This is a genomic window from Streptomyces sp. NRRL F-6676, from assembly GCF_000725625.1.
Taxonomy (GTDB): Bacteria; Actinomycetota; Actinomycetes; order Streptomycetales; family Streptomycetaceae; genus Streptomyces.
This window is the reverse complement of the sequence record NZ_JOHS01000010.1, coordinates 114,918-230,260: the sequence shown is the minus strand read 5'-3', so window position 1 is coordinate 230,260 and position 115,343 is coordinate 114,918. Positions and strand designations below refer to the sequence as shown.

Below are 115,343 nucleotides of genomic sequence, written 5' to 3'. Positions count from 1 at the left end.
GGCTGCGCGACGCGGCCGACGCGGGCCCGCGCGCGCTGCGCAAGGCACCCGCCCTGAACGGCACGACCGCCGTGAGCACCTCGCTGCCGGACGTCCTCGACCGGGTGGAGCGCGCGCTGCTCGTGGCCCGTTCGACGCTACTGATCGTCGCCCTGCAACTGGTGCTCCTGGCCGGGTACGCGCTGCTGCTCGTCGCCGGGCTGCTGAGCGCCGAGCGCGCCGACGAGACGCGGCTGCTGCGTGCGCGCGGTGCCTCGCGCGGCCGGGTGGCGGGGCTCGCGGCCCTGGAGGCGCTGCTGCTCGCGCTGCCCGCCGCCGTCTGCGCCCCGCTGCTCGCGGGACCGCTGACCGGGCTGCTGTCGGGTCAGGGGCCCCTGTCCCGGATCGGGCTGCGTCCGGAGGCCTCGGTGGGCGATCCCGGGGTGTGGCTGGTGGCGGGCGCGGTCGCGCTGGGGTGTGCGCTCGCGGTGACCGGGCCGGCGCTCACCACCGCGTCCGGCACGTCCGCGGGGCGCGCGCGTGCGCTGCCCGCCCCCGTGCGCGCCGGTGCGGACCTCGGGCTGCTGGCGGTCGCCGGGGTGGCGTACTGGCAGCTGGACCGCCGCGCCGGCGGTGCCGTGAGCGACGACGGCACGGGGACCCTCGGCATCGATCCGCTGCTGGTCGCGGCGCCCGCGCTGGCGCTGCTCGCCGGGACCGTGCTGACGCTGCGGCTGCTGCCGCCGGTGGCCCGGCTCGCGGAGCGCCGCGCGGCCGGCGGGCGGGGGCTGCCCACGGCGCTGGCGGGCTGGCAGTTCAGCCGTCGCCCGGGGCGCGGCGCGGGGCCCGTCCTGCTGCTGGTGCTCGCCGTGGCGCTCGGCCTGCTCGGCATCGGCCAGGCCGCCTCCTGGAGCCGTTCGCAGGACGACCAGGCCGACTTCCGCGCGGGCGCCCCGGTGCGCGTGGCCCTCACCGGGGAGGGCTCGCTGGGGGAGTCCGGGGACTTCGCCGCACTCCCCGGCGTGCGCGACGCCGCCCCCGCCGTACGCACCACCGTGCCTCTGTCGGGCGACCGCACCGCGACCGTGCTGGCCCTGGACACCGCGCACGCCGCCGACACGGTCCTGCTCCGCCCCGACCTGTCCCCCCGCCCGTCCGGCACCCCCCTGACCGGCCTCGCCCCGAAGACGTCCGCCGTCGCCGGCACCCGGCTGCCGAAGGGCACCGCCGGACTGCGCCTGGTGCTGCGGCTGCGCGGCGCCCCGCCCGCCGACGCCGGCACCACCGCCGACGTCCGCGCCACCGTGACCGACGGCTACGGCACCCCGTACCCGCTGCCGGCCGGCGTGCTCCCCGCCGACGGACGCCCGCACGAGGTCTTCCTCGACGTGTCCGGGGCGGCCGGTCCGCTCACCCTGGACGAGCTGGAGCTGACCGTGCCGCAGCCGGTCGACACCGCCCAGGAGCAGACGTTCACCGTCGAGCGGCTGACCGCCGTCGCCGCCGACGGCACCACGAGCCGCCCGCCGCTCGCCGCCTCCTGGACGGCCGGCTCCCGCACGGACGGCACCACCGAAACCGCCGACGCCCGCGACCGCCCCGCTCCCCCGCACGTGCGCCGCCCGTCGGACGGCTCGGTGGCGGTGCGGTACGGCACCGGGTTCGTGCCGCACCGGCTCACCTGGGCGGCCGGCTCGCTGACCGTCCGGCTGCGGGCGGCGCGGCCTGAGGTGCCGGAGGTGACCGGCGTCGCCACGGACCGCTTCCTGGAGGCGGCGGGCGCCCGACGCGGCGAACGCGTCGACGTGCAGTTCGCCGGCGCGACCGTCCCGGTGCGGATCGTGGGCACGACGAAGGCCCTCCCGACGACCGGGGTGGCCGCCCCCGGCACGTCCGCCGCCCCCGGGCGGGGCGACAAGGCCGACGGCGGCGCCCTCCTCGTCGACCTGCGCGCCGTGAACGACATCCTCCAGGATCGCTACGGGCAGAGCGCGCAGCCCACCGAGTGGTGGCTGCGGCCCGCTCCGGGCGCCGCCGCCCGGGTGGCCGCCGCGCTGCGGGAGCGCCCCGAGCTGACGCCCTCGCAGGTCGTCGTCCGCGACGAGATCGCGGCGCGGCTGCGCGACGACCCCTTCGGCGTGGGCCCGCAGGCGGCGTTCGCCGCGGCCGCCGTGGTGGCGGCGGCGCTGGCCGCGGTGGGCTTCGCGGTGAGCACGGCGGGGGCGCTGCGGGAGCGCGGCACGGAGTTCGCCGTCCTGCGCGCGCTGGGCGCCCCGCGCCGGCAGCTGGCCCGGCTCGTCGCCGCCGAACAGGGACTGCTGGTCGCGCTGGGACTGGCGGTGGGCACCGCCCTGGGCACGGTCCTCACCCGCGCCGTGGTCCCGCTGATCGTCCTGACCTCGGGCGCCGCCCGCCCCCTGCCGGACGTCCTGGTGCGGCTCCCCGTCTCCCGGGCGGTCCTCCTGCTCGCCGTGGTGGCCGCCGCGCCGGTCGCCCTCACGGTCCAGCTGTCCCTGCGCCGCCGCCCGCACCCGGCGGCCTCCCTGCGTCGCCAAGGGGGCGAGTGACATGCGCCCGTACCGTCGCGGGAACCCGGTCGTCGCCCCCTGGGTGCGGACCCGGCTGCGGGTGGCGCCCGGGGCCGCGGCCGGGCTCGCCGTCCTGGTGGCCGTCACCGCGTTCCTCGCCGCCGTGTGCCCGCGCGTCGTGGACCGGGCCGAGGACGCCGGGCTGCGCCGGGCCGTCGCCGAGGCCGGGGCCCGGCGCACCACCGTGCAACTGGGGGCGCCGCAGCCCGGCGTCGGCGTCGCGCGCGAGCACCGCGAGGCGGCATTGCGGCCCGATGCCCTGCGCCGGCAGTACGCCACCGTCCTCGGCGAGGTCCGCCGGCCCCTCGCGGCCGACCGCGCGCAGTCCTCGTACGGAGTGCGCACCGCGACGCCCCTGGCGGTGCCCGACGCCTGGCTGCCCCGGCCCGACCGGCTCCCCCCGCGCGTGGTGCTCGCCGCGCAGAACGACCTCGCCGGCCACGCCCGGCTGCGTTCGGGACGGCTGCCCCGCACCACCGGCACGGTGACCGCGACGACCTCCGCCGTCGAGGCCGCCGTCACCACCGAGACCGCCGCCCACCTGCGGATCGAAGCGGGCTCGGTGCTCCATGTCCCCGGCGCGGACCGCGCCCCGCTGACCGTCCGCGTCACCGGCATCGTCGCGCCCCGCCGGTCCGACGGCGCCTACTGGGCGATCCAGCCCCTGCTGCACTCCCCCTCCCTGGCACGGGACGGCGTTTCGCCCGACGCCCCCACCTACTGGCTCGGCGCGCTGCTGCTGCCGCCCGAGGCCGCGCCCGTGATGCTCGGCACGGCCGGCAACCCCGTGCGCTACTGGCAGGTGGCGCCCGACCTCACCTCCGCGCCCGCGCACGAGCTGCCCGCCCTGCGCTCCGCCGTCGCCACCCTGGAGAGCGGACCGGGCCTCGGCCGGATCCGGGACGCCGTCGCCCCCACCATCGAGTCCGAGACGGAGCTCGACGACGTCCTCGACGACTACGACGGCCTCCGCTCCCGCATCGCCCCGCTCGTCTCCGTCGCCGCCCTGGGCACCGGCACGGTCGCCGTCGTCGTCCTGCTGATGGCCGGCGGTCTCGCCGCGGACCGCCGCCGCGCCGAACTGTCCCTGCTGCGCGCCCGCGGCGCCTCCCTGCCCGGCCTCACCGGACGGCTGCTGGCCGAGACGGCGGTGGTGGCGCTGCCCGCCGGCGCGCTGGGCCTGGCGGCGGCGCTGTGGGCCGTTCCGCACGGCCGGCCGGCGTACACGGTGGCGGCGGCCGGTGCCGTCACACTGCTCGCCTGCGCCGCGCTCCCGCTGCGCGCGGCCGCCCGGCACCGCACGGCCCACCTGCGCACGGCCCGCGAGGACGTGGTCTCCGTACGCCCCTCCCGGCGCCGCACGGTCGCCGAACTCACCCTGCTGGTCCTGGCCGCCGGGGCGGTGGAGGCGCTGCGCCGGCGGGGCACCTCCGGCGCCCCCGGCACCCGGGGGGACGAGCTGGTCTCCCTGGCGCCCGTCCTCGTCGGGGTGATCGCCGCCCTGGTGCTGGTACGGCTGCACCCGCTGCCCCTGCGCCTGCTGACCCGGGCGGCGGGCCGGCTGCGGGGCGCGGTCGGCCCGCTCGCGCTGGCCCGGGCGAGCCGCACCTCCGTCTCCGCCGTCCTGCCGCTGCTCGCCCTGCTGACCGCGCTGACCACGGCCGCCTTCGGCGGTTCGGTGACCGCCGGGATCGACGCCGCCCGGGACCACGCCGCCCTCCTGGCCACCGGCGCGGACGCCCGCGTGGAGTCGGCGGACACGCTGCGGGCCGGTGCGGCGCGGCGGGTGCGGGGGGTGCCGGGCGTCGAGGAGGTCACCACGGCGGCCGTCGCCCAGGAGGCGAAGCCGCACGACGGCCCGGAGACCGTGCCCCTGGCCGCGGTGTCCCCGCCGGCCTACGCCCGGCTGGCCGGCCGCGTGCGGCTGGGCGCCTTCCCGGCCGACGCGCTGACGGCATCCCGTGAAGCCCGGCGCTCGGGGCCGCTCCCCGCGCTGGCCTCGCCCGCCGTAGCCCACCGCTACGGCAGGACCCCGTTCCCGGTCCGCCTGGAGGACAGCAGCCACGTCACCGTGCGCATCACGCTGGTGCGCGCGGCGACCCCGGCCGTGACCGGCACGGAGTTCCTCGTCGTCGACCGCTCCGGACTCCCCCCGGCCGCCGTCCGCCCGACCACCCTCCTCGTCACCGGCTCCCACCTCGACCCGGCCGCGCTGCGCCGGGCGGCGGGCGGCTCCCCGGGCGTCCAGGTCCGCGCGCGGGTACGCGCCGCCTACGCCCACTCGCCCCTGCAAACGGGCGCCGAGCACCTCTACACGGCGGCGGTCGCGGCCGGCGCCGGCTACGCCGTCCTCGCCCTGCTGCTCGCCCTGGTCCGCGCCGCCCCCGAGCGCACCGCGCTGCTGGCCCGGCTGCGCACCATGGGCCTCACCCGCGCCCAGGGCCGCCGCCTGCTGATCCTGGAGTCGCTGCCCCAGGCCGTCCTCGCCGCGGCGGGCGGCACGCTGACGGGCTGGGCGGCCGTCCGGCTCCTCTCCCCCGGCATCGATCTGACGACCCTCGCCCTGGCCGCCCGGGGCACGACCGACACCGCGCACCTGCGCACCGACCCGGCGTCCCTGCTGCTGCCGGCCCTCGCCGTACTGCTCCTGACGGTCGCCGTCGCGGCCCTCCAGGCCTGGGCGACGGGGCGGCGCGGCTCGGTGCGGGAACTGCGGGCGGGAGAGCGCACATGAACACCACCGGCGGGAGGCCACGATGACCACCGACCCCGAGACCACCGACAGCAGACTCCCGGCACCCGGTTCACAGGCCGGCGACCCCACGCTCGCCGACCTTGCGGACCGCGTCCGCGCGGACCGCGCCCGGCCCGCCTACGGCCACGACGCGCTGATCACCTGCGACCGTCTGGTGCGCGTCTTCTCCGCCGACGGCGTCGAGGTGCAGGCCCTGCAAGGGCTCGACCTCCTCGTGCGCGAGGGCGAGCTGATGGCGCTGGTCGGCGCCTCCGGCAGCGGCAAGTCCACCCTGATGAACATCCTGGCCGGGCTCGACACCCCGACCGCCGGCGCGGCCCGCGTCGCCGGGCAGGACCTGCTGACCATGACCGCCGGGGACCGGCTGCGCTACCGCCGGGACACCGTCGGCTTCGTGTGGCAGCAGACCTCCCGCAATCTGCTCCCCTATCTGACGGCCGCGCAGAACGTGGCGCTCCCGCTGCGGCTGACCGGCCGCCCGGCCGGTGTGCGCGGCCCCCGGGCCCGCCGCCGCGCCCGCACGGAACGGGCCCTGGAACTGCTGGACCTGCTCGGCGTCGCCGACTGCCGGGACCGCCGCCCGCATCAGATGTCCGGCGGTCAGCAGCAGCGGGTCGCCATCGCGGTCGCCCTGGTCAACGCCCCCGCCGTGCTCCTCGCCGACGAGCCCACCGGCGAACTCGACTCGGGCACCGCCGAGCAGATCTTCGCCGCGTTCCGTACCGCCAACGAGTCCCTGGGCACCACCGTCGTGATCGTCACCCACGACCAGGCGGTGGCGAGCGAGGTCCGCCGCACGGTCGCCATCCGCGACGGCCGTACGTCCACGGAGGTGCTGCGCCGCACCGAGGTGGACGCGGCCACCGGGCGGGAGGCGGTGGTGGCCCGCGAGTACGCGATGCTGGACCGCGCCGGCCGGCTCCAGCTGCCCGCCGACTACACCCAGGCCCTCGGCATGCGGGACCGGGTCGCCCTGGAACTGGAACCCGACCACATCACCGTCCGCCCGGACGACACGGCCCGGGACTCGGGCCCGGACCAGGGCTGACCGGCCGCGTCTCTGCCCGGCCCGCCGGCCGGTCGGTCGGCGCACGCCGATGTCCGGTCGGTCGGCGCACGCCGATGTCCGGTCCGTCCCGTCAGCGCACGCTGACGTCCAGTCCCCCCACGCCGAGCCCCGTGCGGCGCACCGCGACCGAGCCGTAGGGGGTGCGCAGCCGGAGCCAGGAACCCGAGGAGAACAGTCCCGGCCGGTCGGCCCCGGCCGGCGCGGCCCCGGCCGCCCGCAGGAAACCGAGCGTCTGCGCCGCGTGCACCGCCCGCACGGGCAGCGCCGTGCCGGCGACGGTGCGGGACCATATCTCCCGCCCGATCCGGTCCAGTTCGGCCCGGGTCCGCCGCTCCTCGGGCAGTGCGTCCGTGCGGGAGCGGAACTCGGCGACCGCCCCGGCCACCGTCGCCCGCAGCGCGTCCGGCGCGGGCAGCCCCGGCTCGGGCCGCCAGCCGCCGCGCGGCGGCAGCACGCCGGCCCACGGCGGGCCGGTGACCGCGGCCGGAACGGTGGCCGTGCCCGCCGCCTCGTCCACGGACTCCAGCAGCTCACCGGCGGACACGGTCACGTCGAGGGTGACGTCCAGGCCGTGCTCGTACGGTTTGCCGAGCCGCACCGCGCGCACGGCCAGCACCTCGAAGGAGGGCGGCCGGCCGAACACGGCGAGCGCCGTCCCGGCCGCCTGGAGCCGCACCGCCGCCGCGCGGTCGTAGTGCAGCAGCCGGGAGAGGAAGCCGGCCAGGTCGGCCGCCTCCCCGTCGTCGGCGAGGTGCAGCACGCTCATGCGGCCACGGCCTCGCCCGCGTCGTCCGCCGCGCCCGTGTCGCCGTCCGCCGCGTCGTCGTCGCGGTAGCCGTCGAGGAACTCGCGTTCCTCGGCGGTGATCCGGCGCGGCCGCTGCGCCTCGAAGTCGAACGGCACGATCACCGTCGACGCTCTGACGTAGACCTGGCCGGGGTCCTTCACCTCGTAGGCGAGAGTGAAGGACGCCGCCCTGATCTCGGTGACCCACAGCTCGATGTCCACGGGTGCGTGCCGGTGGACGAGCTGCCGCTTGTAGTCGATCTCATGGCGTGCCACCACCGACCCCTGCCGGAAGTCCTTGTCCGGGCGGAACAGGAAGTCGATACGGGCTTCCTCCAGGTAGCGGAGGAAGACCACGTTGTTGACGTGGCCGTACGCGTCCATGTCCGCCCAGCGCAGCGGGCAGCGGTAGAGATGCCGCAAGATCGATCAGCCCCGGGTCAGCTTCTTGTAGGTGGCCCGGTGCGGGCGCGCGGCGTCGGCACCCAGGCGCTCGATCTTGTTCTTCTCGTAGGACTCGAAGTTGCCCTCGAACCAGAACCACTTGGACTCGCCCTCGTAGGCGAGGATGTGCGTGGCCACGCGGTCGAGGAACCACCGGTCGTGGGAGACGACCACGGCGCACCCGGGGAACTCCAGCAGCGCGTTCTCCAGGCTGGAGAGCGTCTCGACGTCGAGGTCGTTGGTCGGCTCGTCGAGGAGCAGCAGGTTGCCGCCCTGCTTGAGGGTGAGCGCGAGGTTGAGGCGGTTGCGCTCACCGCCGGAGAGCACGCCGGCCGGCTTCTGCTGGTCCGGTCCCTTGAACCCGAAGGCGGAGACGTACGCCCGGGAGGGCATCTCCACCTGTCCGACGTTGATGTAGTCCAGCTCGTCGGAGACGACGGCCCACAGCGTCTTCTTCGGGTCGATGTTCTCGCGGCTCTGGTCGACGTAGGAGATCTTGACGGTCTCGCCGACCTTGATGGAACCGGAGTCCGGCTCCTCCAGGCCCTGGATCATCTTGAACAGCGTGGTCTTGCCGGCGCCGTTCGGGCCGATGACGCCGACGATGCCGTTGCGCGGGAGGGTGAAGCTGAGGTCCTCGATGAGGACCTTCTCGCCGAAGGCCTTGTTGAGCTTGTCGACCTCGACGACCACGCTGCCCAGCCGCGGCCCCGGCGGGATCTGGATCTCCTCGAAGTCCAGCTTCCGCATCTTGTCGGCCTCGGCGGCCATCTCCTCGTAGCGGGCGAGGCGGGCCTTGGACTTGGCCTGGCGTCCCTTGGCGTTGGAGCGGACCCACTCCAGCTCGTCCTTGAGGCGCTTCTGCCGCTTGGCGTCCTTCTGGCCCTCGACCTTGAGGCGGGCGGCCTTGGTCTCCAGGTACTTGGAGTAGTTGCCCTCGTAGCCGTGCAGCCGGCCGCGGTCGACCTCGCAGATCCACCCGGCGACGTTGTCGAGGAAGTACCGGTCGTGGGTGACGGCCACGACGGTGCCCTCGTACTTGGCGAGGTGCTGCTCCAGCCAGTTCACCGACTCGGCGTCGAGGTGGTTGGTGGGCTCGTCGAGGAGCAGCAGGTCGGGGGCCTCCAGGAGCAGCTTGCACAGCGCCACGCGGCGCTTCTCGCCACCGGAGAGGTTGACCACCGGCCAGTCGCCGGGCGGGCAGCCCAGCGCGTCCATGGCCTGCTCGAGCTGGGCGTCGAGGTCCCAGGCGTTGGCATGGTCGAGCTGCTCCTGGAGCTTGCCCATCTCGTCCATGAGCTCGTCGGTGTACTCGGTCGCCATCTGCTCGGCGATCTCGTTGAACCGGTCGAGCTTGCCCTTGATCTCGGCGACGCCCTCCTGGACGTTCTCCAGGACCGTCTTCTCCTCGTTCAGCGGGGGCTCCTGGAGCAGGATGCCCACGGTGTACCCGGGCGAGAGATAGGCGTCACCGTTCGACGGCTGCTCGAGGCCCGCCATGATCTTGAGGACGGTGGACTTACCGGCACCGTTCGGACCGACGACGCCGATCTTCGCCCCCGGCAGGAAGTTCAGGGTGACGTCGTCGAGGATCACCTTGTCGCCGTGCGCTTTGCGCGCCTTGCGCATGGTGTAAATGAACTCAGCCAAGAGAAACCGTCCGGCAGCTTGAAATCTGGCAGTGGGCAGACACACCCATCTTGCCGCACCGCCGCCCCTGGAAGAAAACGAGTACGGTCCGCGGGCGCTGACCTGGCCCTTCGGTGCCGGCCGGCCCAGGGGGGCGCCGGGGCCCCGGGTGGCGGTCCGGGGCGGGCCTCTGGATCACTGTGGAGTTGCCAAGGTGCTGCCGGTCAGTGCCGGGTGGTGGGGTTCTTCCTGCGGCCGAGGAGCACCAGGACCGCGCCGCCGACCACAACGAGGGCGATCGCCACGCCCGCGATCAGCGGGGTCGTGTCCGAGCCGCCGGTCTCGGCGAGGTTGGTGACGTCCGTGGTGCCGCCGACCGTCGCCGGGCTCGGTTCGCTCAGCGTCTGCACCGGCTCACCGCCTGCGGCGCTGCTCTCGGCGGTCTCGGTCGCGCAGTCGAGGACGCCCTCGAAGCGGCTGTCGACCCCGTGCGGCCCCTTGATGGTGAAGTCGTACGCCTGGTCCTCCTGCAACGGGACCGTCACCGTCTCGCTGCCGCCGGCCTCGATGCCGTGCTCGGTGCCCATCAGGGTGAACATGAAGGGTTTGTCACCCTGGTTGGCGGCGGTGATGTCGAGCCCGCCCTCGGCGCAGTTCTTGCGGGCCGACAGCGCGGGTATCGCGCCCTGTTCCGCCCAGTTGGCCGTCGCCGTCGCGGACACCGTCGACTCGCTGGAGCCGGCCAGGATCTGGGTCTGGCTGCGGCTGTCGGAGACGAAGGCCCGGCCGACCGGCACGCTGGTGGAGGCCTGGACGGTCAGCGAGGCGGAGCCGGCCGCCGTGTCCTCGGGCACGTCGAAGTAGATCCGGCTGCCGTCGGCGGCCGAGGTGACCGGCTTCCCCGCCTTGTCGACCACCGTCACCCCGTTCGCGGTGGCGGCGGCCGGCGGTGTCACGGTGACGCTGTCGGCGGTGGTGTGCACGGTGACCGGTCCGAGCCGCTCGCCCGGGTGCCCGGAGACGGCGGGCGGGTCCAGGCGCAGCGAGGCCTCCGGCTCGGCCACGTCGCGGGCGTTGCTCTCCAGGTAGTCCGCGAGCCGCTCCGCCTGCGGGTCGAGGGCCTCCACGTCGGCGCCGTCGGAGTACCGCCAGATGGCCACCTGGGTGCCGGCCGCCGCGTCCTGTTCGGTGAGGCCCTTGACGCCGGCCTTGGCGGCGAGTGCGGCGAGGTCGTTGACCTGGGGGTAGGAGTTCCGCAGTATCCAGCGGATCCGGCCGGCGGCCTTGTTGGCGCCCAGTGAGGTGCCGCTCCAGGGTGTCTCCTGGTATCTGGCGTCCTTCTGCGTGGGGTTGTCGATGTCGACGCAGTACGTCTGCAACATGCCGCCGCCCTCGACGGACATCTCGAAGAGCCCCGCAGAGACCTGCCGGTCGCCGTCCGCGCCGTGGATGACCGCGTCCCCGTAGGTCTTGAGGCCGCCGATCGTCGCCGTGGCGCCGCCCTCGCCGCGGGTGCCCTCCTCGGCGACGGCGGAGCCCGCACCGGCCAGCGCTCCGGCGGTCACCAGCCCGGACACCAGGGTGACGGCGGCCAGGCGCGCGGACAGCCGCGGCAGTACCGCCCGCACGGCCCGCCGGCCGCGCGCGGACAGCGTTCCCGTCCATGCGGACAGCCCCGCCAACCCCGGCACCACGGACAACGCTGACTTCACAACCAATCCCCCTTAGTACGAGGCTTCCTTGACGTGGGCAGGGAGCGGTCCCGCCGGCGTTCTCACGAGCCCCGTGAGCCATGCCCGGCATCCTAGGGACGCGGGGACGCCACTCTTCCCGGTCACCTCCTCGCGCGGCTGATCCGACTCGGAATCGTTATCCCGCCCACAGGTTGTGCGTGAGCTGCGCTTATCGAGGACTTATCGAGGTCTTGCCGGGCGGACGCCGCCGCCCCGGCCGGCCCGTGCCGACCTCACGTCACCCCTGCGGCCACCGGCCGCTGTTGGGCCCTGAGCCCCGGATCCGCCGCCGGGTCACCGGCCGGTTCCGTCTCCCAGACGGGCTCCGCCCGGGCCTCCGCCGCCTGCGTTCCGGTCCCCTGGTCCCCCGTCGCCTGTGCCGCCGTTCCCTGGGATGTCTCGGGCCTCGACGCCCGCCGGAAGGCCGAGGTACCCCGTGCCAGGTCGTGGCCGATCGCGCTCGCGTCCAGGTCCGCGGAGGCCCAGTTCTGTCCGTCGCGTTGCTCCGTGCGCACCCTCAGCCGGCCCTGGACGAGCACCGGATCGCCCACCGACAGGGACGCGCCGACGTTGGCGGCCAGTGCCCGGCGGGCCCACACCGTGAAGAAGTTGGTGTGACCGTCCGCCCACGCGCTCTTCTCGCGGTCCCAGTACCGCGCCGTCACCGCCAGCCGGAAGCGCGCCGACGCGCCGGAAGCGGATTCGCGGAACACCGGTTGCGTGGCGACGTTGCCGACCACGCACACAGTCGTCTCGTTCATGCCGTACCCCTCCCTCACCGCCCCGCCCGGCGAGGGCCGGCGGGACGGCGGATCCACGCACGGGTCCCTCCCGCACGGTGGTGTCTGCCGCGGCTGCCCGCCTCCGTCGCGAGCGCCGCGGAATTCAGACTGCCTCCGCCGGCCGCATCCCGCTGAGGGCTGTGGACGACCGCCCGGCTGTGGATATCTCCGTCACCCGGACGAGTGAGCCCGCCTCCCCGCGGTTGCCTTCGCCCCCCCCTTTCGCGGGGCGTCCGTTCACCTCGCGCGGCACCCGGTCACCTCGCGCGGCACCCGTTCACCTCGCCCGGTCCCCCGTCCCGGCTCCCGTCGCACTCACCGTGCCCACCCCGCCCGCGACCCCGGCCGGTCCCGTGACCCTGGCGTACTGCTCGCGCACCTCCCGGTAACGCAGCAGTTCGGAGGCCACCGGGTCCAGCACCCGGGCCCGTCCGCACCCGGCGGCCGCCTCCCGCAGCCTGCGTTCCGCCTCCAGTCCGTACCGCCGTGCCGGCCCCCGTGCCGCCATCCGGCAGCTCCACTCCACCACCGGACCGCCGACGATCCCCAGCGCCATCAGCAGCACCGGCACACCGAGGTTGGGCGACATGAATCCGATGATCTGACCGAGCAGCCACAGCCCACCGACCACTTGCAGCAGGGTCATCGCGGCCTGCGCCAGCACCGCCGCCGGCCACCAGCCCGGCCGCGGCGGACGCCCGGGCGGCGCACCGGCGCGCAGGGCCAGCGCGTCCAGCGCCTCCGGAAGCCCGTGCGCCCCGCGCACCGCGGCCTCGCGCACCGCCTGCGCCCAGGCCGAGGGCAGCCCGGCCGCGGCCCGGTCCGCCACCGTCCGTACCGCCTGCTCGACGCGCTGCCGCGCGGTCGCCTCCTCGTCCGCTGGGGCACGCAGCGGGAGCCGTCCGGTCGGGGGTTCGCGCCGGTCCTGGTACCAGCGCCACAGCCGCAGCCAGGGCGTTCCGCACGCCCGGTTGGCATTGCGCAGCCAGGCCCGCTCGGCCGCCTCACCCGCCGCGGTGGCGCCCACGGCGTCCGCGAGCCGCGCGGCGAACTCGTCGCGCGCGTTCTCGCTGAGCCCGGCGCGCAGCCCCGTGGTGTACACCGGCCGCAGCCGCGCGGCGGCCGCGTCCACGTCGGCCGAGACCCGGCGGCCCGGGGCCCCGCGTTCGGCCACGAACTGCCCGAGCGCCTCGCGCAGTTCACCGATGCCGTCACCGGTGAGCGCGGAGACCGGGAGCACGGTCGCGCCCGGCTCGCCGTACTCCCCGAGGGCGACGCCGTCCTCGTCGAGCAGCCGCCGCAGATCGTCGAGCACCTGTTCGGCGGCCTCCCCGGGGAGCCGGTCCACCTGGTTGAGGACGAGGAACATGACCTCCGCGTGGCCCGCCATGGGCCGCAGATAGCGCTCGTGCAGGACGGCGTCGGCGTACTTCTCCGGATCGACCACCCAGATGACGGCGTCGACGAGCGCCAGGACGCGGTCGACCTGCTCGCGGTGTTCCACGGCCGCCGAGTCGTGGTCGGGGAGGTCCACCAGGACGAGGCCGCGCAGTTGCGGATCGCCGTCGGGGCCCTGGACGGGGCGTCTGCGCAGCCGCCCGGGGATGCCGAGCCGGTCGATGAGCGCCGCGGCGCCGTCGCTCCAACTGCACGCGATGGGCGCGGCGGTGGTGGGCCTGCGCACCCCGGTCTCCGAGATCGCGACCCCGGCGAGCGCGTTGAACAGCGCCGACTTGCCGCTGCCGGTCGCGCCGGCCAGGGCGACGACGGTGTGCTGCCCGGAGAGCCTGCGGCGTGCCGCCGCCTCCTCCAGGACACGGCTCGCCTCGGAGAGCGTCCGGCTGTCCAGCCGGGTGCGCGACAGCCCGACGAGTTCCCGCAGCGCGTCGAGACGCGACCGCAGGCGGCCGTCGTAGGCGAGCGGGGCGGGCCGCCGTACGGCGCTGCTCCTGGTCTCCACGACGGACGGCGTCTCCTGGGGGGCGGTCTTCTCGGTCACCCGCCGCGCGATCAGCCCGTCGTCCCAGGCGTCACCGCCGTCGCCGTCCTCGGGGGCCGGCACGGGAGGACGTCCCTCGGGCGCGGAATGACGTCCCTCGGGCGCGGAATGACGGCCCTCGGGGGCGGAAGGACGTCCCTCGGGCACGGAAGGACGTCCCTCGGGGGCGGCATGACGATCCTCGGGCGCGGAATGGCGGTCCTCAAGCGCGGGACGACGTCCCCCATGTGTCGTCCGACCGCCCGGCCGGGAGCTTTCCGGCGGCCTGCGGAGGTCGGGCTGGGCACGCTGGAGAGCCATGTGCGCGCGGGGGTCTCCGGAGGCTTCCGTGCCGCTGTCGTTCACGCCTTTGCCGTCGTGCGCGCCCTTGTCGGCGCCGTTGCCTCCCTCCCCGGCGCCACCGTTGTCCCCGTGTCCGTCCCCGCCCCTGTCCCTGTCGCCGCTCCGGTCCTTCAGCACGCCGTGCTCCCGCTCCTCCTGCCCCCGCGCCTCCCTCTCCGGTTCCTCCGGTTTCTCCGGTTCCTCCGGTTCCTCCGGTTTCGTCCGTACGGCGTCCGGCGCGGTCTCCCGCCCCGCCCGGTTCTCCGAGGGTTCGCCGTCCGGGCCCCCCGGGTCGCCGGGTCCTCCGGGCCGTTCTGGGGCGTGGTCCGTGCGGTCAGTGACGGCGGTCACCCCGGTCACCTCTCCTTCTGCAATAGGGACAACGCGGCGATGAGCTCCGCCTGGGGCTCGGCATGGACCTCCAGGGCGTCGAGCGGGGCGAGCCGGCGCTCCCGCTCGGTGTGCAGCACCCTGTCGACGTAGTCGGAGAGCAGCCGTGCGGCCCGGTCGCGCAGCCGCAGGGCCCCGTGGGCGCCGATCCGCTCGGCCAGCCGCTCGCCCGCGGAGCGCGCCCGGCGGCCGCCGAGCAGCGCGGTGGCGACCAGGGCGGCCACCACCTCGGCGTCCGGCGCCACGCTCCGGTCGAGGTCGCGCGCCTCCTCCTCGGCGTACTCCTCCAGGACGCGCCGCCAGCGCCGTACCGCCAGGCCGATCCGGTGCTCGGTGTGGTCGGCGGCGGGGTCGTGCCCGCAGAGCTCGGGGGCGTCGGCGGCCGGTTCGAGGCGCCAGGCCTCGTCGATGCGTTCGTCGGCGGCGGTGACGGCGCACAGGAGGAGCGCGCCGAGGCTCTCCACCAGGGCGTCGAGCAGTTCCCGGGCGGTGCAGTCCAGGGGGAAGCTGCGCCACCGCTTCAACGCGTCACCGGCGAGCACGGCACCGGCCTGCAAACGGCCCCGCACGCGCGCGTACTCGCTGTCGTACGCCCCGTCGACGGCGGCGGTGAGCCGGAGCGCGGCGGCGTACTGCGCGGCGGCGGCGCCGGCCAGCTCGGGCAGCCGGGAGTCGAGGGAGCCCAGCGCTCCGTGGGCGGTACGGGCCATGGCGGCGGTCCGGGTGGCCGGATCCTGCACGAGATGGGTGAGCCAGGAGCGCAGCGGCGCGACGGCGGTGGCGGGCAGCAGGCCGCCGCCCCAGGCGGACTCGGGCAGTTCGGGCACGGTGAAGCGGGGCACGTCGCCGAGTCCGGCCTTTGTGAGCAGGGCGGCGTACTGCCGCGACACCTCGGAGACGACCTGGTGCGGGACGCGGTCCAGGACGGTGACGAGCGTGGCCTGCTGCTCCTTGGCGGTGCGCAGCAGATGCCAGGGGACGGCGTCGGCGTACCGCGCGGCGGTGGTGACCATGATCCAGATGTCGGCGGCACAGATCAGTTCGGCGGCGAGCGTGCGGTTGCCGGCGATGAGCGAGTCGATGTCGGGGGCGTCGAGGAGGGCGAGCCCGGGCGGCAGTGTCTCGGCGGTCTCGATGCGCAGCACGCGCTGGTCCTGGTCGGCGAGGGAGGGCAGGTCGTCGTCGCCGGTCTCCGTGCGGGGCAGCCATTCGCGGCCGAGTTCGGGCAGGACGCGCATGCCGCTGAACCAGTGGTGGTCCTCGGGGTGACACACCAGCACGGGGGTCCGAGTGGTGGGCCGCAGGACGCCGGCCTCACTGACCTTGCGGCCCACCAGGGAGTTGACGAGCGTCGACTTTCCGGCGCCGGTGGAACCGCCCACCACGGCAAGCAACGGCGCCTCTGGTTGACGCAATCGGGGCACCAGATAGTCGTCGAGTTGCGCGAGGAGTTCGTCCCGGTTCGCACGCGCGCGTGGCGCTCCCGCGAGGGGGAGCGGAAAGCGTGCGGCGGCCACACGGTCGCGCAGGGCGGAGAGTGCGTCGAGCAGCTGGGGCCGTACGTCCAAGGTCACCACATGTGAAGAATGCCCAATTTTGCAGTCTTTCTGAAGCATATAACTGGTTCTGCGCGCCGATTGGACACACGGGACGGAAAGGACGACCGGGACACAGGCACAGTCCAGGCATAACGAGTGCACAACACCCGATGCGCGAGCGGCCAAAAGCGATGCAGGATTCGTACCTGCCTGCGATTATCGGACCCGCTTCACCGAACCTCCACATCGAGCCACGGAGGCGAAGCAACAGGGACAAGGGCTCGGGAGCCCTATCCTTGTCCCCGGCGAGGTCACGGATCGCCCCACACCCGGGCGCCACGACACAGGCCACCACATCGGCCCCCGTAGCTCAGTGGATAGAGCAGGCGCCTTCTAAGCGCTTGGCCGCAGGTTCGAGTCCTGCCGGGGGCGCCCAGCAGAGCCCTCCCTCTGGGAGGGCGTTCAGCCAGGGTTCACCGCCCTCGCGGGAACCCTTTCCTCCGCACCGGTTCAGGCTGGTTCGGCGGCCGGCAGCAGGACCGGCTTGACGACCTCCCCGCTCTCGGCCGCCTTGCTCCAGGCGGCGACGTCGTTCAACGGGAAGGTGGTCACGAACCGCTCGACCGGCAGATCCCCGCGTTCCGCCCTCGCCACCAGGCGGGGGATGAGTTCTTGGGGGCGTGAGGCTCCCTCCACGACGCCGACGAGTCGTTTGCTGCCATTGACCAGGTCCATGACGTCCAGTGGAATCGTGGCGCCCACCTGGGCGGTGCCCACGACGGCGATGGTGCCGCCGGTGGCGAGGGCCCGGACTCCGTCCCGCAGCGCCGCCGGAGATCCGCTGCTCTCCAGCATGTAGGGGGCCCCGCCGCCGAGTATGGACCGGACCGCTTCGTCGGCGGCGTCGCGGGACGCGTTGACCACATGCGTGGCGCCGACCTTCAAGGCCAGGTCCAGGCGGCTGTCGCGGGTGTCCACGGCGATCACCGTGCGGTCCTCCAGTGCGGCCGTCATCACCGCCGAGAGGCCCACGGCACCGGCGCCGATCACCACCACCGGAGCCGTGGCCGCGGGGGCGAGGACGTTCAGTACGCTGCCCGCCCCGGTCTGTACCGCGCAGCCGAAGGGGGCGAGCAGATGCGGAGGCAGGTCGCTGTCGACGACGACCGCGTTGCGCTCGTTCACCAGAGCGTAGGAGGCGAACGCCGACTGGCCGAAGAAGTTTCCGTTCACCGGGTCGCTGCCGCGCCGCAGGCGTGCGGTGCCGTCCTCGCGGGTGCCGGCGGTGAAGTTGCGGGACACGAAGTGGTCGCACTGGCTGGGGACGCCGGCCCGGCACCGGCCGCAGCGCCCGCACGAGTCGAAGGTCAGCACGACCCGGTCGCCGGGCCGCATCGCGGTCACCGAACCGCCCACTTCCTCGACCGTTCCCGTGCCCTCGTGACCGGCCACCAGCGGCGCCGGGACCGGCAGCGCTCCGGTCCGCGCCTGGATGTCGGCGTGGCACACGCCGACGGCATCGATGCGTACCAAGGCCTCGTCGGCCCTCGGCGCGTCGATCTCCAGCTCGGCAAGGGTGAAGGGTTCGCCGATGGCGTCGACCACGGCGGCGGCGACGCGACGCCGCGCGCCCACCGTGGCACTCCGCCTGCCTGGACCGGATGGGAGATTCGGTGCAGCGGACATGGTGTTCACCTGTCTCTCAGAAGGAGGGGAGCCTCAGAAGGAGGGGAGCCGTGTCTCTCAGAAGGAGGGGAGCCGGCGCTCACCGCTCTGCACGGTGATGGCGATCTGGTCGGTGAAGTCGTGCAGGGAGTGGGGCCCGCTGCGGCCCCACCCGCTGTCGCGCACACCACCGATCGGCGCCTGTATCTCGTCGTCGATGGTGGGCAGGTTGATACGTACCGAGCCGGCCCGAATACGCTCCGACAGCCGGACGGCGCGATGGGTGTCCCCGGAGATGATGGCCGAAGTGAGCCCGTAGTCGAGGCGGTTGGCGAGGTCGACGGCCTCGTCGGCGCTCTGCACCGACCGTACGACGACCACCGGTCCGAAGGTCTCCTCCGTGGAGACGGTCGCGTCGTCCGGTACGTCCGCCAGGATGGTGGGGGCATAGACCGGGCCGTCGTGGGTGCCGCCCGTCAGCAGCCGGGCCCCCTTCGCCACGGCGTCCCGCACACGTTCGTCGACACGGCGCAGGGCGTCGCGCGTGATCAGCGGCCCGATGAAGGTCTCCTCCTCCAGCGGTGAGCCGGCCCGCAGGGTACTGGTCCTGGCCACCAGCCGTTCGACGAACACGTCGTACAGGTCGTGGTGGACGAGGATCGTGCGGGCGTTGAGGCAGATCTGCCCCTGGTGGAAGAAGGCGCTGAACGCGGCCACGCGCACCGCGTAGTCGAGATCGGCGTCGTGCAGGACGATCAGCGGGTTGTACCCGCCGAGCTCCATGACCGACCGCTTCAGCGCCGCGCCGGCGCGCTCGGCGAGCATGCGCCCGGTAGGAACGCTGCCGATGAAATTGACGCAGCGCACCGAGGGATTCTCGAAGATCTCGTCGGCGATCGGGCCCGCTTCACCGGGACCGTGCGTCACCACGTTGACCACCCCGGCCGGCAGACCTGCCTCGTGCAGGATCTCGGCGACCTGGATGCCCGCCGAGACGGGCGCCAGTTCGGTGGGTTTGACCACCACCGTGTTTCCGGCGACGAGCGGCGAGAGGATCGCCCGCCAGGCCAGTATCTGCGCCCCGTTCCACGGGGTGAAACTCGCGACCACCCCGAGCGGGCGGCGCACCACGGTCTGTGTGGTGTCCGGGAAGTCGGAGCGCAGCAGTTCACCGGCGGGCAGGTAGGCCCAGCCCGCCGCCTGTTCGATGAGCTGGACGACCAGGTCGAGCTGGAAGCGGCCGTTGAGCAGTGTGGTTCCGGTCTCCCTGGCCATGGTGGTGGCCAGTTCGTCACGACGCCGCTCCACGATGGACGCCGCCTTGCGCAGGATGCGGGCCTTCTCGGCCGGCGAGGTCCGGGCCCAGGCCGGGAAGGCGCGGTCCGCGGCGGCGATCGCCGCCGCCGTCTCCGCCCGCCCGCAACGGGCCGCCGTGGCGAAAACCTGGCCGGTCCACGGGTCGAGGTCCTCGAACGTACCGGCCTCGGCCGTGAGCCACTGGCCGTCGCTGAAATACCCGTATTCGGCGGGGTGGTTTCCGGGCAGTCCCGCCCGAGTTTCTGCCGGCGAGGGAATCTTCCGGTGATTCATCGCTGTCCTCCAGGGACGCTCAAGAATGCCCGCGGCGGGCCTCCACATCGACCTTCCACCGCAACCCGACATGCCGTCAAATGCATGTCGAGCACTGTTAATATGCACGCCATGCATATCGAGAGTGTCGATCTGAATCTGCTCAAGGCACTTGACGTGCTGCTGGACGAGCGGCATGTCTCGCGGGCGGCGGCCCGCTTCCACCTCAGCCAGTCGGCGATGAGCCGCACCCTGAGCAGGCTGCGGGAGGCATTCGCCGACGAGTTGCTCGTACGGACCTCCACCGGTTACGCCCTTACGCCGCGCGCCCGTCACATCCAGGCCGAACTGTCGGACATCCTGCCCAGGCTGCGGAATCTGGTGACCGAGGAGAATTTCGATCCCTCGACGGCGAACGGACTGATACGCATAGCGGCGTCCGACTACTTCCTGGCTGTTGTCGGAAACAAAGTTTTCTCGGCCTTCTTCGAGCAGGCAAAGGGAATCTCATTGGTCGTGGAACCGGTGAGTCCCACCACGTTCGACGATCTCGAACGAGGCCGTGTCGACATGGCGTTCGTCCCGGCGTCGGCACCGCCCCAGCTGTCCAGACACGTACTGTTCACCGAGGACCACGTGTGCGTGCTCGCCGAGGACCACCCGCTGACCCGGGACCGGTTGACGTCGGCCGACCTGGGGGCGTATCCGCATGCCGGTGTGGCGGCTCTGGAGAGCGGCCACATGCTGGTGGAGGCGCACCTGGATCGGCTCGGCGTCCGCCCGCCCGCCGGGTTGACCGTTCCCTATTTCGCCGCGGCTGCCGCCGCCGTGCGCGGTACCCGGTTGATCGCGATCGTTCCCCGGCGCCTCGTCGGCCTCCTGCGCGAACCCGGGCTGCGCGTGGCCGAGGCGCCGGAACAGTTCCCCTCCTTCGACTACCCGATGCTGTGGCATCCGCGGCTGACGGGCGATCCGGCGCACCGGTGGATGCGGTCGCTCCTGATCCGCGCCGGGGCGGATCTCACGCCCGGGCCGGGCATCGGTGCTGTGCGGGAAGAACCGTCGGCCTGACGTTCGCCGGAGCTCCCTCCGACAGGCTCTGTGGCTGTCACGGGGCCTTGCCCCCCGGCCCCTGGACGCCGGTCGGGTGAGCGGGACCAGGTCGCGGTCAGGATCGAGAGGCGCACGCGTCAGCCACGTCACGCGGGCGCTTGACGGCAGGTCAGGGCAGTGGGGAATGAACCCGGCGGGGGCGTGGTTGCCGTAACCGAATCTGATTCGGATAACGGAAGGACAGCCATGACCGACTCCTCGCGGCGGCACGCACTCCTGGAAGCCCGCTACGGGCAGCAGGCGAAGCCGGTGAACATCATCTGGAACGAGCAGATCGAAACGCTGCTCGCGCACCGCTCGGTGCGCGCCTTCACCGACGAACCGCTGCCCGAAGGCGCTCTGGAGACGGTGGTGGCGGCCGCCCAGTCGGCGTCCACGTCGTCGAACCTCCACCAGTGGAGCCTCGTGGCCGTCTCGGACCCGGAGACGAAGGCCGAACTCGCGAGGCTGACACACGGCGCGGAGTTCACCGGGTTCGATTTCGTCGCCCAGGCCCCCAGCGTTCTGCTGTGGGTGGCGGACATGTCACGCAGCCACGCGATCAGCGTCGAGCAGGGCGGCAAGCCCGTGGTCACCGACTACGTCGACGCCTTCCTGATGGCGTCGGTCGACGCGGCCCTGGCCGCCCAGAACGGTCTCGTCGCGGCGGAGGCGATCGGACTGGGAGGCGTGTACCTGGGCTCGCTGCGCAACCACGCCAAGGAACTCGCCGACCTGATCGGACTTCCCGCGTACGCCTACGTCGTCTTCGGCATGGCCATCGGCACCCCGGACCCGCACCGCCCCAGCGCGATGCATCCCCGTCCGGCGCAGGACGTCGTGCTGCACCGCGAGCGCTACCGCACACGGCCGGCCGAGGAATGGCTCGAGGACTACGAGCTGGCGTTCAAGGACTTCCGCGCCGAGTACGGACTGCGGGACAAGACGTGGAGCCACTCCGTCGTGGTGGGCACAAGCCTGGACTACATGGACGGGCGTGAGGACCTGCGCCGTACGCTGGAGGAGCGCGGCTACCTGCTGCGCTGAGAGGCATCCGACGGGAAGCGGGGGCGCTGGACGTGGCCAGACCGAAGACGCCGCTGTTGTCCCCGGCACGGATCGCGGACGCCGCGATCGAACTCGCCGACCGCACCGGTGACATCCAGATGATTCAGCTGGCCCGGCACCTCGGCGTCGCCCCGTCCTCCCTGTACTCCCACGTCACCGGCCGGGCGAAGGTCATCGACCTCGCCCGGCTGCGGATGCTGGAACGGATGGAACCCCTCAGCCCCGCACACGACTGGCGCGAAGCCGTGGCCGGCCTCCTGCGCCGGCTCACCACCCTGTACGCCAGGCACCGGCGCATCCTGCCGCTCCTGTCCACCACCCCCATGACCTGCGACCGTTCCCTCGCGGTTTACGAACCGATGTTCGCCGCACTGCTCGAAGGCGGCTTCCGACGGGACCAGCTGCGCCTGGTCGTCGCCATGGTCGAGTTCCAGGCGTTCGGTCTCGCCCAGGGACTACCGGCTCCGGCCATGTCCGACCACATCCGCGAAACCCTTCCGGCCTACACCGCGTCAGTGGACCACTCCCGCTACGACCTGGCCACCGCGACCGAGTTCTCCGTGGTCATGGTCATCGGCGGGCTGGAAGCGATCCTGGCCCACCCCGACGGGCCGTGACGCACTCACCCACCCACGGGCAAGCCCCTCGGAGGCCCTGACCACTTGCGCTGACGAAGGCCTTCGGGGGTGCGGCGTTCGCGGACGGTCCCACGCCGTGGACCGTCCCACGTCAGCGGCGACCGCGACGGGTGCGCCGTCTGCCGGTGTCCGCTCCGGTCCGATCGGTCCCGTCCGGTCCCGTCCGGTCCGACAACCGTTCATCCGGCTCCGGCTTCACTTAAAAGCGAAAGGAACAAGCCAAGAATCGGCCTTCAAGGGGCATCGTTTCGACGCGACGTGCACCGGTCGGCCGCATAGGCGTGGGCGCGCATAAGTCGCCTCCCAGCAGTTCACCGACGACTGCGCACGGCCGCAATGTTTGAGCGGGAAATCGCCGTTGACAGCGCGACGATCACACTTCTAGCATGATCACTGCAAGTTGACAGCAAGCAAGAGAACTCCTCGCTCACATTGCACCCGCCAAGTGCTCACGCTGAACGACCTGCCCCCTCACAAAAACAGGAGCGAAAAAAATGCTCTCCAAGAAACTTCGGATCGCCCTTCCGATTGCTGCGGCGGCCGTCATGACCGCCGTGATACCAGCCGGAACGGCACACGCCATCGACCAAGTGAGCTGCGGCCCGTCCGACTACCTGAAGGTCGACTTCCACTACGAGGGTCCGAGCGGCCAAGTCCACACTGCCTACTGCTTCGCGAACAGGGGCGTCCACGACTTCACACATTCGTGGCCGATGCAAACGTCCGTGTGGGTCGACAAGATCTCCACCGGAAACAACAAGGTCAAATATTACGACAACAATGGCGACGTCGTCACCTACTCCAAGAACTTCATCATCACGTTCCCCAACAAGCCGCCGCTCGTCGACCGGATCGAAATCCTGTAAGAGGATTTCCCCCGGCCCACTCACCGCACGACGGACGATCTGCCGGTCGTCGCGCGTGGTGGAATTGTCTGACCTCGATCTTGCATGACGGTCCACCGACAGAATCGGTGGACCGTTTCGCTACACCTGTCTGACGACGCCGGGATACGGGCCCTTATGGTGTGGTGCAAGGGATCGGGAAGGGGGCCTGGTGGGGCTCAGGTGTGCGGTGGTGGACGACTACCAGCAAGTGGCGACCTCCGTCGTCGACTGGTCGGGGCTCGCCGGTGACGTCGACGTCGTGTCCTTCGGGGAGCACTTCGCCGACGAGGACGCGCTCGTGGCGGCGCTGGCCGGCTTCGACATCGTCGTCACGCTGCGGGAGCGCGTCGCGTTTCCCGGGTCGGTGATCGGCCGGCTGCCACGGCTGAGACTGCTCGTCGCCTCGGGGATGCGCAACAGCGTCATCGACTACGCCGCCGCCGAGGCGCACGGGGTGACCGTGTGCGGGACGGCCAGTTCGCCCACCCCGCCCGTCGAACTGACCTGGGCGCTGCTCCTGGGGCTGGCCCGCGGCCTCGTCACCGAGAACGCCGCCCTGCGCGCGGGCGGCCCCTGGCAGAGCACCCTCGGGGCCGATCTGCACGGGCAGCGGCTCGGACTGCTCGGGCTCGGGAAGATCGGCGAACGGGTCGCCCGGGTCGGGCTCGCGTTCGGGATGCGGGTGAGCGCCTGGAGCCAACACCTCACCCAGGAACGTGCCGACGAGGTCGGTGTCGAACGCGCGGCGTCGAAGGAGGAGTTGCTCCGCACCAGCGACTTCGTCTCGCTGCACCTCGTGCTGAGCGAGCGCACCCGGGGGCTGCTCGGCGCCGCCGAACTCGCCCTCCTCAAGCCGACGGCGTACCTGGTCAACACCTCGCGCGCCGGCCTCGTCGACCAGGAGGCGCTGCTCGCCGCCCTGCGCGACGGCCGTATCGCGGGGGCCGGCGTCGACGTGTTCGACAACGAGCCGCTGCCCGCCGACGATCCCCTGCGCTCCGCCCCGCGCCTGCTGGCCACCCCACACCTCGGCTACGTCAGCCGGGCCAACTACGAGCGCTACTACGGGCAGGCCGTGGAGGACATCCGGGCCTACCTGGCCGGGGAGCCGATACGCGTCCTGGGACCCGCGTAGCCGCGCAGCACCGGCAAGGGCACGGCGCCCGGCGGGCCCCTATACCTCCGTACGGGCGTGCGCGCATCCGCAGTGGCCCCTCCGGACCAAGGCTCCGTTCGGAAAGGGTGATCCCCCGATGAACGCCGTGACCGGGGGTGTGCGGGCGCGTTGAAGGGTGAGCACGGTGGCGATCACCGTGCTCACCCTTTCACCGAAGGAGTATGTGATGTCTCGCATCGCGAAGGCGGCCGCGGTCGCCCTCGGCACGGGTGCCGTGGTACTCAGCGGCGCCGGTCTGTCCATGGCGGACGCGGGTGCCCAGGGCGCGGCCGTCGGGTCGCCCGGTGTCCTCTCCGGCAACGTCATCCAGGTTCCCGTCAACATCCCCGTCAACGTGTGCGGGAACACCATCGACGTGATCGGCGTCCTCAACCCGGCCTTCGGCAACGCCTGCGTCAACGGCGGCGACGAGGACGGCAAGAAGTCCGACGACTCCAAGGACGACGGCAAGTCGGGCCACGAGCACCACGACGACGGTGGCTACGGCGGCTGATCCCGCCCCCGGCCACGCGCCGGTCGGACACCTGAGCGAGCCCCCAGCGGTCCCACCGCCGGGGGCTTCGCCTTGCGCCGGGCCGAGTCCGAAGACGCCCGCCGCACCGGTTCGGGAAAGGCCCACCGCACCGGTTCCGGAAAGGCCCACCGCACCGGTTCCAGAAGGGACCGCCGCATCGCTTCCGGGCGGGCCCGCTACACGTAGCGGTAGAGGCGGCTCACGTCCTCCATGTCCGCCGGGGTCACGTCCCACGGTGGCATCCGCTCGTTCCGGGCCACGATCCGCCCGTGCTGCGCGTCCCCGCGTCCCGGCTGCCGCGCGGGCAGATAACGCGCCCCCCGGTGCCGCTGCTGCCAGCGCGTCCACTGAAGGTCGACGAAGGCGTGGTGCATCCAGAAGACGGGATCGTTGACCGAGGCGCCGCCGAGCATGTGACCGCCGACCCAGCGGTGGACGCGGTTGTGGGTGTGCCAGGCCGCACTGCCGCTCCCCCGGCCCCAGCCCTCCAGCTTGTTGCGGAAACCCTTCCCCGACGTCGAGTCCCAGGGGGCGACGTCGTACAGGGGTTCGGCCAGGGCCCGGTCCAGCTCCGTACGCGTGGGCAGGCCGATCGGGTCGCGGTGGCGGCCGAGGTCCCGCATCAGATACTCGGCGTCCGTCACGCTCTCCCGGATCGTCCACTCGCCCCCGGCATAGGCGAACGGGCCGGTGGTCACCCGGCCGTCGGAGCGGCGCCCGTCCCCGCCGAGCAGATCGTCGGTCCAGGGCACGGCGGACGCGTCGCGCGTGCGGGTCCAGTCCCAGTACGGCACCGTCACCGACGCGTCGACGCGTTGCAGCGCCCGCTCCAGCTCCAGTACGAACTGGCGGTGCCAGGGCAGGAAGGACGGCGTCATATGGGCCGTGCGCAGCCCGTCCTCGCCGTCGGAGACGTAGTGGTCGATGTGCGTGCGGACGAACTCGTCGTACTCGCCGCGCCGTTTGAGCGCGAGCAGCGCGTCGACGAGGCGGCGCCGCTCCGTGCGGGACAGCGCGGTGACGTTCTTCCGTGTGTGGACCGCCATCCGGTCCTCCCCCTCCCCCGGCACGCCACGGCGCCCTCCGGCGCCGGGCGGCGGTGCTGTGACGTGCTGTGTCGTGTTGCGTGGTGCGGTGCGCGGGTCCGTCACATGACGTGTGCCGTACCGGACTCGCGCAGGTGGTCGCCGGGGCCGAGCACGTCGACGGCACCGCGGGCCGCGGCGAGCGGGGTGGGGTACGACGCGTAGTGGTCGACCATGCTGATCCAGGTGCCGTCCGCCCGGCGCATCAGGTGCAGCGGACGGCCGTCGACGGTGATGTGCCACCGCCCGGCACCGTCCCCGCCGCTCGAACTGCTGGTGCCGTGGCCCGCGCCGTCCCGGGCGGCCCGGCTCGGCGCTGCCCAGGTGCCCTCGATACGGCGGCCCCGGTATGTCTGCGTGAACCTGCGCCGTTGCCCGGCCGCTTCCCCCGGGCCGCCGGGCCGACCGGTGGAGGACCGGGGAGCGGTGGGATCGTCGGCCGAGGCGCCCTGGCCGGCCCCCTCACTCCCGTCGCCTCCGGTGGTGCCCGGGCCGGCGGCGAGGTCCTCCGTGCGCCGGCAGCGGGACGCGGTGACGGCGGGGACCAGGGCCAGGGCACCGGCCGTCACGGCCAGGGCGCGCAGGGCCTCCCTGCGGGTTCTCTCGGCCAACGCTCTCTCCTCGGCCTCGTTCTTGTGCGGCGGTACGGCGGTACGGTCGTACGGACGATTCGGTGGTACGGCGATTCCGGGGGCGCGGGAGCGCACGGGATGTGCGAGGGGCGCGGGATGTGCAGAGGGGCGCGCGCCCGGGGGGCGGTTACGCGCCCGGGCCCGTGACGATCTCCGCGCCCGGCACCGTCCGCAGCAGCGGCGTGCCGAGTCCCGCGTGCGGCTCGTGCAGCGAGGGCAGGCCCCCGTTGGCGGCGTCCGGCCGGCCAAGGGGGGTGTCGACGGACAGCCCGGGGGTCGCCGTACGCAGGTCGGCGGCGGGGGCGCTGACGCCCAGGTGGTCGAAGCCGTCGCCCAGGACGTGCGGCAGCGGGGCGCGCAGGTCGCCGCCGGGCAGTCCGCCGCTGAGGGGCAGCCGGGGCAGGGCGCGCTCCGGCAGCAGGCGCCCTTCGGCGAACCGGGTGCCCTCGGGCGCGCCCGCGACGGGCACCGGCAGCTCGCCGGTGACCTGGGGCATCTCCATGTGGAGCGACTTCTCGACGCCGTCCAGCGGCAGCGGCACGGGGACCGTGGTCGCCGCGGCAGCGGGCGTGGCGGCGCCCGCGGCGGCGGCCATACAGGTGAGGGCGGCGGCGAGCGTTCCTCGGGTGATCGGCTTCATGTCGGGTGCGGTCCCTTTCGGATGGGCGTGGGGCTGCCTTCGTATCGGGTAACGACCGGGGGGACGGCGCCAGTACGGGATTCCCCCGGGTGACGCAGTAGTACGACAGGCGGTCAGCCACCCAGCGGGAGGCCGCCCAGGAGCCGGGCGGCGCCGCCGTTGCGGTTGAGGGTGTCGGCCACGCCGTTCACCGTGTTGAGCACGGAGTCCTCGTTCTCGGTGTCGAGGGTGTCCGACTGGTGCTGCAACGGGCGCAGATCCAGGGTTCGCGTGCTGAGGGCTTTCTCCACACCGCCGTTGAGGCTGGTGGGCGTCTCGAAGTCGGCGGGCTGTGTGGCGGCGAGGGCGGGGGTGGCCGCTCCCGCCACGGCGAGGGACCCGGCAACGACGGCGACGGCCTTGAGGGACTTCGACGACTTCATCGTGTTCCTTCCTGCTGCGGCGACGCGCGTACGTCGCCGGACGGCGTGTGCGCACGGCCTAACGAGCCCCGCGGATCACGGAAACGGGGCCGCGCCCCTTCGGGGGGCGCGGCCCTTCGGGGGGTGCGGCCCTTCGGAAGGTGGCGCCCCTTCGGAGGTGCGCCTTTCAAGGGCGGGCCTCCGGGGTGCGGCCCTTGTCGGCCTTTCGCGGTGCGGCCCTTCGGGGGCGCGGGCGACGAACGCCCCGCGCACAAACGCGTCGCGCCGACCCTGCGGCAGGGTCGGCGCGACGACGAGGCGGCGGCGTGCGGGGCGGTCCCGCCCGCCCGTCGCTCAACTCGTCGGGAGGATGAGGTCGCTCGGCAGCGGCGGCAGCGCCGGGGCCGACGGAAGCGTGACGGCCGAGACGTCGCTCGCCGACGGGATGAGACCGGCCAGGTCGGGATCGGTCAGGTCCGGGTCGCTCAGACTGCTGTCGGTGAGCGTGGCGATCAGTACGTCGACGAGGTTGTTCACCACCTCGGAGACGGCCGGCACCACCTGGCCGACGTCACCGGAGGTGGACGCCTTGACCAGCGCGTCGACCGCCTTCTGGAGGGCCGTCAGCGCGTCCTGGGTGGTGTCCTTCCGCGTCGCCCTGTCGCCGTGCGCCCGGGTCTGCCCGAGGGCGGCGGTCTTCGACAGCGGCGGGGCCGCGGGCGTCACCGGCTTCGCGGATTCGGCCGGTCGCGCGGGCTCGGCGGGCTTCGCCGATTCCGCTAGCTTCGCGGGCTCGGCCGGCTTCGCCGGGCTCGCGGAACCGGCGGGCGAACCGGCCGGTGACGTGGGCGTCGCGGCGGGCTTCGCGGGCAGCGCGACCGTCGACGGAGCCGCCGCGGCCTTCTTGATGGCGTCCTTGGCCGCCCGGCCGAGCTCGGCCGCCCGCTTGGCGGAGAGCTGGCCGTTGTCCGCCTTGAGGGTGGTGTCGAGCAGGTCGGTGACGGGGGTCAGCACACCGCCGGCGGTGGAGAGCGACCGGACCTGGCCGAGCAGCGCGTCCGCGCCGGGGACGGGCACCTGCGACTGGCCGGAGGCGGACGAGCCGGACTCGGACCGGCCGGCGGCCGCCTGATCCGCGACCGACTGGCCCGTGGCCGCCTGATCCGTGGCCGACTGGCCGTCGGCCGCGACGGCGGCGGGTCCGGCGATCCCGAGCAGGAGCGCGGCGCAGAGTGCCGGGGACGCGAGGTGCCGTGCGGGCAGAGCACGCATGGATGTTCCTTTCAGCGGGGCATCGAATCCTCTGCTCACCGTGAAAGGGGCGGTGACCTGCTGCAACCGGTCGACCGCGGCAAGTGACGTCCCGGGTGCCCGGAACGCGGCGTCTTCCCTGGTGGGAGCGCCTGCGGCGGCTCCCGGCGGCACACCGCCATTCGGGGCCGGACAGCACGGAACGGCCGCCCCCGCCAGGGGGACGGCCGGTCCGTCGGTCCGTCGAGACGTCAGTCGTTGACGCAGGTGTTGCCGAACGCCGGGTTCAGCAGACCGATGACGTTGATGGTGTTGCCGCAGACGTTGACCGGAACGTGGATCGGAACCTGAATGGCGTTGCCCGACACGACACCCGGCGAGTGGGCGGCGACGGCCCCGGCGTCGGCGTCGGCAGCGGCGATGCCGGCGGTGCCCGCCACGGCCGCGGCGGCAACGGTGGTGAGGGCCAGGCCCTTCGCGATACGCGACATGGAGAAGTGCTCCTTGGGTTGTCACAACAGCCGGGCGGGATGCCCGACGCTGAATCAACGCGTGGCCGCGGCCCGGGTTGTGCCGCCGATGGGGTGAACTCCGACGGTACGGAGATTGACCCGGCCGACACAGTTGCCGCTTTTATCCGGTACATCCCCCTTGTGGCTACAGTGGCGAGCCGTCCGAGACCGCCCACGAGCCGCGAAGGGTGCGACGCCGGTCATGCGTTTTTCCTCCGGTCATCCCCTGGGCCGCGCGATCGCGTGTGTCTGCGCCCTCACCGCCCTCTGGGCCCCCGCAGCCACCGCGGCCCCCGGCCCACCCCCTGCCCCGGCGGCCTCGGCCGCTCCGGCCGCTTCAGCCGCTTCGCCCGTTGCGGCCCGGGCCCCCGCGCCCGAACGGCAGCGCGTCCCGTTCGCCGAGCGGTACCGCGCCCTGCGCCACGGCGGCCTCGTCCGGGCGGCCGGCACCGCCGTGACCTGCCGCACCCGGCCCGCCCGCACCCCGGGCGGCGACCGTGCCTGCCGGGCCGCGCGCGCGGGCGGCGCGGGCACCAACGGCGACTTCGACATGGGGTACGTCGATGTCGACGACGACCCGAACACCTACAACTCCAGCCGCGCCGAACTCCGTCTGCCGCCGGGCGCGTACGTCACGTACGCACGCCTGTACTGGGGCGGCAACCTCCGTGTCGGTGAGCAGAAGCCGCCCGCGGACAACGGGCGGGTGCTGGTCGCCGAGCCGGGCGGCAGCTACAAGGCGCTGCTCGCGGACACCGTCGTCGGCCACCGGACGGCCCACGGCGCGGACGCCTACCAGGCCTCGGCGGACGTCACCGGGCTGGTCCGGTCGAGCGGCTCGGGCGCATACACGGTGGCGCAGATCAATGTGGCCAAGGGCCGTTCGGCAGCCGGTTCCTGGGGCGGCTGGACGCTGGTGGTGGCGTACGAGAAGGCGTCGGAGCCGTTGCGGCACCTGGTGCTGTGGGACGGCTTCGAGGCGCTCGCGCCGGGCGCGCGGACCCTGGTGCGAATGCGCCGGCTGTCCTTCCCGCCGGGTGCGCACGGCGTCGTGGGACTGGTCGCCTACAACGGCGACCGGGGGCGCACGGGTGACTCACTGAGCGCATCCGCACGCCGGGGGGCGCGCACGGTGCTGAGTGATTCCGCCAACCCGCGTACCGACGTACTGAACTCGACCATCGCGGGTCCAGACGGATCGACGGAAAAAATGACCGGATCGCCCGGACTTGTCGGGCCGCATCGGTCGGCCGGAGCCCCGAGAAGCCCGGACCGGCGCCGGTCGGGGCCCGTGAACACCCTCGGCTACGACTCGGACCTGCTCGATCTCGCCGGCACGACCCGAAACGGGGGTGACCGGTTGGACTTTCAGATCGTTTCACAGCGCGACGCGGCCTGGACCGGGGCACTCTTCGTCGCCGTCGATGCCCAGCAGTGACGCGCGCCCCCTGACGCCGTCCGTGACCGAGGAATCGCGCATGCACCTGCCAGCAACCGGCCATGGGCCACTGGTCCTGCACCTCACCCAGCCGGTCGACGGCGGGGTGGCCCGGGTGGTGCGCGACCTGGTGCGCGCCCAGCGGGCCGCCGGGCTCCGTGTCGCCGTGGCCTGTCCGGGCGGCTCCGGGCTCGCCGACGCGCTCCGGGCGCTCGGCGCGGAGGTGCACGACTGGCCGGCGACTCGCGCGCCGGGGCGTGCGCTGCCCGGAGAGGTGCGGCGGCTCCGGCGCGTGCTCGCCGGGACGCGGCCGGACCTGGTGCACGCGCACAGCGCCAAGGCGGGGCTCGCGGCCCGGCTCGCGGTGCGGGGGCGGGTGCCGACCGTGTTCCAGCCGCACGCCTGGTCGTTCGAGGCGGTGGACGGGGCGCTGGCGGCGCTGTCGGTGCGCTGGGAACGCTGGGGCGCCCGCTGGGCCGCGCGCGTGGTGTGCGTCAGCGAGGCGGAGCGCGCGACGGGCGTACGCGCCGGGGTGCGCGCCTCGTGGAGTGTCGTACCGAACGGGGTGGACACCGAACACCACCGCCCCGCGCCCCACGCGGACGCGCGCGCCGGGCTCGGCCTCCTCGCGGACACCGAGCCGGACGGCCCGCTCGTCGTCTGTGTCGGGCGGTTGTGCCGGCAGAAGGGGCAGGACGTGCTGTTGCGCGCCTGGCCCGCGGTGGTCCGGCGGGTGCCGCGGGCCCGGCTCGTGCTGGTCGGGGACGGTCCGGATGAGGCCCGGCTGCGGGCTTCGGCGCCCGCGTCGGTGCTGTTCGCCGGTGCGGTGGACGACGTCGTGCCCTGGTACCGCGCGGCCGACGTGGTCGTCCTGCCGTCCCGTTGGGAGGGCATGGCGCTGGCGCCGCTGGAGGCGATGGCGTGCGGACGGCCGGTCGTGCTGACGGAGGTCGCGGGCGCCCGGGAGTGTCTGCCGCCGGGTCAGGAACCGGTGCCCGTCGAACAGCCGGGCCCGCTGGCCGACCGGATCGCCGCCCTGCTGCTCGACCCCCCGCTGCGCGCCCGGCTCGGCGACGAGGCCCGCGAGCACGTCGTGGCCACGCACGACGTGCGGCGGACGACGGAGGCGGTCATGGGGGTCTACCGCGAACTCCTCGCCGCGGGCCCGCCGGCCGGGGCCGCGCCCCGGGACGCGGGACCGGCCGGGGCGCGGCGGCGCGCGGGGGATGTACGGGACACCCGGGGCGCGGAGAACGTACGGGGCGCGCGGGGCGCGCGCAGCGTGCGAGACGCGCGAGGCCCGGCGGGCCTGCCGACTGCGCGCAGGACGACAGGCACATGGGCCGCGCGGGCCGTGACGAGCGCACGGACCCTGTGGGGCGCCCCAGGCCCGGCCGGGCTGCCGAACGCACACAAGACGACAGGCACATGGGCCATGTGGGCCACGACAGGCGCACGAGCCCTATGGGGTGTTCCGGGCCCGGCGGGTCTGCCGGCCGCGCGGAAGGCAGCGGGTGCCTGGGGCGCACGGGCCGCCAGGGGCGTACGGGCCATGTGGGATGTGGCCGGACTACGCGCCCTGCGGGGCGCGGCAGGCGTACGCGGCGCGGCAGGCGTACGCGGCGCGTCCGTTGCCGGGGCGTGCGCCGCTGTTTGCGCCGCGCACCTCCCGGAGGCCGCGCGCCGTCCCAGACGCACCGATCACGCCCCGGGCGGCGGGTCCGCCCCGTGCGCCTCTTGCGCCGTGCGCGCCGCGCACACCACCGGCGCGGAAGCCACCGAGTGCAGGGAGTCCAGCCACACGTGACTGCGGAAAGCACCGTTCCCTCCCCCGGCGGACAGCCGCGGGAGTACGGACACTCGCCCGTCTCGGTCATCCCTCCCCGCGAGGCCGCCGACGGTTACCGGCTGCCCGCCGGCCGCCCACCTGCGGTACGGCGGCTGCCGGCGCCGCTGCTGCTCGCCGTGGACGCCGGTGCCGCACTGCTCGCCGCCCTCGTGGTGGACGGGACCCGCGGTCACCCGCTGTTCCCGGGCGCGCTGCTGCTCGGCGTCCTGACGCTGAACGTGCGCGCCGGACTGCACCGGCCGCCCGCCGTGCCGGTCCTGCTCGACGAACTGCCCGCGGTGTGCGGGCGGATCGCGGTGAGCTGGTGCGCGCTGGCGGCGCTCACCGCGGCGTTCGCTCCGGCGCACGCGTTCTCCGCGCACGCCCTCGTCCTGGGCTGCGCCCTTCAGTCCGGGGCGAGCGGCGCGGGCCGCGGCACCGTGCACTGGCTGCGCCGCCGGACACTGGTCCGCCGCCCGGGCGCCGCGCTGGTGGCGGGCGACGCCGCCACCGCCCAGCGCGTGGCCGCGGCCTTCCTGCGCCACCCGGGCTGCGGGCTGCGCCCCGTCGGCGTGGTCTCCCCGGCGCAGTCCGCGGGCGGCGACGACGGGCTCCCCGTGCTGACCACGGGCGAGGAGGTGCGGCGGGCGTTCATCCAGAACGGCGTGCGCGCGGTTCTCTTCGTCAGGGGCGCGGGTGAGCGCACGGGCGCGGGCGCGCACGCCGGCGCCGACACCGGTCCCGCCGACACCCCGCTCGGCACCGAGCACCTGGCGCCGGTCCGTGAGCTGGCCGCGGCCGGCTGCGCCCTGTGGGAGGTCGACGCGGCGCCTCCGGCGTACGACGTCCACCCGGCGCACCCCGCCCCGTACGCCGCACGCGCCCCCTACGCCCGCAGTGCGCGCGACCGCACCGAGCGGCTCGCCGGCTTCGTCTGCCGGCGGCTCGACGGTGCCGGCCGCGGCGACCGCGGCCTCGGCACCGCGGGGAAGCGGGTGCTGGACGTGCTGGTCTCCGGCGTCCTGCTGCTGTTGCTCTCCCCGCTGCTGTTGGGCTGCGCCCTCGCGCTGCGGCTGTCCGACGGGCCCGGCGTGGTGTTCCGGCAGGAGCGGATCGGCAAGGACGGCCGGCCGTTCACCCTGCTCAAGCTGCGCACGCACCGGCCGGCCGACGCGCACGAGGCCGCGACGCGCTGGAGCGTGGCGGGCGAGGCGGAGATGAGCCGGTTCTGCCGGTTCCTGCGCCGCTCCTCGCTGGACGAGCTGCTCCAGCTGTGGAACGTCTTCCGGGGCGACATGAGCCTGGTCGGCCCGCGCCCCGAACGTCCGTACTTCGTGCGTACGTTCAGCCAGGCGTACCCCGGTTACGCGGCCCGGCACCGGATGCCGGTCGGCATCACCGGGCTCGCGCAGATCAGCGGATTGCGCGGGGACACCTCCATCGAGGACCGGGCCCGCTTCGACAACGCCTACATCGACGACTGGTCGCTGTGGCAGGACGTCTGCATCCTGCTGCGCACGGCGGTCGCGCTGGTCCGTCCGACGGGGAGCTGACCGGTGAGCCACGTCGTCCCGCCGTTCCCCCAGCCCGCGGGCTCCCCGGGCTCCCGTCCCTCCGCCGCACAGCCGCCGTTCACGGGCACGCCGTTCGGCCGCCGGGTCGCGGCCGTGGCGCCGGTACTGCCCGCGGTCGCGGTCGTCGCGCTGCTCGCGCTGCCCGTCGACCCGGGCGGCGGAGGTGGCGCGACGGCGGCGGACGTCGCCTCGGGGGCGCTGGTGGTGTACTGCGCGCTCCGGCTCGTGCGCCGGCGGCAGCGTCCGCTGTCGGTCACCGCGGCGGCGGTGCTGGGGCTGCCCGTCGTCGGGTTCGCCGCGGCAGCCCTCGGGGCGCCTTCGCCGGGCGAAGGGCTCGCCGGGTTCGGCCGTTATTTGCAGGTCTTCGTGCTCGTTCCGGCCGCCGTCGTCCTGCTGCTGCGGCACCGTGCCGATCTGCGACTGCTCGCCTGGTCGCTGGTGGGGCTCGCGTTGTGGCAGGGGGCGCTCGGCGTGCACCAGTACGCCACCGGGACCGGCGCCTCGTACCGGGGCGAGGACATCCGGGCGGTGGGGACCTTCGGGGCGACGGACGTCATGGGGATGGCGGCGGTGGTGTCGTTCGGAGTGGTGTGCGCGGTCGGGCTCGCGCTGGGCGCCGGGGGCGTGCGGCAGCGCGTGGGCGCCCTGGTGTGCGCGCTGGCGCTGTTGGCGCCGCTCGCGCTGTCGTTCAGCCGGGGCGCGTGGATCGCGACCGCCGTGGCCTGCGGCGCCCAGCTGCTGCTCGCCGGGGTACGGCGGGCGCTGCGGGTGCTCGCGGTCGTGGTGGCGGCGGGCCTGGTGCTGGTGGGCGGGTTCGGCGTCGGCTCGTCGATGCTCCAGGAACGGCTGAGCAGCATCGGCCAGGTCACGGACGCCCCGGACCAGTCCGTCACCGACCGGTACACGATGTGGGCGGCGGCGGTCGACATGTGGAGCGACCACCCGCTGACCGGCGTCGGCCTCAAGGGCTTCCCCGAACACCGGGACGGTTACGCCTCGTTGGCGCTCTCCTCGGGCAGCGACACGGAGGGGGCGGGCGCCGCGTTCCGCAAGCAGCCGCTGCTGTCGCCGCACAACATGTACCTGCTCGTGCTCAGTGAGCAGGGACTGCTCGGCGTGACGACCCTCGTCGGCGGCTGGCTCGCGCTGCTGGTGTGCGGGGTGCGCGGGCTGGTGCGGGTGCGGCGGGGGACGCCGGGCGCATACGGCGCACCGGGCGCGTGCGGCACGGGCGGCCCGTGCGGCACGGGCGGCCCGTGCGGCACGCCGGGCTCGTACGCCCCGTCCCGCACGCCCGGCGCGCACGGCGGCGCGCGCCCCCGGATCGGGGCGCGCGCGGGCGCCTCCCGCGGAGCCGGCGCGGGCGTCCCGCGTGGGCTCGACTGCGCGCTCGTCGCCTGCGGGCTGCTGATCTGGCAGCTCATCGACTTCGCGTACGGCGACATCGGTGGGCCCTCGACCGCGCTGACCGCCGTCTGCCTCGGTCTGGTGGCCCGCTGGGCGCTGGCCGACCCGGCCTGCGCCGCCGCCCCGCCCGTCCGGCCCCGTACGCACGCCCCGTCGTCCCCGAAGGAGGCCGCGGCACGATGACGGTGACCCCGCCCCACACAGCCACCGGCGCCGACAGCGGCGAAGACGCCACCGGTGCCGCCACCGGAGTCGCGCCCGTCCCCACCGCCCGTGCGGCGACCGACGCGAAGCCCTCCGGGCTCGGCCCCGCCACCGGACGGTTCCTCGCCAAGGCCGCCCTCGTCACCATCGGCCTGTCGATCGCGGGGGCGGTGTTCGGGCTCGGTCGCGACCAGGCGCTCGCCCGGTTGTTCGGCGCCGGACCGGAGACGGACGCGTTCCTGGTGGCCTGGACGGTGCCGGAGTTCGCGGCGACGCTGCTGATCGAGGACGGGCTCGCGTTCGTCCTCGTACCGGCGTTCAGCCGCGCGCTGGCGCGCAGGGCGCAAGGGGGCGTGGACGATCCGGTGCGCGCTCTGGTCCGCACGACCCTGCCGCGCCTGGTACCGGCGTTCCTCGCCGTGTCCGCGCTGCTGATCGTGGGGGCGCCGTACCTCGTCGCGGCGCTCGCGCCCGGACTGCCCGACCCCGCGCTCGCGGTGGACTGCACGCGGCTGACGGCGACCTGTGTCCTGAGCTTCGGGCTGGCCGGGTATTGCAGCGCGGCGCTCCGCGCCCACCGGCGGTTCGTGGCACCGGCCGCGATCTACGTCGCCTACAACGCCGCCATCATCGCGGCGATGTTCCTGCTCGGGGCCGACTGGGGTGTGCGGTCGGCGGCGGCCGGGGTCGCGGTCGGCGGTCTGCTCATGGCGGCCGTACAGGTGCCGTCGCTGTGGCACCGGCTGCGGGCGGGAGACGCGGGAACGGCGGCCGCCCCGCCCGCCCCGCCCGCCGCGACCCATGCGACCAATGCGACCAATGCGACCAATGCAGTTAAGGCGACCGACGGGTCCGACGCGGACAGGACGGCCGACGCGCCCGACGCGGCCGACCGGGCCCGCACCGAACCGGCCAGCCCCCTCCGCTCCTCCGTCGACCTCGCCGCCATCTCCACCGTGCTGATGTTCGCCCTGGCCCGGCAGTCACAGGTGCTCGTCGAGCGGTTCCTGGGGTCCTCGCTGCCCGCCGGGGCCATCTCGCACCTCAACTACGCGCAGAAGGTCGCCCAGATGCCCATGGTGATCGCGCTGATGCTGTGCACCGTCACCTTCCCGGTGGTGGCGCAGGCGCTGGCCGAGGGCGACACCGAGCGCGCGCGGGGGCGCGTGGAGCGGGACCTCGCGCTGGTGTCGTGCACGGTCCTGGTGGGCGCCGCCGCCGTGGTCGCGTGCGCCCCGCAGATCACCGAACTCCTCTTCCAGCGCGGCGCGTTCACCGCGCGGGACACCGAGGCGACCGCCGCCGTGATGCGGGTCTACGCGCTCGGGCTGCTCGGGCACACCCTGGTGGGCGCACTGGCCCGCTCGTACTTCTCGGGCGGCCGGCCCACCTGGTACCCGATGTTCGCGATGGCCGCGGGCGTCGCCGTCACCTCCTGGCTCGGCGTGCTGACGGTCGGCTCCTGGGGGGTGTGCGGGATCGCCGCCGCCAACGCGGCCGGGGTCACGCTCAGCGCCGGTGTCCTGCTGTACGGGATGGGCGCGCGGAGCGTGCCGATCCGGATCCGCGCGGTGCTCACCGAGATCGGCCGGCCGGTGCGGGCCGCGCTGGTGGCCGCCGCGCTGGGCACGTTCTGCGCGAGCCGCGTGGACTCGCCCCTGCTGGGCCTGGCCGTCGGCTCGGCGGTCGTGGCCGTCGTGTTCGTCCTGGTCGCCTGGGCGCTCGGCGCCCAGGCGGTCGCCCCCGCCGTCCGCTCCGTCACCCGCTCCGTCACCCGGAGGCTCGCCCATGTCCGTGCCCGCTGACGCCACGCGCACCGCCGCGCCCGCTCCCTCGACCACCCGCGCCGTTCCCGCCTCCCGTCCGGTCCCCGCCTTCCGCGCGGGCGCCCCCGCCGTGCCGTGGATCGCCATGTACCACTCGGTGGGCGACTGCTCCGACGACCCGTACCGCGTCACCGTCTCCCCCGGGCGGCTCGACCAGCAGCTCGGCGCGCTGCGCCGCCGGGGTCTGCGCGGGGTGGGCGTGGCCGAGCTGCTGACCGCCCGCGCGCGCGGCGCGGGCGCGGGGCTCGTGGGGCTCACTTTCGACGACGGGTACGCCGACTTCGTCTCCGCCGCGCTGCCGCTGCTGCGCCGGCACGGCTTCGGCGCCACCCTCTACGTCCTGCCCGGGCGGCTCGGCGGCGACAACGCCTGGGATCCGCTGGGCCCGCGCAAGCCGCTGCTGGACGCGGCCGGCATCCGGGAGGCCGCCGCGGCCGACGGCATCGAGATCGGCTCGCACGGGCTCACCCACCTCGACCTCACCCGCGTCGACGACGACACCCTGCGCGCCGAGATCGCGGACAGCCGGGCGGCGCTCTCGGAACTGGTCGGGGCGCACGTGCCGGGCTTCTGCTACCCGTACGGGACGGTCGACCGCCGGGTCGCCGACGCCGTACGGGACGCGGGGTACGTGTACGGGTGCGCCATCGACCCCGGCCCGCTGACCGGGCCGTTCGCGCTGCCGAGGCTGCACGTCGGCGAGCGCGACACGCCGCTGCGGCTGGCGCTCAAGCGCCGGCTGCACCGGTGGCGCCGCCGCCCCGCCGAGGGGGTGTGACCGCGATGCGGGTCCTGCACGTCATCACCGGGCTCGGCGTCGGCGGCGCCGAACAGCAGCTGCGGCTGCTGCTCCGCCATCTGCCCGTGACCTGCGAGGTCGTCACGCTCACCAACCCGGGCCCGGTCGCCGCCGGGCTCGCCGCCGACGGGGTGCGCGTGCATCACCTCGGGATGGCCGGCAACCGCGACCTGTCCGCGCTGCCGCGCCTGGTCCGGCTCGTCCGGCGCGGCGGCTACGACCTCGTCCACACGCACCTCTACCGGGCCTGCCTCTACGGGCGGATCGCCGCGCGGCTGGCCGGCGTCCGGGCCGTCGTCGCCACCGAACACTCGCTCGGCGACTCGCAGTTGGAGGGCCGTGCGCTGGGCGCCGGGGTGCGCGCGCTGTACCTGGCGGGCGAGCGGCTGGGCCGGACCACGGTCGCCGTCTCCCCCACCGTCGCCGACCGGCTCGAGCGGTGGGGCGTGCCGGCGCCGCGCATCGAGGTCGTGCCGAACGGCATCGACGCCGCTCTCTTCCGCTTCGACGCGGAGCGCCGGGCGCACACCCGGCGGGAGCTGGGGCTGCCGCCGGACGCGTACGTCGTCGGCGGCGTCGGGCGGCTCGCGCCGGGCAAGCGGTTCGACGTCCTCGTCGACGCGCTCGCGCTGCTGCCCGGTGACGTACGGCTGCTGCTGGTCGGCGCCGGACCCGAGGAGGGCGCGCTGCGGGATGCGGCGCGGCGGGCCGGGGTCGGGGAGCGGGTGCTGTTCGCCGGGGAGCGGCCCGTCGTGCCCGACGGTACGCCCGGCCCCGACCTGCCGTCGTTGCTCGCCGCGATGGACCTGTTCGCCTCGCCGTCGCCCGAGGAGGCGTTCGGGCTCGCGCCCGTCGAGGCGCTCGCGGCGGGACTGCCCGTGCGGTACGTGTCCTGCCCGGCGATCGAGGATCTGCCGCCGGGCGCGGCGGGAGGCGCGGAGCGCGTCGAATGCGCCCCCGAGTCCTTCGCACGCGCTGTCAACGACGTCCGCGCCCGGGGTGCGCTCCCGCGCGAACCGGCGGACGCCGCCCACCACTACTGCGTCACGCGCAGCGCCGCCCGCCTGATGGGCGTGTACGCGGCCGCCGTCGCCCGTCCCACACCAGCAGGAGCGAGTTCCCGATGACCGAGAATCCCACCCGAAAGCGCCGCTTCGCAGGCGCGCTGCCGACGCGCGTCAAGGCGCTGCCGCCGTGGACGCTGGTCGCGGCCGGCGTCCTGTGCGGCGGGCTCGCCGGCGGGGCGTACGGGGAGCTGCGGGCCCCGGAGTACAGCGCCTCCAGCTATGTCGTCGCCGTGCCGACCGAGAAGTCCGACCCGGCCTCGGCGACCGGGTTCGCGCAGGCGTACGGGCGGGTCGCCACGCAGCTCGCGGTGCTGGGGGACGCGCAGGTGTGGGCGGGGGTGCCGGTGTCGACGCTGCGGAGCAGCGTGCGGGCGGCGACCTCGCCGGACGCGCCGATGATCTCGGTCACGGCCACGTCCGCGCGGCCCGACCTGGCCGCCGACATCGCCAACGCGGTGGCGCGCTCGCTGACCCGGCACGCGAACGACACGCAGTCCAGTACGCACGTGAAGCTGGTGAACTTCTCCCGCGCGGTCGAGCCGACGGCGCCGTCCTCGCCGTCCGCGCCGCTCACCGGGCTGGTCGGGGTGGGCGCGGGCGGCCTCCTCGGCGGCCTGGCCCTCCTGGTCCGCCCCCGCCGCACCCCCGAGGACCCACCCCGCCCCGCCTCGGTCCCCAGCCCGGCCCCGGCCGCCGACGTCCACGGCCAGCTGTGAGCTCCACGGTGCGCACGGGGCTAGCCCGGCATTCGGAGCGCCCGCCGGTGACGGTGCGCGGGGGCGGGCCGGAGCCCGGAACCGGGTCCACGCCCGAGGCCGGGTCAGGGCGGAAGCCCGGGGCGGGGGCCGAGGCCGACGCCGGGGCCGGACCGGAGCCCGGTTCCGAGGCCGAGGCGGACTCCGGAGCCAGGCCCGCGTCCGAAGCCGCAACCAACCCGTCGGACACCGAAACCGCCACTGAGACCGGCCCGCAGGCCACCACGTCGGCCATGGCGGCGGACTCGTCGGCCCTGGCGGCGGGCTCGTCGGCCGCCGAGGCCACCGCGGAAGTCGGGCCGTGGACCGCCACGGCCGCCGTCGGAGCCGGTCCGTCGGCCGGGCCCCCGGCCCCTCGGCCGCCCGCGCGAACCGGCGGGCGCCGGCTCGTCGTCGACGTCGTGCGGGACACCCAGGCGTTCGCCTCGCTCGCGCCCGCGTGGGGGCGGTTGCACCGGCGGTGCGAGAGTGCGACGCCGTTCCAGAGTCACGCCTGGGCGTACTCCTGGTGGCTGTCGTACGGGCGCCGCGGCCGGCTGCGGCTCGTCGTCGTGCGGGACGGGGGCGAGTTGCGTGCCGTCGCCCCGTTGACGCGGGTGCGCGGGCCCGTGCCCGCCCTCGTGCCGCTCGGCGGCGCCCTCTCGGACTACGCCGACGTCCTGCTCGACGACGAGTACGCCGACCCCGCCGCCGCCGCGCTCGCCGAGGGCCTGGCCGCCGCCGCCCGCACCGCGGTGATCGACTTCCGCGAGGTGCGGCCCGGCGGTGCCGTCGAACAGGTCTACGACCTCTGGCGCGGCCCCCGCCGGCGCCTGGAGGACTCGCTCTGCCTGGAGCTGCCCGCCGCCCCCATGGCAGGGCTGGTCGCCCGCCTCCCCTCCGGCAAGGCGCAGCGCGTGCGCGCCAAGCTCCGCAAGCTGGACGCGCTCGGCGTGGAGCGTACGGTCGTGCCGCCGGACGGGGTCGACGCGGCGCTGCACCGGCTGCTGGAGCTGCACCGGTTGCAGTGGCGCGGCCGGAAGGTGACGGCGGAGCACCTCACGGACCGGTTCGCCGCGCACCTGGTGCGGGCGGTCGTGCCGATGGTGCGTGACGGGGACGCGGTGGTGACCGAGTTCCGCCTCGACGGCGACGTGGCCGCCGTCGACCTCACGCTGCTGTCCCGGCGCCTGGCCGGCGGCTACCTCTACGGCGCCCACCCCCGGCTGCGCGAGCGCAAGGCGGACGTCGCGGTGATGCTCCTCGACGCGTGCAGCCGTCATACGGGACCGGAGGACGGCCGTACGACGCTGAGCCTGCTGCGCGGCGACGAGCCGTACAAGCACCACTGGCGCCCCGTCCCGGTCGCCAACCAGCGGCTGCTGCTGGCCCGCCGGCGCACCGCGCCGCTGATCGGCGCGGTCCTCTGCGACGTCGCCGCACGCCGGCGTGGCAAGGAGCTGCTGCGGCGCCGGCGCGAGCGCGGGGGCAAGGACGGGGGCGACGGTGGCTGACCACACCACGGCCCGCCCGCCCGCGCACGCCTCCGCCCACACGCCCGCGTACGCCTCCGCCCGCGCGCCCGCGCACTCCGGTCGCTCAGCGGCTGCGCGACCACCAGTCGAACTTCACGCAGAGCTTGCCGCCGAGCCAGTACTCCACCCAGTCCCCGAGGTTGACCGGCGAACAGCCCGCCGGATGACCCGGGGCCGGGGTCGGCGTCGGGGCCGGGGTCGGCACGGGAGAGGGGGTTGCCGGCGTCGGGGTGACGTGCGGCAGGTGCGAGAGCAGCGAGCGGTAGACCTCGGACGCCTTCGGGTTGTCGTCGCATTGCCACACGCCGTGCGGGCAGTAGTCGGTGAGCGTGTTGTACGCCGGATTGTGCTGGGCCATCCAGTCCAGCATGCCCCGCATGTATTCCGGATTGTCGCCGTTGCGGAACAGCCCCCATTCCGGATACGACACCGGTTTGTGGTGCGCCTTCGCGAAATCGACCTGCGCCTGTAGTCCGTACGGCTCCTTCACCTGTTCCTCGAACGACAGGCCGCGCGGCTGGTCGTACGCGTCCATGCCGAGGATGTCGACCGTGTCGTCCCCGGGATAGCACTCCGTCCAGGGGACGGCGTCGCGGCCCCTGCTCGGCGCGAAGTCGAACCGGAATTTCTGTCCCGGCACCGCGCGCATGGCCGTCACGATTCTGTTCCAGTACTTCTTCCAGTTCTCCGGGTCGGGCCCGCAGCGATGGGTGTACGTAGTGCCGTTCATTTCCCAGCCGAGCACGATCACGGTGTCCGGCACCTTCAACTCGACCAGGCGTTCGGCGAGCGCCGTGAAGTGCCGGTCGAACTCGCCGGCCGCGCCCCGGCGCAGCAGCGCGCGCACCTCGTCGTCGGAGACGTGGTCCTCGTTGCGCTCCATCATCGGCACGTTGAGGACGAGCATCCGGTCGGCCTGCTGCCGCCGCCAGTGCGCCCACACGTCGAGGAAGCCGGGCGGGCCCTCGATGTTGCTCCAGCGGTCGCCGGGCAGGTACGTGTGACCGACGCGGAGTTCGGTGCCGCCGAGCCATTTGCTGAGCTCGGCCATGCGGGCCACGCCGCGGGGGCCGTAGTCGAGGTAGGCGCCGAAGGCGGGCCACCGGGCGGCCTCTTCGGCGGCGGAGCCGTCGGTGGCGCCGGGGGTCGGGGCGCCCGGCGAGGGGGTGGCCGCGGGCGGTCGCGGTGCCGGGGCGGCGGCGGGTGCGGGCACGGCGGCGGGTGGCGTGGCGGACGCGGGCGGCGGGGTCGCCGCCGGGGGTGGCGGGTCGGCGGCGTGGCACGGCACCGCGGCGAGGGTGACCGACGCGACCACCGCCGCGGCGAGCACCACCACCGGCCGTCGGGACCCGGGCCGGAACCGGGACCGTTTCCGCTGCACCCCCGTGCACGCCCGTCCTTGCCGCTGTGCACCCATGCACGCTCCTGTTTCCGCGTCGTCGTTTCTGATTCTGGTTCTGACTCTGGTTGTGGCTCTGGTTCTGGTTCTGGTTGCGCTTACGGCTCTGGTTCCGGTCCTGCTTCCGGTGCCGGATCGGGTCCTGCTTCCGGTGCCGGTTCTGGTGCCGATTCTGGTTCCGTCCGGGTGTTTCCCGGGCTCCGCCGTTGCCCGTTCGGCGGATTTCGCCTACTGACACTCAGTCATATGAATACCCGTCGCACCAACATCGGTTCCGGCCTTCGGGTGGCGTTGTCGCTCGCACGGGTGAAACCGGCTCGAAAGAAGCCCGCACAACGCGTTGAGAGAACCACCGAGGAATTCCGCCGCCGCCCTCTCCCCCTCCCGAACCCGAAGGAAAGTCACCGTGCCGCTGCTCGACACCCGGGTCCCCGCCGTTCTGCTGCGGATCGACCGGAACCCCTTCCACCACGGGACGCTGGGCGCGGTGCGCTCGCTGGGCCGGGCGGGGGTGGAGGTGCACCTGGTCGCCGACTGCGCCGCCAGCCCCGTACGCGGCTCACGGTTCGTCCGGCGGCTGCATCCGCCGCCGGCGCCGGGCGCCCGTCCCGATGACATCGCCGCCGTACTGCGGCGGGTCGCGGCGCGGGTCGGCCGGCCCGCCGTACTGGTCGCGATGGACGACGCGGGCGCGGTGGCGGTGAGCCGGCTGCGGGAGCGGCTCGCGCCCGGCTTCCTGCTGCCCGCCGGGTCCGGCGCGCTCGCCGAACAGGTCGCGGACAAGGCGGAGTTGGCCGCCGTGTGCGCCCGGGTGGGCGTGCCGCACCCGGTGACGCTCGTCCCGGGGAGCGCGGCGGAGGCGGTCGCCGGGGTACGGCGGCTGGGGCTGCCGGTGGTGGCGAAGTGGAGCCGGCCCTGGCTGCTGCCGAGCGGCCGCGGGCTGCGCAGCACGGTGGTGCTGCGCTCTGCGCGGGAGGCGCGGGAGCTGTACGCGCGCTCGGCCGAGGCGGGCAGCCGGCTGCTGCTCCAGGCGTTCTTGCCGCCGGGGCCCGACCGCGACTGGTTCTTCCACGGCTACGCCGACCGCAACGGGGCGCTGCGCGCGGGCGGGTCCGGCCGCAAGCACCGTTCCTGGCCGCGCGGTGCGGGGCTGACCGCGGCCGGGGAGTGGGCGGTCAACCCGCGGGTGACGGAGCTGGCGGAGCGGCTGGTCGCGGAGCTGGGTTACCGCGGCATCCTGGACCTGGACTTCCGCCGCGACGCCGGCACGGGCGGCTACCACCTGCTCGACTTCAACCCCCGCCCCGGGGCCCAGTTCCGGCTGTTCACGGACGCCACGGGGCTGGACGTCGTCCGCGCGCAGCACCTGGACCTGACGGGCCGTACGCTCCCGGCGCCGGCGCCCCGCCCCGGGCGGTCTTTCGTGGTGGAGAACTACGCTCCGCTGACCGCCCTGCGGCGCCCGCCCCAGGGCCGCGAACTGGCCTGGTACGCACCGGACGATCCCGGTCCGGGTCTCGCGATGTGGGCACTGTGGTCCCGCCATGTGGCGGGCCGGGTCGCACAGCGCCTCACGCCCCGCGCACTGGATGCCGCCCGCGCCGCCGCGCGGCCCTGGCGGACGGCTCGCCGCGGCTCCCGCGGCCCCGCTGCCCCCACCGCCGTACGCCACCCCGGCGACCCGACGGATCCCACGGACCCGGCGCCCACCGGCCCCAGTGCCACGCACGTCACCCCGGCGGATCCCGGCGCGGTGGCTCCCGGGGCCGGGTCCGCCGGTCTCCTGCGGGCGCCGGCCGCGTCCTCGACCACGGACGGCGCGCGCACTCGCCCCCTCGGTGCCGCGCGGCCGCGGCCCTGTCTGCCCTCCCCCGCCTCCCCGACCGACGACGAGAAAGCGAGCAGTTGCTGATGTACGACCTGCTGGTGGTGGGCTCCGGCCCCTACGGCCTGTCCATCGCGGCCCATGCCGCGGCCGCCGGACTCTCCCTGCGTGTGCAGGGCCGCCCGATGGCCTCATGGCGGGACCACATGCCGACCGGGATGTTCCTGAAGTCGGAACCGTGGGCCTCCAACCTCTCCGACCCGGAGGGGCGCTGGCGGCTGGACCGGTACTGCGCGGGGCAGGGCGTCGAGGCGCGGCACGGGGAGCCGATCCCGGTCGGGACGTTCGCCTCGTACGGGCTGTGGTTCGCCCGCAACGCGCTGCCCTGCGAGGTCGACGAGCGTGCGGTGACCCGGCTGCGCGCCCGCCCCGGCGGCTTCGAGGCGGCGCTGGCGGACGGAGAGGTGGTGTACGCGCGTACGGTCGCCCTGGCCGTGGGCGTACTGCCGTTCGTACGGTTCCCGGAGGCGCTGCACGGTTTCGACCCCGCGTACGTCACGCACAGCAGCCACCACGCCGAGCTGAGCCGGTTCCTGGACCGGGACGTCACGGTGGTGGGCGGCGGGCAGGCGGCGCTGGAGACGGCGGCGCTGCTGGCCGAGCAGGGCACCCGGGTGCGGGTGCTGGCCCGCGCGGACCGGCTGTGCTGGAACGACGTGCCGCCGCCGCTGGAGCGGTCGTGGTGGCGGTCGGCGCGCTCGCCGCACAGCGGCCTCGGCCCCGGCTGGCGCAACTGGTTCTACGCGGAGCGGCCGGGGCTGTACCGGCGGCTGCCCGGGGGCGTGCGCGCCCGGGTGGCGGCGACCGCGCTGGGTCCGGCCGGGGCGTGGTGGGTGCGGGAACGGGTGGAGCGGGCGGTGGAGCTGCGGCTCGGCCAGGAGATCGTCAAGGCGAAGGAGGTGGCCGGGGCCGTCCATCTGGACACGGTGACCCGGTCCGGCGTGCCGGGCGTGCTGCGTACCGAGCACGTCATCGCCGCCACGGGGTTCACCGCGGCGGCGGGGCGTCTGGAGCTGTTGGAGGAGGAAGTACGGTCCCGGCTGGCGCCCGCTGCGCAGGAGGCGCCGGCCGTCGGACCACTGTTCGAGTCGGCGGTGCCGGGGCTGTTCCTGGCGGGTCTGATGACGGCGCCCGCGTTCGGCCCCGCGATGCGGTTCGTCCAGGGCGCGGACTACACCGCGCGCACGCTGGTGCGCGGCGTACTGCGCCGTCTGCGCGGCCCGGCCGTCCGGACAGCGGTCCCGCACGGCCGGCGTACGGCGACGGTGCCGGCCCCGGCCGCCCCCGCACGCCCGGTCCCCGAAGCCACGGGCACGGGCGAGTAGCCCGCCCGGGCTCCACCGCAGGGCCACCGGGCCTGCGCCCCTGTCCGGGGCGGAGGGACGGCGGCGCGTCGGCCGGGCCACGCGTCCGGCGGACGCGGCAGCCGGTGCCTGCGGCTCGGCGGCGGTGGACGCGGAGGCGCCACGGCGCCCGCGCCCGGCGGGCACGGCAAGCGCCACGACCGCCCGCGTCCGGTGGATGCGAGCGGCCGTGCGCCGACGACCGTGCACCGGCGGCCGTATGTCGGGGACCGTGCGCCGGCGGTCGTATGTCGGCGACCGGGCGTCGGCGGCCGCAGGGCGGACTGCGTCCGGCCCTCAGTCGCAGCGTTCCGCGAGCACCGCTCGCCCCGCAGGCGCCGTATCCGCAGCCGACGTGCCCGCACGCAGGCGAAACGCGCCGCCCGTGCCGTCAGTGGTCCGGTGTCGTCCGGCCCCGGCGGTAGAGGAGCATGCCGCCGGTGAGCATGCCCGCGCTCACCAGGGAGGCGACCAGCAGGCCGCCGCCACCCGTTTCGGCCAGCATGGGCGGCTGGACGTGCGGGCGCTCGGTGTGGGACGCCACGGGAGGCGTGGCCGGGGTGCTGTGCTCCGGGGCCGGCTCCGGAGATGTCTCGCCGTAGCCGGGGGGTTCCTCCTCGTGGGCCGGTGGCGTGGCCGGGACGTGCTTCTCCGGCGGCGCGGACGGCTCGTCCGCCTCCGCGTGCCCGTCGTTGGCGCACTGGTTGCCGAACGCCGGGTTCAGCGCGGCCACCACGTCGACGGAGTTGCCGCACACGTTGACCGGGATGTCCACCGGCGCCTGCACGGCGTTGCCCGAGGCGACGCCGGGCGAGTTCGCGGACACGCCGTCAGCGGTCGAGTCGGCGAGGGCGGGAGCGGCGCACAGGGACAGAATGCCCGTCGCGGCCGCCGCCGCGACCATTCCCCTGCTCAGGGTCTGTCGCAATTTCAGCTTGTCTTCCTGCTGGTAGAGATGGGAAAAGCCGGCCCTGGAGCTGTACGAGACAGTCCAGGACCGGCCGCAATCAGCCGTACGGCTGCTGCGCCGTCGACTCAGTCGTTGACGCAGGCGTTGCCGGCCGCGGGGTTCGCCAGGCCGATGACATCGATGCTGTTGCCGCACACGTTGATCGGAACGTGCACCGGAACCTGGATGACATTGCCGGAGAGAACACCCGGGGAGTTCGCCGCGACACCCGAGGCGCCGGCGTCGGCGACCGCCGGGGCGGCCATGCCGAGGGCCATGAGGATGCCCGCAACGGCAGCAGCGCTCTTCTTGTGCTTCACGTACTTTCCCTTCTTCGCGGTCATGCCCTCTGTGCCGGTCGGAACCGAGCGAGCACGACATGAACGACTCGCAGCACGACCTGCAAGCTGTAAACGAGGAATAGACCCCGGAGGAAACCGCGGAACGTGAGTCGGCCGGTATTACGCCCGAATGCCCCACACCTGGTCGGCACGGTACCCCGGAAGGAGCAGCGACGCCTTCGCCGACGCCGGAAAGCAATTCATCGGAAAAGCCTTCCGTACGACGTCGGCAGTGGCGGCGTCGCGGCTCCTTCCCGTCCGGACGCGCGGGCCACGAGAGGGCCCGGCGCGGACGGTTCAGCGGTCCTCGTGGCCGCCGTTCTTCCCGTCGCCGGCGGCGTCGTGCGCCACACCCTCGGTCTCGCCGTTCGCGGACAGGACCGACAGGTCCTCCAGGACGTGCGACAGCGCGCCGTCGCGCTTGGCCTGGGTGGAGTTGTCGGTGCACTGCTGGTCGAGCTCGTCGCCCAGCACGTTGATGTCCTGGACCGGAACCAGGTTGACGACCGGGACGTTCAGGTCGTCCAGGCCCACACACGGCTTGTTCAGCGTGCCCTCGATGAGGGACAGCTGCGGGCTCATGTCGCCCTTGGTCGCCGAGTTGCCGAACGACGACACGGCACCGTTGCCGTTGGCCGAGTTCGGCCCGGAGTCGTCACCGATGGCAAGCGCCTGGGGAGCGGCTGCCGCCGACATACCGATGACGGAAACGGCGGCCGCCGCGGCGACCATTGCCTTCTTGAGCACTTCGCGTTCCTTTCTTCGTAGCGACGCATGTCCTACGGCCTCATCAACCCGGTGCCGGATGATTGGTTGCGGGGGTTCACCCGGTTGGAGGTGCGCGCTCGGAAGAAATGCCTGGAGAACGAGGTTCCGGCGGGCGGCGGTCATTTCTTCGGTATAGGCCGACGGGGTGAACGGGAGAAACCACCCTGCTGCCGCGCAGTTGACCAGGACGCCCCGGTGAACGGGGTTTTCCGCTGAAAGGACTGACCAATGATCAAGAAGGCTCTTGCCGCTGCGGCGATCGCCGCCTCCGTCGTGGGCGTCGGCGCCGCCACGGCCCCGCAGGCGATGGCCATCGGTGACGACGGCGGTCCGGCCTCTGTCAACGGCAACAACGCCATGCAGATGTACGGCAACTCGGCCACGTACGGGAACATGAGCCCGCAGATGGCGCTGATCCAGGGCTCGTTCAACAAGCCGTGCATCGGCTTGCAGGACATCAACGTGCCCGTCGTCAACGCCGTCCCGGTCACCGACCTCAACCTGCTGGGCGACGACCTGAGCCAGCAGTGCACCGAGAACTCCACGCAGATCAAGCGGGACGGCGCGCTCGCGCACCTGCTGGAGGACGTGTCGATCCTGTCGACCGCCTCGGAGGAGCACGGCCACTGAGGACGGCCTCGACACGGCCACTCAGCACGGCCACCGAGCGCGGTCACGGCCGCGGAGGCGGGGCGCCGGACGATCCGGCGCCCCGCCTCCGTATGCGCACCCCGTCTTCGTCTACGCCCCCGGCCCGCGCGCTACGACACGATGTCCTTCCGCGTGAAGCCCCGGAACGCCGCCGCGAACAGGACGAGCGCGTAGGCGACCGACACGGCGGTGCCCTGTGCCATCCCGGACCACTCCGGCTCCGGCTGGACGGCGTCGATCCAGGCGAACTGCCAGTGCGCGGGCAGGAAGTCGCGCCAGTGGCCGAGCGCCGTGACCGCGTCCAGCACATTGCCCACGATCGTCAGGCCCACGGCGCCGCCGACCGCGCCCAGGGGTGCGTCCGTCTTCGTGGACAGCCAGAACGCGAGCCCGGCGGTGACCAGTTGGGACGCGAAGATGTACGCCACCACGACCACCAGCCGCTCGGCCGCCGTACCGGTGGGCAGCGTGCCCCCGGTGGGGATGTGCAGCGGCCCCCAGCCGTAGGCGACGGAGCCGACCGCCAGGGCGACCAGCGGCAGCAGCACCATCGCGGCCAGGCTCAGCGCCAGCGCGACGGCGAGCTTGGACCACAGCAGCCGGGCCCGCGGCACGGGCGCCGCCAGCAGATACCGCAGCGAGGACCAGCTCGCCTCGGAGGCCACCGTGTCCCCGCAGAACAGGGCGACCGGCACCACCAGCAGGAACCCGGCCGAGACGAACAGGTTGACGGCGGCGAAGTTGGCGCCGGAGGCCGTCGCCGTGTCCATCAGGGTGATCCGGTCGCCTTGGCCGGGGTCGCCCACGGCGAAGGCGATCACCAGGACGAACGGCAGCAGCGCGAGGACCGCGCCCATGACGAGCGTGCGGCGCCGCTTGAGCTGGCGCACCAGCTCGACCCGCAGCGGCAGGGTGCGCCCGGCCCGGTACCCGTCGGCGACCTCGGGGGGCGGCGCCGGCGGGCGGCCGGTGGACGTGGGGCCGGCGAGGCTGCTCATGCCGAGCCTCCGATCAGGGTGAGGAAGGCGTCCTCCAGGCGGCGGTGGGGGCCCACCGACGCGACGGGGATCTCCAGGCGGACGAGTTCGGCGACCAGCCGCGGGGCGCTGCCGTCCGTGTCGAGCCGGATCAGCAGCCCGCCCTCGACGGTTTCGGCCGAGGCGATCCCGGACAGCGCGGCGACCTTCTCGGCCAGCGGCTCGCCGACGGGTGTCTCCGTGCCGACGAGCAGGGTGTCCCCGGCGCCGGTGATCTCGCCGACCGGGCCCGCCTGGACCAGCCGGCCGCGGTCCATGACGACCAGATGCGTGCAGGACTGCTCGACCTCGGCCAGCAGATGGCTGGAGACGATCACCGTGCGGCCGGCGGCCGCGTAGCGGATCATCACCTCGCGCATCTCGCGGATCTGCGGCGGGTCCAGGCCGTTGGTGGGTTCGTCGAGGATCAGCAGATCCGGCAGGCCGAGCATGGCCTGGGCGATGGCGAGCCGCTGCCGCATGCCCTGCGAGTACGTGCGCACGGCGCGGGCCAGCGCCTCGTCGGTCAGCCCCGCGATCTCCAGCGCCTCCTCCAGGTGCGCGTCCTCGGGCGGGCGGCCGGTGGCCTGCCAGTACAGCCGGAGGTTGTCCCGGCCGGACAAGTGCGGCAGGAAGCCGGCGCCCTCGACGAAGGCGCCCACCCGGGACAGCACGGAGGCGCCGGGGCGGACGGCGTGGCCGAAGACGCGGATCTCACCGTCGTCCGGGGTGATCAGGCCCATCAGCATGCGCAGGGTGGTGGTCTTCCCCGCGCCGTTGGGCCCGAGCAGGCCGAGGACCTGCCCCTTCTCCACCCGGAAGGAGACGTCCTTGACGGCATACCGGTCGGCGGACTTGGCGTACCGCTTGCTCAGGCCGGCGATCACCAGGGGCACGTCGGCCAGTTCGGGGTCGGGGGCCGGGGCGGTGGTGCGGCGGCGGGCGGTGAGCAGCAGCGCCGCCGCGAGTACGGCACCGGCGAGCGGCAGCCACCACGCCCAGGACGGCAGCGGGCTGTCGGCGGTCGCCACGCCGGGGGCGGTCGGGACCGTCAGTCCGCCCTTCAGCTCCGCGGTGTACGTGGCGGGCCGGACCGGGGAGGCGTAGGCGAGGTCGGTGGAGGCCAGCACCAGCCGGAGCCGGTGGCCCTTGCGCACCTCGTGGTCGATCGCGGGCAGGGTGAGCGTGACGTCCTTGCCCTGCCGGGCGTTCTCGACCCGCACCGGGGTGACCAGCTGTGCGGGCAGTCCCGGCCGGGCGTCGCCCGGGGCGACGTCGTACACCTTGGCGAACAGGACGGCGTCCTCGCTGGTGGACTTCACGTGCACGGTCGCGGTGGGCGAGCCGGTGATGCCGAGGTCCCGGGTGAGCGGCGCGGACTCGAACGCCGCGTACTGGCCGGGGAAGTCGAGGGAGATGCCGACGCCGAGGGAGGACAGCTGGGACAGTCCGCCGGAGTCGCCGAGGCCGGGCAGGGCGGAGATCGCGGGCGGGCTGGCACCCGCCGGGTTGACGAAGCGCTGTTCGCTTCCCGCGAGGCGGATGGTGCGCGGGCCGCTCGCCAGGCCGGGGTAGTGGTCGTCGGTCGCCCCGCGCAACCGCGTCTCGCCGTCGGTGGAGTCGACGCCGCCGGTGCGGGTGACGCGGAACGCCGGGCCCGTGTCGGCGCTCTTGTCGCCCTTGAGATAGCGGTCGAACCAGGACTTCACGCGGCCCTCGACGCGGTCGGTCTCCATGTTGCCGCCGTCATGGCCGCCGCTGATCCAGTCGACGTCGACGGAGGCGCCGTTGGCCTTGATCGCCTTCGCGGCGGCGTCGGCCTGGCCGAGCGGGAAGAGGGAGTCGGTCTGGCCCTGCGTCAGCAGGGTGGGCACCTTGATGCGGTCGCCGACGGCCTCCGGGGAGCGGGCGTCCAACAGGGCGCGCGCCTCGGCGTCGGGCTTCCCGGACTCGGCGACCCGCTGGTACATCCGGCACAGCGCGGGCTCGAACCGGTCGCAGCCGCCGCCGGAGTTGAGGAACAGGCTCGTCCACAGCTTCTTGAAGACGCCGTTCGGGAAGAGGGCGTCCGACAGGTTCCAGTACGTGATCGCCGGGGCGATGGCGTCGACCCGGTCGTCGTACCCGGCGGTGAGCAGCGAGATCGCGCCGCCGTAGGAGCCGCCGGCCATGCCGACGCGGGGGTCGCCCGCCTTGTCCAGCCGTACCTCGGGCCGCTTGGCGAGCCAGTCGATGAGGCGGGAGGCGTCGGCGACCTCGCCCTCGGGGTCGTTCAGACCGATCTTCCCGGTGGAGTGGCCGAAGCCGCGGGCGGACCAGGTGAGCACGGCGTAGCCCTCGCGGGCGAGGTCCTCGGCCTGGCCGCGTACGTCCTCCTTGCTGCCGCCGAAGCCGTGCGCCAGCAGGACGGCGGGGCGGCGGCCGGCGGGGCCCGCGGTGAAGTAGGAGGTGTCGAGGCGGACTCCGCCGCCCATGGGCAGCGTCCTGTCGCTCACGTGCACGGCCGGTGCGTCGTCGGACGCGACGGCCGTCCACGTCCCCGCACCGGCGAGCACGACGACGGCGGCCACAGCGGTCAGCAGCCGCCGCGGCCCCCGTAGCAGCCCTCGGACGCGGGGCAGTCGAAGATCCATGGCTCAACGGTACGGGCCGTCACCGACAACCGGAGCAGTCCCGAGGGTGGACCCGCCGACCTCCCGTGGAGGTACACGGCCCCGGCCGCCTACCACGGACGCGGTATGCGAGGGGGCCCGAAGGGCGCACGCCGCCGGTGGCGGTGACGTCGGGCCAGGTCGGCGCGGGGCTCACCGGGGCGCTGTCAGTGGGGCCCGGTAGGCTGCCGCGCACAGATGAATCACAGAAACACAGCTACGGGTGGGGACTCATGAAGCTGAGGTACACGGCGGCCTGGGTGGGGACGACGGCGGCTGCCATGGTCGTCACGTCCGCGTGCGGCTCGACGGGCGCGAAGTCGGCGTCCGACGCCGTCGACAAGGCCGCGCACAAAACGGACATGATCATGGCGGCGCTGTCCCGCGCCACCGACCGCACCGAGCAGTCGGGCTCCGCCGAGGTGCGGATGACCACCACCCTGGGCTCGGGCAAGCCGATCGCCGCGGACGGCACGTACTCCTGGGGCGACGGATACGCGTTCGACGTCGAGATGGACACCAAGGCGGTCCACATGGAGCCGCTCACGGACTCTCCGACGGTACGCACGCTGTTCGTGGATGGTGCCTACTACTACGACGTCGACCCGCAGCCCTCCGGCCCCCTGGCGGGGAAGGAGTGGATGAAGGTCGACAGCTCGGCCGTGTTCGGCGAGTCGGGCGCCGACGCGCTCAACTCGGCCGGCAGCGGAGCCAGCCCGTCGGCGTCCATGAAGAGCCTGAAGTACGCCGACGACGTCAAGAACCTGGGCGATGAGAAGGTCAACGGCACGTCCACGACCCACTACCGGGCCGTGATCGACCAGAAGGGCATGGGCAGGCTCAAGGACGCCTACGCCAACGAGGACAACCTCTTCGGCTCGATGACCGGTGGCGCCTCCAGCATCACCATGGACGTCTGGGTGGGCGCCAAGGACCTCCCGGTGCGCATGTCGCAGCGGTTCGGCGCCATGAAGGTCACCATGAACTTCGACAAGTTCGGCGCCACCAAGGACATAGCGGCCCCGCCCGCGGCTCAGGTCGGCGACCTCACGGACGCGGTGAAGAACGCGAACTGACGGGCCGGCGGGCCGGCGGACGGGCGGGCGGGTCGCCGGAAGGCGGGAGCGACGTCGACCCGCGCCCCGGCGAAATGCGCCGTCCGGGGCGCCGGCGGGACGCGCCGACGACGCCTTCGGGGTCATCGGTATCCGTTCACGTGGTCCGGGTGGAACCGGATGCGCCACTCGCGTTCGCCCGGGCCCGCCATGACGTTGAGGTAGTACATGTCGTGGCCGGGCTGGGCGATGGACGGGCCGTGCCAGCCGTCGGGCACCAGGACCGTGTCGCCCGTGCGGACCTCGGCCAGCACGTCGGCGCCGCCCTCCCGTGACGGCGACACCCGCTGGTAGCCGAAGCCGCCGGCGCCCTCGATCTCGAAGTAGTAGATCTCCTCGAGCTCCGTCTCCTCGCCCGGACGGTTCTCGTCGTGCTTGTGCGGCGGGTACGAGGACCAGTTGCCGCCGGGGGTGATGACCTCCACGGCGATGAGCCGGTCGCAGTCGAAGGTGTCCGCGGCGGCGAAGTTGCGTACGCGGCGGGCGCAGTCGCCGCTGCCCCGGTCCTCGACGGGTACCTCCGGCGCGGGGCCGTAGCGGGCGGGGAGTCGGCGCTCGCACTTCGCTCCTGCCAGGGCGAAGCGGCCTCCCGCGCCGGAGGCGATCTGGGTGTGGGTGTCGCGGGGTACGTACGCGAAGTCGGTGACGGAGGCGAACACGTCGGGCCGTCCGGCGAGTGGGAGGACGTCGTCCTCGGCGGTGACCGTACAGGCGCCGTTCAGCGGCACCACGAGCCACTCGCTGTCGCCGGAGTCGAACGTGTGTGTGCCTCCCGGTTCCAGGGCGACGACGCGCAGGCTGCTGTGGGTCCAGCCGGCCCGTCCGGGGTCGATGTCGAGGGCGTACGGGCCGCGGGCGGTGCTGCCGTGCGGGAGGTGCAGCCCGTCGGCGCTGCCGGTTCCGGTCGTCGTGCGGCTCATGAAGGTCCTCACAGCGGTTCGCCCCGGCGGCCCCCTCGCCCCCGGCTGGACACAGGTCTAGCCGGGGCGCGCGAGTCATGTCAATCCTTTGTCCGGACATTCGGACGACGTGTCGACGTCATCGTGTCCGTACGGCCACGAACGCATCGGTTCCGTTACGGGCGTCACGAGAGCGCGAGCCGTTCGTCCCAGCACCGCGACAGCGCCTTGCCCGTCGTCACCCTGCGTCGTTCACCCCGCACAGGCTTTGTGATCGCCAAGCGCAGCGCGCGGCTCCCCCGCCGGCCCGTCCCGGGCCGCCGCCGCGCACTCGCGGGGAGGTGAACCGATGACCGAAAGCCGGCTCTGGTCGTACAAGGAGATCGCCGCGCACATCAAGGTGCAGCCGGACACCGTGCGCTCCTACCGCAAGCACGGACTGCTGCCCCCGCCCGACCACGTGGAGGGCGGGAAACCCTACTGGTATGCGGACACCGTCCGCGCCTGGGTCGCCGCCCGCCCCGGCAACCGCGGCCGGCGGACCGGGTAGCGGCCGGCGGACCGGCGGAACCGGCAGGGGGCGCGGGCCGACCAGTACTCCGGGTGGCAACCGGCGCTTCGGGTGCCGAAGCATTTCGGTGACGTCGAAGCACTTCGCGTGCCGCCCGGGGTACCCGTCGGCCCGCGCCGGTGCGGCGGGACCTTTGCCTGATACCCCCTAGGGGTATAGTCTGCGTACCGTAGGCCCCATAAGTACCGACGCACAGCACCGAGGAGTACCCGCATGACTTCCACCAGCGACACCCAGAACGGCGTCACCACCGTCTACAAGGTGAGCGGCATGAGCTGCGGGCACTGCGAGGGCGCCGTCGGCAGTGAGCTCTCGGAGCTGGCCGGGGTCAGCTCGGTCAAGGCCGTCGCCTCCTCCGGCGAGGTCACCGTCGTCTCCGCCGCCCCGCTCGACGAGGCCGCCGTCCGCGCCGCCGTGGACGAGGCCGGCTTCGAGCTCGTCGGCACCCTCTGAGCAACGGAACCGGGTACGCCATGACCAGCAGCACCACGACCTCCGGGCCCGCCCTCGGCACCCCGGCACCGGACGACGACCCGTCCCGTGCCGAGGTCGAGCTGCTCATCGGCGGGATGACCTGCGCCTCCTGCGCGGCCCGCGTCGAGAAGAAGCTCAACCGCATGGAGGGCGTCACCGCCACGGTCAACTACGCGACCGAGAAGGCGAAGGTGGCCTACCCCCCGGGGGTCGCCGTCGGCGACCTGATCGCGACGGTGGTGAAGACCGGGTACACGGCGGAGGAGAAGGTTCCGCCGCCACCCGAGCCGTCGGCGCCGGCGACGGAACCCGGCGGCGCGGAGGGACCCGGATCCGCGGGCCCCGACACCGAGCTCGCCGCCCTGCGGCAGCGGCTCCTCACCTCCGTGCTGCTGGCCGTCCCCGTCGTGCTGCTCGCCATGGTTCCCGCCCTGCAATTCGACAATTGGCAGTGGCTCTCGCTGACGCTCGCCGCGCCCGTCGTCGTCTGGGGCGGGCTGCCGTTCCACCGGGCCGCGTACACAGGCGCCCGGCACGGCGCGGCCACCATGGACACCCTCGTCTCCCTCGGCACGCTCGCCGCCTTCGGCTGGTCGCTGTGGGCCCTGTTCTGGGGCGACGCCGGCATGCCCGGCATGCGGCACGGCTTCGAGCTGACGGTGTCCCGGACGGACGGGGCGTCGACGATCTATCTGGAAGTGGCCGCCGGGGTGATCGCCCTGATCCTCCTCGGCCGCTATCTCGAGGCCCGCTCCAAGCGCCGGGCCGGCGCCGCGCTGCGGGCACTGCTGGAGCTGGGCGCGAAGGACGTCGCCGTGCTGCGGGACGGCCGCGAGGTGCGGGTCCCGGTGAGCGGACTGGCCGTCGGCGACAGGTTCGTCGTCCGGCCCGGCGAGAAGATCGCCACCGACGGAACCGTGGTGGAGGGCGCCTCCGCCGTCGACGCCGCCATGCTGACCGGCGAGTCCGTGCCGGTGGACGTGGCCGTGGGCGACACGGTCACCGGCGCCACCGTCAACGCCGGGGGCCGACTCGTCGTCGAGGCCACCCGGGTCGGCGCGGACACCCAGCTCGCACGGATGGCGCGGCTGGTGGAGGACGCGCAGAACGGCAAGGCGGAGGTGCAGCGGCTGGCCGACCGGATCTCCGGGATCTTCGTACCCGTGGTGCTGCTGCTCGCGGCGGGCACGTTCGGGGTCTGGCTCGGCGTCACCGGCGACACCGTGGCCGCGTTCACCGCGGCCGTCGCCGTGCTGATCATCGCCTGCCCGTGCGCGCTGGGGCTGGCCACGCCGACCGCGCTGATGGTCGGCACCGGCCGGGGCGCCCAGCTCGGCATCCTGATCAAGGGCCCCGAGGTGCTGGAGTCGACCCGCCGGGTGGACACGGTCGTGCTGGACAAGACCGGCACGGTGACCACCGGCCACATGACGCTCCAGGACGTGTACGCGGCGGGCGGGACGGACGAACGGGAACTGCTGCGGCTCGCGGGCGCGCTGGAGGACGCATCGGAGCATCCGGTGGCGCGCGCGATCGCGGCGGGCGCCCGGGAACGCCTCCGCACGGCGCACGCCACCGGCGCGCGGGAGGAAGCGGGCGCCCTGCCTGTCGTCGAGCAGTTCGCCCTCCCCTCCGTCGAGCACTTCGAGAACGTGCCCGGGCGCGGCGTGCGCGGGCGCGTGGCGGGGCGCGAGGTGGCGGTGGGCCGGCTCGCCGAGGCCACGGCCGCGCTCCCGGAGGAGCTGATACGGGCGCGTACGGCGGCGGAGGCCGAGGGGCGCACGGCCGTCGTGGTCGCCCTCGACGGCACGGCGGCCGGTGTGCTGACGGTGGCCGACGCGGTCAAGGAGACCAGCGCCGAGGCCGTACGGCGGCTGCGCGCGCTGGGACTGACGCCGGTACTGCTGACCGGGGACAACCGGGCGGTCGCCGAAGCGGTGGCGCGGAGCGTCGGCATCGACGAGGTGATCGCGGAGGTGCTGCCCGAGGACAAGGTCGCCGAGGTACGGCGGCTCCAGGGCGAGGGCCGTACGGTCGCCATGGTCGGCGACGGCGTCAACGACGCGGCGGCGCTGGCCACCGCCGATCTCGGCCTTGCCATGGGCACCGGCACGGACGCCGCGATCGAGGCCGGCGACCTCACGCTCGTACGGGGTGATCTGCGGGTGGCGGCGGACGCGATCCGGCTCTCCCGGCGGACGCTCGCCACCATCAAGGGGAACCTGGTCTGGGCGTTCGGCTACAACGTGGCCGCGCTGCCGCTCGCCGCGGCGGGGCTGCTGAACCCGATGATCGCGGGGGCGGCGATGGCGTTCTCGTCGGTGTTCGTGGTCACCAACAGCCTGCGGTTGCGGTCGTTCTCCTGAGCCGAAGCCGTACGGCCTCAGATTATTACGATGAGCATTCTTCTGATGACGAGGTAAGAGACCCCCTAGAGTCCGGAGCGTGCCTCACATAAGCTCTTCACAAGGCTCGCGCATCTTCCTTACGCTGGGGTCTCGATCGCCATATCGAGGCACTTGCGCACCTTCGGGACATATGCAAGAGACGCAGATCACAGTGATGTGAATGTAACCATCGAAGGGGTTCGTGGGTCTAAGTTGGCGATGTCAGAAGCGTCTTGGGGGGCGCGACTGACATCTGGGGATGTCTTGGGGGACGTTCCCGGAGAGAGGTGCCTTCTGCTCGAGGCAGGCCCGTGGCCGGTCGAGAGCCGGAGGAAGCGTTGCCGGGGCACGTACACCGGGGAGCTTTGAGCGGCCCTCCCGCGCGTGCGCGTCCCGGCAGGCAGCAGTACCGTCGCGGCGTCAGCCGCGGCACCTTGGCACGGCGGGGTTCGCCCGGCCGTGCGTACAGCGATTCAGGCGCTGTCCTTAGGCGCCCGGCCGGATCCCGTGGGGGGAATCCGAACCGGGACACGGGAAGGCGCCCTGGTCGCCGGCCCGTGGGGGGACCGGTGTACCAGGGCGCCTTCTGCCGTTTGTGTGCGGGTGCGCGTGCCTGCGCGGGTGCGCGTACCTGCCGTGTGCGGGGGGGTAGGTGGCGGCTGGGGTGTTTTTTCGCCCCCTCCGCCCCTACCCTCCCTCAAGCTCTCAACTTCGTTCGAGCAAGGGGGACCCCCATCGTCCCCGGGGGTTGCGCCCCCGGACCCGGCCCCCCCCCTACGGAGCTTCGCTCCGTTGTGCGCAGTTCCCCGCGCCCCTTACGGAGTCAGCGCTCCTCCACCGGGATGAAGTCCCGCTCCACCACGCCCGTGTAGATCTGGCGCGGGCGGCCGATGCGGGAGCCCGGCTCCTTGATCATCTCGGTCCACTGGGCGATCCAGCCGGGGAGGCGGCCGAGGGCGAAGAGGACCGTGAACATCTCGGTCGGGAAGCCCATGGCGCGGTAGATCAGGCCGGTGTAGAAGTCGACGTTCGGGTAGAGCTTGCGCTCGGTGAAGTAGTCGTCGGAGAGCGCGTGCTCCTCCAGCTTGAGCGCGATGTCGAGCAGCTCGTCGGACTTGCCGAGGGCGGAGAGCACGTCGTGCGCGGCGGCCTTGATGATCTTGGCGCGCGGGTCGAAGTTCTTGTAGACCCGGTGGCCGAAGCCCATCAGGCGGACGCCGTCCTCCTTGTTCTTCACCTTGCGGATGAAGGTGTCGACGTCGCCGCCGGAGGCCTGGATGCCCGTGAGCATCTCCAGGACGGACTGGTTGGCGCCGCCGTGCAGGGGGCCCCACAGCGCGGAGATGCCGGCGGAGATCGAGGCGAACATGTTCGCCTGCGAGGAGCCGACCAGGCGCACGGTGGACGTCGAGCAGTTCTGCTCGTGGTCCGCGTGCAGGATGAGCAGCTTGTCCAGCGCGGAGACGACGACCGGGTCGAGGTCGTACTCCTGGGCCGGCACGGAGAAGGTCATGCGCAGGAAGTTCTCGACGTAGCCGAGGTCGTTGCGCGGGTAGACGAACGGGTGACCGATCGACTTCTTGTACGCGTACGCCGCGATCGTCGGCAGCTTGGCGAGCAGCCGGATCGTGGAGAGGTCGCGCTGCTGCTCGTCGAACGGGTTGTGGCTGTCCTGGTAGAACGTGGACAGCGCGGAGACCACCGAGGACAGCATGGCCATCGGGTGGGCGTCGCGCGGGAAGCCCTTGTAGAAGTTCTTGACGTCCTCGTGCAGCAGCGTGTGCTGGGTGATCTCGGTCTTGAACGAGGAGAGCTGGTCGACGGTCGGCAGCTCACCGTTGATGAGCAGGTAGGCGACCTCCAGGAAGGTCGACCGCTCGGCCAGCTGCTCGATCGGGTAGCCGCGGTAGCGGAGGATGCCCTGCTCGCCGTCGAGATAGGTGACGGCGGATTTGTAGGCGGCGGTGTTGCCGTAGCCGCTGTCCAGGGTCACCAGACCCGTCTGGGCGCGGAGCTTGCCGATGTCGAAGCCCTTGTCGCCGACGGTGCTGTCGACCACCGGGTAAGTGTATTCGCCGTCGCCGAACCGCAGTACTACAGAGTTGTCGCTCACGTCTTCCCTCACCCGACGTAGTGCCTCATCTTCGAGGTGCCCTGACTGTCTCTACCATCCCCCATTCGGCGCAGAAGCGTGCACTCGGGGTCGGCCGTTGGGCTCATTGGCGGCACTGAGTGCCGCCAACCTGCTCATCCTGCCGCCTTCACCCCGGTTCCGGAAGTGCTCTGTGACCTTCGCGACTCATTTGATCGATCATTTCTGTCCGGAAGGCGGGATCCCGCGAGCCGGAAGTCCAGCGCCGTGCAGCGGCGGCCCGCCGAGACCGTGCGCACCGCCTGGCCGATCGCCTTGCGGGAGCCGACGAGGACGACCAGCCGCTTGGCCCGGGTGACCGCCGTGTAGAGCAGGTTGCGCTGGAGCATCATCCAGGCCCCGGTGGTCACCGGGATCACGACCGCCGGGTACTCGCTGCCCTGGGAGCGGTGGATGGTGACGGCGTAGGCGTGCGCCAGTTCGTCCAGTTCGTCGAAGTCGTACGACACCTCCTCGTCCTCGTCGGTCAGTACCGTCAGCCGCTGTTCGACCGGGTCGAGGGAGGTGACGACGCCGACGGTGCCGTTGAAGACGCCGTTCTCGCCCTTGTCGTAGTTGTTGCGGATCTGGGTGACCTTGTCGCCGACGCGGAAGACCCGCCCGCCGAACCGCTTCTCGGGCACGTCGGGGCGGCCGGGGGTGACGGCCTGCTGGAGCAGTGCGTTGAGCGCGCCCGCGCCGGCCGGGCCCCGGTGCATGGGCGCGAGCACCTGCACGTCCCGCCGGGAGTCGAGCCCGAACTTCGCCGGGATGCGGCGGGCGGCGACGTCGACCGTGAGCCGCCCGGCCTCCTCGGTGTCGTCCTCGACGAAGAGGAAGAAGTCCTTCATGCCCTCGGTGACGGGGTGCTGCCCGGCGTTGATCCGGTGCGCGTTGGTCACCACGCCGGACTGCTGGGCCTGCCGGAAGACCCGGGTGAGCCGCACGGCGGGCACGGGACTCCCGGGCGCCAGCAGGTCCCGGAGCACCTCCCCGGCGCCCACGCTCGGCAACTGGTCGACGTCCCCGACGAAGAGCAGGTGCGCGCCCGGCGGCACGGCCTTGACCAGTTTGTTGGCGAGCAGCAGGTCCAGCATGGAGGCCTCGTCGACGACGACCAGGTCGGCGTCGAGCGGCCGCTCCCGGTCGTAGGCCGCGTCGCCGCCGGGCTTGAGTTCGAGCAGCCGGTGCACGGTGGACGCCTCGGCGCCGGTCAGTTCCGCGAGCCGCTTGGCGGCCCGCCCGGTGGGCGCGGCGAGCACCACCTTCGCCTTCTTGGCCCGCGCCAGCTCCACGATCGAGCGGACGGTGAACGACTTGCCGCAGCCGGGCCCGCCGGTCAGCACGGCGACCTTCTGCGTCAATGCCAGCTTGACGGCGGCCTCTTGTTCGGGCGCGAGTTCGACCCCCGTGCGCTCCTTCAGCCAGCCGAGCGCCTTGTCCCAGGCGACGTCCGCGAAGGCGGGCATCCGGTCCTCGTCGGCGCGCAGCAGCCGCAGCGTCTGGCCCGCCAGGGAGAGTTCGGCGCGGTGGAACGGCACCAGGTAGACGGCGGTGACGGGGTCGCCGCCCTCCGGGTCGGGGACCTTCTCCCGGACGACGCCGGGGTCGTCCTCCGGGTTCTCCGGTTCGGCGGCGAGCGCGGCCAGGCACTCGATGACGAGCCCGGTGTCCACCTGGAGCAGCTTGACCGCGTCGGCGATCAGCTTCTCCTCGGGGAGGTAGCAGTGCCCCTGGTCGGTGGCCTGGGAGAGCGCGTATTGCAGGCCGGCCTTCACCCGTTCCGGGCTGTCGTGCGGGATGCCGACGGACTGGGCGATCTTGTCGGCGGTGAGGAAGCCGATGCCCCAGACGTCGGCGGCGAGCCGGTAGGGCTGGTTCTTCACCACGGAGATCGAGGCGTCGCCGTACTTCTTGTAGATGCGGACCGCGATCGACGTCGAGACCTCGACGGTCTGGAGGAAGAGCATGACCTCCTTGATCGCCTTCTGCTCCTCCCAGGCGTCGGCGATCTTCTTCGTCCGCTTGGGGCCGAGCCCGGGAACCTCGATGAGCCGCTTGGGCTCCTCCTCGATGATGGTGAGGGTGTCCACGCCGAAGTGCTGGGTGATGCGGTCGGCGAAGACGGGTCCGATGCCCTTGACCAGCCCTGAGCCGAGGTAGCGCCGGATGCCCTGGACGGTGGCGGGCAGGACCGTCGTGTAGTTCTCGACGAGGAACTGCTTGCCGTACTGCGGGTGCGAGCCCCAGCGGCCCTCCATCCGCAGCGACTCCCCCACCTGCGCGCCGAGCAGCGCGCCGACCACCGTGAGCAGGTCACCGGCGCCTCTGCCGGTGTCGACCCGGGCGACCGTGTAGCCGTTCTCCTCGTTGGCGTACGTGACGCGCTCCAGCACGCCTTCGAGCACGGCGAGCCGCCGTTCGCCGGGAGCGCCTGCGGACTGGTTGGGCATGATCCGACGGTACCGGCGGGGTGTGACAGCGCACCGGCGTCCGGTCACGATTGCGTCTCGGCCACCCCGCACCCCCTTGCCAACCGCCCGTGTAATCGATTCCAATCCTCCATGTAATCGATTCCACGAGGAGGTGGAACGGCGATGGCGAGCATCAAGGACGTTGCCGCCGAGGCGGGCGTGTCCGTCGCGACGGTCTCGCGCGCGCTCAACGGCCACCCGTCGGTCAGCCCCGCCGCCCGCGCCCGCGTGCTGGCCGCCGTCGACACGCTCGGCTACCGGCCCAACGCCGTGGCCCGGTCGCTGCGCACCGACCAGACGCGCACCCTGGGCCTGGTCATCAGCGACGTGATGAACCCGTACTTCACCGAGCTGGCCCGCTCCGTCGAGGAGGAGGCCCGGGCGCTCGGCTACAGCGTGATCATCGGCAACGCCGACGAGCGGCCCGACCTCCAGGACCACCACGTCACCACGCTGCTCGACCGGCGGATCGACGGGCTGCTCGTCTCCCCGACCGACGGCGGCTCCCCGCGCATGCTGGAGGCCGCGCGGGCCGGGACGCCGATGGTCTTCGTCGACCGGTGGATCCCCGGCGTGGACGTGCCCGTCGTCCGGTCGGACGGGCGGGGCGCGGTGCGGGACCTCGTCGCCCATCTGCACGGGCTCGGGCACCGCAGGCTCGCGATCATCGCCGGGCCCGCCGCCACGACCACCGGACGCGAGCGCGTCGACGCCTTCCGCGAGGCGCTGGCCGCGTACGGGCTCCCCCTGCCCGACGCCTACATCGGCCAGGGCGACTTCCAGGCCGGCAGCGGACGCCGGGTCACCGAGGGCTTCCTCGACCTGCCCGAGCCGCCCGAGGTCGTCTTCGCCGCCGACAACCTGATGGCGCTCGGCGCGCTGGACGCCGTACGCGCCCGCGGGCTGCGGGTCCCGGAGGACATCGGGCTCGCCGCGTTCGACGACATCCCCTGGTTCGTGCACACCGATCCGCCGGTCACCGCGCTCGCCCAGCCCACCCGGGCCCTCGGACGGGCCGCCGTACGCGCCCTGGTCGAGCGGATCGCGGGGCAGGCCGGTAAGTCCGTCACGCTTCCGGCCCGGCTCGTCGTACGCCGCTCGTGCGGTGAGCCCGCGCCTTCCCCCGCCTCGCACCCGTCCCCGTCCCCCGTACGAAGGAGTACGCCGTGAGCAGCCGCAGTCCGGACGAGTTGCTGCGCATCGAGGGCATCCGCAAGACCTTCCCCGGCGTGGTCGCGCTCGACAGCGTCGACTTCGACCTGCGCCGGGGCGAGGTGCACGTGCTCCTCGGCGAGAACGGCGCCGGCAAGAGCACGCTGATCAAGATGCTCTCCGGTGCCTACACGCCCGACGCCGGGCGGATCGTGGTCGGCGGCGAGGAGGTGCGCATCCAGGGTGCGCAGGACTCCGAGCGGCTCGGGATCGCCACCATCTACCAGGAGTTCAACCTCGTCCCCGATCTGACGGTCGCCGAGAACATCTTCCTGGGGCGGCAGCCGCGCCGGTTCGGGATGATCGACCGCAAACGGATGGACGCGGACGCCGAGGTGCTGCTGAAGCGGGTCGGGGTGGACGTCCCGCCCGGCGCCCGGGTGCGCGAACTCGGCATCGCCCGGCTCCAGATGGTGGAGATCGCCAAGGCGCTCAGCCTGGACGCGCGCGTCCTCGTCATGGACGAGCCGACCGCCGTGCTGACCTCCGGGGAGGTCGAGAGGCTGTTCGCCATCGTGCGGCGGCTGCGCGAGGACGGCGTCGGGATCGTGTTCATCACGCACCACCTGGAGGAGATCGCCGCCCTCGGCGACCGGGTCACCGTCATCCGGGACGGCCGGAGCGTCGGCCAGGTGCCCGCGAGCACGCCCGAGGACGAGCTGGTCCGGCTGATGGTCGGACGGTCGATCGAACAGCAGTACCCGCGTGAACGCACTGACACCGGCGAGGCGTTGCTCACGGTGGAAGGGCTGACCCGCGACGGTGTCTTCCACGACGTGGGCTTCGAGGTGCGGGCCGGTGAGGTCGTCGGCATCGCGGGGCTCGTCGGGGCCGGGCGGACCGAGGTGGTCCGGGCGGTGTTCGGGGCCGATCCGTACGACGCCGGTGCCGTGCGCGTCGCGGGCGCGCCGCTGCGCCGCCACGACGTGAACGCCGCCATGGCGGCCGGGATCGGGCTCGTGCCCGAGGACCGCAAGGGCCAGGGCCTCGTGCTGGACGCCTCGGTGGAGGAGAACCTCGGCCTGGTCACCATGCGGGCGGCGACCCACGCCGGGCTGGTCGACCGCAAGGGGCAGCGGGCCGCCGCCGAGAAGGTCGCCGGTCAGCTCGGCGTGCGGATGGCCGGGCTCGGCCAGCAGGTGCGCACGCTGTCCGGCGGCAACCAGCAGAAGGTCGTCATCGGCAAGTGGCTGCTGGCGGACACCAAGGTACTGATCCTCGACGAGCCGACGCGCGGTATCGACGTCGGCGCCAAGGTCGAGATCTACCAGCTCATCAACGAACTGACGGCCGCCGGTGCCGCCGTGCTGATGATCTCCAGCGATCTGCCGGAGGTGCTCGGCATGAGCGACCGGGTGGTGGTGATGGCGCAGGGGCGCGTCGCCGGTGAACTCACCGCCGAACAGGCAACCCAGGACGCCGTGATGGCCCTCGCCGTCAGCACGCACACCAATGGAACGGACGGAACGGAGGCCTCCCGTGGCCACTGACACGCATCTGAGCGAGCCGGGCGCGCGCAGCGGCGGCACCACGGCCGGCCTGCGCCGGCTGCTCCTCGACAACGGCGCCCTGACGGCGCTGATCGTCCTGGTCATCGCCATGTCGGCGCTGTCCGGCGACTTCCTGACCACGGACAACCTGCTCAACGTCGGCGTCCAGGCCGCCGTGACCGCGATCCTCGCCTTCGGCGTCACCTTCGTCATCGTCTCGGCGGGCATCGACCTGTCGGTCGGCTCGGTGGCCGCGCTTTCGGCGACCGTGCTCGCCTGGTCCGCGACCTCCCACGGGGTGCCGGTGGTGCTCGCCGTCGTCCTGGCGGTGGCGACCGGTGTGGCGGCCGGGCTGGTGAACGGTTTCCTCATCGCCTACGGGAAGCTGCCGCCGTTCATCGCGACGCTCGCGATGCTGTCGGTGGGCCGCGGTCTGTCGCTGGTCGTCTCCGGCGGCTCCCCGATCGCCTTCCCCGCCTCCGTCTCGCACCTCGGCGACACCCTGGGCGGCTGGCTGCCGGTGCCGGTGCTGGTCATGGTGGTGCTCGGCCTCGTCGCCGCGCTGATCCTGGGCCGTACGTACATCGGCCGCTCCATGTACGCGATCGGCGGCAACGAGGAGGCGGCCCGGCTGTCCGGGCTGCGGGTGAAGAAGCAGAAGCTCGCGATCTACGCGCTCTCCGGGCTGTTCGCCGCCGCCGCGGGCATCGTGCTGGCCGCCCGGCTCTCCTCGGCGCAGCCGCAGGCCGCCGACGGGTACGAGCTGGACGCGATCGCCGCGGTCGTCATCGGCGGCGCCTCGCTGGCGGGCGGCACCGGCAAGGCGTCGGGCACGCTGATCGGCGCGCTGATCCTGGCGGTGCTGCGCAACGGCCTCAATCTGCTGTCGGTGTCCGCGTTCTGGCAGCAGGTCGTCATCGGTGTCGTCATCGCCCTTGCCGTGCTGCTGGACACCGCCCGGCGCAAGGCGGGGGCGAGCACGCCGGCCGCGGGCGCCGGGGCGCCGGGCGGGAAGGGGAAGCAGGCGGCGACGTACGTCCTCGCAGCCGTGGTCACGGTGGCGGTCGTGGGCGCGACCTCCTTCCTGCACGGCGGTTCCTCCTCCGCCAACCCGAAGATGGGACTGTCGCTGTCCACCCTGAACAACCCGTTCTTCGTGCAGATCCGGTCGGGCGCGCAGGCGGAGGCGAAGAAGCGGGGCGTGGACCTGACCGTCACGGACGCCCAGAACGACGCCTCCCAGCAGGCCAACCAGCTCCAGAACTTCACCAGTTCGAGTTACGGGGCGATCATCGTCAATCCGGTCGACTCGGATGCGGCGGGACCGTCCGTGCGCGCCGCCGACAAGGCCGACATCCCCGTCGTCGCCGTCGACCGCGGCGTCAACAAGGCGAAGACGAAGACGCTCGTCGCCTCGGACAACGTCGCCGGTGGCAGGCTCGCCGCGAAGACGGTCGCCGAGAAGCTCGGCGGAACCGGCAAGATCGTGATCCTCCAGGGCCAGGCGGGCACCTCCGCCGCCCGGGAGCGCGCCGAGGGCTTCGCCCAGGGCCTCAAGGCCTACCCCGGCATCAAGGTCCTCGCCGAGCAGCCCGCGGACTTCGACCGCACCAAGGGGCTCGACGTGATGTCCAACCTGCTCCAGGCCCACCCGGACGTGCAGGGCGTGATCGCGGCCAACGACGAGATGGCGCTCGGCGCGATCAAGGCGCTGGGCTCGAAGGCGGGCAAGTCGGTGGCCGTGGTGGGCTTCGACGGCACGCCGGACGGGCTGAAGGCGGTGAAGGACGGCACGCTGTACGCGTCCGTGGCGCAGCAGCCGTCCCAGCTCGGGAAGATCGCGGTGGACAACGCGCTGCGGGCGATCGACGGCAAGAAGGTCGACGCGACGGTGAAGGTGCCGGTGAAGGTGGTCACCAAGGAGAACGTCGCCGGTTTCACCGGCTGACGCGAGCCGAGCCCGCCAGGCCGGCCGGCCGACGCCGAAGTGGCAGGCCTCCGGCAGAGCCCCCTACAGGGAGACGATTCATGTACGACTACGACCTGCTGGTCGTGGGGTCGGCCAACGCCGATCTGGTGATCGGGGTCGAGCGGCGGCCCGCCGCCGGGGAGACCGTCCTCGGCTCGGACCTCGCCGTCCACCCGGGCGGCAAGGGCGCCAACCAGGCCGTCGCCGCCGCCCGGCTCGGCGCCCGTACGGCCCTGCTGGCGCGGGTCGGCGACGACGGGCACGGGCGGCTGCTGCTGGACTCGCAGCGGGCGTCCGGGGTGGACACGGTGGGCGTACTGGTCGGCGGGGCGCCCACCGGGGTCGCGCTGATCACGGTGGACCCCTCCGGGGACAACAGCATCGTGGTCTCCCCCGGCGCCAACGCCCGGCTGACCCCGGCCGACGTCCGCGCCGCCGGCAGTCTGCTGCACGCCTCGCGGGCCGTCTCGACGCAGCTGGAGATCCCGCTGGAGACGGTCGTGGAGGTCGTACGGAACCTGCCGGACGGCACCCGCTTCGTGCTGAACCCCTCGCCGCCGCAGGCGCTGCCCCGGGAGGTGCTCGCGGCGTGCGACCCGCTGATCGTCAACGAGCACGAGGCGCGGGTCGTCGCGGGCGACGCGCTGGGCGGCACGCCCGAGGAGTGGGCGGCGGCACTGCTGGCGCGGGGGCCGCGCTCGGTCGTGGTGACGCTCGGCGCGGCGGGCGCGGTGGTCGCCGACGGCACGGGCGCCCCGGTGCGGGTGCCGTCGGTGCGGGTCGACGCGGTCGACACGACGGGCGCGGGCGACGCGTTCACCGCCGCGCTGGCCTGGCGGCTGGGGGCGGGCGCCTCCCTGGCGGAAGCGGCGGCGTACGCGGCCCGGGTGGGCGCGGCGGCGGTGACGCGGGCGGGCGCACAGGCGTCGTTCCCGACGGCGGAGGAGGTCGCGGCGCTGTGAAGCGGACCGGGATACTCAACCGCCATCTCGCCGGAGCCCTGGCCGAACTGGGCCACGGGGACGGCGTACTGGTGTGCGACGTCGGCATGCCGATCCCGCCCGGCCCCCGCGTGGTGGACCTGGCCTTCCGGGCGGGCGTCCCGGCGTTCACCGAGGTGCTCGACGGGCTGCTGGAGGAACTGGTGGTCGAGGGCGCGGTCGCGGCGGTGGAGGTCCGCGCGGCCAACCCGGCGGCGGCGGACGTACTGCGGGACCGTTTCGGCGGGCTCGAACTGGTCCCGCACGAACGCCTGAAGGAGCTGTCGGCGGACGCCCGCCTCGTGGTGCGCACCGGCGAGGCCCGCCCGTACGCGAACGTGCTGCTGCGGTGCGGGGTGTTCTTCTAGGCCCTGTCGTACCCGCTTCGGGACACGCTCAGAGGGGCCCGGTCACCGACCGGGCCCCTCGCGCCTCCCCATGTCAGAACCCCCGCGGATCCCCCCAGATCCTCCCCCCAGTGGTCCTGATGCCAAGTACGACCGTCCATGGGGGCCGACGGTTGCACGGGCGCACAAGATTTTTCCGGCGGGGCGGGGCCGGGGGCCGGAGGGGGTGCCGAGCGGGGTGCCGGGACGGGGCCGAGCGGGGTGCCGGACGGGGTGCCGGGACGGGTGCCGGACGGGGTGCCGGGACGGGGGCCGAGCGGGGTGTCGGACGGGGTCCCGGGACGGGTGCCGGATCAGCTCTTCGGCGCCGCCGTCGACCCCCGCACCATCAGTTCCCCGCGCACCACCGCGATGTCCCCCGGCGGCGGTTCCTCCCTGCCCATCGCGACGCGGCCCGCGCGGGCGCCCGCCTCGGCCAGCGGCAGCCGTACCGTCGTCAGGGCCGGGACCGCGTCGATGGAGAACGGCAGGTCGTCGAAGCCGGCGACGGACACGTCGTCCGGGATGCGCAGCCCCGAGTCGCGCAGCGCGGCGCACGCGCCGAGGGCGACCGTGTCGTTGGCGGCGACGACCGCGGTCAGCCCCGGCTCCCTGCGCAGCAGTTCGAGCGTGGCCTCGTAGCCGGACCGCCGGTCGTAGCGGCCGTGCACGGTCAGCCGGGGGTCGTCCGCGAGCCCGGCGGCGGCGAGCGCCTCGCGGTGGCCCTCCAGACGGTGCCGGGTGGTGGTGCGCTCCTCGGGGCCCGCGATGTACCCGATGCGCCGGTGGCCGAGGCCGATCAGGTGTTCGGTGAGCCGGCGTCCGCCGCCCCGGTTGTCGAAGGTGAGCGCGATCGCCTCCGGTACCGGGGGTCTGCCGCACAGCACCACTCTGGTGCCGGCCGCCGCCAGCTTCCGCAGCTTCGCGGAAACCGCTTCCCAGTGGCGGGCCGTCTCCACCGCCCCGCCGGTGAGCACCACCGCCGCCGCCCGCTGCCGCTGGAGCAGCGTGAGGTACGTCAGCTCGCGCTCCGGGGAGCCGCCGGTGTTGCAGACCACCGCGAGCCGTTCGCCGCCGGCCCGGCCGCCGGGGCCGCCGATCTCCGACTGGACGGCGCCGGCCATGATGCCGAAGAAGGGGTCGGCGATGTCGTTGACCAGGATGCCGACCAGGTCGGAGGTGGCCGCCGCGAGGGAACTGGCGGGGCCGTTGAGGACGTAGTCGAGCTCGTCCACCGCCCGCAGCACGCGCTCCCGGGTGGAGGCGGCCACCGGGTAGTTGCCGTTCAGCACACGCGACACGGTCGCGGGCGAGACCTGCGCGCGCGCCGCCACGTCCGCCAGGGTTACCGTCATCGTCGTCGTCCTCCGGTCGCGCGTCTGTTCTTCGCCGTCGTCGTCATTGCGGTCGTGCCGTCGTGCCGAGGTGCCGTCGTCGCCGCCGTCGTCGTCGCCGGATCGTCTCCCGTGGTCCGGTCCGGTCCGGTCCGATCTGGGCCGTTCCAATCCGATCCGTCCGGTCCGATCCGGTCCGCTTCCGCCGTGATGGGGTCCGCCTGCCCGGTTCCGCCCGAGCGCCCTCGCGGTCTTGTCCGATCCGCCGCTCCGAGGCTAGCGTCTCCCGTGATAGAAAGCGCTTGCTGTCACGCTCACCTGTGGGCGTACGCGGCGCCGGACGCGTACGGAGGGAATGACGTGACACGCAAGACGGTGCGGATCGCCATGAACGGCGTCACCGGACGCATGGGCCACCGACAGCACCTCGTCCGCTCCCTGCTGGCGCTGCGCGAGCAGGGCGGCCTCGATCTCGGCGACGGCACCGTGCTGTGGCCGGAGCCCGTGCTCGTCGGGCGCCGGGAGCACGCGCTGCGCGCGCTGGCCGAGCGGCACGGCCTGGAGCACTACTCGACCGACCTCGACGCGGTCCTCGCCGACGACTCGGTCGACATCTACTTCGACGCCCAGGTCACCTCCGCCCGCGAGGAGGCGCTGAAGAAGGCGATCGCCGCCGGTAAACACCTCTACACCGAGAAGCCCACCGCCACCGGCCTGGCCGGCGCCCTGGAGCTGGCCCGCCTCGCGCACGCGGCCGGCATCAGGCACGGCGTCGTGCAGGACAAGCTGTTCCTGCCCGGGCTGCGGAAGCTGAAGCGGCTGATCGACGGCGGCTTCTTCGGCCGGATCCTGTCCGTGCGCGGCGAGTTCGGCTACTGGGTGTTCGAGGGCGACTGGCAGGAGGCCCAGCGCCCCTCGTGGAACTACCGCGCGCAGGACGGCGGCGGCATCGTCGTCGACATGTTCCCGCACTGGGAGTACGTGCTGCACGAACTGTTCGGCCGCGTGACCTCCGTCCAGGCGCTGACCGCCACGCACGTCCCGCGGCGCTGGGACGAGGACGGCAAGCCCTACGACGCCACCGCCGACGACGCCGCGTACGGGATCTTCGAGCTGGACGGCGGCGCGATCGCGCAGATCAACTCCTCCTGGGCGGTCCGCGTCCACCGCGACGAGCTGGTGGAGTTCCAGGTCGACGGTACGGAGGGCTCGGCCGTCGCGGGCCTGCGCGACTGCCGTGCGCAGCACCGCTCCGCGACCCCCAAGCCGGTGTGGAACCCGGACCTCCCGGCCACCGAGGTCTTCCGCGACCAGTGGCAGGAGGTCCCGGACAACGGCGAGTTCGACAACGGCTTCAAGGCCCAGTGGGAGCTGTTCCTCAAGCACGTCTATGCCGACGCGCCCTACCACTGGGACCTGCTGGCCGGCGCACGTGGCGTCCAGCTCGCCGAACTGGGGCTCAAGTCCTCCGCCGAGGGCCGCCGCATCGAGGTCCCGGAGATCGCCCTGTGAGCATCCGACTCCCCGCCGCCGACGGCACGTCGCGCACCTACGAGCCCCGCCGCGAGCCGCTCGCCGTCACCGCCGGCCCGCCCTTCACCTCCCGTACGGTCTTCTCGGCGGCGCACGTCGTCGCCGACCCGTACGCCGACGTGACCCCCGACTCCCCCGCCGCCGTCGACTGGGACGCCACCCTCGCCTTCCGCCGCCATCTGTGGGCGCACGGCCTCGGGGTCGCCGAGGCGATGGACACCGCGCAGCGCGGCATGGGCCTGGACTGGGCCGGCGCCGCCGAGCTGATCCGCCGCAGCGCCGCCGAGGCACGGGCGGTGGGCGGCCGCATCGCCTGCGGGGTCGGCACCGACCAGCTCACCGCCGCCGGTTCCCTGCCCGCGATCCGGGCGGCGTACGAGGAGCAGCTCGCGCTCGTCGAGGAGTCGGGCGCGCAGGCGATCCTGATGGCCTCGCGCGCGCTCGCCGCCACCGCGAAGGGACCCGAGGACTACCTGGAGGTCTACGGCCATCTGCTGCGCCAGGCCGCCGAACCCGTGATCCTGCACTGGCTCGGCCCCATGTTCGACCCGGCCCTGGAGGGCTACTGGGGCTCCGCCGGCCTGGACGCGGCCACCGGCACCTTCCTGGAGGTCGTCGCCGCCCACCCGGACAAGGTCGACGGCGTCAAGGTCTCGCTCCTCGACGCCCGGCGCGAGGTCGACCTGCGCCGGCGCCTCCCGGACGGGGTGCGCTGCTACACCGGCGACGACTTCCACTACCCGGAGCTGATCGCGGGCGACGCGCAGGGCTTCAGCCACGCCCTGCTCGGCGTCTTCGACCCGCTGGGCCCGCTGGCGGCGGAGGCGGTACGGGTGCTGGACACGGGGGACGCGGCGGGTTTCCGCGCCCTGCTGGACCCGACCGTCGCCCTCTCCCGCCACCTGTTCCGGGCGCCCACCCGCTTCTACAAGACGGGCGTGGTGTTCCTGGCCTGGCTGGCCGGGCACCAGAGCCACTTCGCGATGGTCGGCGGCCTCCAGTCGGCCCGTTCCCTGCCGCATCTCGCCCGCGCCTACGAACTGGCCGACGGCCTGGGCCTGTTCCCGGACCCGACGCTCGCGGAGGAGCGGATGCGGACCCTGCTCGCGCTGTACGGAGTGAACCAGTGACGGATTCCGATCCCACGACCGTTCCCACGCCCGACTCCACGCCCACCGACCCCACGCCCACCGATCCCACGCGCCTGACGCGTCTCAGCATCAACCAGATGACCGTCAAGCAGCTCTCGCTGCCGGAACTCGTCGACGCCTGTGTCGAGTTGGGCGTGCCGGGGGTCGGCCTGTGGCGGGAGCCGGTGCAGGCCTACGGCGTCGAAGCAGCGGCCGAGCTGGTGCGGGGGGCCGGGCTGTCGGTGACGACGCTGTGCCGGGGCGGCTTCCTCACCGCGGTCGAACCGGCCGCGCGGACGGCCGCGCTGGAGGACAACCGGCGCGCGGTCGACGAGGCCACCGCGCTGGGCACCGACACGCTGGTGCTGGTGTCCGGCGGCCTCCCCGCCGGTTCGAAGGATCTGCGCGGGGCGCGGGAGCGGATCGCCGACGCGCTCGGCGAGCTGGCCCCGTACGCCGCCGAGCGGGGCGTACGGCTCGCGATCGAGCCGCTGCACCCGATGTTCGCCTCCGACCGGTGCGTGGTGTCCACGCTGGCGCAGGCCCTGGACCTGGCGGAACGCTTCCCGGCGGACCGGGTGGGCGTCACCGTGGACACGTACCACCTGTGGTGGGACGACACGGCCCCGGCGGGGATCGCCCGTGCGGGCGCGGCGGGCCGCATCCACACCTTCCAGCTCGCCGACTGGACCGTGCCGCTGCCCGAGGGCGTCCTCAACGGGCGCGGGCAGCTCGGCGACGGGGTGGTCGACATGCGGGAATGGAAGGGGTACGTGGAGGCGACCGGGTACACCGGGCCGATCGAGGTCGAGCTGTTCAACGAGGACCTGTGGGCGCGGGACGGCCGCGAGGTCCTCGCCGAGACGGCGGCGCGGTTCGTGGCACACGTGCTGTGAACCGGGACCGCCCGGCGGCGCGGTTCGTGGCGCACGCGTTCCGAGCCACGGCCGCCCGCCGCGGCACCGGGGCCGTACGACCGGAATCGTACGGCCCCGGTGTCGCTCACACGTGCGGGCGGCGGCCCGGCTCCTGGGGCGGGTAGGACTGGTCGGCGCCCGGAAGCGTCGGCTCCGGCAGGGTCGCCACCTCCTCCTTCGCCTTCTCCAGTTGCTCGGCGGTGTCGTCGGGCAGCCGGGGCACGTGCCGGTGGGCGGAGTGGAAGCGGAACGCGGAGGTGAGGTCGCCGAAGGTGTCCCGGCGCCAGTCGCTGATGTTCGGCTCCTCCACCCCGGTGAACCGCTCCAGGAACTGGAGCGCGGAGGTGTGGTCGAACGCCTCGGAGGAGACCCAGCCGCCCACCGTCCACGGCGAGACGACGATCGCGGGCACCCGGAAGCCGCCGCCGATGGGCAGCCCCTGCACGAACTCGTCCTGCGTGCCCTCGGGCGGGACGGGCGGCGGCACATGGTCGAACAGGCCGTCGTTCTCGTCGTAGTTGAGGATGAACGCGGTCTTGCGCCACACCTTCGGGTTGGACGCGATCGCCTCGATCTTGGAGGCGACGAAGTCGGCACCGGCGGCGGGCAGATAGTCCGGGTGCTCGGACTGGTAGCTGGTCGGGATGATCCAGGAGACGGCCGGCAGGCGGTCGCCCCGGGCGTCGTCCTCGAAGGTGCCCGCGGGCTGCGGCCGCATGCCGCGCTCGTAGAGGTCGGAGCCGGGTGCGGCGTTCCGGAACGTGGCGAACTGCTCCAGCATGTTGCAGCCGTAGTCGTCGTCCTCCTGGTACACCTTCCAACTCACCCCGGCCGCCTGGAGCCGCTCGGCGTATGTCGTCCAGCGGTACGGCGTCGGCGCCTTGTTGGTGAGGATCGGGCCGCCCCGCGTGCCGCCGGGGTCGATGGTGCCGGTCATCCAGTACAGGCGGTTGGGCCAGGTCGGGCCGAAGACCGAGCAGAAGTAGTTGTCGCAGACGGTGAACGCCTCGGCGAGGGCGAACTGGAAGGGGATGTCCTCGCGGGTGTAGTAGCCCATGACGTACGGGCCGTTGACGCCGTCGGCCTTGCGGTGGGCCGGGAGCCACCGGTCCATCTCGCCGCCGTTCCAGGCGTCGTGCTGCACGGACCAGGCGTGGCTGGTGGAGGGGATGGCCTGGGCGCTGGAGGAGTGGGTGTCGAGGTGGAACGGGAGCAGATAGCCGCGCGGGTTCTGGGCGTCGGGCTGGAAGAAGACGGAGCGGCCGGTGTCCAGTTCGAGGGCGTGCGGGTCGTGGAAGCCGCGGACGCCGTTGAGGGTGCCGAAGTAGTGGTCGAAGGACCGGTTCTCCTGCATGAGCATGACGACGTGCTCGATGTCGCGGAGGGAGCCGTGCTTCGGGGGGCCGGCGGCGACGGCCTTCTGGACGCTCGGGGGGAGGAGGGTGAGGGCGGCGGCACCGCCCAGGGTGGCGGCGGCGGAGCCGAGGAGTCTGCGGCGGGTGAGCGGCGGGGTCGTCATGCGGTGCCCTTTCTTGTCGTCGGGGCGGTGCGGGGCGGGCCGGGGCCTGCCCCGCCGTTCACTGTGCTCGTGGGGTGGGATGGTTGTCAGGGGCATGCGGTGAACTTGGCGTCAACGTTCGGTTGTGCGGGCGGGGTTTCTTCGCCCCCGCCGCCCCTGCCCGTCCCGTCCCTTCAAGGGGCTGGGCCCCTTTGACCCCCTCGGCGCCTTCCAGCTCGGGGGGTTCTGTTTGTTTGCGGGTGCGGGCTTGATTGGGTTGCTCGCGCAGTTCCCCGCGCCCCTGACGGGGCGCGCCCTCCGTCGCTGTGCGTTCTCTTGACTGGAAGTTAGTTTCCGGTTATTCGTGGCTGCACGGAAGTTTCCTTCAGCGGGTCGTCGGAAGGGGCGCGTGTGCGTGACATCGAGAGTGAGGGCGGTGAGCCCGGCGAGGCTCCCGCGCGGCGGACCGTGCTCGCCGCCACCGCGGGGCTGACCGCCACGCTCGGGCTCGGGGCGCTCGGCAGTGGGCGGGCCCACGCCGACGTTCCGCACGACGACCGGCTGCGGGCCCTGATCGCCCGGATGAGCCTGGAGGAGAAGGTCGGCCAGCTCTTCGTCTCGCGGGTCTACGGCCACTCGGCCACCGCACCCGACCAGGCCGACATCGACGCCAACCTCGAGGAACTGGGCGTCCGCACCGCCGCCGAGCTGGTGGAGAAGTACCACGTCGGCGGCGTCATCTACTTCACCTGGGCGCACAACACCCGCGACCCGCACCAGATCGCCGCCCTCTCCAACGGCATCCAGAAGGCGTCCCTCGCCCGGCCGAACGGCCTGCCGGTGCTCATCGCCACCGACCAGGAGCACGGCATCGTCGCCCGCGTGGGCAAGCCCGCCACCCTCTTCCCCGGTGCCATGGCCCTCGGCGCCGGCGGCTCCCGCGCGGACGCCCGTACGCTCGGCCGGATCTCCGGCACCGAACTGCACGCGCTCGGCATCCGCCAGGACTACTCCCCCGTCGCCGACGTGAACGTCAACCCGGCCAACCCGGTGATCGGCGTACGGTCCTTCGGCGCCGACCCGGACGCGGTGGCCGGTATGGTCGCCGCCGAGGTGAAGGGGTACCAGCAGGCCGGGGTCGCGGCCACCGCCAAGCACTTCCCGGGGCACGGCGACACCGCCGTCGACAGCCACACCGGCTTCCCCGTCATCACCCACAGCCGCGAGGAGTGGGAGGCGCTGGACGCCGTGCCGTTCCGCGCGGCGATCCGGGCCGGGATCGACGCGATCATGACCGCCCATCTGATGGTTCCGGCCCTCGACGACTCCGGCGACCCTGCCACCCTCTCCCGTCCCATCCTCACCGGCATCCTGCGCGGAGAGCTCGGCTACGACGGCGTGGTGGTGACCGACTCCCTCGGCATGGAGGGCGTACGGACCAAGTACGGCGACGACCGCGTCCCCGTCCTCGCGCTCAGGGCCGGGGTCGATCAGCTCCTCAACCCGCCCTCCCTCGACGTCGCCTTCCACGCCGTCCTCGACGCCGTGCACAAGGGCGAGCTGACCGAGGAACGGCTTGAGGAATCGATCCTGCGCATCCTCCGGCTCAAGGCGAAGCTGGGCCTGCTCGCCGAGCCGTACGTCACCCGGCGGGGCGTGGACCGGGCGGTGGGGACGGAGTCCCATCTGCGCACCGCCGACCGCGTCGCGGAGCGGACGACCACGCTGCTGGTCAACGAGCGCGGGCTGCTCCCGCTGTCCCGCCGCACCCACCGCCGGATCCTCGTGGTGGGCGCGGACCCGGCCTCGCCGTCCGGCACCGACGGTCCGCCCACCGCCGTCCTCGCCGGCGCCCTGGCCGAACTCGGCTTCTCCGCCGCCGCGCTGTCCACGGGCACGGCGCCCTCCGCCACGACGATCGCCAAGGCCGTCGCGGCGGCCGACGGCATGGACGCGGTCGTCGTCACGACGTACAACGTGACGGCGGACAGCGCCCAGGCGGCCCTGGTACGGCAGCTCGCCGCCACCGGGGTCCCGGTGATCGCCGTCGCCGTCCGCAACCCGTACGACGTCGCCCACCTCCCGGACGCCGACGCCGTCCTGGCCGCGTACGCCTGGACGGACGTCGAGATCCGCGCGGCGGCCCGCGTCCTGGCGGGCCACGTCCGCCCGCGGGGCCACCTGCCGGTGGCGGTCCAGCGGGCGGACGACCCGGAGAAGGTCCTGTACCCGATCGGGTACGGCTTGGGCTACTGAGGGGCGGGGCCCCTCCAGGGGCGCGGGGAACCGCGCGACCAGCCGCGACGCGGCCGCGCACGCACGGTTCCCCGCGCCCCCGAGCCCTCCCGCGTCACACCCGGGGGTGCCGGCCTACGGCCGCAGCCCCCGCTCCACCCCCCGTCGATCCAACTTCGCGTCGAACGACGCCAACGGCTTCGCCGGCACGTCCCCGCTCCGCACCCCCGCCGGAGCGACCCCCGCCCAGTCCAGGATGCGGGCCGTCGCCAGTTCCTTCTGCGCGGCCGGCAGCCCGGCGACGTTCGCGCCGTGGTTCATCCCCGGCGCCGTGAACACGTACGCGTCCTTCGCCCCCGCGCCGACCCGGAACCGCTCCGCGCCCCACGGGTCGTTCTGCCCGTAGACGAAGAGCATGTGCCGCGCGTGGTGGCGGACCCATCCGTCCACGTCCCGCATCGCGCCCCGCTCGAACCGCATCGGGATCGAGCGCGGGACGAAGTTCCGCGGCGGCTGGTAGCCGTACCGGATCAGGCCCTTCTCGATGTACGGGAAGTGGATCGTCGGCGCCCCGAGCTGCGTGCCCGCCTGGTAGTAGTACGGCGTGTACTGCTCCAGGCCCTGGTCGGTGTAGGCGGAGAAGCCGGAGATCGTGTCGACGGAGGTCCAGATCTCGTCGTCGGTCGCGGACTTCGCGTCGGCCGGGATCGTGGCGCAGTCCGACACCAGGCTGTACTGCCAGAAGCCCCAGACGTAGTCGAGGACGACCGCCTCGTACGCGCGGTCGAGGCTGCCGATCGTGGTGAAGGTGTAGCCGTTGCCGGCGGCGTAGTCCGCGTACTTCTTCTCCAGGGCGGTGCGGCGCACCAGTGCCTCGCGCTGCACGCCCTCCAGCCGGGCGCGGCAGTCGGCGGTGCCGACGGAGGTGAAGAAGCGGTCGTAGGCGGAGTCCTCGTCGTTGACGACGTCGTTGGGGGCGACGTACGCGACGACGCCGTCCATGTCGCGCGGGTAGAACCGCTCGTAGTACGTGGCGGTCATGCCGCCCTTCGAACCGCCCGTGGATATCCACCGCTCGGTGTAGATCCGCTTCAGCGCCGTGAAGATGCGGTGCTGGTCGCTCGCGGCCTGCCAGATGTCCAGCTTGGACCAGTCCGCGGGCGCGGGCCGCGACGGGGTGAAGTAGCGGTACTCCATGGAGACCTGGTTGCCGTCCACGATCTGGGTCGGCTCGCGGCGGCTGGGGGTGGTGGAGACGTTGTAGCCGCCGGTGTAGAAGACCGTCGGGCGGGAGACGTCCTTGTGCAGCACGGTGATCCGCTGCTGGAACGTGCCCCTGGACGGGTTCCGGTGGTCGACCGGCTGGGTGTAGTTGAGGACGAAGAAGCGGTAACCGGTGTACGGCTTCTCCTCGATCAGGCTCATGCCGGGAATGGCGAGCAGCCGGTCCTTGATGTCGGTGCTGTCCGCCCGGCCGGTGGTCCCGGCCCGGTCACTGGTGCTGCCGGCGGCCGGTTGGGCGGCGGTGGCCGTGCCCGCCGTGCCCAGCGTGCCGATCAGCACGGTGAGCGCCAGCAGCCATCTGAGCGCCTTGCGCATGCATCCTCCTGGGAGTCCAGATGTCCGCCGGAACCTAGCGGAGCAACTCCGGGTCCGCCAGAGGTCGTTCGACGGGCGTGACGTCCTGTGGCCCGGCCAGGAACGGGCGCAGCAGGGTGAGCAGGGTGTGCGGTCGGTGCAGCGGGATGATGTGGCCGCAGTCCTCGAGGACGTGGCCGGTGAGGTCGTCGGCGACCGGGCGGAGCTGGCGTTCCAGTGCGTCGCCGACGGGCCGGGCGCCCACCGCCAGCGTCGGCACCGTCAGCCGTGCGGTGGCGACCGCCTGTTCGAGCTGCGCCGCGCTCTCGGGCAGGGCCCGGTAGTACGAGAACGCGCGGCTCAGCGCCTCGCGGCCGGTGTACGCGCGGACGAAGGCGTCCCGGAGCGCGGGGCGCACCCCGTCGCCGAGCGTGCCGGCACGCAGGAACCAGTCGATGTAGGCGTCCTCGTGGCCCTCCAGCACGGTCTCGGCGAGGCCGGGTGCGGCGGCGTGGAAGCCGAACCACCACGGCGGGCCGTCGGCGAGGAAGTCCTCGGCGCCGGGCAGTCCGCCCAGCAGGGACTCCATGACGACCAGGCGCCGGACGAGACCGGGGCGGCGCAGCGCGAGGAGGAAGGCCGGCGGGGTGCCCGCGTCGATGCCGACCACGGCCGCCGAGGAGACGCCGAGCGCGGTGAGGAGCGCGGCGGCGTCCTCGGCCAGGGTGCCCGCGTCGTACCCGTCGGCGGCCGGTGCGCTCGCGCCGAAGCCGCGGAGGTCCGGGGCGATGACGCGGTGGCGGGCGGACAGGTCGTCCATGACGTCCGTCCACAGCTCCCAGGTGTGCGGGAAGCCGTGCAGGAGGAGGACGGCCGGGCCCGATCCCGCCAGGGCGACGTTCAGTTCCACTCCGTTGACGGGGACGCGGCGGAGTTCGAGCATGGGTGTGCTCCCGGTACGTGGTGAGGAATGGTGACTACCTCACGGTAGGGAACTAGCCTGGTCCGCCCAAGACGGCACTTTTCCTTCAGGTGGTGAGTCCGGGGTGACCACGTCGGAGCGCGGTGAGCAGCGGTTCGTGGCGGGTGAGCAGCGTGAGCGCGGGGAGCGGGGTGATCTGCTCGATCCGCGGTGTCCGACGCGGCAGTTGCTCGACCGCATCGGTACCAAGTGGACGTCGATGGCGGTCAAGGTGCTGGCCGAGGAGGCCCCCGGCGAGCTGCGCTTCGCGGAGCTGCGGCGCCGGATCCCGGGCATCTCGCAGAAGATGCTGTCCACCACGCTGCGGAGTCTGGTCCGCGACGGACTCGTCGCGCGCCGTGTGGAGCCGACCGTGCCGCCGGCCGTGCACTACCGACTCACGGGGCTCGGGCTGTCCCTGGAGGGGCCGCTCGCCGCGTTGCGGGGGTGGGCGGAGACGCACATGGCGGAGATCGGTCGCAACAATCGGCTCGCCGACGGGGTCGGTGCGGACGGGCTCAGCAGAGAATCCAGCCCGAGCTGACCGAGGACGAGTCCACCCTGCCCCGGATCCATACGCAGCGGTGGCCCACGTGGACGGAGAGCGGGCCCGCGTGGTAGGTGAAGCGGCCCTTGTCGACGACCGGGCGGCTGCCGCGGGCCTGGATGCTCACCGACATCGTCTTCTTGCCGCGCTTCTTCTTCGGGTAGGTCAGGGCGCAGAGGTAGTCGCCGCTGCGGAAGATCTGCACGGAGCCGGTGTGGAAGGTGAGGGTGCGGACCCGGTGGCCGGGGCAGAGGGGGGTGGCGGCGGTCGCGGGGGTCGCGAGGGCGACGAGGCCGGCGGTGGTGAGGGTGCTGGCCAGGGTGAGTGCGGCGGTTCGGCGTAGGGCGCCGCGGTCCACGGGGGGTCCTTTCGCGGGGTGAGTTGTGTTCGTACGGGTGTACGGACGCGCGGGGTGGGCGGGGTGGTTGCGGACGGGTGGGGGCGCGGGGGGGGACACCCGGGTGGGGGCGCCCCCACCGGCCTTATCGGGGCGCCCCCACCGGTTCGCCCACGAACGTGCGCCAGAGCTGGGCGTAGCGGCCTTCCGCCGCCAGCAGGGTCTCGTGGGTGCCGTCTTCCACCACTCTGCCGTGGTCCATGACCACGACCCGGTCCGCGCGGGCCGCCGTGGTGAGGCGGTGGGCGACGACCAGGGTGGTGCGGCGGCCGGCGAGGCGGTCGGTGGCCTGGTTGACCTGGGCCTCCGTGGCCAGGTCGAGCGCGGCGGTGGCCTCGTCGAGGAGGAGGACGTCGGGGTCGACCAGCTCCGCGCGCGCCAGCGCGATCAGCTGGCGCTGACCCGCGGACAGGTTGCGGCCGCGTTCCGCGACCGTGTGCAGATAGCCGCCCTCCAGCGTCGCGATCATCTCGTGCGCGCCGACCGCCCGTGCCGCTGCCTCCACCTCCGCGTCGGTGGCGTCGGGGCGGCCGTAGGCGATGGCGTCCCGGACCGTGCCGGGGAAGAGGTACGCCTCCTGCGGGACGACGCCGAGCCGGTGCCGGTAGGAGGTGAGGTCCAGCTCGCGCACGTCGGTGCCGTCGGCCAGGACCCGGCCCCGGGTCGGGTCGTAGAACCGGGCGACCAGCTTGACCAGCGTCGACTTGCCGGCGCCGGTCTCGCCGACGAAGGCGACGGTCTGGCCGGCGGGGATGGTGAGGGAGATGCCCGCGAGGGCCTCCTCCTCGTCGCCGTAGGAGAAGTGGACGTCCTTGAAGACGATCTCGCCGCGCAGCCGCCCCACCTCGGCCGGGGACCCGGCGCTCTGCGTGGAGGTCGGCTCGCGGAGCAGTTCCTGGATGCGGCCGAGCGAGACCGTGGCCTGCTGGTAGCCGTCGAAGACCTGGGAGAGCTGCTGCACGGGGGCGAAGAAGAGGTCGATGTAGAGCAGGTACGCCACCAGCGCGCCGGTGGTGAGGGTGCCCGCGCCGATCCGGTGGGCGCCGACGATCAGTACCGCCGCGGCGGCCACGGAGGACAGCAGCTGTACGAAGGGGAAGTAGACGGAGATCAGCCACTGGCCGCGGATGCGGGCCTGGCGGTAGCTGAGGCTGCCGGCGGCGAAGTGTTCGCGGCCGTCCCGCTCGCGGCCGAACGCCTGCACGATCCGCAGCCCGGACACCGACTCCTGGAGGTCGGCGTTGACGGCCGAGATGCGCTCGCGCGCCAGTTCGTACGCCTTCACGCTGGCCCGGCGGAAGAAGACCGTGCCGATGATCAGCGGCGGCAGGGTCGCGAAGACGACCAGGGCGAGCTGGAGGTCGAGGACGAGCAGCGCGACCATGATGCCGAAGAAGGTGACGACCGAGACGAACGCCGTGACCAGGCCGGTCTGGAGGAAGGACGACAGGGCGTCGACGTCCGTCGTCATCCTCGTCATGATGCGGCCGGTCAGTTCGCGCTCGTAGTAGTCGAGGCCGAGCCGCTGGAGCTGGGCGAAGATCTTCAGACGGAGTGCGTAGAGGACGCGTTCGCCGGTGCGGCCGGTCATCCGGGTCTCGGCGACCTGCGCCGACCACTGCGCGGCGACGGCGAGCAGCGCGAGCGTGGCGGCGGCCCAGACGGCGCCGAGGGCGAGCTTGTTGACGCCCTGGTCGATGCCGTGCCGGATCAGGATGGGCAGCAGCAGGCCCATCCCGGCGTCGACGGCGACCAGCGCGAGGCTGATCAGCAGCGGCTTGCCGAAGCCGCGCAGCAGCCGGCGCAGCCCGTAGGACTCCTCGGGCCGTACGGCGGCCGCCTCGTCGACGTGCGGGGTGTCGGTGGCCGGGGGCAGGGCGTCGACCTGGGCGAGGAGTTCGGGGGTGGCGGGCATGCCGGACAGCGCGGTGTCCTTCGGCTCGCGGTCGCCGGTCCACAGCCGGGGGGTGAGGCCGCGCTCGGCGTCGAACTCGGCGTCCAGTTCGGCCCTTACGGACGTGTCCTCGTCCTGGGGCACGGGAGGCGGGGTGTGGCCCGGGGAGACGCCGCCGAGTTCGTCGGGGTCGGTGAGCAGCCTGCGGTAGAGGGGGCTGCGGGCCTGGAGTTCCTCGTGGGTGCCGAGGTCGGTGAGGCGGCCGCCGTCGAGGACGGCGATACGGTCGGCGAGGCCCAGGGTGGAGCGGCGGTGCGCGATGAGCAGCGTCGTACGGCCGCGCATGACCTCCCTGAGCGCCTCGTGGATCTCGTGTTCGACGCGGGCGTCGACGGCGGAGGTGGCGTCGTCCAGGACGAGCAGGCGGGGGTCGGCGAGGATCGCGCGGGCCAGGGCGACGCGCTGGCGCTGGCCGCCGGAGAGGGTCAGTCCGTGTTCGCCGACCTTGGTGTCGTAGCCGCCCGGCAGCTCCGCGATGAACCGGTCGGCCTGGGCGGCACGGGCGGCGGTCTCGATCTGCTCCTGGGTGGCGTCGGGGCGGCCGTAGGCGATGTTGGCGCGGACGGTGTCGGAGAAGAGGAACGAGTCCTCGGGGACCAGGCCGATGGCGGCGCGCAGCGACTCGAAGGTCAGTTCGCGCACGTCGTGGCCGCCGACGAGGACGGCGCCGTGGCTGACGTCGTAGAAACGCGGCAGGAGGAGGGAGACGGTGGATTTGCCGGAGCCGGAGGAGCCGACGACGGCGAGGGTCTCACCGGGGCGGATCTCGAAGCTGAGCCCTTGCAGGACGGGGCGGCCGTCCTCGTAGCCGAAGGAGACGTCGTCGAACTCGACGGTGGCGGGGGCGTCGGCGGGGAGTTCCTTGGTGCCCTCCTGGATCGACGGCTCGGTGTCGATGAGTTCCAGGACGCGTTCGGCGCCGGCGCGGGCCTGCTGGCCGACGGTGAGCACCACGGCGAGCATCCGCACCGGGCCGACGAGCTGGGCGAGGTAGGCGGAGAACGCGACGAACGTGCCGAGCGTGATGTGTCCGCGCACGGCCAGCCAGCCGCCGAGCGCGAGCATCGCGACCTGACCGAGCGCGGGCACGGCCTGGAGGGCGGGGGTGTACCGGGCGTTCATGCGGATGGTGCGCAGCCGGCCCGCGAACAGCCGCCGGCCGACCTCGCGCAGCTTGCCGGTCTCCTGGTCCTCCTGCCCGAACCCCTTCACCACGCGGACGCCGCTGACGGCGCCGTCCACGACCCCGGCGACGGCGGCGGCCTGCGCCTGCGCGTACCAGGTGGCGGGGTGCAGCCGGGAGCGGCTGCGCTTGGCGATGAACCAGACGGCGGGGGCGACGGCGAGCGCGACGAGGGTGAGCGGCAGGGACAGCCACGCCATGATCACCAGGGAGATGACGAAGAGCAGGACGTTCCCGATGGTCATCGGGAGCATGAAGAGCAGCCCCTGGATGAGCTGGAGGTCGCTGGTGGCGCGGCCGACGACCTGCCCGGTGGACAGCTCGTCCTGCCGGCGGCCGTCGAGCCGGGTGATCGTGTCGTACATCCCGGTGCGCAGGTCGTGCTGCACGTCGAGGGCGAGCCGGCCGCCGTAGTAGCGGCGGACGTAGGTGAGCCCGTAGACGAGGACGGCGGCGCCGACCAGGGCGCCCGCCCAGGGGCCCATGGAGCGGCTGTGGTCACCGATCACGTCGTCGATGATCACCTTGGTGATCAGCGGGACGAGCGCGAGCAGCCCCATGCCGGCGAGGGAGGACCCGAGCGCGAGGACGACGTCCTTCGGATACCGCCACGCGTACCCGGCGAGCCGCCGCGCCCAGCCGCGTCCCGGCCCTCCCTGCTGCTGCCCCTGCTGCGCTGCCACGCGGCTGCCTTCCGTCGTTCCTGCCGACCCGGCCGGCCCGGCGATCTCCGCCGGTCCGGCCGCTCCTGCTCGTCCGGAAGACACCAACATCGGTGACGTGGCATTTCATCCCACCGCAACAATCACGGGCCCAAGGGCGGAGGGGGACGGGACCGTGGACGTAGGACCCGCTACCGCTTCGGGGTGCGCACGGCCAGCCGGTAGAAGCGGGTGGTCTGCGCGGCGTTCTGGTTGTCGTCGCTGACGAGGAGGACGTCCAGGCGGCCGGTGCGGTGGTCGTGGCCGGTGACGGCCATGCCCTCGATGTTGTCGAGGAGGGGGTTGGGCTGGGGCTGCTTGGCGGTGGCGCCGAGGGAGGGGCAGTCGACGAGATCGGCGAGCGGGGTCTTCTTGGCCAGGCGTACGCCGCGCTGCCCGGTCAGGTTCTCGATCGCACTGGTGTCCGTGGCCTGCCGCAGATCGGCGAGCTGGAGGCGAACGGTGTTGCCGACGCCGGAGGTGAAGCCGCGCTCCAGGACGAGGAGGCGGCCGTCGGGGGTGGCGGTGATCTCCGGGACGCCGAGCCCGTCGTCGGCGCGGTAGCCGTACTGCGGGCCGAGCCGCCACTGCGTGCCGTGCCGCCGCCAGGTCTGGAGGCGGACGATGCCGGCGCTGTCGCCGTCGAGCGCGTACTCCATGGAGGCGACGAGGGTACGGCCGTCGGGGAGCAGGGTGAGCCCTTCGAACGTGCCGTTGGCGGTGGCCCGCCCGGCCGGGGCGACCTGGAGGGAGCCGGGCACGGGCAGCCGCCCGAGCAGCCGCCCGTCCCGGGAGTAGCGCCGCACGGAGGGCTCGACCTCGGAGGTCACCAGCCGGGTGCCGTCCCGGTCGACGACGACCCCCTCGGAGTCGAGCGCGGCCCCGCTCTCGTCGGCGAGCGCGACGACACCCTCGGGCCGGTAGGTCCTCGGGTCCAGCCGGAACAGCGAGGACCGGTCGGACAGCGCGACGAGCGCCCCGTCCCGGTCCCGCGCGAGGGCGGAGAAGTTCCCGACGTAGGTCCCGTCGTACGACGTCTTGTCGAGGACATCGGAGAACCCGGCGAGGGAGACGCTCGGCGCACAGGCGTTTCCTTCATGGCTGTGGGCGACGTCGGCGGAGGCGGGCCCGGCGGCGGTGAGGCAGGCGGCCGCCGAGAGACCCGCGGCGAGGACGGCGAGGACGTTTCTCAGGCGCATGCGCGTCACGGTAGGGCGCGCGGGTGACGCACGGGAGACCGACGCGTGCATTGTTCCTTGCGAGAAGGGCCCGGCGTGCGCGCCCGGGCCGGGGGCGTGCCGCAACTCGCGGGCCCGTCACGGAGAGCGGCCGGCTCAGTGACTTTCGTGCGGCGCTGTGCGCATGGGCCAGCGCGCATTACGTGCCCACAGGCCTCTGCTAGTCTGATCATCAGTTCGCGTCACGCCAGGGCCTATCAGTCGCCCGATGATGCAGAGAGAACTGGTATGCACGGCACGGGTATTGACTCTGCCATTCACTGGTTTCGATTCCTGAACAAGTGCTCTGACCCACGGGTCAGGATTGTTCGGCCACCATGTGCCGGAGGCTCAGCGAGTCTCCCTTCCTGAAGCGACGCGGCGCGACGACCGCCGCTGTCCTCGAATCCAACGGTCCGTCAAGGCCGTTCGAGTTCCATACACCGGACATCTCAGAAATCGGGACGGTACTGCCGTGCCCATGCTCGGTAAAGGTTGAAGTGATGACGAACCCGTTCGAAGACCAGAATGCCGATTACACGGTCCTGGTGAACGACGAGGGCCAGCACTCGCTCTGGCCGGCCCCGGCCGAGGTGCCGGCCGGCTGGCGAACCGTCTTCGGGCCCGCCAGGCGCCAGGAGTGCTCGGATCACATCGAGGCGTCCTGGACGGACATGCGTCCCAAGAGCCTTGTCGCCGCCATGGGGGAAGAAGGACCCGCCGGCGCCTGACCGCCTCCGGACAACGCGCGGACGAAACCGACCGTTGGTGCGTCCGCACCGCCATGCCTCGGTACACCTCGGTCCGCAGGCATGCGCATTTCACAAGAAGTAGCGGGCTGTTGGCACTGCGGCCGCCGGACAGGCGACCGCCCAGGAAAGCCTCAGCACGTGTTCCTGGCGGATGTACGTCGAATCGGAGAACTGCGTCGTGTTGGATTCCCGGGCTGAAAACCTCTCCCTGCTCGCCGGACAGTCGGGCGTATGGCTCGCCCAGCAACTGGACCCGGCGAGCCCCGCCTACCAGATAGCCGAATACATCGAGATACACGGTCCCGTCGACGAGGCGCTGTTCGAGGCCGCGTTACGCCGCGTGATCGCCGAGTGCGACGCCTACCGGCTGCGCCTGGCGGTGGACGAGGACGGCATGCGCCAGACCGTCGAGCCGTTCGGGGACTGGCCGTTGCACCTCCCCGACGTCGGCGCGGAGGCCGACCCGGCCGCGGCGGCGCGGCGCTGGATGCGCTCCGACATGGCCCGCGTCTACGACCTGGAGCAGGGGCCCAGCTTCACACAGGCGCTCTTCCGCATCGCCCCGGACCGCTATTACTGGTACCAGCAGTCCCATCACAGCCTGGTGGACGGTTACACCGCCCATCTCGTCGCCTCCCGGGTGGCCGACGTCTACACCGCCCTGGCCGAGGGCCGGGAGCCGGACGCCGACGGTGCCTTTCCTCCGCTGCGGAGCCTCGTCGCGGAAGAGGCGGAATACCGCGCCTCCGGCCAGTACGCCGACGACCGCGCCTACTGGGCCGGGAAGCTGGCCGACCGCCCCGACCCCGTGAGCCTGGCCGGCCGGTTCGCCCCCGCCTCCCCTGGTGACCTGCGCCATTCCATCGATCTCCCGCCCGAGCGGGTGGCGGCCCTGCGCGCCACGGCCCGCGGCCTGAAGGTCAGTTGGTCGGTCATGGTCCTGGCCGCCACGGCGGCCCTCACCCACCGTCTCACCGGGGCGGACGACCTCGTCATCGGCATGCCCGTCACGGGCCGCGTGGGCCGGACGGCCCGTGCCACGCCCGGGATGCTCGCGAACGTGCTGCCGCTCAGGCTCTCCGTACACCCCGGCCTGGGTCTGGACGCACTGATCCGGCAGACGGGCGGGACGGCCCGCGAGGCGCTGCGCCATCAGCGTTTTCGCCAGGAGGACATGCGCCGGCTCATCGGCGCTGTCGGTGAGACTCGGGGACTGGCCGAGCCGCAGGCCAACATCATGGCCTTCGACTACGATCTGCGGTTCGCCGGAGCGCCGTCGACCACCCACAACCTCAGCAACGGCCCCATCGAGGACCTGTCGTTCATCATGTACGAGCGGCAGGCCGGACAGGGCATGCGACTGGACGTCGTCGCGAACCCGGCACTCTACGACGCGCGGGACCTGCGGGTGCACGGGGAGCGGTTCCTCCGCCTCCTGTGGGCCATGACGGAAGACCCGACGCGATCGGTGGGTTCTGCCGAGCTGCTGGGTGAGGCCGAGCGTGAGCGGCTGCTGGTGGAGTGGAACGACACGACTGCCGACTACCCCTCCGGACAGGCCGTCCACACCCTGTTCGAGGCACAGGCCGCCCGCACCCCCGACGCCGTCGCAGTGGTGTGCGACAGCACCCGGATCACCTATCGGGAGCTGGACGAACGGGCGAACCGGCTGGCGCGCCGGCTCGTCCGGCTGGGGGTGGGGCCGGAGAGCCGTGTCGCGGTCCTCCAGACGCGTTCCGTGGGCTTGGTGGTGTCGACGCTGGCGGTGTCGAAGGCCGGCGGTGTGTACGTGCCGATCGATCCGAACCAGCCCGCGGTGCGTTCCGAGTTCATCGTGCGCGACACCGAGGCGACGGCGTTGCTGACCGACCGGGAGCGGCAGGACATCGGCTTCACCGTCGACGTGCCGGTGCTCCCGGTCGGTGACGGTGACATCGGCGGTGCCGACGCCGACGCGGAGACCGGCGCCGGCACCGGAGTGGCGGTGGACGCGCGGCAGTTGGTGTACGTGATGTACACCTCCGGCTCGACGGGCACCCCGAAGGGCGTGGCCGTGACGCACCGCGACGTGGTGCGTCTGGCGTCCGACCCGTACTGGCGTGCGGGCCGGCACGAGCGGGTGCTGATGCACGCCCCGTACGCCTTCGACGCCTCCACCTTCGAGATCTGGACGCCGTTGCTGAACGGCGGCCGGATCGTGGTGGCCCCGCCCGGCCGGCTGGACGCCGCCGGTCTGGCCGCGGTCATCGCCGCGCAGGACGTGACCGGCCTGTTCGTCACCGCCGGCCTGTTCCGGGTGCTGGCCGAGGAGGACCCGGCCTGCTTCCGGGGCGTGCGCGAGGTGATGGCAGGCGGTGACATCGTCTCGCCGGCCGCGGCCCGCAGCGTCCTGCGGTCCTGCCCCGGCATCATCGTGTCCAACGGGTACGGCCCCACCGAGACCACCGTCTTCGCCGCCGTCCACCCGCTGCACGACACCGACGAGGTCCCGGACACGGTCGTGCCCATCGGCCGCCCCCTGACGAACACCCGGCTCTACGTCCTCGACGACGCCTTGCGGCCCGTCCCCACCGGCGTGCCCGGCCAGCTCTACATCGCCGGTGACGGCCTCGCGGAGCGCTTCGTCGCCTGCCCGTTCGGGACCGCGGGCGAACGGATGTACCGGACCGGGGACCTGGTCCGCTGGAACCACGACGGCCGGCTCGAATATCTTGGACGCACGGACGACCAGGTGAAGGTCCGCGGTTTCCGCATCGAGCCGGGCGAGATCGAAGCGGCCCTCGGTACGCACCCGACGGTCGGTCAGTCGGCCGTCGTCGTGCGCGAGGACCGCCCCGGCGACAAACGTCTGGTCGCCTACGCCGTTCCCGGCCGGGGCGCCGTCCCCGACCCGGACTCCCTGCGCGCGCATCTGCGCACCGTGCTGCCCGACCACATGGTGCCCTCCGCCGTCGTGATCCTGGACGAGCTGCCCCTGACCGGCAACGGCAAACTGGACCGCCGCGCCCTGCCCCAGCCCCGCTACACGACCACCACCGCGAGCCGCCAACCGGCCACCGCACAGGAGAAGGCCCTCGCCCGCCTGTTCACCGACATACTCGGCCTCGAACACATCGGCGCCGACGACAACTTCTTCCACCTCGGCGGACACTCCCTCCTCGCCACCCGCCTCGTCTCACGCATCCGCACCGAACTGGACGTCGAAATAGGCATCCGCACACTCTTCGAGAACCCCACCGTGGCCGGGATCGCCGGTGTGCTGGGCGGTGCGGGTGCGGCGCGGCCCGCTCTGACCGCGGGTGTGCGGCCGCAGGTGGTGCCGCTGTCGTTCGCGCAGCGTCGTCTGTGGTTCCTGGGCGAGCTGGAGGGCCCGAACGCGACCTACAACATCCCCGTGGCGCTCCGGCTGACGGGTGGTGTGGACCCGGTGGCGCTGGAGCGGGCGGTGCGCGATGTGGTGGTGCGCCACGAGGTGCTGCGGACGGTGTTCCCCTCCGCGGACGGCCGGCCCCGCCAGCGCATCCTGGACCCCGGCTCCTTCCCGCTCGACGTGCCGGTGAGGGTGGCCGCGGAGGCGGAGCTGGCCGGGATGCTGCGCGAGGAGGCGGCCCACGCCTTCGACCTGAGCGGTGAACCGCCCCTGCGGGCCACGCTGTTCCGGGTCGCCGCCGAGGAACATGTGCTGTTGCTGGTGCTGCACCACATCGCGGCGGACGGGTGGTCGATGGCGCCCTTGAGCCGGGACCTGTCCACCGCCTACGCCGCCCGGCTCGAGGGGCGTGAGCCGGGGTGGCGGGCACCGGCGGTGCAGTACGCCGACTTCACCCTCTGGCAGCGCGAACTCCTGGGCGCCGAGGACGACCCGGACAGTGTGGTCTCCCGGCAGCTGGGCTACTGGCGGACCGCCCTGGCCGGTGCGCCGGAGGAACTGGAACTGCCCACCGACCGGCCGCGTCCGGCGGTGGCCGGCCACGGGGGCGGCGAGGTCCCGCTGCGGGTTCCCGCCGAGATCCACCAGCGGCTGCTGGACCTCGCGCGCGGGCAGGGCGCGACCCTGTTCATGGTGTTGCACTCCGCGGTCGCCCTGCTGCTGTCGAAACTCGGTGCGGGGCAGGACATCCCGATCGGCACACCGGTCGCCGGCCGCACCGACGACGCCCTCGACGAGCTGGTCGGCTTCTTCGTCAACACGCTGGTGATCCGCGCCGATGTGTCCGGGGACCCGTCGTTCAGCGAGCTGCTGCGCCGGACGCGGGAACGGAGCCTTGCCGCCTACGCGCATCAGGACCTGCCCTTCGAGCGGCTCGTCGAAGACCTCGCCCCGGCCCGGTCCCTGGCCCGCCACCCCCTGTTCCAGGTGATGGTCGCCCTCCAGAACAACACCGGGGCCGCGCTCGACCTGCCCGGCGTCCGGGCCGGTCTGCTCGGCCTGGCCGACACCCGTGCCAAGTTCGACCTCGACATCCACTTCGAGGAACGGACCGATGCCACCGGCGGCCCCACCGGCCTCCTCGGCCGTGTCACCTACGCCACCGACCTCTTCGACCGGGAGACGGTCGAGACGATGGCCGAGCGCCTCGTCCGCGTCCTCGATGTGATCGGCACCGACCCGGACCGGCCGCTCAGCCGTGTCGATGTCCTCGGCGGGGCCGAGCGCGAGCGACTGCTGGTGGAGTGGAACGACACGGCTGTCGCTCGTCCGGGGACCACGCTGCCCGCGCTGTTCGAGGCGCAGGTGGCGCGGACCCCCGACGCGGTCGCGGTGATGTGCGGCGGCACCGGGCTGACCTATCGGGAGCTGAACCAGCGGGCGAACCGGCTGGCGCGGCTGCTGGCCGGGCGGGGCGTGGGGCCGGAGTCGGTCGTGGCGCTGCTGATGGAGCGTTCGGCCGAGCTGATGGTGGCCGTGCTGGCGGTGCTGAAGGCGGGCGGGGCGTATGTGCCGGTGGATCCGGCGTATCCGGCCGACCGGATCGCCTTCATGCTCGCTGACGCTCGTCCCGCGCTGGTGCTGACGGCGCGTGCCGTCTCCGATCGCCTGCCCGGGGCCGTCCCGGCCGAGCGTGTGGTCGTCGTGAACGAGCTGTCCGGCCTCCAGGAGTACGCGGAGCACGACCTCACGGATGCCGAGCGGCCGGCGCCACTGCTGCCGCGGCACCCGGCGTATGTCATCTACACCTCCGGTTCCACCGGGCGCCCCAAGGGCGTGGTGATCGAGCACCGCAGCGTGTGCGACCTGCTGGCCTGGGCCCATGCCGAGATCGGCCCGCAGCGTCTGTCACGGGTCCTGGGCTCGACCTCGCTCAGCTTCGACGTCTCGGTCTTCGAACTGTTCGCCCCGCTGACCAGCGGCGGCAGCGTGGACCTGGTCGCGGACGCGCTCGTCCTGCTCGACCGGGGCGGCTGGCGCGGCAGCCTGATCAGCGCGGTGCCCTCAGCCCTGGGCAACATCCTCGCCCAGCGCGAGGGCGCGCCGCTGGACGCGGACCTGGTGGTGCTGGCCGGTGAGGGCCTTGCCGCCCGCACCGTCGACGCCGTCCGCACCGCCATGCCGCGCAGCCGGGTGGCCAACATCTACGGCCCCACCGAGGCCACCGTCTACGCCACCGCCTGGTACGACACCCCTGCCCGGTCCGACGCCTCCGCCACCGGGCAGACGGCCGCCCCGCCCATCGGCCGTCCCGTCCACAACACCCGCGCCTACGTCCTCGACGGCCACCTGAACCCCGTCCCCGTCGGCGTCGCCGGCGGGAGCGCTTCGTCGCCTGCCCGTTCGGGACCGCGGGCGAACGGATGTACCGGACCGGGGACCTGGTCCGCTGGAACCACGACGGCCGGCTCGAATATCTCGGGCGCACGGACGACCAGGTGAAGGTCCGCGGTTTCCGCATCGAGCCCGGCGAGATCGAAACCGTCCTCGGTACGCACCCGGCGGTCTCCCGGACGGCTGTGATCGTCCGCGAGGACCGCCCCGGCGACAAACTCCTCACCGCCTACGTCGTCCCCGAGCAGGGCACCGTCCCCGACCCGGACTCCCTGCGCGCACACCTGCGCACCGTGCTGCCCGACCACATGGTGCCCTCCGCCGTCGTGATCCTGGACGAGCTGCCCCTGACCCGCAACGGCAAACTGGACCGCCGCGCCCTGCCCCGACCCCACTACACGACCACCACCGCCGGCCGCCAACCGGCCACCGCACAGGAGAAGACCCTCGCCCGCCTGTTCACCGACATACTCGGCCTCGAACACATCGGCGCCGACGACAGCTTCTTCCACCTCGGCGGACACTCCCTCCTCGCCACCCGCCTCGTCTCACGCATCCGCACCGAACTCGGCGCCGAAATAGGCATCCGCACACTCTTCGAGAACCCCACCGTGGCCGGGATCGCGGCGCGCATGCTCTCCTCGCAGCAGCAGGACCGGAACGACATCCTTTTCCCGATCCGCGGCGAAGGATCGCGTGCACCGATTTTCTGCGTTCACCCCGGCACGGGCTTCAGCTGGGGATTTCTCGGATTCGCGCGTCATCTGCACCACGAATACCCGGTGTACGGCCTCCAGGCGCGAGGGCTCGACGGCGGGGGCCCGCTGCCGACGCAGATCGCGGAGATGGCGGCGGACTACATCGAGCAGTTGCGAAGCGTGCAGAGGGAGGGGCCCTACTGCCTGCTGGGCTGGTCGTTCGGGGGCCTGGTGGCTCACGAGATGGCGGTCCAGTTGCAGGAAGCGGGTGAAGAGATCTCGGTCCTCGCCCTCATGGACTCCTACCCCGTCGCCGAGGGAAGTCCCGAGTCGGCCGAGTCGCGCATATCCGACGAAGCGGCTCTGCGCGAGTATCTCGATGCCGGTCTACGCCGCCACGCGCGGTCCTCCGGGACGGCGACGGCGTCCGTCCTGGACAGTCTCGGCGAGCGTGAAGCGGAGGCCGTCCTGAGGGTGTTCAAGAACAACATGAGCCTCATGGAGAAATTCTCCCCCGGCAAGTTCGACGGAGACCTCCTGTTCTTCACGGCGACTCTCGGCAAAACGGACGGAAGGCTCTCCGCCGAGAACTGGCAGCAGCACATCGGCGGATCCATCGACAACCGCGACATTGTCGTCGAACACGACGAGATGAATTCGCCGAGCAGTGCGGCCGCCATCTGCCGGGCTCTCACCGAGAAGCTGCGCGCGCGAGAGGGGAACTGAGCGGGTGAGTCGGCGGGACCGCACGCCGCTCACATGCCGTTCGGCCCGTCCGTCGGGCCGGGCGGCGGGCCCGGGGGCGGAGGCAGGCCCGGCTCGGTCTGTTTCAGGCGGCCGTAGACCGCGTCGAAGGTGAAGCCGGAGACGAAGCCGACCGTCAGGACGAAGAAGAGGAGGCGGCGGGCGCCCTCGCCGGTCAGGATGTCGGGGGAGGCGGCCAGTTGGGCCGAGACGAAGAGCAGGAACGCGACGGCGCCCGCCGACATGCCGAGCGCCGCCGTGCGCGCCCAGTGCTCCCCGCGGTCGAAGGCGTTGCGGGTGATGGCGCCGGAGGTGCCGGTGGCCAGCGCGCCGACGATCAGCCCGGTGAGGTTGACGGCGGCGCTCGCGTCCAGCGCGTAGGTCAGCGGGATCATGCCCAGCCCCAGGCAGAGCAGCAGCAGCCCCGCCGTGATGCCGAACGCGCTGCGCCAGGCCGCGCGGCGCACGGCGCGGGCGTCCTGGCGGCGCCGTTCGTCCTTGCGTTCCCGCTGCGCGGCCAGTATCCGCACCAGTCGGGCCGCCGTGTCCCGCCCCCACTCCGCGCCCATCGCCGACACCTCCTCGGGGGTGGGGTGCCGGTCGACCCTGTTCATCACGTCCCACACCTTGCGGCCGGCCCCGCCGAAGCACGCCGCCGCGTAGACGGGAATGCCGAAGGCGAGGCAGACCATGCCGGTGATCAGCGTCGAGCGGCCGCCGCCGATCAGCACGACGCCGTGCACCTCGGCGAGCGAGCGGTAGTAGCCGCTCTCCCACTCCTCCTCCGACTCGTGCCGTACGTCGTACAGTTCGGGCCGCTCGTCGAGGAGCGGGAAGTCCGTGTCGACGTTCCCGTACGGCGGCCGTACGTGGATGGACCCGGGCGCGGGCTCGCCCTGCGCGAGGTAGCCGGTGATGACCCAGTCCTCCACGAACTGCGCCTCGCTGGAGTAGACGACGAGATCGCACCCGGCCTCGGCGAGCGCCCCGCCGATCTCCGCGCACGCCCCCTCGACCCGGTCCCCGGACACCAGCGGCGGCTCGTACACCCGCACCGGATCCGCGCTCCCCACCACAGCGATCAACGGCCTCAACCCGTAACCCCCCGACCACGTTGGGCAACTCCCGCCCCACGCAGCCTACTTATCCACCCCGCCCCCTCCCTCAAACGGCCCGGGCTCCCTCGAACGGCCCGGACCGATCCCCTCGGCCCCCTGCCGCCCCCTGCCGACCCCCTGCCGGCTTCCCGTCGGCTTCCCGCCGGTCAGGACGCCCGCCGCCCCCGCAGCGGGCGGAAGAACGCGCGGATCTCCTCGGCGAGAGGTTCCGGTGCCTCCATGACACCGAGGTGCCCGCCCCGGGGCATGGTCTCCCACCGCGTCACGTCGAAGACCCGCTCGACCCAACTGCGGGGCGGCATCACGTCCTTGGGGAACGACGCCACCCCCATGGGAGGCCGGACGCGGACCCCGGGCTCGAAGTGGTTCGGGCGCAGGGCGTTCTCGCGGTAGAACCGCATGGAGGAACCGATGGTGCCGGTGAACCAGTAGATCGAGATGTTGGTGAGGAGGGCGTCCATGGTGAAGGCGCGCTCCACGTCGCCGTCGCAGTCGCTCCAGCCGCGCGCCTTCTCGACGATCCACGCCGCCAGCCCCGCCGGCGAGTCGGTCAGCGCGTACGCGGGTGTCTGCGGCTTCGTCGACTGGAGGCGGTGGTAGCCGCCCTCCGCCTCGAACCATGCCGCGGCGGTCTCCTGGAACGCCTTCTCCTCCGCCGACAGGGGCGGCTGCCCCGCGCCCAGCGGGGGCCGGTAGAAGCCGGGGACGAAGGTCACGTGCAGCCCGGACACCCGTTCGGGGAAGCGGGCCGCGAGCCACATGGAGACGGCCGCGCCCCAGTCGGAGGACTGGGTGCCGAAGCGCCGGTAGCCGAGCCCCGTCATCAGCCGCGTCCACATCCCGGACACGCGCTCGGGGCCGAACCCCGGCCGGGTCGGCCGCTCCGAGAACCCGTAGCCCGGCAGCGAGGGCACGACGACGTCGAAGGCGTCGGCCGGGTCTCCGCCGTGGCTGCCGGGATCGGTGAGCAGGGGGATGAGCCGTGCCATGTCGAACCCGGTGCCGGGCCAGCCGTGCGTGAGCACCAGCGGGTGGGGGTCGGGGCCCTCTCCGCGTTGGTGGATGAAGTGGATGCCGACCCCGTCCAGTTCCGCCACGAACTGCGGAAAGGCGTTCAACTCGGCCTCCCGCGCCCGCCAGTCGAAGTCGGTCCGCCAGTACTCCGTCAGGCGCCGGAGGAAGGCGAGGTCGGTCCCGTCGGCCCAGTCCATGTCCGGCAGGGAGTCGGGCCAGCGGGTGTGGCGCAGTCGGCGGTCCAGGTCCTCCAGCCGGTCGTCGTCGATGGAGATCGTGAAGGGTGTCTTCCGCATGTGGGACCCCCGCTAGACTTTCGGACTATGAGTCCAGAACAACGTAACACCGTTTCGGACCGTCAGTCCAAAACTGCCGGTGGACGTCTGGGACGGCCGCCGGCGTCCCGCGACGGCGTGCTCGCCGCCGCGGACGCGCTGTTCGCGCAGGCCGCGACGGCTCAGCCGGTGTCGATGGACGCCATCGCGGCGGCGGCCGGCGTCGGCAAGGGAACGTTGTTCCGGGCGTTCGGCGACCGCGACGGACTTCTCGACGCGCTGGCCGCCGCGAAGTTCCAGCCGCTCCGCACGGCCGTGGAGTCCGGCCCCGGGCCTCTCGGACCGGGCACTCCGGCGCCCGACCGGATCGTCGCGTTCCTGGACGCGGTGCTCACCTTCAAGCTGGAGAACCGCAACCTCATGCGCGCCCGCGAAGTGGCCGCGCCCGGGAACCTGCGGTCGGAGCGCTACCGCTGGATGCACGCGCTCCTGCGGGGGCTGCTCCAGGAGGCCGCGCCCGCACGCACCGAGACCGACGCCGGGTACGCCGCGCACGCGCTGCTCGCGCTGCTGCACATCGACCTCGTCGAGGAGCTGCTCGACACGGGACGCTCCGTCGCGGACATCCGCCGCGCACAAGCGGCTCAGGCCCTCGCGGTCGTCGCCGGAGCGCCGCCCCGTTCGGGGTGAGGGGCGACCGCACCGAGCGACCCGAGCCCGTCGCCCCGGCTCCCGTCCCCTCGGCTCCCGGCGACGCGGTGCACGTCGCCGAGGGAGCGGGGCCTGCCGTCCTCCCCGGCCCACGGCAGCAGCCGGATCCTCACACTGATGGACTTCGAGGACCAACCGCCCCTGGCGTACCCGGAGGTACTCGACGGGCGTCCCGCCGGCCTCCCCGTCCGCGACTCCCGGCGCGTGGACGGTCCCGCGCTGCTTCTCTCGCGGCCCCGCCGGGCCTCGTGCGGAGCGGCCGTCGGTTCCGTCACCGCGTCGCGCGGTAGCGGAGGTACACCACCCCGCAGCTGAACGTACGCGTCTCGACGAGGTCGAGATCCACCCGGCGTTCGTCCCTCGGGAAGAGCGGTGTGCCGCCACCGACCAGTACCGGGTAGACCCTGATCCGGTACTCGTCGATCAGCCCCAGCGCCGCCGCCCCGGCGGCCAGCGTCGCACCGCCGATCGCGAGGTCGCCCTCCCCCGGCTCGGCGCGCAGCCGCTCGATCTCCTCCGCCAGACCGCCGCCGGCCAGGCGGGCGTTGCCCCGGACCTCCGCCAGCGTGGTGGAGAACACCACCTTGGGGAGTGCGTTCCAGATCGCGGCGAACTCGCGTTCCAGATCGTCGAGTTCGGGCTTCTGGTCGGCGTCCTCCCAGAACACCATCGTCTCGTACAGCCGCCGCCCCAGCAGATGGACGTCGAGCCCGCGCACCTCCTCGGTGGCGAGGCGGAAGACCTCCTCGTCGGGCACCGACCAGTCGAACCGCCCGTCCGGCCCGACGATGTAGCCGTCGAGCGAGACGCTCATGGAGCAGGTCACCTTGCGCATCGGAGGTCCTCCTCGGATTCCGGGTCGACCGTGAGACCGTCCGGCGCCCCGGAACTCATCGTGCCGTCTCCGGCGGGCGGGCGCCCGCCGCCCGGTACGTCCCCGGGGTCTGGCCCAGCGTGCGGGTGAAGGTGTGGACGAAGGCGCTGGGGGTGGACCAGCCGCAGCGGTGGGCCGTCTCGGTGACCGTGGCGCCGTCGGTGAGTTCGATCATCGCGTGGAAGAGCCGGGCCGTGGTCCGCCACTGCGGGTACGTCGTGCCGAACTCCGTGCGGAACAGCCGGCTCAGGTGCCGTTCGCTGAGGCCGACCTCGCGGGCGAGCCCGGCGAGGGTGCGCGGCTCGGCGAGGTCGGCGAGCACGGTCCGGCAGGCGTCGGCGAGGCGGGGGTCGCGGGCCCGAGGGAGCTGGAGCGGGGTGACGTCGGCGCGGCACAGCCGGTCGACGATCACCGCGCGCAGCCGGTCCCGCTCCCCCGGCGTCAGATCCGGCTCGGTGCTCGCGACGAGCAGTTCGCGCAGCAGCGCGGGCACGGCGATGACGGTCGGGGTGTCCGGGGGCAGGGGCGATCGGCCGAGGGGGAACTGAAGGGTGTGCACCTCCGTGTGGCCGTGCACGCGGTGCTCGTGCCAGGTGCCGGCCGGGACCCAGACGGCGCGCCGGGCGCCGGCCACCCAGGCTCCGTGGTCGGTGCGCACCGCCAGAACTCCCCGGCTGACGTAGACGAGTTGGTGGTCCTCGTGCCGGTGCCGGGCGATGTGCTCGCCCGGGTGGTGGTCATGGCGGGTCTGCGACACAAGTGGACAGTTTATCGAAAGCCGGTACGGGGGCGCGTCCACGAGGGTGGTGGCCATGAGCCGCACCCCGTCGACGACCACGCCCCAGACGCCCGAGCCCGAGCCGGGGCCCGCCGGGGCGAGCCCGCGCACCGGCCGCACCGGTCCCGGCGGGCTGCTGCGGCGGGCCGTCGCCGACACCCGGCCGCTCGCCGTGCCGGCCTTCCGGCGCACCTTCCTCGGGCAGGGCGCCGCCCTCGTCGGCGTCATGCTCAGCTCCGTCGCCGTCCCGGTGCAGCTCTACGCGCTGACCGGGTCCTCGCTGGTCGTCGGCCTGAGCGGACTGGTGGGGCTGGCGCCCCTCGTCGTGTTCGGGCTGTACGGCGGCGCCGTCGCCGACGCGGTCGACCGGCGCCGGCTCTACGTGGGCTCCTGCTTCCTGACCTGGGCCGTGACGCTCGCGCTGGTGCTCCAGAGCGTGCTGGACGTGCGTTCCCCGGCGCTGATCCTCGCCCTGGTCGCCGTCCAGTCCGGCGGCTTCGCGGTGTCGTCGTCGGTGCGCGGGGCGATCGTGCCGCTGCTGGTGCCGGCCGGGCAGATCCCGGCCGCCAACGCGCTGCTCTACACCGCCGGCAACCTGGGGCAGGTCCTCGGGCCGCTGCTGGCCGGCCTCCTGATCGCCCTGCCCGGCGGCTTCACCCTCGCCTACGGGGCCGACGGCGTGCTGTTCACGGCGGCGCTGTACGCGGCCCTCCGCCTGCCCCCGCTCCCGCCCGCGGAGCCGGGCGCCGGGCGCCCCGGGCTGCGTTCGGTCCTCGACGGGCTGCGGTTCCTCGGCGGGAACCCCGTGCTGCTGATGTCGTTCGCCGTGGACATCGCGGCGATGGTCCTGGCCACCCCGGAGGCCCTGTTCCCGCAGGCCGCCGCCGAGCGGTTCCACGGCGGCGTGGGCCCGCTGTACGCGGCGATCGCCCTCGGCTCGCTCGCGGCAGGGCTGTTCAGCGGGTGGATCGGCCGGGTGCGGCGCCAGGGCGTGGCGCTCACCCTCGCGGTCGTCGTCTGGGCGGCGGCCGTCGCCGCCGCCGGGTTCACGCGCAGCCTGTGGACGGCGGTCGCGCTGCTCGCGCTGGCCGGGGCCGCGGACCTGGTCAGCGCCGTCTACCGGCAGACGATGCTGCAAACGTACGCGCCCGACCGGCTGCGGGGCCGGCTCCAGGGCGTGTTCACCGTGGTGGTGGCGGGCGGCCCCCGGCTGGGCGACCTGCGCGCCGGTACGACGGCCGCCGCGGCCTCCCTCACGGTCGCCTGGTCCGGCGCGGCCGTGGTGTGCATGGTGCTCGTCCTGGGCGGCGCCCTGCTCGTACGGCCGTTCTGGACGTACGACGCCGGGGCGGCCACCAGTAGCTCGCGGGACCGCGCCTGAGGCGCCGTCAGCCGCGCCACCGCGCCGATGCCGACGCTTCGCCCGCCGGCTCCCGCGCACCCTTTACACGTTCACATGTTCATGTCACGCTCCCGTCTGCCGCCCCCGTTCAACCCGCGTAGAAGGGGACCCCCCACATGACGGCAGCACGCATCCACCGCAAGGCGGTGGCCTGGGCCACGGCCACCGTTCTGGCCGGCCTCACCGCCCCCGCCCTGACCGCGGCCCCGGCCTCCGCGACACCGGCCTCCCCCACCGCGGTCACCGCGACGACGACCGCGACGGCCACGGCAGCCACCACGAGCCCGTACGACTCGACGTACTACAAGAACGCCGTCGGCAAGACCGGCAGCAGCCTGAAGTCGGCCCTCCACACGATCATCAGCAGCCAGACCAAGATCTCGTACTCCGCGGTCTGGAACGCGCTGAAGGTCACCGACCAGGACCCGAACAACAGCAACAACGTGATCCTGCTGTACAGCGGTGTCTCGCGCAGCAAGTCCCTCAACGGCGGGGACGTCGGCGACTGGAACCGCGAGCACACCTGGGCCAAGTCCCACGGCGACTTCGGCACCGCGACCGGCCCCGGCACCGACCTTCACCACCTGCGCCCCGCCGACGTCCAGGTCAACGGCGTCCGCGGCAACCTGGACTTCGACAACGGCGGCAGCACGGTCACCAACGGCGGCGGCAGCCGCGTGGACTCCGACTCCTTCGAGCCGCGCGACACGGACAAGGGCGACGTCGCCCGCATGATCCTCTACATGGCCGTGCGCTACGAGGGCGACGACGGCTTCGCCGACCTGGAGCCCGACGAGAAGATCGACAACGGCAGCGCCCCGTACATCGGCAAGCTCTCGGTCCTCAAGGCGTGGAACGAGCAGGACCCGCCCAGCGCCTTCGAGGAGAAGCGCAACGACGTCATCTACGACACCTACCAGCACAACCGCAACCCGTTCATCGACCACCCGGAGTGGGTCGAGTCGATCTGGTAGGCGCCGGCACGGCGGCCGCACGCCCTGCCCCGACTCCTCCGAGTGACCGGGGCCGAGGCGTCACCGCCCGTCGGAGTCGCCCCGCTCCCCCGCGATCCCCCGCGTCATCAGCGTCGTCAGCTCGTACGCCGTGTGGGACGCGGCGACCGACGTGATCTCGGCGTGGTCGTACGCGGGGGCGACCTCGACGACGTCCGCGGAGACCAGGTTGCAGGGGGCCAGGCCGCGCAGGATCTCCAGGAGTTCGCGGGAGGTCATGCCGCCCGCCTCCGGGGTGCCGGTGCCCGGGGCGTGGGCGGGGTCGAGGCAGTCGATGTCGATGGAGACGTAGAGGGGACGGTCGCCGATGCGCTGCCTGAGCTGGTCGGCGACCTCGTCCGCGCCGCGCCGGTAGACGTCCGCCGAGGTGACGATGCCGAAGCCCATCTTCTCGTCGTCGGTGAGGTCCTGCTTGCCGTAGAGCGGGCCGCGCGTGCCGACATGGGAGAGGGCGGAGGTGTCGAGGATGCCCTCCTCGACGGCCCGCCGGAACGGGGTGCCGTGGGTGTACGCGGCGCCGAAGTACGTGTCCCACGTGTCCAGGTGGGCGTCGAAGTGGAGCAGCGCGACCGGCCCGTGCCTCTTCGCCACCGAGCGCAGCAGCGGGAGCGCGATGGTGTGGTCGCCGCCGAGGGTCATCAGGCGGGCGCCGGTGCCGAGCAGCTCGTCGGCGGCCGCCTCGATCGTCTCGACGGCCTCCTCGATGTGGAACGGGTTCACCGCGATGTCGCCGGCGTCCGCGACCTGCGCGAGGGCGAACGGGGAGGCGTCCTGCGCCGGGTTGTAGGGGCGCAGCAGCCGGGACGCCTCGCGGATCGCGTTGCCGCCGAAGCGGGCGCCGGGCCGGTAGGAGACGCCGGAGTCGAACGGCACGCCCACAACGGCGACGTCGGCACGTCCGCCGACCTCGTCGAGCCGGGGCAGCCGGGCGAAGGTCGCCGGGCCCGCGTACCGGGGGACGCGGGAGGAGTCGACGGGGCCGCGGGGCGTCTCGCTGCTCATGGGGTGCTGCCTCTTTCTGCGTGCGGTGAGCTGCCCGGACGGGCGGTGTCCGGGGTACCGGGACGGCCGCCGGCCGGGGGGCGCACACGGTGGCGTGCGCGGACACGACCCTAACCGGAGCCCCGGACGCGCGGCCCCCGCGTGACGAGCGTTACGGCCGCACTTCCCGCCCGCCCTGGACGCCGGTCCCTACCCGTCGGTACCTTGGTGTCTGAGCAAGCGCTTAGACAAGCTCGCGCAGATGACGTTCGAGGGAGGCGGCAGTGCGCCGTACGGTGTTCAACGAGGATCACGAGGCGTTCCGGGAGACCCTCCGCGCCTTCATCGAGGCCGAGGTCGTACCGGCGTACGACGAGTGGTTCACGCAGGGCATCGTGCCCCGCGAGTTCTACTACAAGCTCGCCGAGCTGGGCCTCTTCGGCATCAACGTGCCCGAGGAGTTCGGCGGCGCCGGCCTGGAGAGCCACAAGTTCGAGGCGATCCAGTACGAGGAGACCGCCCGCGCGGGCGTGACCTTCGGCGGCTCCGGCGTGCACGTCCTGCTCGCGCTCCCCTACATCAAGATGCTCGCCACCGACGAGCAGAAGAAGCGCTACCTGCCGAAGTTCGTCTCCGCCGAGGAGATGTGGGCGATCGCGATGACCGAGCCGGGCACCGGCTCCGACCTCGCCGGCATGAAGACCACGGCCAAGCTCAGCGAGGACGGCACGCACTACGTCCTCAACGGCGCCAAGACCTTCATCACCGGCGGCGTCCACGCCGACCGCGTCATCGTCTGCGCCCGCACCGCCCCGCCCACCGCCGAGGACCGCCGCTTCGGCATCTCCCTCTTCGCCGTGGACACCACGTCCGAGGGCTACTCGGTCGGCCGCAAGCTGGACAAGCTGGGCCTGAAGACCTCCGACACCGCCGAACTCGCGTTCGTCGACGTCAAGGTCCCGGCCGAGGACCTGCTCGGCGAGGAGAACAAGGGCTTCCACTACCTCGGCGCCAACCTGCCCTCCGAGCGCTGGGGCATCGCCTTCGGCGCGTACGCGCAGGCCAAGGCCGCCGTCCGATTCGCCAAGAGTTACGTGCAGGACCGCACGGTCTTCGGCAAGACGGTCGCCAGCTTCCAGAACACCAAGTTCGAGCTGGCCGCCTGCCAGGCCGAGGTGGACGCCGCCGAGGCGGTCGCCGACCGCGCCCTGGAGGCCCTGGACGCCGGAGAGCTGACGGCCGCCGAGGCCGCCTCCGCCAAGCTGTTCTGCACCGAGGTCGCCCACCGCGTCATCGACCGCTGCCTCCAGCTCCACGGCGGCTACGGCTACATGAACGAGTACCCCATCGCCCGTCTGTACGCCGACAACCGGGTCAACCGCATCTACGGCGGCACCAGCGAGATCATGAAGTCGATCATCGCGAAGAACATGGGGCTGTGACCGGCCCCGGCACCGGTCCCGACCGCCGTCCCGGCCACGGCCCCGGCCCGGCACCGCGCACGGAGAACACGCAGGATAGAACTGACATATGAGTCAGGCACTTCAGTCACTGCTCGATCTGCTCGACCTGGAGCAGATCGAGCGGGACATCTTCCGCGGCCACTCCCGGCCCGCCGTCGTCCCCCGGGTCTTCGGCGGGCAGGTGGCCGCGCAGGCGCTCGTCGCGGCCGGCCGCACGGTCCCCGAGGACCGGCACGCGCACTCCCTGCACGCGTACTTCCTGCGGCCGGGCGACCCGGGCGCGCCGATCGTCTACTCCGTCGACCGCATCCGCGACGGCCGCTCCTTCACCACCCGCCGTGTGGTCGCCGTCCAGCACGGACAGCCGATCTTCCATCTCTCCGCCTCCTTCCAGGTGTACGAGGAGGGGCTGGACCACCAGGCCCCGATGCCGTCCGCCCCGGACCCGGCGACCCTGCCCACCTCCGCGGAGCGGCTGCGTTCGTACGAGCATCTGCACCCGGCGGTGGTGGAGCGGTTCCTGGAGGTCCGCGAGGCGGTCGACCTGCGCTACGTCGACGAGCCGCCGTACGGCCGCTTCGGCGAGCCGCGCGAGCCGCACTCCCAGGTGTGGTTCCGCACCAACGGCAAGCTGGAGGGCGCGATCGACACGCCCCTGCTGCACGTCGTCCTCGCCACCTACGTCTCCGACATGACCCTCCTCGACTCCGTGCTGCTCGCGCACGGCCGGGGCGGCTGGGCCGTCGGGGACGTCGTCGGCGCCTCGCTCGACCACGCGATGTGGTTCCACCGGCCGTTCCGCGCCGACGAGTGGCTGCTGTACGACCAGGAGTCGCCGTCGGCCTCCGGGGGCCGCGGTCTCGGCCAGGCCCGCATCCACACCCAGGACGGCAGTCTGGCGATATCGGTGATCCAGGAAGGCGTGGTCCGCGTTCCGCGGGAACACTGACATGCATGGCGCACACGGACACGGAACCGGAACCGGCTGAGGACACCGGCCAACAGGACGGCGGCGGCGAGAGCACCTTCACGGTGGTCGTCGCCGCCCTCGCCAATCTCGGCATCGCGGTGGCCAAGGCCGTCGCGGGGCTGATCAGCGGCTCCAGCGCGATGCTGTCGGAGGCCGCGCACTCGGTCGCCGACACCGTCACCGAGGTACTGCTGCTCACCGCGCTCAAACGCAGCGCGAAACCCGCCGACGAGGAACATCCGCTCGGCTACGGCCCCGAGCGCTACATCTGGGCCCTGCTCGCCGCCGTCGCCACGTTCGTCGGCGGCGCGGTCTTCTCCCTGTACGACGGCATCCACACCCTGACGTCGGGCGAGGAACTGGGCGACCCGCTGGCCTCGTACATCGTGCTCGCCGTCGCCTTCGTCCTGGAGGGCTTCTCGCTGCGCACGGCGGTGCGCCAGGCGCGCGGGGAGGCGGCCAGGCTGAGGGTCCCCTTCGGGCGCTATCTGCGGCGCACCAGCGACACCGCGGTCAAGGCGGTGGTCATGGAGGACTCGGCGGCCCTGATCGGCCTGCTGCTCGCGGCGGGCGGCCTGCTGGGCGGGCAGCTCACCGGCTCCGGGGTGTGGGACGGCGTCGCCTCGCTGTGCATCGGCGCGCTGCTGCTGTACGTCGCCTGGGTGCTCGGCCGGTCCAACGCCGAACTGCTGATCGGGCGTCCGCTGCCGCGGTCCGTGCGGGAGCGGATCCGGGCGGAGCTGGTGGCGGTGGAGCACATCGAGGCCGTACTGGAGCTGACGACGCTGGTGCAGGGGCCGAAGGAGGCGCTGGTGGCGGCGAAGGTCGACTTCCGGGACGTGTCGACGGCGGCCCAGATCGAATGGGCGTGCGAGCAGGCGGAGCAGCGGCTGCGGGCGGCGGTCCCCTCCGTGAGCCGGGTGTACCTGGACCCGACGCCGGGGTTCGCCCAGCGGCGGGCGGAGGGGCTGAACCCGTGGCCGTGAGGACGGGGTTCAGCCCCTCCCGCCACCGTCAGCCGAGCAGTCCCGCCTGGTCCAGGAGGTAGGCCGTCATCGGGTCGTAGTGGCGGGGGCTCGTGACGTGGTCGTCGAGGGGGACGGCCACCTGGAGCGTGCCCTCGGACTCGGCGAGGAAGAGGGCGGGGTCGTTGCAGTCGGCGTAGCCGATCGCGTCGACGCCGTCCTGGGCGGCGCGGCCGGCCCAGCCGTGGTCGGCGACGACGAGGTCGGGTGCCGGGTCGCCGTCGCGCTCCAGGCCCTGGAGGATCGCCCGCATGGGTTCACCCGAGTGGGTGTGCCAGAGGCTGGCGCCGTGTTCCAGGACGGCGACGTCGGCGAGCTGCCAGACGTAGCCCTCGTCGGTCTGGAGGCCCTCCGGGATCACGACGATGTCGCAGCCGGCGGCGCGCAGGGCGGCGGCGGTGGCGCGGTGGACGTCCAGGAGGCCGCCGGGGTGGCCGGTGGCGAACAGGACGCGCTGACGGCCGTCGGCGGCCTTGCGGAGGCGGGCGGCCATGCGGTCGAGGGCGTCGACGGTGAGGTCGGGGTCGATGGTGTCCTGGCCGTAGCGGTACTCGGGGTCGTCGTTGACGCCGACGCGTTCCGCCATGACCGCGAGGACGTCCTGCTCGTCGGTCCAGCGGTCGCCGAGCTCCAGGCCGAGCCAGAAGTTGCGGTCGCCGTTGGCCAGCTTGCGGTAGTGGGAGAGGTTGTTCTCGCGGGGGGTGGCGACGTCGCCCGCGATGCGGGTGCGGACGAGGTGATCGACGAGGTCGGCGCGGCTGGGGGGCGTCCCGGGTATCGGCATGCCCCCATTGTGTACGGTGCCTCGCCCCCGCCGCCCTTACCCTTCCCATCCCCAGGGGCTCCGCCCCTTCGACCCCAGCGGGGGCTCCGCCCCCTGCACCCCCGGGTACGTCGTCGGCCGCGGGCCGGTGGGGCTTCTCGCGCAGTTCCCCGCGCCCCTCAAAGCCAGGGGGCGCCCCCTGCTTTTAAGGGGCGCGGGGCTGTGTCAATGTGCGGCTCCGCCGCGTGGGCGCGATCAACCACGACGCACCCGCACCCGCCGAACCGCAGAAGCCCCCGAGCTATAAGGCGCCCCCCCGCTCAGCCCGCCGCCGAGGCGAACGCGCCGCGGGCCATGTCCCGCAGCAGCGACGCCGTCGCGGCGCGCCCCGGCAGGGCGCCACGACGACCCAGATGCGGCGTGCTGTTCAGCAGGCCGAACACCGCGTGGACCGCCGCCCGCGCGACCGGCTCCAGGAGCCCGGGGTACACCTCCCGCAGCACCTCCACCCACAGCTCCACGTACTGCCGCTGAAGCTGCCGCACCAGCTTGCGGTCACTGTCGCGCAAGCGGTCCAGCTCGCGGTCGTGCAGAGTGATGAGCGGACGGTCGTCGAGCGCGAAGTCGATGTGGCCCTCGATGAGCGAGTCCAGCACCGCCCCGGGATCGCCGGCCGCCTCGGCCGCCCGCCGCCGGCCGCCGGTCAGCAGCTGTCCGCTGATCCCGACCAGCAGCTCCGCCAGCATCGCGTCCTTGCCCGCGAAGTGCCGGTAGAGCCCGGGTCCGCTGATGCCGACCGCCGCACCTATCTCGTCGACGCCCACGCCGTGGAACCCGCGTTCGGCGAAGAGGCGCGCGGCCTCCTTGAGGATCTGCTCGCGGCGGGTCGGGGCGTCGGTTCTCGTGGCCATGAAAACAATTCTAGACATCCACGTTAGCGGTCGTTAACCTGGACGGAGTGCGTTAACGCTCATTAACACGTGAGGGGACCGCAGGATGCAACAGGCACCGGAGCTGACCAGCGCGGCGGACCCCGCGTCGGCGGCCTGGCGGGCCAACGAGTCGGCGCACCGCGCGCTCGTCGAGGAGCTGCGCGGCCGGCTCGCCGCGGCCCGCGCGGGCGGCGGCGAGCGGGCCCGCGCCCGGCACACCGCGCGTGGCAAGCTGCTGCCGCGGGACAGGGTGGACACCCTGCTCGACCCCGGCTCCCCCTTCCTGGAGCTGGCCCCGCTGGCCGCCGAGGGGATGTACGACGGGCAGGCCCCGGCGGCCGGGGTGATCGCCGGGATCGGCCGGATCAGCGGGCGCGCGTGCGTGGTCGTCGCCAACGACGCCACGGTCAAGGGCGGCACGTACTACCCGATGACGGTCAAGAAGCACCTGCGCGCCCAGGAGGTCGCGCTGGAGAACCGCCTGCCGTGCGTCTACCTGGTCGACTCCGGCGGGGCCTTCCTGCCGATGCAGGACGAGGTCTTCCCCGACCGCGAGCACTTCGGACGGATCTTCTACAACCAGGCCCGCATGTCCGGCGCCGGCATCCCCCAGATCGCGGCGGTCCTCGGCTCCTGCACGGCCGGCGGGGCGTACGTCCCGGCGATGAGCGACGAGGCGGTGATCGTCCGCGGCCAGGGCACGATCTTCCTGGGCGGCCCCCCGCTGGTGAAGGCGGCCACCGGCGAGGTCGTCACCGCCGAGGAGCTGGGCGGCGGCGAGGTCCACTCCCGCACCTCCGGCGTCACGGACCACCTCGCGGAGGACGACGCGCACGCGCTGCGGATCGTCCGGAACATCGTCTCCACGCTCCCCGCGCGCGGCGAGCCGCCCTGGGAGGTCACCGCGGCCGTCGAGCCGAAGGTGGACCCCTACGGCCTGTACGGCGCGGTGCCGGTCGACTCCCGCACGCCGTACGACGTACGGGAGGTCATCGCCCGCGTGGTGGACGGCTCGCGGTTCGCGGAGTTCAAGGCGGAGTTCGGCCAGACCCTGGTCACCGGCTTCGCCCGGATCCACGGCCACCCGGTCGGCATCGTCGCCAACAACGGCATCCTGTTCTCCGAGTCGGCCCAGAAGGGCGCGCACTTCATCGAACTGTGCGACCAGCGCGGCATCCCGCTGCTCTTCCTCCAGAACATCTCCGGCTTCATGGTCGGCAAGGACTACGAGGCCGGCGGCATCGCCAAGCACGGCGCCAAGATGGTCACGGCCGTCGCCTGCACCCGCGTCCCGAAACTCACGGTCGTCGTCGGCGGTTCGTACGGCGCGGGGAACTATTCGATGTGCGGGCGGGCGTACTCGCCCCGCTTCCTGTGGATGTGGCCGAACGCCAAGATCTCGGTGATGGGCGGCGAGCAGGCCGCCTCCGTCCTCGCCACGGTCAAGCGGGACCAGCTGGAGGGGCGCGGCGAGGAGTGGCCGGCCGAGGCGGAGGAGTCCTTCAAGGCCCCGATCCGCGACCGGTACGAACAGCAGGGCAACGCCTACTACGCCACGGCCCGGCTGTGGGACGACGGCGTGATCGACCCGCTGGAGACCCGCCAGGTGCTGGGCCTGGCCCTGACCGCGTGCGCCCACGCCCCGCTGCCGCCGAAGGCGGACGGCTTCGGCGTCTTCCGGATGTGAGGGGGACCATGACCACGACCGAAACCACGCCCATGACGATGTTCGACACGGTGCTGGTGGCCAACCGGGGCGAGATCGCCGTCCGCGTGATCCGCACCCTGCGGGCGCTGGGCGTGCGCTCGGTGGCCGTCTTCTCCGACGCGGACGCGGACGCCCGGCACGTCCGCGAGGCCGACACGGCGGTACGGCTGGGCCCGGCCCCGGCAGCCGAGAGCTATCTGTCGGTGGAGCGGCTGCTGGAGGCCGCCGCCCGCAGCGGCGCCCGGGCGGTGCACCCGGGGTACGGCTTCCTCGCGGAGAACGCCGGCTTCGCGCGCGCCTGCGCCGAGGCGGGGCTGGTCTTCATCGGCCCGCCCGCCGACGCGATCGCCCTGATGGGCGACAAGATCCGCGCCAAGGAGACGGTGCGGGCGGCCGGGGTCCCGGTGGTGCCCGGCTCCAGCGGCTCCGGGCTCACCGACGAGGAGCTGGCGGCCGCCGCCCGGGAGATCGGCGCTCCCGTGCTGCTCAAGCCCAGCGCGGGCGGCGGCGGCAAGGGCATGCGGCTGGTGCGGGACACCGGGGCGCTGGCGGAGGAGATCGCCGCCGCCCGCCGCGAGGCCCGCGCCTCCTTCGGCGACGACACCCTCCTGGTCGAACGCTGGATCGACCGCCCCCGACACATCGAGATCCAGGTGATGGCCGACGCGCACGGGAACGTGGTGCACCTGGGCGAGCGCGAGTGCTCCCTCCAGCGCCGCCACCAGAAGATCGTCGAGGAGGCGCCCAGCGTCCTGCTCGACGAGGCCACACGCGCGGCGATGGGCGAGGCCGCGGTCCAGGCCGCCCGCTCCTGCGGCTACCGGGGCGCGGGCACGGTGGAGTTCATCGTCCCCGGCGGCGACCCGTCGTCGTACTACTTCATGGAGATGAACACCCGCCTCCAGGTGGAGCATCCGGTGACGGAGTTCGTCACGGGTCTCGACCTGGTCGAGTGGCAGCTGCGGGTGGCGGCCGGGGAGCCGCTGGGGTACCGCCAGGAGGACATCCGCCTCACCGGCCACGCGGTGGAGGCCCGGCTGTGCGCGGAGGACCCTTCCCGCGGATTCCTCCCCTCCGGCGGCCGGGTGCTGGCGCTGCGCGAGCCGCAGGGCGACGGGGTGCGCAGCGACTCCGGGCTCAGCGAGGGCACGGAGGTCGGCAGCCTCTACGACCCGATGCTGTCCAAGGTGATCGCCTACGGCCCCGACCGCGCGACGGCGCTGCGCAGGCTGCGGGCGGCCCTGGCGGACACGGTGACGCTGGGCGTGCCGACCAACGCGGGGTTCCTGCGCCGGCTGCTGGCCCACCCGGCGGTGGTGGCGGGCGAGCTGGACACGGGCCTGGTGGAACGGGAGGCCGACGGCCTCGTGCCGACCGAGGTGCCCGAGGAGGTGTACGAGGCCGCCGCCGCCGTACGCCTGGACGCGCTCGCGCCCCGCACGGAGGGCTGGACCGACCCGTTCTCGGTGCCCAGCGGCTGGCGCATGGGCGGGCAGCCGGCGCCCGTCTCCTTCGACCTGCGCGTCACGGGACTCGAACCCGTGACGCACACCCCGCGCGGCACGCACCACGTCACGGCCGACCGCGTCACCGTGACGCTGGACGGCGTCACGCACACCTTCCACCACTCCGGCGACTGGCTCGGCCGGGACGGCGACGCCTGGCAGGTGCGGGACCACGACCCGGTCGCCGCCTCCCTCACCCGCGCCGCGCACGCCGGGGCGGACGCCCTGACCGCGCCCATGCCCGGCACGGTGACGGTGGTGAAGGTGGCCGTCGGCGACGAGGTGGCGGCCGGGCAGAGCCTGCTGGTGGTGGAGGCGATGAAGATGGAGCACGTCATCTCCGCCCCGCACGCCGGCACGGTCGCCGAGCTGGACGTCACCCCGGGCACGGCGGTCGCCATGGACCAGGTGCTCGCCGTACTGGCACCGCTCGAGGAGGGCGAGGAATGACGGCTCAGGAACTCCCCATGGCCGTACCCGCGCCGGGGCTGCCGGCCAGGGTCCGCATCCACGAGGTCGGCGCACGCGACGGCTTGCAGAACGAGTCGGCGACGGTGCCGACGGCGGTGAAGGCCGAGTTCGTCCACCGGCTGGCCGAGGCGGGCCTGACGACGATCGAGGCGACGAGCTTCGTGCACCCCAAGTGGGTGCCCCAACTGGCCGACGCGGAGCAGTTGTTCCCTCTGGTGAGCGAGTTGCCGGTGGCGCTGCCGGTCCTCGTGCCGAACGAACGGGGCCTGGAGCGGGCGCTCGCGCTGGGCGCCCGCCGGGTCGCCGTCTTCGCCAGCGCCACGGAGTCCTTCGCCAGGGCCAACCTCAACCGCACGGTGGACGAGGCGCTGGCGATGTTCGCCCCGGTGGTGTCCCGGGCGAAGACGGAGGGCGGGCATGTCCGGGGCTATCTCTCCATGTGCTTCGGCGACCCCTGGGAGGGCCCGGTCCCGGTGGCGCAGGTGGTCCGGGTCTGCCGGGCCCTCATGGACCTGGGGTGCGACGAACTGAGCCTGGGCGACACGATCGGCGTGGCCACCCCCGGCCATGTCACGGCACTGCTGTCCGCGCTGAACGAGGCCGGGGTGCCCACCGGCGCCCTCGGCGTCCACTTCCACGACACCTACGGCCAGGCCCTCGCCAACACCCTGGCCGCCCTCCAGCACGGCGTCACCACCGTGGACGCCTCCGCGGGCGGCCTCGGCGGCTGCCCGTTCGCCAAGTCCGCCACCGGCAACCTCGCCACCGAGGACCTGGTGTGGATGCTCCGGGGCCTCGGCATCGAGACCGGAGTCGACCTGGACCGTCTTGTCGCCACGAGCGAGTGGATGGCCGGGCACCTGGGCCGCCCCAGCCCGTCCCGCACCGTCCGCGCCCTGTCCCCCCGGGCCTCTCAGGCCGCCTCCCACAAGGAGCAGTGACCCATGGACCACAAGCTCTCCCCCGAGCTGGAGGAACTCCGCCGCACGGTCGAGGAGTTCGCCCACGACGTCGTCGCCCCCAAGATCGGCGACTTCTACGAGCGGCACGAGTTCCCGTACGAGATCGTCCGCGAGATGGGCCGGATGGGCCTGTTCGGGCTGCCGTTCCCGGAGGAGTACGGCGGCATGGGCGGCGACTACTTCGCGCTCGGCATCGCCCTGGAGGAGCTGGCCCGGGTCGACTCCTCCGTCGCCATCACCCTGGAGGCCGGGGTCTCGCTCGGCGCCATGCCCCTGCATCTGTTCGGTACGGAGGAGCAGAAGCGCGAGTGGCTCCCCCGGCTCTGCGCGGGCGAGATCCTGGGCGCCTTCGGCCTCACCGAGCCCGAGGGCGGCTCCGACGCGGGCGCGACGCGCACCACGGCCCGTCTGGACGAGAAGACGGACGAGTGGGTGATCAACGGCACCAAGTGCTTCATCACCAACTCCGGCACGGACATCACGGGCCTGGTCACGGTGACGGCGGTGACGGACCGCAAGCCGGACGGCCGGCCGGTCATCTCCTCGATCATCGTCCCGTCCGGCACCCCGGGCTTCACGGTCGCGGCCCCGTACTCGAAGGTCGGCTGGAACGCGTCGGACACCCGGGAGCTGTCCTTCGCCGACGTCCGGGTCCCGGCGGCCAATCTGCTGGGGGAGGTGGGCCGGGGCTACGCACAGTTCCTGCGCATCCTGGACGAGGGCCGCATCGCGATCGCCGCGCTGGCCACCGGTCTCGCGCAGGGCTGTGTGGACGAGTCGGTGAAGTACGCGAAGGAGCGCAAGGCGTTCGGCCGGCACATCGGCGCGTACCAGGCCATCCAGTTCAAGATCGCCGACATGGAGACCAAGGCCCACACCTCCCGCCTCGCCTGGCGCGACGCGGCCTCCCGCCTGGTCTCCGGCGACCCCTTCAAGAAGGAGGCGGCCCTGGCGAAGCTGTACTCGTCCACGATCGCGGTCGACAACGCCCGCGAGGCCACGCAGATCCACGGCGGCTACGGCTTCATGAACGAGTACCCGGTGGCGCGGATGTGGCGGGACGCCAAGATCCTGGAGATCGGCGAGGGCACGAGCGAGGTACAGCGCATGCTGATCGCGAGGGAGCTGGGCCTGACGAGCTGACGCCGACGCACAGGTGAGGAGGACCCCACCCCCGGACGCAGTGTGAGGTTAGGCTAACCTACTTTCGAACTCGTCCGGCGGGCCACCCCCGCCCCGTTCGAAGGCAGCCACCGCATGTTCAACGCCCGTGTCTCCCGTCCCACCCGCCGCGGCGTCCTCGCCGCCGGCGGCGCCCTCGGCCTCGGTGCCGTGCTCGCGGCCTGCGGCGACGAGGACGCGAAAGGCGGCGGCTCGGGCGACGGGTCCGGGGCGGGCACGTCGGGTTCCTGGACCTTCAAGGACGACCGCGGCCAGGCCGCGAAGGCCGGCAAGGTCCCGTCGAACATCGTCGCGTTCGTCGGCGTGGCCGCCGCGCTGCACGACTACGGCGTGAGCGTGAAGGGCGTCTTCGGCCCCACGAAGACCAAGGACGGCAAGGCGGACGTCCAGGCCGGTGACATGGACGTCAGCAAGGTGACGATCCTGGGCAACGAGTGGGGTCAGTTCAACATCGAGAAGTACGCGGCCCTCGCCCCGGACCTCCTCGTCTCCACGATGTTCGACGACGCCGGCACGCTCTGGTACGTCCCCGAGGAGTCCAAGAAGAAGATCGAGGCCGTCGGCGCGCCGAGCGTCGGCATCTCCGTCTACGACCGCCAGCTGCCCGAGCCGCTCCAGCGGATGCTGGCGCTCGCCAAGACGCTCGGCGCGGACACCTCCTCGAAGGAGATCGCCGCCGCCAAGAAGCGGTTCGAGGACGCCGCCACCCGGCTGCGCGCCGCAGCCAAGGCCCACCCCGACATCAAGGTCCTGGTGGGTTCCGCGAGCCAGGACATCTTCTACGTCTCCGGCACCGACCTCTCCATCGACCTGGAGTACTTCAAGGCCCTCGGCGTCCGCTTCGTCGAGCCGTCCGAGGCCGCCAAGAAGGAGAGCGGCGGCTGGTTCGAGAACCTCAGCTGGGAGAACGTCGACAAGCACCCGGCCGACATCATCATGATGGACAACCGCACCTCCGCCATCCAGCCGGCCGACATCACCGAGGCCACGTGGAAGAAGCTGCCCGCGGTCAAGGCGGGCCAGGTCATCCCGCGCAACCCCGAGCCGATCCTGTCGTACGACAAGTGCGCACCGCTCCTCGAGGACCTCGCCAAGGCGATCGAGAGCGCCAAGAAGGTGAGCTGAGCGCGCCAACGGTACGAGCGACCGCGCACGTTGACCGGCCCGGGGCGGGATGCCCCGGGCCGACCCATAGCACCTTGCCCGAAATCGGGCAGGAATCTTGCGAATCCGTTGGGCTTACTCCAGGATCTAGCGGGTGCACGACGAACTTGTTGACCATCTGACGCGCTCCACGCCCCTCAGCCGGGGCGAGGCGCTGCGCGTGGTCCAGGACGTGCTCGCCTACTTCGACGAGAGCACCGAGGCGTACGTCCGCCGCCGGCACCGCGAACTCCAGGCCCAGGGCCTGGTGAACGCGTCCATCTTCGAACGGATAGAGGCGGACCTGAAGTACCGCGCGGTCTCGCCGCCGGATCTCACGCTCCGCCAGCTGCGCCGCATCGTCTACGGCTGAGCACCGAAAACCAAGGGACAAAAGGTTACATATGTGCGGAATCGTCGGATACATCGGTAGGCGCGATGTGGCGCCCCTGCTCCTTGAGGGTCTTCAGCGGCTGGAGTACCGCGGCTACGACTCGGCCGGCATCGTCGTCACCAGCCCCAAGGCGACCGGTCTGAAGATGGTCAAGGCCAAGGGCCGGGTGCGCGATCTGGAGGCCAAGGTCCCCGCGCGCTTCAAGGGCACCGTCGGCATCGCCCACACCCGCTGGGCCACCCACGGCGCCCCGTCCGACGCCAACGCGCACCCGCACATGTCGGCCGACAGCAAGGTCGCCGTCGTCCACAACGGCATCATCGACAACGCCGCCGACCTGCGGAAGAAGCTGGAGGCGGACGGCGTCGAGTTCCTCTCCGAGACCGACACCGAGGTCCTCACCCACCTCGTCGCCCGCTCCGAGGCGACGAAGCTCGAGGACAAGGTGCGCGAGGCGCTGCGCGTCGTCGAGGGCACGTACGGCATCGCCGTCATGCACGCCGACTTCCCCGACCGCATCGTGGTGGCCCGCAACGGCTCCCCCGTCGTGCTCGGCATCGGCGAGAAGGAGATGTTTGTCGCCTCCGACGTGGCCGCGCTCGTCACCCACACCCGGCAGATAGTCACGCTGGACGACGGCGAGATGGCCACCCTCAAGGCCGACGACTTCCGCACCTACACCACCGAGGGCACCCGCACCACGGCGGAGCCCACCACGGTGGAGTGGGAGGCCGAGTCGTACGACATGGGCGGCCACGACACCTACATGCACAAGGAGATCCACGAGCAGGCCGAGGCCGTCGACCGCGTGCTGCGCGGCCGGATCGACGACCGGTTCTCCACCGTGCACCTGGGCGGCCTCAACCTCG

The 115,343-nt window shown here is 73.1% G+C and carries 88 protein-coding genes, 1 tRNA gene and 1 pseudogene (2 of these 90 cut by a window edge); 52 read left to right on the top strand and 38 right to left on the bottom strand.

Annotated features, from left to right (window positions below; genetic code table 11):
- The 3 genes in view from IO29_RS09910 to IO29_RS09900 are tightly spaced (at most 22 nt apart) and all read left to right on the top strand, a layout consistent with a single transcriptional unit that may run on beyond the window.
- Positions 1-2,546: the 3' portion of an ABC transporter permease gene (locus IO29_RS09910; RefSeq protein ID WP_234307519.1), read on the top strand. 847 nt of this gene lie to the left of the window's left edge; only the last 2,546 of its 3,393 coding nucleotides appear in the window; its start codon lies off the left edge, out of view; it ends in the stop codon at positions 2,544-2,546.
- 1 nt (position 2,547) lies between these two features.
- Positions 2,548-5,301, top strand: a complete 2,754-nt coding sequence (locus tag IO29_RS09905; protein ID WP_030379932.1) for an FtsX-like permease family protein — start codon at positions 2,548-2,550, stop codon at positions 5,299-5,301.
- Between the two features lie 22 nt (positions 5,302-5,323).
- Positions 5,324-6,370, top strand: coding sequence for an ABC transporter ATP-binding protein (locus IO29_RS09900; protein WP_033225057.1), 1,047 nt, complete (start codon positions 5,324-5,326; stop codon positions 6,368-6,370).
- Between the two features lie 91 nt (positions 6,371-6,461).
- Here the strand turns inward: IO29_RS09900 and IO29_RS09895 are convergent, their stop codons facing one another.
- From IO29_RS09895 to IO29_RS09865, 7 genes are all read right to left on the bottom strand, one after another.
- On the bottom strand, positions 6,462-7,157 hold the full coding sequence (locus IO29_RS09895; RefSeq protein WP_030379930.1) for a DUF8010 domain-containing protein: 696 nt from the start codon (positions 7,155-7,157) through the stop codon (positions 6,462-6,464).
- A complete protein-coding gene (locus IO29_RS09890; protein WP_030379929.1) occupies positions 7,154-7,600 on the bottom strand; it encodes an acyl-CoA thioesterase in 447 nt (148 codons plus the stop codon). The genes IO29_RS09895 and IO29_RS09890 overlap by 4 nt, the downstream gene beginning before the upstream one ends.
- A 6-nt stretch (positions 7,601-7,606) precedes the next feature.
- Positions 7,607-9,271 carry an energy-dependent translational throttle protein EttA gene (gene ettA / locus IO29_RS09885; protein WP_030379928.1) on the bottom strand — a complete coding sequence of 555 codons (1,665 nt, stop codon included), beginning with the start codon at positions 9,269-9,271 and terminating at the stop codon, positions 7,607-7,609.
- Positions 9,272-9,474: 203 nt separating this feature from the next.
- Entirely contained in the window at positions 9,475-10,962 is a 1,488-nt protein-coding gene (locus tag IO29_RS09880; protein WP_078618286.1) for a thioester domain-containing protein, read from the bottom strand.
- Positions 10,963-11,216: 254 nt separating this feature from the next.
- On the bottom strand, positions 11,217-11,744 hold the full coding sequence (locus IO29_RS09875) for a single-stranded DNA-binding protein (RefSeq protein ID WP_030379926.1): 528 nt from the start codon (positions 11,742-11,744) through the stop codon (positions 11,217-11,219).
- 298 nt (positions 11,745-12,042) lie between these two features.
- Positions 12,043-14,064: a GTPase gene (locus IO29_RS09870; RefSeq protein ID WP_420705358.1), complete on the bottom strand. Its 2,022-nt coding sequence runs from the start codon at positions 14,062-14,064 to the stop codon at positions 12,043-12,045.
- Between the two features lie 377 nt (positions 14,065-14,441).
- Positions 14,442-16,052: a dynamin family protein gene (locus IO29_RS09865; RefSeq protein WP_030379924.1), complete on the bottom strand. Its 1,611-nt coding sequence runs from the start codon at positions 16,050-16,052 to the stop codon at positions 14,442-14,444.
- 320 nt (positions 16,053-16,372) lie between these two features.
- Between IO29_RS09865 and IO29_RS09860 the strand changes: the two genes are divergently transcribed.
- A tRNA-Arg gene (locus IO29_RS09860) sits at positions 16,373-16,445 on the top strand.
- Between the two features lie 78 nt (positions 16,446-16,523).
- On the opposite strand, the gene IO29_RS09855 is transcribed toward IO29_RS09860, so the two are convergent.
- Positions 16,524-17,648 carry an NAD(P)-dependent alcohol dehydrogenase gene (locus tag IO29_RS09855; protein ID WP_030379923.1) on the bottom strand — a complete coding sequence of 375 codons (1,125 nt, stop codon included), beginning with the start codon at positions 17,646-17,648 and terminating at the stop codon, positions 16,524-16,526.
- A 108-nt stretch (positions 17,649-17,756) separates the two neighbouring features.
- The gene (locus IO29_RS09850) at positions 17,757-19,268 is read right to left on the bottom strand and encodes an aldehyde dehydrogenase family protein (RefSeq protein WP_030379922.1); all 1,512 of its coding nucleotides are present in this window, start codon (positions 19,266-19,268) and stop codon (positions 17,757-17,759) included.
- Positions 19,269-19,352: 84 nt separating this feature from the next.
- Between IO29_RS09850 and IO29_RS09845 the strand changes: the two genes are divergently transcribed.
- The 6 genes from IO29_RS09845 to IO29_RS09820 all read left to right on the top strand — a co-directional run bounded on the left by IO29_RS09845 (position 19,353) and on the right by IO29_RS09820 (position 24,602).
- A complete protein-coding gene (locus tag IO29_RS09845; protein WP_078618283.1) occupies positions 19,353-20,318 on the top strand; it encodes a LysR family transcriptional regulator in 966 nt (321 codons plus the stop codon).
- Positions 20,319-20,546: 228 nt separating this feature from the next.
- Positions 20,547-21,386: an NADPH-dependent oxidoreductase gene (locus IO29_RS09840; protein ID WP_030379920.1), complete on the top strand. Its 840-nt coding sequence runs from the start codon at positions 20,547-20,549 to the stop codon at positions 21,384-21,386.
- A gap of 32 nt (positions 21,387-21,418) precedes the next feature.
- Positions 21,419-22,024, top strand: a complete 606-nt coding sequence (locus IO29_RS09835; protein WP_030379919.1) for a TetR/AcrR family transcriptional regulator — start codon at positions 21,419-21,421, stop codon at positions 22,022-22,024.
- A 566-nt stretch (positions 22,025-22,590) separates the two neighbouring features.
- Entirely contained in the window at positions 22,591-22,911 is a 321-nt protein-coding gene (locus IO29_RS09830; protein ID WP_234307525.1) for a beta/gamma crystallin domain-containing protein, read from the top strand.
- A 190-nt stretch (positions 22,912-23,101) separates the two neighbouring features.
- Positions 23,102-24,067 (top strand): D-2-hydroxyacid dehydrogenase family protein, encoded by a 966-nt coding sequence (locus IO29_RS09825; protein ID WP_030379917.1) that lies wholly within the window; start codon positions 23,102-23,104, stop codon positions 24,065-24,067.
- Positions 24,068-24,275: 208 nt separating this feature from the next.
- On the top strand, positions 24,276-24,602 hold the full coding sequence (locus tag IO29_RS09820; RefSeq protein WP_030379916.1) for a chaplin: 327 nt from the start codon (positions 24,276-24,278) through the stop codon (positions 24,600-24,602).
- Positions 24,603-24,799: 197 nt separating this feature from the next.
- Here the strand turns inward: IO29_RS09820 and IO29_RS09815 are convergent, their stop codons facing one another.
- The 6 genes from IO29_RS09815 to IO29_RS09790 form a co-directional block, all read right to left on the bottom strand.
- A complete protein-coding gene (locus IO29_RS09815) occupies positions 24,800-25,669 on the bottom strand; it encodes a tyrosinase family protein (RefSeq protein ID WP_030379915.1) in 870 nt (289 codons plus the stop codon).
- Between the two features lie 101 nt (positions 25,670-25,770).
- Positions 25,771-26,319: a tyrosinase family oxidase copper chaperone gene (locus IO29_RS36450; protein WP_078618282.1), complete on the bottom strand. Its 549-nt coding sequence runs from the start codon at positions 26,317-26,319 to the stop codon at positions 25,771-25,773.
- Positions 26,320-26,467: 148 nt separating this feature from the next.
- A complete protein-coding gene (locus IO29_RS09805; RefSeq protein ID WP_030379913.1) occupies positions 26,468-26,980 on the bottom strand; it encodes a hypothetical protein in 513 nt (170 codons plus the stop codon).
- A gap of 113 nt (positions 26,981-27,093) precedes the next feature.
- Positions 27,094-27,402 carry a hypothetical protein gene (locus IO29_RS09800; protein WP_030379912.1) on the bottom strand — a complete coding sequence of 103 codons (309 nt, stop codon included), beginning with the start codon at positions 27,400-27,402 and terminating at the stop codon, positions 27,094-27,096.
- Between the two features lie 333 nt (positions 27,403-27,735).
- The gene (locus tag IO29_RS09795; RefSeq protein WP_030379911.1) at positions 27,736-28,653 is read right to left on the bottom strand and encodes a hypothetical protein; all 918 of its coding nucleotides are present in this window, start codon (positions 28,651-28,653) and stop codon (positions 27,736-27,738) included.
- 230 nt (positions 28,654-28,883) lie between these two features.
- On the bottom strand, positions 28,884-29,123 hold the full coding sequence (locus IO29_RS09790) for a chaplin (protein WP_030379910.1): 240 nt from the start codon (positions 29,121-29,123) through the stop codon (positions 28,884-28,886).
- 223 nt (positions 29,124-29,346) lie between these two features.
- On the opposite strand from IO29_RS09790, the gene IO29_RS09785 reads away from it, so the two are divergent.
- The 9 genes and pseudogenes from IO29_RS09785 (at position 29,347) to IO29_RS09745 (ending at position 41,535) form a co-directional block, all read left to right on the top strand.
- On the top strand, positions 29,347-30,582 hold the full coding sequence (locus tag IO29_RS09785; protein ID WP_030379909.1) for a hypothetical protein: 1,236 nt from the start codon (positions 29,347-29,349) through the stop codon (positions 30,580-30,582).
- Between the two features lie 40 nt (positions 30,583-30,622).
- Positions 30,623-31,750: pseudogene (locus IO29_RS09780) on the top strand (glycosyltransferase); the annotation flags it as partial.
- A 635-nt stretch (positions 31,751-32,385) separates the two neighbouring features.
- Complete coding sequence (locus tag IO29_RS09775) at positions 32,386-33,963, top strand: sugar transferase (protein ID WP_030379907.1); 1,578 nt, start codon at positions 32,386-32,388, stop codon at positions 33,961-33,963.
- Positions 33,964-33,966: 3 nt separating this feature from the next.
- Positions 33,967-35,574, top strand: a complete 1,608-nt coding sequence (locus IO29_RS09770) for an O-antigen ligase family protein (protein WP_037817866.1) — start codon at positions 33,967-33,969, stop codon at positions 35,572-35,574.
- Positions 35,571-37,400, top strand: coding sequence for a lipid II flippase MurJ (locus IO29_RS09765; protein WP_030379905.1), 1,830 nt, complete (start codon positions 35,571-35,573; stop codon positions 37,398-37,400). Before IO29_RS09770 ends, IO29_RS09765 begins: the two co-directional genes overlap by 4 nt.
- A 106-nt stretch (positions 37,401-37,506) precedes the next feature.
- Positions 37,507-38,199 carry a polysaccharide deacetylase family protein gene (locus IO29_RS09760; RefSeq protein WP_033225068.1) on the top strand — a complete coding sequence of 231 codons (693 nt, stop codon included), beginning with the start codon at positions 37,507-37,509 and terminating at the stop codon, positions 38,197-38,199.
- 5 nt (positions 38,200-38,204) lie between these two features.
- The gene (locus IO29_RS09755) at positions 38,205-39,347 is read left to right on the top strand and encodes a glycosyltransferase (protein WP_030379903.1); all 1,143 of its coding nucleotides are present in this window, start codon (positions 38,205-38,207) and stop codon (positions 39,345-39,347) included.
- Positions 39,344-40,003 carry a YveK family protein gene (locus IO29_RS09750; RefSeq protein WP_030993930.1) on the top strand — a complete coding sequence of 220 codons (660 nt, stop codon included), beginning with the start codon at positions 39,344-39,346 and terminating at the stop codon, positions 40,001-40,003. Before IO29_RS09755 ends, IO29_RS09750 begins: the two co-directional genes overlap by 4 nt.
- Before the next feature lie 272 nt (positions 40,004-40,275).
- A complete protein-coding gene (locus tag IO29_RS09745; RefSeq protein WP_234307518.1) occupies positions 40,276-41,535 on the top strand; it encodes a GNAT family N-acetyltransferase in 1,260 nt (419 codons plus the stop codon).
- An 85-nt stretch (positions 41,536-41,620) separates the two neighbouring features.
- Here IO29_RS09745 and IO29_RS09740 read toward each other — a convergent pair whose 3' ends face one another.
- Positions 41,621-42,973 carry a glycoside hydrolase family 26 protein gene (locus tag IO29_RS09740; protein ID WP_199806862.1) on the bottom strand — a complete coding sequence of 451 codons (1,353 nt, stop codon included), beginning with the start codon at positions 42,971-42,973 and terminating at the stop codon, positions 41,621-41,623.
- Positions 42,974-43,361: 388 nt separating this feature from the next.
- On the opposite strand from IO29_RS09740, the gene IO29_RS09735 reads away from it, so the two are divergent.
- Together IO29_RS09735 and IO29_RS09730 are read left to right on the top strand one after the other, a co-directional pair.
- The gene (locus tag IO29_RS09735) at positions 43,362-44,867 is read left to right on the top strand and encodes a carboxylate--amine ligase (protein WP_030379899.1); all 1,506 of its coding nucleotides are present in this window, start codon (positions 43,362-43,364) and stop codon (positions 44,865-44,867) included.
- Positions 44,867-46,165, top strand: coding sequence for an FAD-dependent oxidoreductase (locus IO29_RS09730; RefSeq protein WP_030379898.1), 1,299 nt, complete (start codon positions 44,867-44,869; stop codon positions 46,163-46,165). Before IO29_RS09735 ends, IO29_RS09730 begins: the two co-directional genes overlap by 1 nt.
- Before the next feature lie 409 nt (positions 46,166-46,574).
- On the opposite strand, the gene IO29_RS40190 is transcribed toward IO29_RS09730, so the two are convergent.
- From IO29_RS40190 to IO29_RS09715, 3 genes are all read right to left on the bottom strand, one after another.
- On the bottom strand, positions 46,575-47,111 hold the full coding sequence (locus IO29_RS40190; protein ID WP_051707467.1) for a chaplin: 537 nt from the start codon (positions 47,109-47,111) through the stop codon (positions 46,575-46,577).
- A gap of 107 nt (positions 47,112-47,218) precedes the next feature.
- On the bottom strand, positions 47,219-47,476 hold the full coding sequence (locus IO29_RS09720; protein ID WP_030379896.1) for a chaplin: 258 nt from the start codon (positions 47,474-47,476) through the stop codon (positions 47,219-47,221).
- Positions 47,477-47,770: 294 nt separating this feature from the next.
- Entirely contained in the window at positions 47,771-48,220 is a 450-nt protein-coding gene (locus IO29_RS09715; protein ID WP_030379895.1) for a rodlin, read from the bottom strand.
- Positions 48,221-48,469: 249 nt separating this feature from the next.
- Here IO29_RS09715 and IO29_RS09710 point away from each other — a divergent pair, with 249 nt between their 5' ends.
- The gene (locus IO29_RS09710; RefSeq protein ID WP_030379894.1) at positions 48,470-48,871 is read left to right on the top strand and encodes a rodlin; all 402 of its coding nucleotides are present in this window, start codon (positions 48,470-48,472) and stop codon (positions 48,869-48,871) included.
- A gap of 131 nt (positions 48,872-49,002) precedes the next feature.
- Here the strand turns inward: IO29_RS09710 and IO29_RS09705 are convergent, their stop codons facing one another.
- Complete coding sequence (locus tag IO29_RS09705) at positions 49,003-49,890, bottom strand: ABC transporter permease (RefSeq protein WP_030379893.1); 888 nt, start codon at positions 49,888-49,890, stop codon at positions 49,003-49,005.
- A complete protein-coding gene (locus IO29_RS09700) occupies positions 49,887-52,541 on the bottom strand; it encodes an alpha/beta fold hydrolase (protein WP_030379892.1) in 2,655 nt (884 codons plus the stop codon). The genes IO29_RS09705 and IO29_RS09700 overlap by 4 nt, the downstream gene beginning before the upstream one ends.
- 251 nt (positions 52,542-52,792) lie before the next feature.
- On the opposite strand from IO29_RS09700, the gene IO29_RS09695 reads away from it, so the two are divergent.
- Positions 52,793-53,635, top strand: a complete 843-nt coding sequence (locus tag IO29_RS09695; protein ID WP_030379891.1) for an SCO4651 family lipoprotein — start codon at positions 52,793-52,795, stop codon at positions 53,633-53,635.
- A 122-nt stretch (positions 53,636-53,757) separates the two neighbouring features.
- On the opposite strand, the gene iolB is transcribed toward IO29_RS09695, so the two are convergent.
- Entirely contained in the window at positions 53,758-54,594 is an 837-nt protein-coding gene (iolB, locus tag IO29_RS09690) for a 5-deoxy-glucuronate isomerase (RefSeq protein WP_030379890.1), read from the bottom strand.
- A gap of 328 nt (positions 54,595-54,922) precedes the next feature.
- On the opposite strand from iolB, the gene IO29_RS09685 reads away from it, so the two are divergent.
- The 3 genes from IO29_RS09685 (at position 54,923) to IO29_RS09675 (ending at position 57,984) form a co-directional block, all read left to right on the top strand.
- Positions 54,923-55,123 carry a helix-turn-helix transcriptional regulator gene (locus tag IO29_RS09685; RefSeq protein WP_030379889.1) on the top strand — a complete coding sequence of 67 codons (201 nt, stop codon included), beginning with the start codon at positions 54,923-54,925 and terminating at the stop codon, positions 55,121-55,123.
- Between the two features lie 234 nt (positions 55,124-55,357).
- On the top strand, positions 55,358-55,597 hold the full coding sequence (locus IO29_RS09680) for a heavy-metal-associated domain-containing protein (RefSeq protein ID WP_030379888.1): 240 nt from the start codon (positions 55,358-55,360) through the stop codon (positions 55,595-55,597).
- 20 nt (positions 55,598-55,617) lie between these two features.
- Positions 55,618-57,984, top strand: coding sequence for a heavy metal translocating P-type ATPase (locus IO29_RS09675; RefSeq protein ID WP_030379887.1), 2,367 nt, complete (start codon positions 55,618-55,620; stop codon positions 57,982-57,984).
- Between the two features lie 844 nt (positions 57,985-58,828).
- Here the strand turns inward: IO29_RS09675 and IO29_RS09670 are convergent.
- Positions 58,829-60,118 carry a citrate synthase gene (locus tag IO29_RS09670; protein WP_030379886.1) on the bottom strand — a complete coding sequence of 430 codons (1,290 nt, stop codon included), beginning with the start codon at positions 60,116-60,118 and terminating at the stop codon, positions 58,829-58,831.
- Positions 60,119-60,252: 134 nt separating this feature from the next.
- Positions 60,253-62,589, bottom strand: a complete 2,337-nt coding sequence (locus IO29_RS09665) for an SF1B family DNA helicase RecD2 (RefSeq protein WP_051707466.1) — start codon at positions 62,587-62,589, stop codon at positions 60,253-60,255.
- Positions 62,590-62,733: 144 nt separating this feature from the next.
- On the opposite strand from IO29_RS09665, the gene IO29_RS09660 reads away from it, so the two are divergent.
- The 5 genes from IO29_RS09660 (at position 62,734) to rbsD (ending at position 68,629) form a co-directional block, all read left to right on the top strand.
- A complete protein-coding gene (locus tag IO29_RS09660) occupies positions 62,734-63,780 on the top strand; it encodes a LacI family DNA-binding transcriptional regulator (protein ID WP_030379884.1) in 1,047 nt (348 codons plus the stop codon).
- A complete protein-coding gene (locus tag IO29_RS09655; RefSeq protein ID WP_030379883.1) occupies positions 63,777-65,312 on the top strand; it encodes a sugar ABC transporter ATP-binding protein in 1,536 nt (511 codons plus the stop codon). Before IO29_RS09660 ends, IO29_RS09655 begins: the two co-directional genes overlap by 4 nt.
- On the top strand, positions 65,302-67,260 hold the full coding sequence (locus IO29_RS09650; protein WP_030379882.1) for an ABC transporter permease/substrate-binding protein: 1,959 nt from the start codon (positions 65,302-65,304) through the stop codon (positions 67,258-67,260). Before IO29_RS09655 ends, IO29_RS09650 begins: the two co-directional genes overlap by 11 nt.
- A gap of 80 nt (positions 67,261-67,340) precedes the next feature.
- Entirely contained in the window at positions 67,341-68,243 is a 903-nt protein-coding gene (locus IO29_RS09645) for a ribokinase (protein ID WP_030379881.1), read from the top strand.
- Entirely contained in the window at positions 68,240-68,629 is a 390-nt protein-coding gene (rbsD, locus tag IO29_RS09640; protein WP_030379880.1) for a D-ribose pyranase, read from the top strand. The genes IO29_RS09645 and rbsD overlap by 4 nt, the downstream gene beginning before the upstream one ends.
- A gap of 332 nt (positions 68,630-68,961) precedes the next feature.
- Here the strand turns inward: rbsD and IO29_RS09635 are convergent, their stop codons facing one another.
- Positions 68,962-70,002 (bottom strand): LacI family DNA-binding transcriptional regulator, encoded by a 1,041-nt coding sequence (locus IO29_RS09635; RefSeq protein ID WP_030379879.1) that lies wholly within the window; start codon positions 70,000-70,002, stop codon positions 68,962-68,964.
- Between the two features lie 339 nt (positions 70,003-70,341).
- Here IO29_RS09635 and IO29_RS09630 point away from each other — a divergent pair, with 339 nt between their 5' ends.
- The 3 genes from IO29_RS09630 (at position 70,342) to IO29_RS09620 (ending at position 73,540) form a co-directional block, all read left to right on the top strand.
- A complete protein-coding gene (locus IO29_RS09630) occupies positions 70,342-71,493 on the top strand; it encodes a Gfo/Idh/MocA family protein (RefSeq protein WP_030379878.1) in 1,152 nt (383 codons plus the stop codon).
- Positions 71,490-72,644 (top strand): dihydrodipicolinate synthase family protein, encoded by a 1,155-nt coding sequence (locus tag IO29_RS09625; protein ID WP_030379877.1) that lies wholly within the window; start codon positions 71,490-71,492, stop codon positions 72,642-72,644. Before IO29_RS09630 ends, IO29_RS09625 begins: the two co-directional genes overlap by 4 nt.
- Before the next feature lie 98 nt (positions 72,645-72,742).
- On the top strand, positions 72,743-73,540 hold the full coding sequence (locus IO29_RS09620) for a sugar phosphate isomerase/epimerase family protein (protein WP_030379876.1): 798 nt from the start codon (positions 72,743-72,745) through the stop codon (positions 73,538-73,540).
- 106 nt (positions 73,541-73,646) lie between these two features.
- Here IO29_RS09620 and IO29_RS09615 read toward each other — a convergent pair whose 3' ends face one another.
- Entirely contained in the window at positions 73,647-75,080 is a 1,434-nt protein-coding gene (locus IO29_RS09615; RefSeq protein ID WP_030379875.1) for an alkaline phosphatase family protein, read from the bottom strand.
- A gap of 390 nt (positions 75,081-75,470) precedes the next feature.
- On the opposite strand from IO29_RS09615, the gene IO29_RS09610 reads away from it, so the two are divergent.
- Positions 75,471-77,315, top strand: coding sequence for a glycoside hydrolase family 3 protein (locus IO29_RS09610; RefSeq protein ID WP_051707465.1), 1,845 nt, complete (start codon positions 75,471-75,473; stop codon positions 77,313-77,315).
- Between the two features lie 114 nt (positions 77,316-77,429).
- Here IO29_RS09610 and IO29_RS09605 read toward each other — a convergent pair whose 3' ends face one another.
- Both IO29_RS09605 and IO29_RS09600 read right to left on the bottom strand, forming a co-directional pair.
- Complete coding sequence (locus IO29_RS09605) at positions 77,430-78,893, bottom strand: S28 family serine protease (RefSeq protein ID WP_030379873.1); 1,464 nt, start codon at positions 78,891-78,893, stop codon at positions 77,430-77,432.
- A gap of 34 nt (positions 78,894-78,927) precedes the next feature.
- The gene (locus tag IO29_RS09600) at positions 78,928-79,815 is read right to left on the bottom strand and encodes an alpha/beta fold hydrolase (RefSeq protein WP_051707464.1); all 888 of its coding nucleotides are present in this window, start codon (positions 79,813-79,815) and stop codon (positions 78,928-78,930) included.
- Between the two features lie 103 nt (positions 79,816-79,918).
- On the opposite strand from IO29_RS09600, the gene IO29_RS09595 reads away from it, so the two are divergent.
- Positions 79,919-80,377 (top strand): winged helix-turn-helix transcriptional regulator, encoded by a 459-nt coding sequence (locus IO29_RS09595; protein ID WP_420705357.1) that lies wholly within the window; start codon positions 79,919-79,921, stop codon positions 80,375-80,377.
- On the opposite strand, the gene IO29_RS09590 is transcribed toward IO29_RS09595, so the two are convergent.
- The 3 genes from IO29_RS09590 to IO29_RS09580 all read right to left on the bottom strand — a co-directional run bounded on the left by IO29_RS09590 (position 80,352) and on the right by IO29_RS09580 (position 85,814).
- Positions 80,352-80,738: a hypothetical protein gene (locus tag IO29_RS09590; RefSeq protein ID WP_030379870.1), complete on the bottom strand. Its 387-nt coding sequence runs from the start codon at positions 80,736-80,738 to the stop codon at positions 80,352-80,354. The two genes, IO29_RS09595 and IO29_RS09590, sit on opposite strands and share 26 nt — an antisense overlap.
- A 124-nt stretch (positions 80,739-80,862) precedes the next feature.
- Positions 80,863-84,597, bottom strand: a complete 3,735-nt coding sequence (locus tag IO29_RS09585; RefSeq protein ID WP_030379869.1) for an ABC transporter ATP-binding protein — start codon at positions 84,595-84,597, stop codon at positions 80,863-80,865.
- Between the two features lie 170 nt (positions 84,598-84,767).
- On the bottom strand, positions 84,768-85,814 hold the full coding sequence (locus IO29_RS09580) for an esterase-like activity of phytase family protein (RefSeq protein WP_030379868.1): 1,047 nt from the start codon (positions 85,812-85,814) through the stop codon (positions 84,768-84,770).
- Between the two features lie 521 nt (positions 85,815-86,335).
- Between IO29_RS09580 and IO29_RS09575 the strand changes: the two genes are divergently transcribed.
- The 3 genes from IO29_RS09575 (at position 86,336) to IO29_RS39980 (ending at position 93,772) form a co-directional block, all read left to right on the top strand.
- A complete protein-coding gene (locus IO29_RS09575; RefSeq protein WP_030379867.1) occupies positions 86,336-86,563 on the top strand; it encodes an MbtH family protein in 228 nt (75 codons plus the stop codon).
- 199 nt (positions 86,564-86,762) lie between these two features.
- Entirely contained in the window at positions 86,763-92,456 is a 5,694-nt protein-coding gene (locus IO29_RS09570; RefSeq protein ID WP_159072899.1) for a non-ribosomal peptide synthetase, read from the top strand.
- Positions 92,378-93,772 (top strand): alpha/beta fold hydrolase, encoded by a 1,395-nt coding sequence (locus tag IO29_RS39980; protein ID WP_078618281.1) that lies wholly within the window; start codon positions 92,378-92,380, stop codon positions 93,770-93,772. Before IO29_RS09570 ends, IO29_RS39980 begins: the two co-directional genes overlap by 79 nt.
- Positions 93,773-93,801: 29 nt before the next feature.
- Here the strand turns inward: IO29_RS39980 and IO29_RS09565 are convergent, their stop codons facing one another.
- Together IO29_RS09565 and IO29_RS09560 are read right to left on the bottom strand one after the other, a co-directional pair.
- Complete coding sequence (locus IO29_RS09565) at positions 93,802-94,866, bottom strand: hypothetical protein (protein WP_234307523.1); 1,065 nt, start codon at positions 94,864-94,866, stop codon at positions 93,802-93,804.
- Between the two features lie 188 nt (positions 94,867-95,054).
- Positions 95,055-96,218, bottom strand: a complete 1,164-nt coding sequence (locus IO29_RS09560) for an epoxide hydrolase family protein (RefSeq protein ID WP_030379865.1) — start codon at positions 96,216-96,218, stop codon at positions 95,055-95,057.
- A gap of 117 nt (positions 96,219-96,335) precedes the next feature.
- Between IO29_RS09560 and IO29_RS09555 the strand changes: the two genes are divergently transcribed.
- Positions 96,336-96,887: a TetR/AcrR family transcriptional regulator gene (locus IO29_RS09555; RefSeq protein ID WP_234307516.1), complete on the top strand. Its 552-nt coding sequence runs from the start codon at positions 96,336-96,338 to the stop codon at positions 96,885-96,887.
- Between the two features lie 292 nt (positions 96,888-97,179).
- Here the strand turns inward: IO29_RS09555 and IO29_RS09550 are convergent, their stop codons facing one another.
- Both IO29_RS09550 and IO29_RS09545 read right to left on the bottom strand, forming a co-directional pair.
- Positions 97,180-97,743, bottom strand: coding sequence for a dihydrofolate reductase family protein (locus tag IO29_RS09550; RefSeq protein ID WP_030379863.1), 564 nt, complete (start codon positions 97,741-97,743; stop codon positions 97,180-97,182).
- A gap of 55 nt (positions 97,744-97,798) precedes the next feature.
- Positions 97,799-98,539 carry an AraC family transcriptional regulator gene (locus IO29_RS09545; protein WP_030993959.1) on the bottom strand — a complete coding sequence of 247 codons (741 nt, stop codon included), beginning with the start codon at positions 98,537-98,539 and terminating at the stop codon, positions 97,799-97,801.
- Positions 98,540-98,594: 55 nt separating this feature from the next.
- Here IO29_RS09545 and IO29_RS09540 point away from each other — a divergent pair, with 55 nt between their 5' ends.
- Positions 98,595-99,941 (top strand): MFS transporter, encoded by a 1,347-nt coding sequence (locus tag IO29_RS09540; protein WP_234307515.1) that lies wholly within the window; start codon positions 98,595-98,597, stop codon positions 99,939-99,941.
- 137 nt (positions 99,942-100,078) lie between these two features.
- Positions 100,079-100,936: an endonuclease I family protein gene (locus IO29_RS09535; protein WP_030379860.1), complete on the top strand. Its 858-nt coding sequence runs from the start codon at positions 100,079-100,081 to the stop codon at positions 100,934-100,936.
- Positions 100,937-100,996: 60 nt separating this feature from the next.
- Here IO29_RS09535 and speB read toward each other — a convergent pair whose 3' ends face one another.
- Entirely contained in the window at positions 100,997-101,977 is a 981-nt protein-coding gene (speB, locus tag IO29_RS09530) for an agmatinase (protein WP_030379859.1), read from the bottom strand.
- Positions 101,978-102,240: 263 nt separating this feature from the next.
- Between speB and IO29_RS09525 the strand changes: the two genes are divergently transcribed.
- The 3 genes from IO29_RS09525 to IO29_RS09515 all read left to right on the top strand — a co-directional run bounded on the left by IO29_RS09525 (position 102,241) and on the right by IO29_RS09515 (position 105,375).
- A complete protein-coding gene (locus IO29_RS09525) occupies positions 102,241-103,398 on the top strand; it encodes an acyl-CoA dehydrogenase family protein (protein ID WP_030379858.1) in 1,158 nt (385 codons plus the stop codon).
- Between the two features lie 88 nt (positions 103,399-103,486).
- On the top strand, positions 103,487-104,368 hold the full coding sequence (locus IO29_RS09520) for an acyl-CoA thioesterase (RefSeq protein ID WP_030379857.1): 882 nt from the start codon (positions 103,487-103,489) through the stop codon (positions 104,366-104,368).
- Positions 104,369-104,373: 5 nt separating this feature from the next.
- Positions 104,374-105,375: a cation diffusion facilitator family transporter gene (locus tag IO29_RS09515; RefSeq protein ID WP_030379856.1), complete on the top strand. Its 1,002-nt coding sequence runs from the start codon at positions 104,374-104,376 to the stop codon at positions 105,373-105,375.
- Positions 105,376-105,403: 28 nt separating this feature from the next.
- Here the strand turns inward: IO29_RS09515 and IO29_RS09510 are convergent, their stop codons facing one another.
- Both IO29_RS09510 and IO29_RS09505 read right to left on the bottom strand, forming a co-directional pair.
- A complete protein-coding gene (locus IO29_RS09510; protein WP_030379855.1) occupies positions 105,404-106,198 on the bottom strand; it encodes a phosphatase in 795 nt (264 codons plus the stop codon).
- Positions 106,199-106,497: 299 nt separating this feature from the next.
- Positions 106,498-107,088 (bottom strand): SACE_7040 family transcriptional regulator, encoded by a 591-nt coding sequence (locus tag IO29_RS09505; RefSeq protein WP_030379854.1) that lies wholly within the window; start codon positions 107,086-107,088, stop codon positions 106,498-106,500.
- Positions 107,089-107,173: 85 nt separating this feature from the next.
- Between IO29_RS09505 and IO29_RS09500 the strand changes: the two genes are divergently transcribed.
- The 7 genes from IO29_RS09500 to glmS form a co-directional block, all read left to right on the top strand.
- On the top strand, positions 107,174-108,796 hold the full coding sequence (locus tag IO29_RS09500) for a carboxyl transferase domain-containing protein (RefSeq protein WP_030379853.1): 1,623 nt from the start codon (positions 107,174-107,176) through the stop codon (positions 108,794-108,796).
- 38 nt (positions 108,797-108,834) lie between these two features.
- Positions 108,835-110,772 carry an acetyl/propionyl/methylcrotonyl-CoA carboxylase subunit alpha gene (locus IO29_RS09495; RefSeq protein ID WP_030379852.1) on the top strand — a complete coding sequence of 646 codons (1,938 nt, stop codon included), beginning with the start codon at positions 108,835-108,837 and terminating at the stop codon, positions 110,770-110,772.
- Entirely contained in the window at positions 110,769-111,734 is a 966-nt protein-coding gene (locus IO29_RS09490) for a hydroxymethylglutaryl-CoA lyase (protein ID WP_030379851.1), read from the top strand. Before IO29_RS09495 ends, IO29_RS09490 begins: the two co-directional genes overlap by 4 nt.
- Before the next feature lie 3 nt (positions 111,735-111,737).
- Positions 111,738-112,898 carry an acyl-CoA dehydrogenase family protein gene (locus IO29_RS09485; protein ID WP_030379850.1) on the top strand — a complete coding sequence of 387 codons (1,161 nt, stop codon included), beginning with the start codon at positions 111,738-111,740 and terminating at the stop codon, positions 112,896-112,898.
- Between the two features lie 114 nt (positions 112,899-113,012).
- Positions 113,013-114,062: an ABC transporter substrate-binding protein gene (locus tag IO29_RS09480; RefSeq protein WP_030379849.1), complete on the top strand. Its 1,050-nt coding sequence runs from the start codon at positions 113,013-113,015 to the stop codon at positions 114,060-114,062.
- A gap of 133 nt (positions 114,063-114,195) precedes the next feature.
- Entirely contained in the window at positions 114,196-114,453 is a 258-nt protein-coding gene (locus IO29_RS09475; RefSeq protein WP_030379848.1) for a hypothetical protein, read from the top strand.
- A 31-nt stretch (positions 114,454-114,484) separates the two neighbouring features.
- Positions 114,485-115,343, top strand: partial view of a glutamine--fructose-6-phosphate transaminase (isomerizing) gene (glmS, locus tag IO29_RS09470; RefSeq protein WP_030379847.1) — the 5' end (the start) only. The gene runs 959 nt beyond the window's last position; the window shows 859 of its 1,818 coding nt (coding positions 1-859); the start codon lies at positions 114,485-114,487; the stop codon falls past the right edge of the window.

Bases quoted from the DNA above. Each gene is read 5' to 3' on its own strand.
- IO29_RS09905 (WP_030379932.1), top strand. From the start codon at position 2,548: ATGCGCCCGTACCGTCGCGGGAACCCGGTCGTCGCCCCCTGGGTGCGG.
- IO29_RS09900 (WP_033225057.1), top strand. From the start codon at position 5,324: ATGACCACCGACCCCGAGACCACCGACAGCAGACTCCCGGCACCCGGT.
- IO29_RS09895 (WP_030379930.1), bottom strand. From the start codon at position 7,157: ATGAGCGTGCTGCACCTCGCCGACGACGGGGAGGCGGCCGACCTGGCC.
- IO29_RS09875 (WP_030379926.1), bottom strand. From the start codon at position 11,744: ATGAACGAGACGACTGTGTGCGTGGTCGGCAACGTCGCCACGCAACCG.
- IO29_RS09870 (WP_420705358.1), bottom strand. From the start codon at position 14,064: ATGGCTCTCCAGCGTGCCCAGCCCGACCTCCGCAGGCCGCCGGAAAGC.
- IO29_RS09850 (WP_030379922.1), bottom strand. From the start codon at position 19,268: ATGAATCACCGGAAGATTCCCTCGCCGGCAGAAACTCGGGCGGGACTG.
- IO29_RS09845 (WP_078618283.1), top strand. From the start codon at position 19,353: ATGTCGAGCACTGTTAATATGCACGCCATGCATATCGAGAGTGTCGAT.
- IO29_RS09840 (WP_030379920.1), top strand. From the start codon at position 20,547: ATGACCGACTCCTCGCGGCGGCACGCACTCCTGGAAGCCCGCTACGGG.
- IO29_RS09830 (WP_234307525.1), top strand. From the start codon at position 22,591: ATGACCGCCGTGATACCAGCCGGAACGGCACACGCCATCGACCAAGTG.
- IO29_RS09820 (WP_030379916.1), top strand. From the start codon at position 24,276: ATGTCTCGCATCGCGAAGGCGGCCGCGGTCGCCCTCGGCACGGGTGCC.
- IO29_RS09815 (WP_030379915.1), bottom strand. From the start codon at position 25,669: ATGGCGGTCCACACACGGAAGAACGTCACCGCGCTGTCCCGCACGGAG.
- IO29_RS09805 (WP_030379913.1), bottom strand. From the start codon at position 26,980: ATGAAGCCGATCACCCGAGGAACGCTCGCCGCCGCCCTCACCTGTATG.
- IO29_RS09800 (WP_030379912.1), bottom strand. From the start codon at position 27,402: ATGAAGTCGTCGAAGTCCCTCAAGGCCGTCGCCGTCGTTGCCGGGTCC.
- IO29_RS09795 (WP_030379911.1), bottom strand. From the start codon at position 28,653: ATGCGTGCTCTGCCCGCACGGCACCTCGCGTCCCCGGCACTCTGCGCC.
- IO29_RS09790 (WP_030379910.1), bottom strand. From the start codon at position 29,123: ATGTCGCGTATCGCGAAGGGCCTGGCCCTCACCACCGTTGCCGCCGCG.
- IO29_RS09785 (WP_030379909.1), top strand. From the start codon at position 29,347: ATGCGTTTTTCCTCCGGTCATCCCCTGGGCCGCGCGATCGCGTGTGTC.
- IO29_RS09765 (WP_030379905.1), top strand. From the start codon at position 35,571: ATGACGGTGACCCCGCCCCACACAGCCACCGGCGCCGACAGCGGCGAA.
- IO29_RS09760 (WP_033225068.1), top strand. From the start codon at position 37,507: ATGTACCACTCGGTGGGCGACTGCTCCGACGACCCGTACCGCGTCACC.
- IO29_RS09755 (WP_030379903.1), top strand. From the start codon at position 38,205: ATGCGGGTCCTGCACGTCATCACCGGGCTCGGCGTCGGCGGCGCCGAA.
- IO29_RS09750 (WP_030993930.1), top strand. From the start codon at position 39,344: ATGACCGAGAATCCCACCCGAAAGCGCCGCTTCGCAGGCGCGCTGCCG.
- IO29_RS09745 (WP_234307518.1), top strand. From the start codon at position 40,276: ATGGCGGCGGACTCGTCGGCCCTGGCGGCGGGCTCGTCGGCCGCCGAG.
- IO29_RS09740 (WP_199806862.1), bottom strand. From the start codon at position 42,973: ATGGGTGCACAGCGGCAAGGACGGGCGTGCACGGGGGTGCAGCGGAAA.
- IO29_RS09730 (WP_030379898.1), top strand. From the start codon at position 44,867: ATGTACGACCTGCTGGTGGTGGGCTCCGGCCCCTACGGCCTGTCCATC.
- IO29_RS09720 (WP_030379896.1), bottom strand. From the start codon at position 47,476: ATGACCGCGAAGAAGGGAAAGTACGTGAAGCACAAGAAGAGCGCTGCT.
- IO29_RS09710 (WP_030379894.1), top strand. From the start codon at position 48,470: ATGATCAAGAAGGCTCTTGCCGCTGCGGCGATCGCCGCCTCCGTCGTG.
- IO29_RS09705 (WP_030379893.1), bottom strand. From the start codon at position 49,890: ATGAGCAGCCTCGCCGGCCCCACGTCCACCGGCCGCCCGCCGGCGCCG.
- IO29_RS09700 (WP_030379892.1), bottom strand. From the start codon at position 52,541: ATGGATCTTCGACTGCCCCGCGTCCGAGGGCTGCTACGGGGGCCGCGG.
- IO29_RS09695 (WP_030379891.1), top strand. From the start codon at position 52,793: ATGAAGCTGAGGTACACGGCGGCCTGGGTGGGGACGACGGCGGCTGCC.
- iolB (WP_030379890.1), bottom strand. From the start codon at position 54,594: ATGAGCCGCACGACGACCGGAACCGGCAGCGCCGACGGGCTGCACCTC.
- IO29_RS09685 (WP_030379889.1), top strand. From the start codon at position 54,923: ATGACCGAAAGCCGGCTCTGGTCGTACAAGGAGATCGCCGCGCACATC.
- IO29_RS09680 (WP_030379888.1), top strand. From the start codon at position 55,358: ATGACTTCCACCAGCGACACCCAGAACGGCGTCACCACCGTCTACAAG.
- IO29_RS09675 (WP_030379887.1), top strand. From the start codon at position 55,618: ATGACCAGCAGCACCACGACCTCCGGGCCCGCCCTCGGCACCCCGGCA.
- IO29_RS09665 (WP_051707466.1), bottom strand. From the start codon at position 62,589: ATGCCCAACCAGTCCGCAGGCGCTCCCGGCGAACGGCGGCTCGCCGTG.
- IO29_RS09660 (WP_030379884.1), top strand. From the start codon at position 62,734: ATGGCGAGCATCAAGGACGTTGCCGCCGAGGCGGGCGTGTCCGTCGCG.
- IO29_RS09645 (WP_030379881.1), top strand. From the start codon at position 67,341: ATGTACGACTACGACCTGCTGGTCGTGGGGTCGGCCAACGCCGATCTG.
- IO29_RS09635 (WP_030379879.1), bottom strand. From the start codon at position 70,002: ATGACGGTAACCCTGGCGGACGTGGCGGCGCGCGCGCAGGTCTCGCCC.
- IO29_RS09620 (WP_030379876.1), top strand. From the start codon at position 72,743: ATGACCGTCAAGCAGCTCTCGCTGCCGGAACTCGTCGACGCCTGTGTC.
- IO29_RS09615 (WP_030379875.1), bottom strand. From the start codon at position 75,080: ATGACGACCCCGCCGCTCACCCGCCGCAGACTCCTCGGCTCCGCCGCC.
- IO29_RS09605 (WP_030379873.1), bottom strand. From the start codon at position 78,893: ATGCGCAAGGCGCTCAGATGGCTGCTGGCGCTCACCGTGCTGATCGGC.
- IO29_RS09600 (WP_051707464.1), bottom strand. From the start codon at position 79,815: ATGCTCGAACTCCGCCGCGTCCCCGTCAACGGAGTGGAACTGAACGTC.
- IO29_RS09580 (WP_030379868.1), bottom strand. From the start codon at position 85,814: ATGCGCCTGAGAAACGTCCTCGCCGTCCTCGCCGCGGGTCTCTCGGCG.
- IO29_RS09575 (WP_030379867.1), top strand. From the start codon at position 86,336: ATGACGAACCCGTTCGAAGACCAGAATGCCGATTACACGGTCCTGGTG.
- IO29_RS39980 (WP_078618281.1), top strand. From the start codon at position 92,378: ATGTACCGGACCGGGGACCTGGTCCGCTGGAACCACGACGGCCGGCTC.
- IO29_RS09560 (WP_030379865.1), bottom strand. From the start codon at position 96,218: ATGCGGAAGACACCCTTCACGATCTCCATCGACGACGACCGGCTGGAG.
- IO29_RS09550 (WP_030379863.1), bottom strand. From the start codon at position 97,743: ATGCGCAAGGTGACCTGCTCCATGAGCGTCTCGCTCGACGGCTACATC.
- IO29_RS09540 (WP_234307515.1), top strand. From the start codon at position 98,595: ATGAGCCGCACCCCGTCGACGACCACGCCCCAGACGCCCGAGCCCGAG.
- IO29_RS09535 (WP_030379860.1), top strand. From the start codon at position 100,079: ATGACGGCAGCACGCATCCACCGCAAGGCGGTGGCCTGGGCCACGGCC.
- speB (WP_030379859.1), bottom strand. From the start codon at position 101,977: ATGAGCAGCGAGACGCCCCGCGGCCCCGTCGACTCCTCCCGCGTCCCC.
- IO29_RS09520 (WP_030379857.1), top strand. From the start codon at position 103,487: ATGAGTCAGGCACTTCAGTCACTGCTCGATCTGCTCGACCTGGAGCAG.
- IO29_RS09515 (WP_030379856.1), top strand. From the start codon at position 104,374: ATGGCGCACACGGACACGGAACCGGAACCGGCTGAGGACACCGGCCAA.
- IO29_RS09510 (WP_030379855.1), bottom strand. From the start codon at position 106,198: ATGCCGATACCCGGGACGCCCCCCAGCCGCGCCGACCTCGTCGATCAC.
- IO29_RS09505 (WP_030379854.1), bottom strand. From the start codon at position 107,088: ATGGCCACGAGAACCGACGCCCCGACCCGCCGCGAGCAGATCCTCAAG.
- IO29_RS09500 (WP_030379853.1), top strand. From the start codon at position 107,174: ATGCAACAGGCACCGGAGCTGACCAGCGCGGCGGACCCCGCGTCGGCG.
- IO29_RS09495 (WP_030379852.1), top strand. From the start codon at position 108,835: ATGTTCGACACGGTGCTGGTGGCCAACCGGGGCGAGATCGCCGTCCGC.
- IO29_RS09490 (WP_030379851.1), top strand. From the start codon at position 110,769: ATGACGGCTCAGGAACTCCCCATGGCCGTACCCGCGCCGGGGCTGCCG.
- IO29_RS09485 (WP_030379850.1), top strand. From the start codon at position 111,738: ATGGACCACAAGCTCTCCCCCGAGCTGGAGGAACTCCGCCGCACGGTC.
- IO29_RS09480 (WP_030379849.1), top strand. From the start codon at position 113,013: ATGTTCAACGCCCGTGTCTCCCGTCCCACCCGCCGCGGCGTCCTCGCC.